Raw genomic sequence first — 115,343 nt, forward strand, 5'->3', positions numbered from 1 at the left:
TATTCGATAACATTGGCGCAAATCTTCCACGTCATCTTCAAGCCCACCAAAGGCATCTAATAATTGCCGATGTGTCGCAACATCAACAAGCGCACGATCATCATGTTGTCCATGAATTTCGACCAAGTGACGACCAACACTCCGCATTAAGGAAACACTAGACACTTGATCATTGATAAAGACACGACTCCGTCCATCACTTGACTGCACACGTCGTAAAATAATATCACCCTCATCATCAAGGCCATTCTCACGAATAAGCTGACGCGCAGGGTGTGAAACAGGAACATCAAAAACAGCCGTAACCTGCCCTTGGGTTACACCATGACGCACAAGCGAAGCATCACCCCGCCCCCCCAGAGCCAGTGACAAAGCATCAAGTAAAATGGACTTTCCCGCCCCTGTTTCTCCAGTTAAAACTGTCAATCCCGCTGTAAAATGAATATCGAGCGTTTCGATCAAAACAATATTATGAATCGAAAGCTGTACCAGCATGAGAGAATCAACGAGCCCTCTTCTTATCACCAGCTAAAGCATTTGAGATCCAAGAAGACTTATGCTCATGTGGTGATATTTTATTCTTCTGCAAGAGATTATAAGAAAACTTATACCACTGACTTTTTGGATAGTTACGTCCTAAAATGGCGGCTGCCGTCTGTGCTTCCGCCGTTAAACCAAGAGCAAGATTAACTTCCGTTAAGCGAAAAAGCGCTTCCTCAATTTGATTGGTATCGGAATATTCTTCAACGACGGTACGAAACCGTCTACTTGCAGCAAGATAGCGCCGTCCCTCTTCATAATAACGGCCAATCTGCATTTCTTTACCAGCCAGCTGTTCGCGCCCGAAACGTATTTTATCCTTAGCATCCTTGACATATTCAGAATTTGGATAACGCTCTATAAGAAGCTGCATCGCAGCAATAGCGCGTTTCGTATCCCGTTGATCGCGTGTAACATCAGGAATCCGGCGGAAAGAAGAAAGACCAATAATATAGTACGCATAAGCTGAATCAGTCGACCCTGGATAAAGAGTAATATAGCGTTGAGCCATACTAATTGAATCATCATACTTGCCGAGTCGATAATTTGTAAAAGCCCCCATGACTAAAGATTTACGGCCCCAATCTGTATAAGCATACTGTTTTTCAATCTTCAAGAACTTCTTCGCGGCATCCGCAAGCCGCCCACTTTCAAGGCTAGCCAGTCCCTGATTATAGAGAACATCCGGTGGATCTATTTTTAGAACATAAGCAGATGGATCGAGGGTATTTTTCTCTTTAAAGAGACATCCTGCTAACATACAAGTACTTCCTAAAAGAACTACCCCCAATATCTTGCGTACAATGTCAGATTTTCTATATGCCATATTTCCAATGCACAGATGAGCTTTTTTCATAGTTTTCCGGCCTCCACAGAATATCACCTTGTCGCAAAAACAATTTATTAAGGTTTTTTATACCATATCACTTTAAAATCCACATAACTAATTTAGCAGCTTAGGTCAATCATCCCCTTAAAAATCAAATAAATGATAAACAATCCTATCAATTTTGTTTTACTCTTTCTCTAAAGAGCTTTTTTCGTAATATGATTCGTCTGCCAAAACAGCTTTGACCAATTGTGCATTAATTTTATGTCCACTACAATACGAACGAAATAATCCAATAAAAGGGGCCCCCAGCAAAGCAGTATCACCAATCGCATCAAGCATCTTATGCCGAACATATTCATTCTCCCAATAAGGACCATCGGGATTTAAAATTTCGTCATTAAGGCCAATAACAAGAGAATTTTCTAAAGAAGCGCCTCTCGCCTTTCCAGAAAGCCGTAATTTTTCCACATCTTTGATAAAACCAAAAGTTCGCGCACGCGACAAATCATCTCGAAACCCTTGTGTAGTAAAATCAAAACTGAAATGTTGTCTACCAATAGCAGAAGAAGGAAAAGAGATCGTTATATCAAAACGACGCCCATCAAAGGGTAAAAGCTCTGCAAAACCATGCGCTCCTTCAACACGCAACGGTTTTTTTATAATGAAATAAGAACGGTATGCATTTTGCTGGACAATGCCAGCCTCTTCAAAAGCTTGGCAGTATTGCCATGCGGAACCATCTAAAATAGGAATCTCATTATGAGATACTTCAATAATAAGATTATCCAAATTATAAGCAGCAATGGCAGCCATCAAATGTTCGATTGTTTCAACCCTTACATCGCCCTCTCCAAGCATCGTTGATAACTCAGTTTCTCCCATTTGCGATGCATGGGCTTTAAATATTTTCTCTGTTCCGTCTAATCCACAACGCTTAAAAAGAATACCACATCCAACATCCGCTGGACAAACCCTGATCACCGACAAACAGCCACTGTGAACGCCAATCCCCTTAAATATCACTGCTTTTTTAAGAGTAGACTGATATTTTGGCACTAAATTCATCATATCATTTTATTGAATTACTCTTACATCTTTTGAAACGCGTTATAAAACCATAAAAAAATATTCATAGCAAATAATAAAAAACCGCTTAACGATAAGCGGCTTTTTTTTAAAAACAAAGTATTTTATCAAAAAATAGCAGTATATTTCACTGTATAATTCTTAATTCATCATAAAATAAGTAATAAAATTCCTTACTTTGCTTCATTCTTTATCAATTAATTGGCTTGACGACGTAAAAATGCTGGTATTTCCAACTGATCTTCTTCACTAATAAAAGTACGCTGATCTTGTGGAACCTGAGGATGCAACTCACCAGAACGACGAGGAACATAAACAGAAGCATCTTGAGAAAGCGCCTGAGAGTTTTTACTGTAAACATGAGACTCTTGCTGCTGAGACGATCTTACAGCAGGCTCTAGCCTTGCTTCCGGTTCTGCTTCCTCACGATGTGTCAAACTCTGCTTCAAACGCTGCCAAAGGTTACGAGGACCTTGATCAGTGGTAGATGTTCTTTGACTTTGTCCATGAGCAACAGAAGGAAAATCTTTTAACTCCGGCATACGCATTGGAGCACGTGTTTGCATCTGTTGTACTTGTTTTTGTTGCACTGGCTTTTCTTTTTGCCTCACAACCCCTGTCATCTCATCAAGAACATGCGCTGTTGCCTCCATACTCACGGGAGCTGCCATAGTTTGTTGAGTAGAACGACTTACTTGCATACGTGGACTATTTGATATCTGATCCTGCATAGTATTGGAACCATAAGCAACAGCTTTCGCCGCACTTCGTGTCGTCATTGCTTCTGCAGGCTGTGCAAAAATTTGACTTTTGGGACGAAATTGTTCTCCTGTTGGTTTCCCCTTTTCTATTTCAAGTGATTCGATGACTTCTACCATTGACTCAGAACGCAAGGGCGATGACTGAACATGAAAAGAACTGTGTGGCGTTCCAGAGTCATTCTTACGCATTGAAGAAGTCGGCCTTTGAATCTGAGGCTGAGAGGACGGAACAACATCACTAACCTCACGATCAATACCGGTAGCAACCACAGAAACACGAATAACACCCTCTAATGACTCATCATCAATGGCTCCAAAGATCACATTCGCATCAGCATCCACTTCTTCACGAATACGATTAGCAGCTTCATCAACCTCAAAGAGAGTCATATCGCGACCGCCCGTAATAGAAATCAATAAACCACGCGCCCCACGCATAGAGGTATCATCTAACAACGGGTTCGCAATAGCCGCTTCAGCAGCAGCCAAAGCACGCCCCTCACCAGATGCCTCCCCCGTTCCCATCATGGCTCGACCCATTTCGTGCATAACAGAACGAACATCAGCAAAATCGAGGTTAATTAACCCTTCTTTAATCATCAAATCCGTAATGGAAGCAACACCAGAATAAAGCACTTGGTCAGCCATAGCAAAAGCATCAGCAAATGTTGTCTTATCATTTGCAATACGGAAAAGATTTTGATTGGGAATAACAATCAATGTATCGACAGACTTTTGTAATTCTTCAATACCAGCCTCTGCCGTTTTCATACGACGTGCCCCTTCAAACTGAAATGGCTTTGTCACAACACCAACGGTCAAAATACCTTTTTCACGCGCTGCGCGAGCAACAACGGGAGCGGCCCCTGTTCCAGTTCCTCCCCCCATACCAGCAGTAATAAAAACCATATGAGAGTCTGCAAGATGATCAATAATTTCATCAATACATTCCTCTGCAGCGGCTTGCCCAACTTCCGGTAAAGCCCCAGCACCCAAACCTTCTGTTACAGCTGCTCCAAGCTGGATAACACGTTCAGCCTTTGACATAGCCAAAGCCTGTGCATCCGTATTTGCAACAACAAAGTCAACGCCCTGAAGACCAGCATTAATCATATTATTCACGGCATTTCCGCCACCACCTCCAACACCAAAAACGGTAATGCGTGGCTTCAATTCCGCGATATCTGGCCGATGCAGATTAATCGTCATTTTCTTTTCCTTCTCATAAGACACCGCAAGCCAAAGCGATGCAATTTATCCAACTAGACTTAACTAAAAACTCTCACGCAACCACTGACCAACACGCTGAAAATACCCACGCGTGCCCACCGATAAATGATTTCCTGCCGCCTGCATTGTTTTTTCTTCAAAACCCACCAATTGCGGATAAATTAACAACCCAACAGCAGATGTAAACGCCGCCCCTTTTGCAAGAGAAGGAAGCCTCGAAATCCCTAAAGGCCGCCCGATACGAACATTTCTTCCTAATATAGTACGTGCCACCTCTGACAATCCTGTTAACTGGCTTGCTCCCCCAGTCAAAATAACACGCTTACCAATGATATGACCAAAACCTGAACGATTTAAACAATCACGAACCATTTCTAAAATTTCTTCAACACGTGCACGAATGATGCGTCCAAGAACCGCGCGAGGATATTGCGTTTCACGTTGTTCACTTCCAATTTCCGCTACATTAATCATTTGCCGCTCATCAGCACTTGTTAAAAGTGCTGAACCATAAACGACTTTTAAACGTTCTGCTTCTGTTAGAGACATAGAAAATCCGCGCGCAACATCAAGAGTAACATGATGCCCCCCAACAGCAAGCGCATCCGCATAAACAAATTTTCCCTCAAAAAACACTGAACATGTCGTTGTTCCACCACCAAAATCAATACATGCAGCCCCTAAATGCGCCTCATCGTTCATCAAGGCAGCAAGACCACTTGCAAAGGGAGTAGCAACCATCGCTTCAACACTCAAATGTGCGCGATTAATACATGTTTCCAAATTACGCAAAGAGGCTGTTTCTGCTGTTACCACATGCACATCGGCCCCAAATGTTTCCCCTGCCATGCCAATAGGATCAGAAATTCCTTTATCCCCATCCAAGACATAAGAAACTGGAACTGAGTGCATAATATGACGTTCAGCATCAAAAGCTTTACGCGAAACATCTGAAAAGGCCATACGCATATCACGCTTGGTAACTTCACGACCATTCAAATGGACTTTTCCATGAATTAAAGCACTTTGTAATCGACTTGAGGAAAAATTCACAATTACTGAATCCACCACCAAACCAGCCATTTTTTCTGCCGCATCAACAGCCAAGCGTATTGATTGTTCTGCTGCAAACAGATCCATGACAACACCAGATTTAATCCCACATGAACGCTGTACTCCAAAGCCTAAAATTTCCACAGAATGTGTACGACCATGTAAATAGTGCGCATGCTTTAAAGGACGCAAACAGGCAATAAGACAAACAACCTTACTTGAGCCGACATCAAGAACCGTTAAAAAACGTGTTTTACGCCCCCCCCGATGATGTGATCTAAGCAACATCATGGGTTTCCTACCTTTCGTGCCTTTAAAATACGCTCTTCTTCTGCAACACCAGCATCATAACGCCCCAACGCTTCATCGGATAAAGAAACAGTAATTCGATCAGAAAGACGTAAATCAACACTGAGAATATCGCGCGATAAAAGATCTTGCATTCTACCGGACGAAACAAGAGAGGAAAACCTTTCAAGAGACCCATTTTCAGGCAACATAATGCGCATTCCATTATCTAAAACAAGATCCCAACGCCGATCACCTACCCGCACAAAAGCACGAACATGATCATATACTTGCCGATAGACTGATAATGCTTGAATAAACGCTTTAGCAGCATTTTGTGCACCCTGCCCAACCACAAGAGGCAAATCCCGAACAGTTTCTTCTTTAAAAGGCACAATAACACGCCCTGTATGATCAATAATATCCATCACACCATCATGTTGCCAAATAGCATAAGGTTCACGCTCCACGATAGAAATACGCATTCTATTGGGATAAATCTTCTGAACATTCGCTGATTGAACCCAAGCCTGTTTTTCCAAAAGAGAACGTGCTCTTTCAACGTCAAAAGTGAAAATAGAAGGGGCAATATCAAGTCCTAAAATTTTAAAAATATCTTTACTTGTCAAGCGCTTATTACCGCTTATATCAACATCAACAACCACAAAACCACTATCCGCTATGATCGCATTTACGATCACAGCCATCTGGCCACTGACTGAAAGTCCATAAAAAGTCGTTAGAAAGAAAAACCATACAACAGCAAAAGAGCCGAAATGACGTGGAATATGAACATTGACAAAAACAACTTCAAACATAAACCGAAGAAAACGACGATAAAGACGTGGCAGAGCTGGCACTAACAGCACCTCCATCGGGACATTTGATTTATTAACATTCAACGCATACATGATGCGTCCTCCACCATCCATTGAACAATATCGCCGTAAGTACGACCGCTTGCTTTTGCAATATCAGGAAGAAGGGACGTCGATGTCATACCGGGTTGCGTATTAATTTCAAGCCAAACCAATTCTCCTGTTTTCTCATTAAAACGAAAATCAGAACGGCTAACACCTCGACACCCTATCGCCTGATGGGCTGCTAAAGACATTCTTTGCACACTTTGGTAAATATTTAGTGAAAGTTTTGCAGGACAAATATGGAGAGAACCACCTGTTTTATATTTTGAGTCATAATCGTAGAATGAAAAGGATTGACTGGGAAGAACTTCACACACATCCAACACTGCATTTCCCAAAACAGCACAAGTCAATTCACGACCAGGAATATATTTTTCCACCATCACCTCATCGGCATACCCCCACTCAGATCCCCCGATATTATGCGGCGGTGCAGCTTCATTTTCTTGGACAATGACAACACCAAAACTTGACCCCTCACACACAGGTTTAATAACATAAGGAGGTTCCATAGGATGCGTTTTTCCAACAGAGAAGCGGCTCATGATACGAGAAGGAGCAACCCCAACCCCGACACTGGCAACGATAATTTTTGCACGTCCCTTATCCATGGCCAAAGCAGATGCCATCACACCAGAATGGGTATAAGGAATTTTTAAATATTCAAGAATCCCCTGAATCCGACCATCCTCACCAAATGGACCATGCAATGCATTGAAAGCAATATCGGGCTGCAACCGTTCAAGAACAGAAGCAATATGCGCATCAACATCTACACGGCTCACACGATACCCCTGCGCCTCAAGAACATCAGCACAAGCGGTTCCTGAAGATAAACTTACAGAGCGTTCAGAAGAGAAACCTCCCATTAACACAGCTATATGTTTATCTTTCATAACAAATCACCCTCTTTCGCAATACTATATGTAGTCTATATAAAACACATCTACACCACATACAGAAAAAAACGAAGTTTATCCTTGCGAATCAATAACCTAGCATTTTGCATAATGAATCAGACTCAAAGGCCTGATGCAAGAGGCTCTTTGTTAATTTATTGATTCTTAATAGATTTTTTTCATTATCTCTTTGAAATGACTCTATTTTTTATTTACACTTTTTTAGTGAACAATAAATCAATGAAATGGATCAAAAGGAGCAACCTCTCGACCACACTCAAATTGACCAATTCGTTCTATTTCCCATTGTAAAAGATGAGATGAATGTGCAAAAACACGTGCACGCACTGTTTCGCCCAATGTTTCAAGATCATATCCTGTTGCTTGCCCTGTATTAATCATAAAATTACAGTGCATTTCACTCATTTGAGCACCCCCAATCCGTAAACCACGACACCCTGCTTCATCAATCACACGCCACGCAGATTTATTTTCAGGGTTTTTGAAAGTTGATCCCCCTGTCTTTTCGCGAATAGGTTGCACTGTTTCTCTGTGAAGAGCCACTTCATCCATAGCAGCACGAATATCATCTTTATGACTAGGTTCTCCTTCTAATAACGCAGCCGTAAAGATCAAACCTTCAGGAATATCGCAATGGCGATAAGAATAATGCATATCTTTCAAATTTAAGATATGGCGCTGTCCTTTACGATCCAGTGCATAAACCTCAACAACACGCGCTGCGGTTTCAACACCATTTGCCCCCGCATTCATTTTGAGAGCTCCACCAAGACCACCAGGAATACCATGATAAAAGTGAAAGCCTGCAATTTCTGCCTTTAAAGCGGCAGCAGCTAAATGTTTATCTGCCGTACCAGCACCAACCAAAAAGCCTTTTGAAGAAACTTGTTGAACTTGCCCAAAATTTTTGGGCGAAAGACGAATAACAACCCCAGGAATGCCCCCATCACGTACCAGAAGATTAGAACCGATACCGACAACGGTTACAGGAACAGCTTCAGGTAATTTTTGAAGAAAGAGCGCCAAATCTTCTTCATCAACAGGTTGATAAAAAAGCTCTGCCAACCCGCCCGTGCGAAACCATGTCACTTTACGCATCTCAACATTAGGAGTAAGCTTGCCTCTAATATCACCCAACAGCGGTTGCAATTGCGCTAGTAGCGCCTCACCATCAATGTGCTGAAACTTTATCATGACCATCAAGTCCCGACACCCCCATCAAATCCCGACAACCGATGAGGCAACGCACAAGCCCATTGTGTGATATTACCAGCACCAAGAAAAACAACATAATCTTCTGCCTGAGCAAATTTTGAGACAAGAGACACCACATCTTCCAGACTATGGATCAAGTGCACATCACGATGCCCCGCCATTTTAATATGCTCTACCAATTCTTGCGAACCAAACCCTACGATAGGTTCTTCACCAGCGGCATAAACGGGAGTAATCAGTACGGTATCGGCATCATTAAAACAAGCAGCAAAATCATCGAATAAATGATACAAACGCGAATAACGATGGGGTTGTGCAATGGCAATGACACGCCCCTTTGCACTCTCACGTGCCGCACGCAAAACAGCCTTTATTTCCACAGGGTGATGTCCATAATCATCAAATATTTCAATACCACGCCAACTTCCTGTTCGCGTAAAACGCCGTTTTACGCCACCAAATTCTGCTAAGCCCTTCTTTATCAATTCATTTGAAATGCCAAGCTCATGCGCAATAGCTATCGCTGCTGTTGCATTGGCAACATTATGCTGCCCTGCCATAGGCAAAAGCAGTTTTTTCAACTCAATCTTTCTTCCTGTCTTGCGTGAACGGATAAGAACATCAAAATATGTTTTTTGACCATCCATCAAAAGATTTAAAAAACGAACATCCGCTTGTGGATTGGCACCATAAGTAATCACCCAACGATCATCAATATGGCCTGCCAATGCTTGAACCTCAGGATGATCAAGGCACAAAACAGCAAAACCATAAAAAGGAACATTTTCTACAAATTGTCGAAAAGCCTCACGCACAGCATCAAAACTTCCATAATGATCTAAATGCTCAGCATCAATATTGGTAACAACAGCAATATCAGCAGGCAGCTTCAAAAATGTCCCATCGCTTTCATCGGCTTCAACAATCATCCAATCGCCCTCTCCTGTACGAGAATTCGTACCATAGGCATTAATAATACCACCATTAATCACCACTGGATCAAAACGACCAGCATCAAGAAGCGCTGCAACCATTGATGTGGTCGTTGTTTTACCATGTGTACCACCCACCGCAATTGCGCGCCGAAACCGCATCAGTTCCGCCAGCATTTCTGCACGTCTGACAAGCGGCAAATGTCTTTCTTTTGCAGCAATATACTCAGGATTTGTTTTTTTAACGGCAGTAGAAAAAACAACAACCTCTGCATTTCCTAAATTTTCAGCACAATGACCAATATGAACGTTAATTCCCTTTTTCCGCAAACGCTCAACATTGGCACTCTCAACTTGATCGGACCCTTGAACTTTATAACCAAGATTATAAAAAACCTCCGCAATTCCACTCATACCAATCCCCCCGATCCCAATAAAATGGATAACGCCTATATCAAGTGGCATCTTCATCAAAAAGCTCCTCTTTTATATCTGACAACAATCGCCCGGCAATTAAGGCTTCAGCCATATCAGCAAGGCAACAGGGCGCATAAGGTTGCCCAACTTTTTTTGCAGCAAGCGCTTGTTTTTCCAATAAATGGGGTGTGCAACAAGCTTGTGTTAAAAGAGTAGCAAGTTTTTGCGCACTTAAATCCTTTTCTAAAACAATTTTTGCCCCCCCACACGCGCAAGAAGAGCAGCATTGGCTGCCTGATCATGATCCAAAGCATAGGGATAGGGAATAAGCAAAGCAGGCCGACCAATCACCGCAATTTCACAAACGGATGATGCCCCAGCACGTGATAAAATAAAATGAGACCGCGCCATACGTTCAGCCATATCATCAAAGAAAGATGCAACCTCTGCTTGGACACCCATATCACGATAGGTTTTAATCAATCCTCCAGCTTCACCGCGAACTTGTTGCACAATTCGTAAGCGTTTACGATTTTTATCATCAAGTAAAGCAATCGCCTCTGGAACGATATGTGAAAAAACAGAGGCCCCTTGGCTCCCCCCAAAAATCAAAAAATTAAATGGCTCATCACCTGTAGAAGGTTGATAGGGAATTTCTGCTGCCTTCAGCACAGCCTTACGCACAGGATTCCCCGTCAAAAACGTTTTATGAGCATAAGCACCATGCGGCGACAACAAACCACCAGCGATTGCACGCACAAAAATTGCCAACACCCGATTAGCACGCCCCATAACAGCATTTTGCTCATGAATAAATGTTACACGCCGCATTAAGGCTGCAATAAAAAGAGGAGGAAAGCTAGGATACCCCCCAAAACCACCTACAAGAACAGGACGTAATTTATAAAATAACACCAACGATTGTCCCATGCCCCTTAACAAAGACCAAAATGTTTTTATCAAAGCAAAAGGATGACGTCGTGTAAATGTTGCTGATGAAACAATATGTGTATGCTCTTCATCAAAACTGCGGACAAAAAGTCGCGCTCTTTCATCTGTTATCAGATGAACATCATATCCACGCCCCCTTAATTCAACAGCAAGTGCTTCAGCAGGAAAAAGATGCCCACCTGTACCACCTGCCGCCAAAATAATAACTTTTTTATCATTCATGAAGACGTATCCAAGCTAGAAGAAGAAAAAGCGGAAAGGCGCGCTTCTGGCCAACGACGTGTTAAACTGAGCAAAATTCCCATTGAAAACGCAATCGCCACCATTGATGAACCGCCATAAGAAATAAATGGCAATGTCATGCCTTTGGGAGGAATTAAGTGAAGATTAACGGCCATATTAATGGCTGATTGAAAACCAATCATCATGGCTATGCCTGTAATACCAAGACGCATAAAGGAATCCCGCGTATTCATAGCTATATATAATGAACGCATAACGATAAAGCCAAAAAGCATCATAATTAATAAACAAAGGATAATACCATATTCTTCAGCAGCAACGGAAAATACAAAATCTGTATGGCTATCAGGAATAATACGTTTTACTGTTCCCTCTCCAGGACCTTGTCCAAACCACCCCCCATTTAAAATAGCCTCACGCCCCACATCCACTTGAAAAGTATCTCCCTCACCGGTCAAAAAACCATCGATACGCTCACGCACATGATGGAGAAAAAAATAAGCTAAAATAATTCCTACAGCACCCAAAATGAGAAAGAGGAAAATAACCGTAAGAGGGACACCGGCAATAAAAAACAGCCCCCCCATGTTGCACTTATTAAAAGTGTTTGTCCAATATCAGGCTGTAAAACCAGAAGCACACAACAAATGGCATAAAGTACAATCGCTAACATGTAGCCCCCAATTCCCCTTCGCCGTATCTGTTCTGAAAAAAGCCAAGCAGACATCACTACAAAAGCTGGCTTCATAAACTCTGAAGCTTGTACAGAAAAACCAAAGAGCAAAATCCACCGTCTTGCACCCTTTAATTCAGGACCCAAAAATAAGGTTGCAACCATAAGAGCCAGCGTTACAATGAGCAAAAGAGCACATAGGCGACGAATATTGCGAAGCGAAAAAAAAGAAATGGTTACCATTGTAAAAAATGCTGAAATGCTGAAAATGATATGCCATCGAACAAAATAAAAACTATCAGCAATTCCGATTTTTTTTGCAATAGTGGGACTAGCAGCAAAAGACAGCATAATGCCAATCCCCATTAAAATTAAACAAGCTGCAAAGATAGAGCGATCAATCGTCCACCACCAATTAGCAATTGGATCCCTATCTGCACGCGTAATCATTTATATCCACCTTATCCGTTTTATAAATTGTCTCAAAGTGATAAGGTTCCCCAACCTGTTTAACAAACACTTTAGAAATTAAATTATACAAAAAAAGATTCTGGAATCTTAACGCAAAAGTGTTTTTTTATAATTGGCCCTTCTTTTTATTGTAACTGCATCACCAAAGAGATAAATGCTTCTCCCCGTACTTCATAATTTTTAAATTGGTCATAACTTGCACAAGCAGGTGATAAAAGAACCACCGCCTCCTTTGCCCTACAACCCATGGCATCAATAGCAGCTTCACGCACTGCATTTTCCAAAGTTAAGCTTATAGAAAAGGGAAAAGAAGATCCAATAATATGAGCAAACTCTTCCGCTGCACTCCCAATAAAATAAGCTTTACGAATTTTAGGAAAAAATTCTTTAAGAGACTCAATTCCTCCCTTTTTTGCTAATCCCCCAACAATCCAAAAAATATCATTAAAGGCGCAAAGTGCAGGCGCTGTTGCATCTGCATTCGTCGCCTTGCTATCATTGATAAACAAAACCGCTCCCATTTTACGCACCTGCTGCATACGGTGGGGCAATCCTTTATAGCTTGCTAAATGCTTGCTTATACAAGGATCGGTTATTTTTAAAGCCTGCAACGTTGCCAAGGCCATAAGAGCATTTTGTGCATTATGACCTCCACGCAAAGCAGCCATAGAAGCAAGATCTGCAAGCATATGCTGCTGTCCTTGATGAACAGAAAAGAGCTTAGTGCCCTCCGCATAAAAACCATTTTCAACAAAATGACCCTTGGAAATGGCCTCAATTTTATGCCCCTCGTAAAGCAATTGTTGATACAAAGTCTCACAAGCTGCATCATCAACTGAAATAAAAGCCTGAGAAGCCTGAGAAATCAGATGCCTTTTGGTTTGCACATAAGAAGCAAAACTTCCATGGCGATCAATATGATCAGGTGTCAAATTCAATAAAAGCCCAATGGTTGGCTGAAGAGAGGGAGTAAGATCAATTTGAAACGATGAACATTCAATCACATAGATACGTTTTTTAACAAAGGGCTTAAGCGTCAATATCGCCTGTCCAATATTTCCTCCCATCTGCACATCATACCCCATTTTTTCCAACAAATGGGTAAGCAAAGCCGTTGTTGTCGACTTTCCATTCGTCCCCGTAATTGCAATAAAAGGAACATCCTCATCACAAAAACCAGAATGCTGTAAAAAATGACGGCGTGCACGAACAAACAGTTCAATATCACCGATAATTTCTATATTTTCTTGACGTGCTTTTTCAACGACCCAATGGGGTTTCGGATAATTTAAAGGAACACCAGGGGCGAGAATCAAGGCAACAAATTCTGACCAATCCTCATCATGAAGATCTCTTGTTGGAATATTTTGCCAAAAAGCTTCTTGCACGCTTGCAGGATTATCATCCCATGCAATCACTTCCGCACCACCACGCATCAATGCTTGTGCCGTTGCTAATCCAGACTTGCCTAATCCAAACAGAGCAACTTTTCTCCCCTTATAACATGCAACAGAAATCAAAATCTCACCGCAATTTAAGTGTTGAAAGACCAATGAGAGCAAGAACAATTGAAATAATCCAAAAGCGTATCACCACTTGGCTTTCAGTCCAGCCTTTTTTCTCAAAATGATGATGGATCGGTGCCATAAGAAACACGCGTTTTCTTGTCAATTTGAAATAACCAACCTGAATAACGACCGAAAAAGCTTCCACAACAAAAAGCCCTCCAATAAGAGCCAAAACAATTTCATGCTTCGTAGCAACCGCAACAGTCCCCAATAATCCCCCAAGAGCCAACGAGCCGGTATCTCCCATAAAAATAGCTGCAGGCGGTGCATTAAACCATAAAAAGCCAAGCCCTGCTCCAACAACAGCGCCCAATAAAACAGCCAGCTCACCTGTTCCCGATACATAGTGTATTTGCAGATAATCAGCAAAATTCATATTACCACAAAGATAAGCAATCAGAGCAAAAGATAAAGCTGCAACCATCACAGGAACAATAGCAAGCCCATCCAGCCCATCCGTCACATTAACCGCATTCCCCGTCGCGACAATGACAAAAGCAGAAAAAGGAATAAAAAACCAGCCCAAATTAATAAGATAATCTTTTAAAAAAGGCAAAGCGAATCCCGATGAACCAATTTGCAAGATGACAAAAGCCGCAATTGCTGCAACAATAAACTCCAAGCTTAACCGTGCCTTCCCAGAAAATCCTTTCTCTGTTTGTTTTGTCACCTTAAGATAATCGTCATAAAATCCAATTGCTCCAAAAGAAAGCATAACCAAGAGCGATACCCAAAAGTAAATATTCGATAAATTACACCACAAAAATGCCGATACCATAATGCCGGTCAAAATCATTAATCCACCCATTGTAGGTGTTCCAGCCTTTTTAAAATGCGTTTGAGGACCATCGGCACGAATGGGTTGCCCTTTGCCTTGCCGCAATTTAAGAGACGCAATGATGCTAGGTCCAAACAAAAACACAATAAGCCCCGATGTCAGCATCGCTGCTATCGTGCGAAAAGTAATGTAACGGAAAACATTCACACCTGGAAGCCAATCACTAAACGAAGAAAAAAACAGCATCATGGGAGAAAAAAACCTCTTAAAACTAGGAAGAAACCGCTTTATAGCGATCAAGTAATGCCGTCACAATATTTGATGAACAAAGACTATTGGATGATTTAATCATCAAGAGATCCCCAGGAGAAATTTCTGTCAAAAGAAGCGGTAAAATTTTCTCAATATTTTCAGCATAATAAACCTTAACATCAGCCGATAAATCATTGACTAAAGACTTCATCGCCTCACCAAATAAAAAAACGGGATTAGCACCAGAAAGACGTATGGGCTTTATTAAATCACGATGAAGTTTTTCACTATACGCCCCTAACTCGAGCATATCTCCTAAAATAGCAATTCGCCGTCCCCCTTCCCCAACGGGTCCTTTTGCGAGAAGCTCAAGAGCAGCCCGCATAGAGGCGGGATTAGCATTATAGCTTTCATCAATGAGATAAAATTCACCCCCATTCGATAAAGACAACCGATAACAAATGCCCCGCCCCTTTTGAGAAGAAAAATGGCTTAAAGAAAGCAAAACAGGCTCTAAATCAACCCCCATAGCATCACAAGCCGCAATAACCCCTAAACTATTTTGCACAATATGGCGTCCAGGAGCACCAATTTTGACCTCCCTATCCTCTCCTCCAATGTGCACCATCATAGAAGAACGATCAGTTAAAAGACGTATATCCCGCGCCTGATAATCAGCATTTTCACTCTCACCAAAGCTTAAGACCTTTTTCACACCGCAGTTCTTTGCTTTTTGAACAAGATAAGAAAAAAAAGCACTATCCGCATTTAAAATGGCCATGCCTTCCTCATCCAATCCTTCAAAAATTTCAGCTTTTGCCTCTGCTATTTCTTCAAGATCTTTGAAAAAACCCATATGTCCTGCACAAATATGCATAATGAGAACAACATGTGGACAAACCAATTTGACCAACGGGCGAATTTCATCCTTATGATTCATGCCAATTTCAAAAATACCAAAATCACTCTCCATCGGCATCCGCGCTAACGTAAGCGGAACCCCCCAGCAATTATTGAAAGAAGCAAGATTCGCATGAACGTTTCCAGCCGTCGTTAGTACTTGTTTCAAAGCTTCTTTTGTTGTTGTTTTTCCCACCGATCCTGTTATCGCTATAATTCTAGCTCTTGAACGTTTGCGTGCAGCCTTCCCAAGTTTTTCTAGGGCTTGCAAAACATCAGGAACAACAATGAGTGGAGCCGATATCTTTTCCATATCAGCCAAACGATGTTCCGCAACGATAAGAACGCCTGCACCTCTTGCATAAGCTTGCGCAGCAAAATCATGACCATCAAGATGATGCCCCTTAATGCAGAAAAAAATATCGCCTTCCGCAAGAGTACGGCTATCAATGGAAACTCCAGGAAAAGTTTCTGGCAGGTTTCCTATTACAATACCATCAATGGCCGCCACAAGTGCTTGTCTATTCCATAAAACTGTCATCTCTTTTGGCCCTCTAGAGCTTCTATCACTTTCAGACGATCTGAAAAAGGATACGTTGTCTGCCCTATAATTTGGCCATCTTCATGACCTTTTCCAGCAATGATGAGTGTATCACCAGTTTTCAAAAGCCCTACCGCATAAGAAATAGCTTCACCGCGATCTGCTATCTCTATGGCTGTTGGTACCGCCTGTAAAATATCCTTGCGTATTTTTTCTGGCATTTCTGTGCGCGGATTATCATCTGTTACAATAACAATATCTGCTTTATCCGCTGCAATTTTTCCCATCAAAGCTCTTTTTCCTTGATCTCGATCCCCTCCACAACCAAAAACAACAAGTAAACGCCCTTGCGTAAAGGGACGAACAGAAAGCAAAACCTGCTCCAAAGCTTCTGGTTTATGGGCATAATCAATATAAACAGGCGCATTATTTTCTGCTTTTCCAACAAATTCTAATCGACCAGGGGCCCCCTGCAAAGTTTCAAGCGCACTAAAGACCTTATCAGGAGAGACACCCGTTACAATGGCCAGTCCTGCCGCCACAAGAGCATTGGCCACCTGAAAATCTCCAGCTAAAGGTAAATCAAATGTATAAATCTTATTTTCTACACGACACTCAATACACTGTTTTGTGCGTTGATGTTCAACACGATTAATTGTGATAAATTGCCCCTTACGACCAACTGTCAAGACATGGCGGCGCGCTTTTCTAACTGCATCAATAACCTTTTGTGAATAGACATCATCAGCAAAAATCACAGCAGGAGCAGAGACAGGTAACAGTGTATCAAACAACCTCATTTTAGCGCGTAAATAATCCTCTACAGAACTGTGATAATCCATGTGATCTCGCCCTAAGTTGGTAAAAGCACCAGCCGTTAAACGAACGCCATCAAGACGTGCTTGATCAAGCCCATGTGAAGAAGCCTCAAGAGCTGCATGAGTCACACCTTCATGAGAAATTTCACAAAGAAGACGGTGCAAGACAACCGGATCAGGTGTTGTAAGAGAACCATAATCATTCCGATGAGGTGAAACAACACCAACTGTTCCTATACTCGCCGCACACAATCCAACATGAGTCCAAATTTGCCGAATAAAAGAGACAACAGATGTTTTACCACTTGTCCCTGTTACAGCAACAACCGTTTCAGGCTGAGAACCGTAAAAACGTGCCGCTGCCAACGCGAGACTATGACGAATATTAGCAACACGTAAAAAAGGAATAGATAAATCCTCAAGAACAGCCTGACAATCAGTAACAATAGCGCATGCGCCACGCTTTATTGCATCATGGATATAGTTTCTTCCATCTCCTTGTTTTCCTTGAATAGCGACAAAAACATAACCCGGCAAGATTTGCCGAGAATCTGCACTGATTCCTGTTATTTTCATTGAAGAAAGCTTCTGATCTTCAAGAGATTCTGTAAAAACTGTTCCAAACAACATAACGACACACCTTTATCTTCATTTTACCGTTGTGTAACGAAATTTGAGTGACTCTCTTTACTTAAAAGAGGCTCATATTCTTTTTTAAAATCGGGCTTTACACCAAGAAAACTCGCTGAGCGACGAATAATATTAGCAAGCATTGGTGCAGCATTCATCCCTGCTGTTGCGGAATTTTTTCCGTCCTCTGGCTTAGGTTCATCAATAATTGTTAAAACAACATAAGCAGGATCATCAATCGGAAAAGCAGCTAGAAAACTATTGAAATTTTTTGTTTTAGAATATTTTCCATTTTCAACTTTCTCAGCTGTTCCTGTTTTTCCGCCCACCCGATAGCCTTCCACTTTTGCATTACGCCCAGAACCAATATTACTATTTAATTGATAAAGGTAACGCATATTTTGACTTGTTTTGGCCTGCAAAACCTGTTTGGCATGATGCAAAGTTTGTTCTTTTGTCCGTTTTAAAAATGTCGGTGCAATCAACCAACCTCCATTCATTAAAGCAGCAGCCCCAACGGCTGTTTGCAAGGGTGTTGTTGCCATACCATGTCCAAAAGAAATTGTCATAGAATTAATATCCTTCCAATGATGGGGGACGATAGGATGGGCAATTTCAGGCAACTCTGTTGTAAGACGATCCAAAAGCCCCAGTTTTTTTAAAAAACTACGATGTTTATCAATCCCTATCGCTAACGCCTCTTTAGCAGAACCAATATTGGAAGAATAAATAAAAACCTCCCATAATGTTAAAGGACGACTTTTTCCATGAAAATCATGAATCGTATAGCCACTACTTGCTTTTATGGGTTTTGAAGCATCAATAATACTGTTTAAATGAAAAAGACCGGAATCAAGAGCCATAGCGGTCGTAAAACTTTTAATAATTGATCCCATTTCAAAAGCTCCAGCCGTCATTCGATTTAAACGATCACTTTTTAATGCTTCAGTAGGATTTTCAGGATCAAAATCTGGAAGTGATGCCAAAGCCAAAACTTCCCCTGTATGTATATTTAAAATAACAGCGCCTGCAGCAATTGCCTTATAACGCTTCATAGCTTGAATAAGTTCATCATGAACAATTGCCTGAACACGCACATCAATAGAAAGCTGAACTTGTTTTAATGATTCTTCCACGGCAAGACCAGCAGCACGCAAAGCGCTCAATCCCGTATCATCAATATATTTTTCCATACCTGCAATGCCCTGATTATCTACATTGACCATGCCGAGAATATGAGAAGTTATAGGCCCATCCGGATAAAAACGACGAATTTCAGTCCGAAAACCAATACCTGGAATACCAAGAGCCATAATCTGCGCCTTCTGCATGGGTGTTAACCCACGCTGTATCCAAGAAAAAGCCGTTTTTCTTTTTAAGCGCTTATAGGTTTCCTGCCAATTAAGATCAGATAAAACTGTGGAGAGTAATTCAATTGTTTCATCCACATCAATAATACGTCGTGGCTCAGCAAAAAGAGAATAAGTTTTAATATCTGTTGCCAATAAACGACCCTTCCGATCCACAATATTAGGCCGTGCCGTCAATTGAGGAACGCTTGGCCCTTTTGCTTCTTCGATCTGTCCTCCTTCCAGTCCGTAAGAAATCAAGCAAACTCCCATAATGCCATATAAAATTAAAAAACAGAACAATGAAAAAAGCAAACGGGGACGACTAGAAGAAGAACTACGAATAGAAACATTATGATTATTCAACGAATTCTTTAAGTGCTTTTTCTTCTGTGAGAATAAAAAGGTCAATTTCATCGCTGTGCGCCTTTTTGAACAACACCTTTGACTTGAGAAGCCCGATTATTGACCAAAATATCCGGATTATCTTCCAAGATATTTTGTTTAATCACTTTTTCAATTGGATCATGTATCGGTACCGGAATATCCTTAAATTCCACGATTTGACGTGGCTGTATAACCTCTAACCCAAGTTCTTTTTGATAACGTTTCGCAAGTTTTTGCATGCGTGAAGGCTTTATCATCACCGCCCATTCTGCATGAAGCAAACGCAGCGTATTTTTTGCTGCAGTAATTTCATGTTCAAGATGACGAACCTCGCTCATTCGTTTTTGAACATCGTACTTTACCTTATAAGTAAAACCTGCCATACAAATCATAATCATCACTAAAATCATATCAAATGTACGGAAAACTGTCATTTCTTGCCACCTTCAAAACCGGCAATTTCTGCTAAACCAAACAATTTCATATCTTCCCCAAGAGCCTCTGCGTCAGTTCGTACCCCCATACGCAATCTTGCAGAACGTGAACGAGGATTTTGCTGTAACTCCTCTTTATTTGCCGTTATTCCCCCTTTAAACAAAGGAAAAAATGTTGCTGGAGAATGCTTTATTTCAGGCAAATAACGTGATCTCACACATTCTCCAGAACGCGCTGAAAAAAATCTTTTGACCATACGATCTTCAAGAGAATGAAAACTGACAACCCCTAAACGGCCTCCTGCTTTTAAAACGCGTTCAGCAGCAAATAAACCACGTGCTAATTCACCAATTTCATCATTAACATAGATACGAAGAGCCTGAAACACACGTGTTGCAGGATGAATACGGTCCCCTGGCTTACGCCCTACCAAGGCTTCGATAGCATAAGCCAAATCACCTGTCCGCAAGAAAGGCTGAACAACACGACGCTTTTCAATCATCCGTGCAATTCGCCCTGCATAACGCTCTTCTCCTAATATCTTAAAAACCCGCGCTAAATCCCTCGTCTTTAAATGATTTACCACATCGCTGGCTGTAAAACCCGTCTGAGCCATTCGCATATCCAATGGACCATCTTTTTGAAAGGAAAAGCCTCTTTCTGCTTCATCAAGCTGCATTGAAGAGACACCAATATCCAAAATAACCGCATCAACTTTCTCTTCAACGACACGATCAAGTTGTGAAAATTCCATATGGACCAAACGAAGCCGTGGAAAAAATTCATCAACAAGCGCTTGCCCCGCACCAATAGCATGAGGATCACGATCAAGAGCAATCACCTGTGCCCCTGCCTTTAACAAAGCGCGCGTATAACCACCAGCACCAAAGGTGCCATCAATCACTTTTGCTCCCCCCAATGGCATAAGCCCAGCCAAAACTGGCTGCAACAACACTGGAATATGGCGTTCAGCTCTTTGATCCTGTTTTGTCAAAATAATCCGTCTTGAAGTTATGCTGTTTCAAATCAACAGCTCTCTCATAGCAACCGATATCAGAATAACCCAAACCTTAACTTTCATATTAATCACTATGAACGAAAAAAGCTAACGTTATTCCAAGACAAATCCTAGCGTATTATACTTAAAAAAATGTTATAATTTTTTAAAATGCTCTTTATTCAAGTGTCTATTTCAAAAAACAAACTCCATAAAAACCCATATCTCTTTGATTTTATAAAAGACCGTGCAGCACCATGAAATATCAGTCGGCCTATAAGCCGGGTTCTGTATAGTAAAGCTTATGCTTTACATGGCAACCATTCATCTAGGACGGATGTTACCATCCGCCTCATGCAACCTACCCGAATGACTCGCCCGGAAATCGGCTGCAAATTAAATCTTGCACGTCATTTCTATTTGGTCTTGCTCCCGGTGGGGTTTACCTTGCCACATTCATTACTGAATGCGCGGTGGGCTCTTACTCCACCCTTTCACCCTTACCTATAAAAATAGGCGGTTTACTTTCTGTGGCACTTTCCCTAGGGTCACCCCCGCCGGGTGTTACCCGGCACCGTCTTTCCATGGAGCCCGGACTTTCCTCACCTGCCGCTTTTCAGCATTGGACAGGCGCGGTTGCCCAGCCGACTGACACATTAACTTATAAAACACTTTTTGCTTCGTGAAAATAGCATCTTAAAATATTTTATAGCCAATTTCTTTTAAAAAAACGTTTTTATTTTAACGAAGCCAAATACATTTTTACTTTTTTGCAATATTTCGCCGAAATGGCATTCATTTTTTTTGCAGCATGACCTGCATTATATTTAAGGATTGTACCACACGTACTTCCACCACTAAGTTTATAGGCCCGTGCCAAATAACGCATACCATATTCAAGATTGGTTTCAGGATCGTACAAATCTTGTACAGAACCACTAAAGCCTAAGCCTCGTGCCGTAGAGGGTTTTATTTGCATCAAACCTATTTCGCCTGCTGCTCCTTTGATGCGAGCTTTATAATTACTTTCAACTTTTACAACAGCATGTGCTAAATTAACCGGAACATTATGCTTAGTTGCAAATTTCTTAATAAGAAACTCATAAGGACGAGCAGATTTCTTAGAAGCAACAATTTCTGGATTTTCTTTTGATTCCACAATATTTAAGGCACTATGAGTCCAGTTTATATCAAAGATAAAAAATACAGCACACGCTGTATTTAAAAAGATTTTCAAAAATTGCATTTTCTTTCTCTTCACAAAATTCTCAAATTCTATCTGCAAATAGTTTGCAAGCGTATTGTACACAAAAAGAAAGCAAAAGAACGGCTTGAAAAAGGAAATACTAAGACAATTTCAAGATAAAACCCTGCATTAAAAGAAAATATCTTTATGCACAAATTATAGATTGCTCTATATCATAAATTAAAAAAAAATAAAGAAACTATAGCTAATCTTATAGTATATTAAATAAAATGATATACTCTATATATTTCTTTTATTGAGCGTGTATCATTAAATCTTTATATTTAATTTAAAGAGATATAATATTTTTTACGAACGATGATTGAATTCTTTATTGAATTCAATTCCACAAAGCAATGAGAGACAAGGCAATCTTTACTGAAGACCCTCGATATCACAAAAGTTTCACAAAAAATAAAAACCGTTGTCAATGTTCCTCACGCGCTAATAAACGCCCCCAACATTCTTTACAACCAATAAACCATTGATCAAAGCCGATCGTAAAACCAATACCACCACCCCCCACCATTGTGCATAAAAATATCAATAAATATACAAAACCCTTATATTTTTTACTCATTCAAAATATTGCAACAGCCTTGGGTATTTGAAATGACTCAAAAAAGTTTTTTACTTCTTTCTAAAAAGAGCTTTATCCCCCAAAGCCCTCGGCTCGTGCTGTGCCACAAAACTGATTTTGATTGCTTTAACAGATTGAAAACGAGAGAATTTCATAATCTTCGAGATTCTCACTTCACATGTTAAAGTGATCAATGACCGTTATAAAATCATATCCTTCTTGTTTCTACCACAAAGCTTAACGATTATTTTTGTCTGCTTTTTTAAATTCTCGAAAATGCCATCCCCTAAAGCCTTTTGAAGGAAAAGAAACCTCTCATCTCATTTAAATATTTTTTTTGATCCCAATTAGCATCTTATCAGCTTTGCACCTCATCTTCAAAAATCATACAAGTGAACAAATATTCTAAAATTCGTAAGAAAAACCAAACTCAAATCTTTTGAGAGTTTTCTCTCTTTCCTATAAAACAAAAAATAACTAGCATATAAAATACACTGAATATGTTTTATTACAGAAATTCACGCTTTTTCTTCTCTACAAATGAGCACTCTCAATTACCCTTACCCTTTATGAAAATATTATCTTGATTTGAGCTATTTTTATTCCTTTTATCATGGTAGCCAGTGATAATACCGTTAATTTGAAGCGCTTTCGATGGACTTGTAACCATTCTTTTCATGATCGCAACTCTAATTCTTACGTTCTGATTAATTTCTGTTTTGGAAAGATAAAATTCACTCATTATCTTAAATAATTAATTATTTTCTTCGTGTTTTTCAAAACTTCACGAAAGGCCCTTTCCCTTAAAATTGCTCCCCTTAAAGCACGATTAAAAAAATAACTAAAAATAAGCCTTCACAATGGAAGGACGAGAAACCGCTTTTGAAAGAGCCATAGCAACAGTTTTACCAAACTTGTGAGCATTTTCACGACTCTGTCCATTTTTAGAAGCAAATGAAACCGCATCGCGACGCAACCGCTCAATAAACAAATTTTGTTGCCGAGGACTCATCTCTGAAAGATGTACGATAAGATCTGGAAAAGAAGTAAGCACTCTCTCAAGAAACAAATCTTCTGTTACAGCAATCTGAATCTGCTGAGAATTAGAAAAAGAGCGGTCAGAAAAAATTCTATAAACAACACCACTCCGAAGAGAATAAAAGCTAGCACCAAAAGCAAAAAACATAAACAAAATGAAAGCAATACGACTGGAGAAAAATCCCATTTTTTTACCCTGAAGAACACAAAACACAAGTACGAGATTCTCTTTATAGCATTTAACGTTTCCTTAATAAAGAAAAATTCTTATCATTGAAAATAAATATGCTCATAACCATCTAGTAACCATTATCACCCTATATATTTAGGGACCATAAGCCACACAATAACAGGCTCTACACCTTATTTTTCTTAATAACAACTCATTAGCCCCTAAAAACAATTAAAAAAAAACCTGACTGAGAAAAACCTCAGTCAGGCCAGACAATCTAGGGGATCCACGCGGGGGGGGGGGAGGAGGTTCCCCGATCGTCTTCTCACATCAACCACTAAGATAGCCGATGCAATATTATTGCTATGGAATAAAATGCTTTAAACAACAAGAAATTCTTATCATCTCCTACACAAAAGAATATAAAATAATTATAAATTTCTTAAAAGTGGTTAAATTTAGGCAAAAAAAAATTAAAATGACCCAATTTGAAGCAATTTTATTTCAATACACATCAATCAGAATCTCCAGCCATGATAATTTTTATAATGTTTTCTTTCATAACTCTGGTGATCATCATTAAAAAAACAAGTAATTTGTATATATTCACCCTATAAAAAATAGAATCAGCAGAATCACTTATTCAACAGCGATCACCACAAAAGAGAAACCTAGTCTTTAAACCTTATACAATAACGGCAGAAACATCTGTTCAAAAAGAAACATAAACTATTTAAATAAAAACAACAGATTATAGAGAAAAATCTTATTTAGATTCATAAAAGTTTCTGAAAATAATCATTTAACAATATTCTCAAATCCCTTATGCAGCAACATCAATAAAGCATTTATGCAGCTTACGAGAAAATGATAACCTTAAAGATATTGATTTCGAATTATGCCCTATGATCATTCTCCATAATGATAAATTATCTTACAATAACCATCCCTCTATCGCATTATCATAATACGAGTAATGGGTGCAGATATTTTCTTTTAAGCTTTAGCACCTAAAATACATTGCAAAATGATAAGCTTACTTTACATATCAAATGACTATTCCTAAGCTTATAGGCGCCCCTTATTTTAAATATTCTTCTATTGAATTGATCAAAGCCATTTTATCACACATTATAAATAAGATGGACAGATGAATGAAAACGATAAAAAAAGACACAGTACTCCAATGAAGCATTTTAAAACAAAAACGACATAATATTGAAAACTGAAAATGAAATGATGATGCCAACTTATAATTTTTATTAAAAAAACTAAAAACGATACGGCTCTACGAATTTTAAACTATATCACAGCTACACCGTAAAATGCACGCATAAGCAAAAAAAGAACTTCACTTTTTGCAAGAAAAATGGACTTATTTAATAACCCTCTAGACTTTCTATGATAAAGAAATACAAAGCTTTAGTGCGATAGGATGCTTTTCTTTCTCTCAACCACGGACTGCCCATAGATCACCGCCAATCTGATTTTTGTGAATATAATGCAAAGCATATATGAATGCTTGTAAGAAGAGATAAAAAATAAAACCAGATGCGTTATAATTGTTGTTTGATAAAGTGTTTTATAAAATTCACTATATCATCTCTCCGATCCATGATCAATTTATGAGTAATGATATCATATTATCGGCTAAGCTTTTATTTTTCTATGGCTTGTAAATTAATATATTCCGCACATAACAGCCTGTCTGAGACAAAGATTAAAGCAAATACCTCCTTGTAAACAATTGTGAGCAGTTCAAACTTTAAGATAAAATGGAAAAAATATTGCATATATCTGTTTGAGTAGTCTCTGAATCTAGAAGGGAAATTAATTTTGAACGATTAGGAAAAAATAAAAACTCGTTTTTATCTCTGTAATCACATCACCCTTTAAGATGCTTTACAGCTTTCAAAAACATCCATATCTTTTAGGGTATTGTCCCATGTTTTTTCCACGAAAAACTCTAAAGCTTTTCTCATCCATGCCTTTATTTTAAAACCTATTTTATCCATCTTTTGGTATCATTTATAAAAGAGATAACTTAATATTGGGAACCACCATCTTTTACATTTATGACGGTATGAACCATCACCACAATATATGGTGAAATATTATTATTTATATTGTAGCTATTTTTATAATTAGAAAATATATGAGAAGTATATTTCCCTTAGCAAACGGTGTTATTTAGACAAATACCTCTTCTTGTAAAAGACAAAAAAAATTTTGGATTGTAAAAAAGATTTTAAATAAAAAATATGATATTAAGGCACCTTAAATGACAATCTTCGTAGCCTTTACTCTATAAGAGGTACTTTCATTATACAGGGTAAACAGCCCTATGGAACTCAAATCCCCTCATTCATATAGAAACATAATCAAATGTAAAAACAATAACACTTCAATGATTGAATAAAGTTTTATCTCCACGCTACTCCTTAAGAAAAATCAGAGAATAAAGCACGTTAACAAATATATTTTATGCAAAATTGATTTGTTTATCTTTGATATCATCAACCAATAAACGCGGATCACGAGCAAGCCAAAGCGTTGCCATATCCTCTTCTCTTTTTTCATTTTGTATAGGAGTAAGACGAACTGTTTGCTCTAAAACAAGTCCCGCATTTTTCAGCCACTGTTCTATTTGTAAAGCCGAAAATCCAAGATGCATAGGCGCTTGATCAGAATGTAAAGACTCAACGTCATGATAAGCATAATCCACAATCAATAAACGACCATGAGGACGCAAAACACCTGATATCTTATGAAAAGCCTTTTCAGGATTTTCAAGAAAATGTAAAGCCCCATAAAGAATAACTAAATCAAAGGTTGTCTCTCCAACAGGCAAATGCAAAACATCACGATCAAGTACAACTTCAACCGCATGCGTATAAAGATCAGAAAATAATTTTAAGACAGAATCTCCCCCCATTCCAATATTCAGCATCGTCTGAAACGGCTTATCACCCACGATTTTAAGTAAAGCATTTTCCATACCATGATCTGCCCTATAGGATGACCGTAAAACATCCCACCGCGACGCGTTTTGTAAGAAATGCTTCTTTCTCATTTTTTGACGCTGCTTTTTGACGTCCTTCAAACGTTCTAAATCGTGCGCTAATAAAACATCATGCTTTGGCAAAGCCGAAAGAACGCTCATAATAATGTCTTTCCCCCAAAAATCATGACAAAGCTTGAAATAAAGACAATCTTCCTTCTGATAACGCTCAATCAATCGCGCTTCGTACAATAAAGCTAAATATCGTGATATACATGCTTGTGACTGATCGAGAATAAAAATAAAATCAGGGATTGTTAAATCTTCATGATGCAAGAGGTTAAGAATACGTAAATGGCTCACTTCTGCGACCTTTTTCAGGAGCACAATCACTGCATCTAAACGTGTACTTTTTTTCATAATTACCCCTCCAACATTTCTATAAAGATTTGCTTATAGGAAAAAAAGTCAAGCATAAACGCATATTCTCATCTATTTTATTCCCACTGTTATACTATGATAACAATAGACTATGGTAAAAAAACAATTTTTATCTCACACCCCTAATAGATATAATACATTGATTTATAAAGATAGTTAATCACTCAACACCTTACAATAAATGCCCCCAAGACTGTCAGTTTTTCTCATTTGAAACCTATTCATGATAAAATCAATATCAGCCATTCTCTTGCACCTATAAACAAGAGGTAAAGATAAAAATCATAAAAATAAATGAATTTTCTTCTTATCGCCTGCTCAAAACAAGAGCGATACAACATGGGGAGCGAGTAAATAGCATAATACTGGTCTACAACTTTATTAAATAACAACAATAACACTCAATGAACAGCGTATTTACAAAATAATAATATACTTTCAATCTTCCCCTCTTTATAGCAATTTTACAAACAATAATCAGTTATATATAATAACTCAATTATATATCATGAATAGCTTTACTTACCCCATAATCTCATAAAGAGTTTTGGTCTCATAAAGCATTTATATTTCCAATGAATAAAAACTTCCACGCAACACAGATGGCTTTATTGATGAATAATAATAAACGCAAAACACACTATTTTCTCAATAACGTTCTAATCAGGTAAGAAACTCTAGCGTGTAAGAGGCTTATAATTTGCATGCTTAGGGTTAAGGGATTCAGCCCCAAGACGACGAACTTTATCAGCCTCATATTCAGCAAAATTCCCTTCAAACCATTCCACGTGGCCATCACCTTCAAAGGCTAAAATATGCGTAGCCAATCGATCCAAAAACATACGATCGTGCGATATGATCACTGCACAACCAGCAAAATTTTCCAATGCATCTTCCAATGCACCCAAAGTTTCAGTATCAAGATCATTTGTCGGTTCATCAAGAAGAAGCACATTGCCCCCCTCTTTTAGAAGCTTTGCCAAATGCACGCGATTGCGCTGACCCCCTGATAAATTTGCCACCTTCTGTTGCTGATCAGTTCCCTTGAAATTAAAAGCCCCACAATAAGCACGGCTATTCATCTCATATTTGCCTAATTTAATAATATCATTCCCACCAGAAATTTCTTCCCAAACCGTTTTATCACCCGCCAAAGAATCGCGACTCTGATCCACATAACTCATATGAACTGTTTCACCAATACGGATTTTACCAGAATCGGGCTGTTCTTGTCCTGTCAACATTTTAAACAAAGTCGACTTTCCCATACCATTGGCCCCAATAACACCGACAATACCCCCAGCAGGAAGCTTAAAAGAAAGAGAATCAATCAACACACGCTCGCCATAAGCTTTAGAAAGATGATCAACTTCAATGACAACCTGTCCTAACCTTTCTCCAATAGGAATAATGATTTGCGCCTCTCCAGGACGGCGTTCACGTGCCGTTTGAACCAACTCATCATAAGCTTTAATTCGTGCTTTTGACTTTGCTTGTCGCCCTTTTGGACTAGATGCAATCCATTCTTGCTCCCGTGATAAAGCACGTTGACGCGCAGCCTCTTCACGTCCTTCTTGAGCCAAACGCTTGGCTTTAGCCGCCAAATAAGCAGAATAGTTCCCCTCATAAGGGATACCTTTACCGCGATCTAACTCTAAAATCCACCCCGTAACATTGTCGAGAAAATAACGATCATGGGTTATCAAAAGCACAGCTCCGGGATATTCACGCAAATGCCTTTCAAGCCAAGCCGTCGTTTCAGCGTCTAAATGGTTTGTCGGTTCATCCAAAAGCAATAAGTCAGGTTTTGACAAAAGCAATTTACAAAGCGCAACACGCCGCTTTTCACCACCCGAAAGTTTTGTTACATCTGCTTCAGCGGGTGGACAACCAAGAGCAGCCATCGCCATTTCCACTTGGCTTTCTAAATCCCAAAGATTCTGACTGTCAATAATATCTTGAAGCTTTGCACTTTCATCGGCCGTTTCCTCGCTATAATTCATCATCAATTCATTATAACGCTCAAGAATGGCTTGTTTATCTGCAACACCTTCCATCACATTGCCACGCACATCTTTATTTGCATCAAGCAAAGGCTCTTGTGGTAGATAGCCACAACGCGCTCCTTCAGAAAGCCATGCTTCGCCCGTATATTCCTTATCTAACCCAGCCATAATACGTAAAATAGTTGATTTACCCGCACCATTCGGCCCCAAAATACCGATCTTAGCATCTGGATAAAAAGACAAATGAATATTTTCTAAAATTTTTTTATTGCCGTAAGACTTGTTGAGCCCAGCCATATGGTAAATAAATTGACGTGCCATAAATTTCTCTTTAATATAGAACTCTTTATTATACTTTGCAATATTACAAGGTTAGGATTTTGAAAAAGTTACTTTCGATTTTTGAAACTATATAATTAAATAGCACTTACATCGTATCAAAAGCTTTTCGTTTTATATTGGTACATTTTTTCTAATCTCACAAGCCCGAGTATGTTTTTAAATGCAAAAAAATATTCTTTCAAAAAGAAAAAAACAAATTTTTTTAGCTGTGCCTGAAACGTGTTATCAAACATTACCACTCTTTTCCATACCAGATATAACATTGTGTTTTTATCGTATTAGACCAACATATCAATGTAATATGGCACCAAAAAGAAAAGCCATTCTCTATGCGCCTTCTTTTTTTGCTTTATGGGCTTTATATTACGCCGTTAAAAACCCTTCGCTTTTTTCATCAATTTTCTGTTACGGAAAACAGTGGACTTCACCCCTTGCCTTGATGTGGCTTAAATTACGTTTACAAAACGACCGCCGTCTTATGGGATCTGACGTCCCAAGCCCGATGATCATGAAAGCTTTGCATCAACACGTAGCAGCAAATAACGACACAACACTTCCCATTGGTACATGGTTACACTTTGTAAAAAACTATAAAATAAATTGTAAAAACTTATCTATCCCCCTCTTTTGGCTTGATAATTATAAAAATAAAATCAAAATCCAAGAGATCATTTCAAAACTTCAAGACTGAATATAGCTTTTTAAAAAATACAATAAAAACTCATCTCCTATAGGAATATATTTATGGAAAAAAAAGCCTTAATCGTCATTGATGTTCAAAACGACTTCCTACCCAGTGGAGCACTTGCAGTACCACAAGGTGATGCTATTTTACCTGCTGTCAATAATCTTATCAATCATTTTGACCACGTTATCTTAACCCAAGACTGGCACCCAAGAAACCATTGCAGCTTTGCTTCCTGCTATCCTGAAAAAAAAACTTATGATACCATTAATTTTGACTATGGTCCTCAAATACTTTGGCCTGATCATTGCATACAAGGAACAAAAGGAGCAGAATTTCATCCATCTCTCAAAGTGGAAAAAGCACAACTTATCCTTAGAAAAGGCTATAATCAAAAAATGGATAGTTATTCTGCTTTTCTCGAAAATGATCAAAAAACATCAACAGGTTTACACGTCTATCTTCAAGAACTTGGCTTTACCAAGCTTGTTATGTGTGGCTTAGCTACAGACTTTTGTGTTGGATTTTCTGCTCTTCACGCCATACAATTTGGTTTTAAAGTTAGTGTTTCATTAAATGCCTGCGCTGGTATTGATGTAAATGAATCTCTAAACATAATGCTTAAAACAATGAACGAATCTGGTATCGAGCTGTTAATGGTCTCCTAAAATATTACTTTCCGTCTATCTATTATAAGAAACTGATTTATAAGAAATAAATTATTTTTTACATATTTAAGTAAGAGACCAGAATAGGGTAAGATTTTTTCATTTCACCCTCCCATTCATAATGAATGAGCTATTCTCTTACACGTCACAAATAGGATAAATATGGAAATAAAGATCCATTAATTCTTTTTATGAATCGCTCAATGCAAAAGCTGTCATCATATTGAAAAAGCTGGTAAAAAATAAAGTGTCCACTTGTGCCTTGTATTTAAGCTAAAAGATATTCCAAAAATTGTAGAAGACTATTCCCCTCATAAATAGAAACATGTCATGGATTCAACTTTAAAATAAGCATACAAATAAGAAAGACAATAGCTTTTTTTTGCATGAAAGACTCCTTCTATTAAGGCTTATAGGATAAACAAAAACATCAGAAAATATGAAATCTCCATTACTTAAGATGAAACATATTTATCCAATTGACGACGCTTAAAACGAATTGAAGAATACAATGCTATTCCAATAATACTAACGCCCACAAGTCCCGTTAAGACTTCCGGAACCGATATAATTGTTTGTAAATACATAATCACTGCAAGAATTAAAATTGCATAAAAAGCACCATGTTCCAAATAACGATAATGCAATAATGTCCCTGATTCGACTAACATAATTGTCATAGAACGAACGTAAAATGCACCGATGCCAAGACCTATTGCGATAATAAAAAGGTTGTGTGAAAAGGCAAAAGCACCCACCACACCATCAAAAGAGAAACTTGCATCAAGAACTTCTAAATAAAGAAACGCCCCCATTCCTCCTTGAGCCACTGTCGTTAAAGTCTTTTTAGGCGTATCCAAAAGATGACCAACAGCCTCAACCCCTATAAAGGTCAAAAGTCCATAAAGAGCTGCTAATAAAAAAGTGATTTTATCTTCTGCAGTAATCTGCCCTGAAACAAATAAGATCAAAATCAAAACAATTGCGATATCAGCCCCAACAAATGATCCAAACTTTTGAGCTGGCCTCTCTATAACGTTAAGCCAATGTAACTCTTTTTCAGAATCAAAAAAATATTTTAAGGCAACCATCATAAGGAAAGTTCCTCCAAAAGCCGCAATTCCCATATGCGCATCGATTAAGACTTCAGCATATTGATGTGGTTCCCATAGCGCTAATTTAACTGCTGCAATTGGATTAATTCCAACAGCAACGACAACCACCAACAATGGAAAAATAATCCGCATCCCAAATACAGCGATCAAAATCCCCCATATAAGAAAACGACGACGCCATAACGGATCCATTCTACCAAGAACACGTGCATTGATAATAGAATTATCAAAAGATAAAGAAATTTCCAAAACCCCTAAAACACAGCAAATAAAAAAATATTTAAGAAAACCAGTAATGCTTCCCGTTTCAAACCAACCGATAGTGCCTCCTAAAAAGACACCAATAATCGTGAAAAAAAAAGCAAAACCAAAATAGCGTAACAGGGCCATGATAATTCCTCAAAATTTATTTTTTAGCTCATCGACAAAACACTCATAGTGCAAATCGAAAGCGTGTATCTCTTTAAAGTTGCAGCTCTTAATGCAGAGATGTATAGAATACAATGGTAGAGTTACATGAAAACTTTCTCAAAAAAACAAGAGGTAAAGTGGAGTAAACAAAGAATTTTTGTTTGAAATGAATATTAATCATCAATACAATAGAGTTGAGAGATTGTTTTCTATCCACTAAAACAAAAAAATAAATAAAATTTAACACGATAAATATTGACATTGTATCATAGAATATTAATGCATTGTGTACTTTTATTATTTTATAATTTATACCATGATGATTGACTGAGGGAGATAATTCGTGGCACGTCCTGAGACTGAATCAAAGACCATATTTGGAAAACGTTTACGTTATGTACGTCTTGCTTTAGGCGATCCATCGCGTGAGACCTTAGCTAAAAGTTTTAGCATGACGAAAAATTCCATTGCTTTTTATGAGCGTGGAGAGAGAGAGCCCAATCTTAGTGTCTTACAAACATACCGCACATTATACGGTGTCAATATTAATTGGCTTTTAACCGGACAAGGAAAAATGTTTGACACTGAATATACAAAGGGTGATTTTGACTGGAATTATTTTATTAAAAAAATTGAGGGGCTAGAAGAAACACTTGCCAATAGTGATCATAATGAAAAACTAAATCAAGAGAAAATCGACAGCTCGTATGAAAAATTGCAGCAATATTTATCAAGACAAGGCTTATCAAATGGTCTTAACCCTAAAACAGCAACCTCTCTGATCGATATGAAAGCTAAAATGGCCAATTCTTATACCCTTAGCTTATTCATTGATTTACTCATTCGAAGCGTATCCCAAAAAGAAGTGATAGCTAATCAATAAACGTCTATTTCAAAAGAAAAGAAGAAATTTTTAACCTCACCAGTATGACGAAAAGTATTTTTCCTTTGTCCATGCTGGTGAAATTTTGCGTGCTATAAAATTAATTTCTATAAAAGAAAAATATCTTTATTGTAAATGAACGTATAGTGTTATTAAACAATAAAAAATAATTTTATAGTATAAAATTCTCATTCATAACTTATTGACAAGAATTTTTTTCTTGTTAAAAGGATAATAGCTCTCATAGAAATTATTTTTAAAGGTCAGAAAATTTAAGGGGAATATATTGACGACTTCCTATAGAGACATACATTAGTATTCGTAAATGGGTTAGTTGAGTATTTATCCTGAAAATTATCAACTATTTTATGAGGTGGGAAACATGTATTTTGAGGTGTTTCAAGGCGTTCACAATCAGTGGTACTGGCGTTTAATCTCGGGAGATGCACAAAAAATTGCTTTTTCTAGTAAAGGATATCCAACAAAACAAGATATTCTCATGAATATTGAGCAGATCAAAGAAATTACCCATAAAGCTCTTATTAAAGAGCTGCAGTTTTAACGTTCTTTACCATTAAAATAAGAAGTTAGTGTGTATAGTGGGATTTTGGGTTACGTTTTTGTAATGAATAAAAGGTAACCGATTTTTTCTTAATGAAAAGAAATTTTGTGTTATTTTTAATACGTGTAAGGGACAGAGAAGTTTTTACGGGGTGTGTGTTTGTATTCAAACATCATTGGATTTTGATAGTATCAATCAAATAGTAAATTTTTCATGCCTTGTTTTTTTTCATAAAATGTATCTTTGCATGAAATAAACACCTATGAAGAGAAAATAAATCATAAATTAGGAATACAGCTGCTTTCCTAGAGATCAATATCTTTTACGTTCATTTTCCTATTCTCTATCGGGTAATTATGACTGACTTATCCCCTTCATCTTCATGAGAAACAAATATCTTTTTCTTCTATCACCATGCAATTTTTTTATGCATATTCCTTAAAACTATCACAACATTATATCTAAAACCTAAAAGGAACGCACAAAATTATTTTCTCAAATAATATAAATCACCACAACAATTGGCTAAATCGTATAGATCCCCTTTTTTAATACCTAGCATAGTTACAAACTGGGGCATCGTTATAAATTTTTATTTTTCTGCCAACGACGATCTCTTTATCAACTTTAACAATTTTATAAATTATAGATCAAAGTAAACTTGAATATTCTCTTCCAATCCAATCTCTCCACAAGCACTATAATGAACTTCATGAAAGTCTCCCTCTCATTATTTCCAATCTTTCTAACACATCTCCAAACCCTTTAATGTATAAATTCGATGCAAAATATGAATATAATCACTCTTTATTATCTTCAGATTTAAGCACTTTTTGATATTTTTTTTCGTTTTCTTCATATTGTTTAATTTGTTTTTTTAGTTTTTCAATTGTTTTATCGCGTCGTTTAATCACCATATTTTGCTCTCTGATAGCCCTATCTCGTTCTTCAGTCATCTTCATAGAATTCCTTAAAAACTCATGCTTTACCCTTTTAGATTCCTCTTTTAGGACTTTAATTTGATCACGATAATATAAAGAAAACCGAAAGATAGTCCCACAGAGCAATATAACCACAATCATCGTGCCCAATAAAATTTCGTTTACACTCATTTTGATCTCCTCTCCTTGCCGCTCAAATGATCATCTCAAGCAATTTGTTTTGATTCATTCTCCATCAAAAAAGAGGGCGATAAACCGCATATTCCAAATGCGAATAATCACCCTCTGTATTCGTATTTTCTCCATTAAAAAATTGATAAATGATGCAAAAATACTCCCAAAGCGGCTAAATCCACACGCTTACACCAATTATTTGCGATATATTTATTGATCTAAAATATAAAAAATAAGAAACTTCCAACAAAACAAACAACGTGATAAAATCAATACACGCCTTCCCCAAAACATTCCTGTCTGCCTCTTTTACACCATGTGGACTATGGCTATATATGGAAGTTTTTTATTATTACAAAAATCTTCAGTGTCACAAAACACAGCTTTTCTGTAAAGTTCTACCTTCCTACACATCTTTACATCACCACAAACCAAAGAATTATTATAAATACAAGCCTTTCTATAATCACGAGCATCACTACAAACATCAACATATTAAGCATTCAAAACTTGGCTAAAAACAACTACACTAGCATCAACATATGCCTCTCCACTCATATTAACATGACAATAAAGCTGCCTCCCCTCTCATAAGCATGCATATTCTTGTCCTACTCTAAACAACCATATATCAATACATTGTCGTAAACAAAAATATCATCGTAAACACAGACTTTATTATAAACCACCGTCGTATCATCAAAAGCGCATCTCTCCTCATAGAAGCATTGGCCACGCATACCCCATCCTACCAAACGCCACCTTCGTCCCCCAAATTATTTTTCTGATACTTTCAAAGTTTTTTTACGTACACATACAACCTACCATCTAACAGTGACCTAATTTATTACAATAAAATAAAAATAGGCATTTTAAACCTATGAATTTATATTTTTTTTAAAACCACGACCTTATCTCTTAAGGCTGTAAAGCTTCGTTATGTGCTCACATACCGACTTAACACAGAATTTTTACAAATGCTGATGTTGGGGTATATCTTGATTTATAACGCTGCTACGTATACTATCACAGCGAAATCTCATGAACACACGCATGCATATCGCCGCTTCTGGTATAAGCATTGATTTCTTCACAACCGTGGAACTAAGGAACCATTTTTATTGATTCGAATCTGAAAGTGTATGGGGACATTTTGTTATTAGTGAAAAGCAACTCTATATGCTTCATTAGCGAAGAGCTACACATGGATATCTTCACGCTCCTTGTATCAAATAATCTGGATTCGCAACGCAATATTAACGCTATAGCGTAAATGTGTAAAGGTCTAAAAATGACAAAGACTGAAAAAGATTGGTTCCAACGCTTAATTGAATTAATAAAAAGTGACGGACGAACAATGATCGAAATAAGCAGAGCAGCAGGCTGTGGACAAAACTATGTCCAACAAATGATAAGAGGAGGAAAGAGACCTTCAGTCGATAAACTCATGGCTATTCTAAATACACTTGGAAATGCTAGCGCCATATATGTCATAACAGGCTTCAACATCTCCGATGAAGACCTACAACTTATAGCTTTGATTTCGTCTGGAGATAAAAAGAAGATTGAAGCTTTAAATGTTCTGTTGAATGAGAAGTCGTTGTAGAATTTTCAACTCTATCCAATATTGCTTGCTTTTGAGACGTCGATAAAGATTCCCATTTCACAATAATATCAGATAAAATCGTCCCAAATTTTTCATCATTCTTCATAGTTGTACTCCGTATTGTCGAACCATATAACGCTAAAGCGTTTAAACATATCTCATACCTTAGAAAAAAATATTTGCAATAGGCAGTATGGAAGCAAGTGTGTACAAACATATTTTATAAAATCAGATGAAATTCTATGAAATATGTACCATCTTGAAACAGAAATCATCGCTCGATCCAGAACTTTTTATGAAAATTGGTATGATCTATCAACAACGCGAATAATGTTACGCAAATCTTCTGATTCGAGCCAATAACAAATTAATATGAAAATATTCCTGAACTCTCTATAAGAGAACACGAAAAAGCTTATTTCAAAAGAAAAATATAATTCTTTCTACCATCTATGTTTTTTTACAATATTTCAAAGCAGTAATAATATAACAATATTGTAGGAATGAATTCTTATAAACCGCTTTCCCTTAAAACCCTGCAACACATTTACAAGGCAACCTCCCCTCTAAAAACACTCTTTAAATACTAATTCTCTCACGTAATTGAAAAATTATGATCTTTGAAGAAGAAATATACCTTTCCAACAAACAACCTCTTCCCTTATCGGTCATCTTGCGGAAAAGAAAAATTTCTCTTCACAATCCGTACGAGAAAATTTTAGCAATACAAAAAAAGAAGACGTTTTACCAAAACACTGCGAATACCTTATGAGCGTAAAATCAAAAAAGGCCTTGTGACTTCAATAACAATTTAAATTAAAAAAGAACCATAATTTGAGCATGAGGCAAAAAACGCATAATGATCAAAAATGACATTTTAATCGGCTTTTTAATATCATAGAGAGTATTCCTTACAGAGTAATAAAAATGCCTGTCACAATAAATTTTGATTCATGTAAAATACCACCGACAACCCCTCAATTTTGCTGTTTCAAAGAAAATTTAATTCACTTTGTTTAGAGGACACTTCACCGCCATAGCTCTCAAAAGCCAGAAAAAGCTTTTTTCTTGAGAAGAGAATATCAACAAATATTACTCTTATTATCCCCATAATACCTGCGAACGTCTATAAATCACATCCTTTTATAAATAATCTTTTATCATGATGATGTGTTAGAGCATCTGAAAAAACATAAAGACCATTCACAGAAAGCGGATTTATAATTATCCTTTTTAGGAGACACTTATCATGAACAAGCACAGCGTTTAGCATTAATTTTATGAGGCCCCATTTACTTGCAAAACAAGCATAAATAAATTCATTTCATGAAGGGAAAATCCCCTGCTTTATAGAGAACATCATCCAGAAAAAAATTAAAAACATCCTATAAATTGAGGACGTAAACAGCAACACATATCAAATTAATCCAAATGTTTCAATGTTGCGAATAAAAGCATGCCATCATTAAAATGACCGATAGAAAAATACTTCAAAAAATGACAAGAAAATCTAGAACAAAAAGAGAAATAAAATAAAAAGAACGAAGGATATAGAATCCTCAAGTTTTCATTAAGTTATGTCTTTATTCTTAAACTATATATTTTCCTATTAGAAAATTTCCTATTGGTGGGCCCGGAGGGACTCGAACCCCCAACCAAGCGGTTATGAGCCGCTGGCTCTAACCAATTGAGCTACAGGCCCCATATAGGTGGTTCCTCTCTAAACTAAAATGCTCTATGATACAAGAGCTGACTTGAGTTATAATTAATCTTTTTACCTTTTCTATTGGTTTTTTTTCGAGTGCCCTAATTTCTTTACAAGAGCTCTCAAAAATGAGAAAATATTCATAACAAATATAAAGGAATAGATATGATAGAAAAGAAAATTCAACCACTGAAGAGTTCTTTTGTTAAAATAGCTATATTAACATTCACACTCTTAACCGCTTTATTAACTGTCCATGCTTATGCTGGGGACAATAAAAGAGAAGCGACGATTACGGTAACTGCCATCGGGGAAAGTCAAGCTGCACCAGATATGGCAATTATTAACCTTGCTGTTGTTACCTATGACAAAACGGCACAGAAAGCTTTAGCTTCCAATAATCAATCGATCAATGATATCATAAAAGCTTTAAAAAATAATGGCATTCAAGCAAATGACTTACAAACATCCGGTTTATCCATTTATCAATCAAACCACGAAAAAAAGAATAATGAAAAACTCTATCAGGTTTCTAATTCTTTAACTGTACGCATTCGTGATTTTAGCAATGCAGGTAAAATCTTTGATCAAGCGATGGCACTAGGGGTTAATTCAGTCAATGGTATTACTTTTACCAACGCAGATACAAAGCCATTTTATCAAGAAGCACGAAAAAAAGCTGTTGCTGAGGCTATTGAAAAAGCGCAAACAATAGCGCAAGCAGCTGATTTAAAGTTAGGAAAAATTATTGAAATCCATGAAGATGGTTACCATCGTCCAACACCGCGCCTTATGAGCAGAGCAGCAGATGCAAACTATGCAGATACAAATTTTGCAGGGGGTGAGTTAAGTTATGATGTAAGTGTTACTGTCGTCTTTGCGATTGATTAACCCATCAACCATTTTATAAAACACGCATATCACTGGCCTTTACATAGAAGGTCAGTGATATGATTGAGATAACCTTCTTCAGATAATAATTCATCTTCGTAGACTTCTATGTGTCCGCGTGCAGAAATATATTCTTTATGCACCAATTGACTATCTCCTGATACCAATGGATGCCACCATGGGAGATCTTTTCCTTCATAAACTAATCTATAAGCACAACTTTTTGGAAGCCAACGCGCTGTTTTAACTGTTGCCATGTCTAATGATATGCAATCTGGTACAATCGACTTACGATGAGCATAGTTTCGACACTGGCAAGTTTCTCCATCTAAAAGACGACAAGCAATACTGGTTGCATAAAGATCACCCGTATCATCATCCTCAACTTTGTGGAGACAACAAAGGCCACAGCCATCACAAAGGCTCTCCCACTCAGAGAAAGAAAGCTCTTCTAATTTTTTTACTTTCCAAAAAGGAAGTTCTCCATTCATAAACCCGAGCATACCTTTTTTAATTAAGACGATCGATCAAAAAGAGAAAAAATTAAAAGCTTAACTCTATAATTCCGTCTCTTACAAGGATTCAACTCAATGCATACTTCATAAAAGTTTCTAAAAATCTACCTGAAGAAAAGGAAAATATTCAAACAATAGTACCCATAAATAAACACAACCTATTGAAAAATCCCTTTTTCAACTGACAAAAAGAAAAATATGTCACCTAAAATGATAGAATAATTCTGTGAAAGATACACCTTTTTCATCCAAAAGATAGCACGCTGCCCTATAGTTTATTCTTGAGCTATCTTATTTCTAAAAAACGAATCATTCTAAGAAAGACAATATTGTATCATTCATTTCTTGAAAGCGTTCCCCTCACCTCTTGTTCCATAACCACTCTTTTTCTTCTATATATCCTTTTCAGACTAGAGAAGTACAAAGCCCTAAAACGACGAAAAACGCCAAATATCGTAAACTTTTTAGATTATTCAAAATGTTCTCATATTTTTCTCAAAAAAGAAGCTGAATACACAACACCCCCTCCATAAAAAGAAGGAGGGAATGATTAAAATGCATCAATTCCTTTATTTAAGAATCGAGAAAACTGCGTAATTTTCGTGAGCGACTAGGATGCTTTAATTTACGAAGTGCCTTTGCTTCAATCTGACGAATACGTTCTCTTGTCACTGAAAACTGTTGCCCTACTTCTTCTAGTGTGTGATCAGTATTCATCCCTATCCCAAAACGCATCCGCAAAACACGTTCTTCCCGTGGCGTGAGAGAAGCAAGAACGCGTGTTGTCGTATCGCGCAGGTTAGCTTGAATAGCAGCATCAATGGGTAATAATGCATTTCTATCTTCAATAAAGTCACCCAAATGGGAATCATCTTCATCGCCAACAGGCGTCTCCAATGAAATAGGTTCTTTTGCAATTTTAAGAACTTTCCGCACTTTTTCTAAGGGCATAGAAAGCTTACTCGATAACTCTTCTGGTGTTGGCTCTCGTCCAATTTCATGGAGAATCTGACGTGAAGTACGAACGATTTTATTAATTGTTTCAATCATATGAACAGGGATACGAATAGTGCGTGCCTGATCTGCAATTGAACGTGTAATGGCCTGACGAATCCACCATGTGGCATAAGTTGAAAACTTGTAGCCACGCCGATATTCAAACTTATCCACAGCCTTCATCAAACCGATATTGCCCTCCTGAATAAGATCAAGAAACTGCAAACCACGATTGGTGTATTTTTTTGCAATTGAAATGACAAGACGTAAATTCGATTCGACCATCTCTTTTTTCGCAATGGTTGATTCGCGTTCACCTTTCTGCACTTGCATAACAATCCGACGAAATTCACCAATTGAAATAGCTGTTTCTTGCGCAAGATTTTGTATTTCACTGCGCAATTTTTGAATTTCTTTTGCTTCCCGCATTGAAAATTCTTTCCAACCTGGAGCAGGCAAAGTAGCAATATAATTCATCCAATCGGCATCTAATTCACGCCCTTGGTATTCTTTCAAAAAACTTTCATGGCCAATGCCATAGCTGTTAGCGATTCGTTTCAACTTACCTTCATTATGAATCAATCTCTTATTGATGTCATAAAGCTGCTCAACCAAAGCTTCGATACGATTTTGGTTCAAAGAAAGAGATTTTACGGCTTGAACCAATTCACCCTTTAATTGAATATATTTTTTCTTTTGAGAAGCTGTAAGAGCCCCCTCTTTACGCTCTGCCAAACTGCTTTCAACATGCTGATCTTGTAATTTTCGTAATTTTAGATAGGTTTGAGCAATAAAATCTAATGTTTCCATAACTTGAGGACAAAGCTCATTTTCCATTGCAGCAAGAGATAAGTTAACATCATCCTCATCTTCTTCATCATCTTCTTCAATGCTTCTTTCTCCTACATTTTCCCCCATATTACGGATACCAGAAGATATTTTTTCTTCTTTTATCTTATCAATTTCACTTCGCTCGATAACAGGAGCCTGCTTTGCTTCTGGACCAGCATAAGTCGTTTCAAGATCAATAATTTCACGAAGAAGAACACGCTGTTCTTTTAATTCATCACGCCAGATTATCAGGGCCTGAAAAGTCAAAGGACTCTCACAAAGTCCTGCAATCATTGTCTCACGCCCTGCTTCAATACGCTTGGCAATGGCAATTTCGCCTTCCCGTGAAAGAAGCTCAACAGCTCCCATCTCACGCAAATACATACGTACCGGATCATCTGTACGATCTGTTACTTCACGCTTATTCGTTGTCGTTGTAATTGCATGGCTAGAGGCCTCTACTAAGTCCCTCCCTTCTACCGCACCTTCGTCTTCATAATTTTCAGACTCAACTTCATCCTCATCATCCACAACATTAACCCCCATCTCAGAAAACATCGCCAAGATATCTTCAATTTGTTCGGATGTAACCTCATCGGAAGGAAGAACGGCATTGAGTTCATCCATCGTCACGTAACCATTTTTTTTGGCAAGTTTAATCATTTTCTTGATGGCATCATCAGAAAAATCAAGAAGAGGACCATCCAAACTCGCTTGGCTTGTTACTTCTGCATTATCTTTCTGTTTAACCTTTGTTGCCATACCATAACTCCACTCGATCACTTCATCGTTTTCATGTAACCATAGTTTCCATGTGACCAGCTTTTTTTGTTCTCACTTAAACCAACCAATAGTTTCTCATATATACTGCCTTTTAAGAGATTACTATTGGAAAGAATACATTTTGTATATGCTATACCATCCAGATAAACCTGCCATTCAGACAAAAACGCGGGAAAACTCTAGAAGTTTCCCCGACACCTCTCAACGCTTCTGAGATAATCTCTGTACCCTATCGTAAGAACCAATTTCCCGCTTTTCCTAAAATTTATTCTAAAATTTAAGTGTCATCTTTATGAAAACGCCACTCCACATAAAATTCCTCATCTAAAATTTAAGTGACTGATTCGCATTAAAAAAGCGAATCATTTTATCCTATCTTGTGTATTCCCGTCTACTTTTTCATCCAGCCAACTTCCAAATCCTTCAATTAATGCTTCTGTTTCCTGCATCTGCTCTAGTTCATTTTTTACCTCACGAAGCAGATCAAAAACTTCACTCTTAGGATTTTCTACAAGTTGCTCTTCAATGTCTTGTAACCTCTTATGTAGGTGGTGTTCCTGAAGATGCAAGTAGACAGCTTGTTTTAATATAGCACGTGCATCTTCTATGGAAGCACCTCCAAAGATAATACGCATGCCAATATTTTGCACAAGATGTTTCATACGCTCTAATAAAGCCTTTTGCCCTCTTTTTTCTAAGAACGCAACCATTGTCTCTTTATCACGAAGCGGCTGATCCCCAAGAATTTCCAACATTGTTTGGTGAAAATACATCAATTGTATGTTTTTTAATTCTAACGCACAGAGAATTTCAAAATTTTCATGCCATAACTCAGGGTAATAAGCTAAAGTGAGTAAAATCACAGCTTCACGCAAAGGAATAGCTTGCGAAGAGCTTCGTACGATTTCAGAATTTTCTAACAGAGAAAAGGATTGATCTTTAAAGATCCTATTGGATGAAAATTGATCATATCGCCCTCCTCTCTTTTTTTTCGAAAAAGAGGGACGAAAAAAATCAAAAAGGCGTTGTTTTATATCTTGCAAATAATAACGACGGACATTTTCATCCTTAATCGTAAAAATTTGTTGTTTGAGTTGTTTTTCAAGCGCTGCTCGTGACTCTGGAGTTTCAAAATGCTTTCCATAGGTAGCCCGCCACCATAAAAGCTCAATCAAAGGAATTGCCTTTTGTAAAAAAGAAGAAAAGAGGGGAGCACCACCATCACAAACAATTTCATCAGGATCTTTTCCTTGTGGCAACAAAACAAAGCGCACATAAACCCCAACCTTTAAAAGAGGCAATACCCGATCAGCAACGCGAAAAGCAGCTTTTAAACCAGCATCATCCCCATCAAAACACAAAATAGGCTCCTTGCCCATTTGCCATAAAAGCTCAATTTGCGCTTCCGTTAATGCTGTCCCTAAAGGCGCTACAACGCATTCAAAACCGGCTTTAGTTAATGCAATGACATCCATATACCCCTCGACAACAAGAAGTGAATGATTTTTTTCATCGCCAACAAAACGACTATTTTTACGAGCTGCAGCTGCATTATAAAGTATATTTCCCTTATGAAAGAGCACTGTTTCAGGGCTGTTGAGATATTTTGCTCGTGTCTCTTTCTCTAACGCACGTCCTCCAAAAGCCACCACACGTCCGCGCAAATCTTCGATAGGAAACATAATGCGATTTCTAAATCGGTCATAAGAATCCGCACTCTCTTCATGGGCTGTGAGAAGTCCACATTCTTCCATTTGCTTTATTGAAATACCCCGAGCACTTAAAGCTTCTTTCAAAGCTGTACGCCCCACCGGCGCAAAACCGATTCGGAAGCGCTCTATGAGCTTTTGCGTAACACCACGTGCCTCCAAATAACGACGTGCCTGCGCACCTCCTTTATCACGTAAGTGATATTGAAAAAAATCTGTAGCAATTTTCATCACATCATAAAGATCAGCTTTTTCCCTTTGACGTTGATGATTTTGTGGATCCAAAATGGGTAGTTTCATTCCTGCAAAATCAGCCAAACGCTCGACACTTTCTGAAAAGTGTAATCCATCAAGCTCGCATAGGAAGGTAAAAATATCGCCACTTACACCACAACCAAAACAATAATAGCGCCCTTTATGATCATCACAATGAAAACTAGGTGTTTTCTCACCATGAAATGGACAACAACACCAAAAATCTCCCCGTGAAGGCTTACTTTTTCGAGGATCAAAGTCCACCCGCTGGCCAATCACTGTAGAAATTGGGAGTCTGCTACGTAGTTCATCAAGGAAATCAGGCGGGAAACGCATTATCTCTCACAGAGGTTAAAAATTCTTGTTTTGCATATTTAACGACTTTAGAGCATAATTCCAAGACTTCCTCTTAAGCAGTTGTAAAATTTTAATCTCTCAACTGCTTATAATTTTAAAAATGGAGAGTGAAAAAGTGATCGAATTTATTGTTCAATATCCGTGGTTGGAAGCTATTTCCTGGCTTATTATTCTTACTATAGTTGCCCTTTTAATCAACTTTATAGGACGAAAATTACTTATTCACGGAGCCCAAAAGCTCTCTTCTTTCCTCCCCAAGAAGACAGCGACCGATATTAACAATGTTATTCAATACCTAGCGAATAGCATTTCAGCTTTTATCCTTTCAACTGGTGTTAATTTTATCCCAACATTGCCCAATGCATTCAGTACTGTCATTGATAATGTTGCCAACGCCTTTATTATCCTTTTTGTTGTTCTAACCGTTTCTGCTTGTCTCAATATCGTTAACATCCTTTACGAACAACGACCAACAGCACGCTTAAAACCAATAAAAGGATATATTCAAATTGCTAAAATTGCACTTTTTGCTATTGCGGCAGTTTTAATGGTTGCCACATTAATTGACCGCTCCCCTCTTATTCTCTTCTCCGGTCTTGGTGCAATGGCCGCAGTTCTCATGTTAATTTTTCAAGATACACTTCTTTCTCTTGTTGCCGGCATTCAAATTTCATCCACCGATATGGTTCGTGTTGGAGATTGGATTGAAATTCCCAATCTTGGTGCTGATGGTGATGTTATTGAAATTGCCCTCCATACTGTTAAAGTTCAAAATTTCGACAACACCATCACCTCAGTTCCTATCCGTAAACTTGTAACCGATCCTTTTAAAAATTGGCGTGGAATGCAAGAATCAGGTGGCAGACGCATTAAACGCTCCCTTTTTATTGATCAATCCAGTATCCGTTTTCTCACAGAAGAAGAACAAAAATATCTTTCCCGCTTTAATTTATTAGAAAATTATTTCATGAAAAAAAGAAAAGAAATTGATCAATGGAACGCTCAATTAGATAAAAATCCTGATATTTTAGCCAATACACGCCGTTTAACCAACGTTGGAACTTTTCGTGCTTATGTTTTTTCTTATCTACAACAGCATATCAACATCAACCCCAATATGACCTTTATGGCCCGACAACTCCCTCCTACAGAAAATGGTTTACCCTTGGAAATCTATTGCTTTACGAACACCACCGTTTGGATAGACTATGAACAAATTCAAGGTGATATTTTTGACCACCTTTATTCTATTCTTCCCTGTTTTGGTCTAAAGGTTTTTCAAAATCCTAGCGGTTCTGATTTTAATCAAGTATTTAAAGCAAAAACGAAGTAAAAACAATAAACTTCAATTAATCAATTTTGAGTCAAGCATACTCATAAACAACCAAGAAAGAATAAAGTATCATGAATGGTTCATTGGTACTCCTCCATCTTGCTGGCGCTGTTTCTCTCCTTCTCTGGGCCACACGTATGGTGCGCACAGGAATTGAACGTGCCTATGGTGACAAGCTTAAATATAACATGCGCCACGTCATTTCAAAACCATTGTTTGCTGTAAGTTTCGGGCTTTTTACAGCGATGATTCTACAAAGTTCGACAGCCATCACACTCCTCGTTGGCTCTTTTGTTGAATCTGGTTTTGTCTCTGGAGTAGCCGGACTTATGGCTGTACGAGGAGGAGAATTAGGATCAGCACTCGTTGTTAAAATTCTTACCTATGATCTCACACTTGTTGTCCCCCTTTGTCTTTTAATTGGCACTTGTATCTTCATGACAACACAAAAACGTGAATGGCGCCAAATAGGACGTATTGTCATCGGTATTGGTCTTTTGATTTTGTCTTTACAAATGATCAGTACAGCGACAGAACCTTTACGCGATAGCGAAGTTTTGCCAAGCATCATTCGTTACCTTTCAACCGATCCTGTTTCCTCTTTTTTGTTGGCTGCAGCCTTAACCTACCTCTTACATTCATCCATTGCAGGAATCATTTTGCTGGTCAATTTTGCCAACTACGACCTTATCCATACACAACTTTGCGTTATCATGGTTCTTGGTGCCAACTTTGGCTCTTCTCTTATAGCCCCCCTTTTAACACGCAATGCTTCTCCCAAGACCCGACTCGTTCCCTTAGGAAATTTGCTCATGCGTGGCGCTGGTTCAATCCTTGTACTGATCTTATTTCTCGCCTTTCAGCCCCCCATCACATGGCTTGGCAATGATGCCCCTACTCAAGTCATCAATGCCCATATCATTTTTAATGTTTTCATTCTCCTTGCTGGCATACCGCTTTCAAAATGGGTTTTAAAATTGACCACTCAAATTGTTCATATAAGTGCAAGCAAGACGCAAATCGATAAAACGCTCAATTTATCAGAGCAAACAGCTCTTGATGAGAGTGTTCTTGAACGCCCTACTCTTGCCCTTTCCAATGTCATGCGTGAGGTCATTCATATTTGTGACCTTGTCGACATCATGCTAGAAAAAATCATGGGACTTTATGAAAAGCCTGATCCTAATATTATTGCTGAACTCAATCAACTAAATACCATATTGGACAAAAAACACACCGCTATCAAACTTTATCTTGCACGATTAGCAGGACAAAAGTTATCAGACGAAGAAGCTCTTCAAATGCAAGAACTTCTAAGCGCCTGTATAAAATTAGATCAAGCAGGTGATATCATTATCCATAATATGCTGATGCTGGTTAAAAAGAAACAACAAAAAAATTTAAAGTTCAGCAGTGAGGGTTGGGGAGATCTTCTTCGTTTTCATAGCATTGTTCTAGCCAACGCGCATATCGCCTTTAATGTTCTTATCTCCCGTGACACATACACTGCCCATCTATTGGTTCAAAAAAAGGATGAACTACGAAACTTGGAAAAAGAGATGAGTTTAAAACATTTTAAACGCTTACGTGAAGGAGACCTTAAAAATGTAGAATCATCCAGTCTTCATCTCGACACTGTCCGTGACCTTAAGCAAATTAACTCTCTGTTGACCTCAATGATCTACCCTATTTTAGAAGAACAAGGACTTCTTCAAAGTTCGCGCTTACGCAATCCAGTTGAAGAAAAATCTGCTGAAAAAGAGACAGAAAAACTTTAAACTTTTAAAATAAATCAAATAAGAAACATATCCCAGCCATGATGAGGTTTTGAACATTCAAATATCTTGCTTAATATATTAATTTAATCAAATATTTTATAATGACTTAAATGAGCTCTTTTCAATAGCGTAAATTTCTTTCGTTTTTAATCTATTCATAATGAATTCCTCAAAACCATTCGCTTGCACTTCTACAAGCGATTTAGCCATGTAGAACAAAGCTTTTGAAGAAAGAAGGCTTCACTTTTTCAAAGCAAAGACTATGTGCCACATAAAACAAGATGTTGATATAATGATAGCTTACTTTTTATGTTGAATGAGTCTTTACGAATAACGTGAGACTCTCTTATTCCAAATCTGTTCCCTGTTAAATTAATCAAAACCATCCGCTTGTAGGTCAAAAGCAGAGGATTCTACGTAAAGTGAAGCGATACAAGGAGTATACAAAAAACTTAACACGCCTCTTATCAACCGTCTTAAGAACCAAGAACTGTCACAACATTCGTGGCAAATGTATGATAGTGACGGCTTGTTCTTTTATGAAGCCTAAAGATGAGGGTGCTCAATAAGTTTACCACCCTTCACAGGCGCCATCGTAAAATAAAGCCTAGGCGTGTTGAAAAAGATTTCTATAAGGAAATGGCAAAAAATATGATCGTACCAGCTTCAATTTACCTTGTAAAAAAGCCACCACTTCACAGGAGCAGCAAAATAAAGAAATATCCGATAAAGAGGCCCCCATTACAATTGTTTATGTTAATAAATATTTATATTAATATTTTTTAGAGCTTAAACTTATACAGCATTTTTCACGTATTAACAAAACAGTTTTAATCTTATTTCAAACAATATTGATAGCAATTGGCAAACTTAAAATTTTTGAGAGAAATATAGTTTCAAAAACTATAAATACACTTCATATTATATTAAATTAGTTTAAAAATATTATTTTTTTGAGTTTCATAGTTATAGATTAATAAACTATTTACGAAATAATATTTATTATATATCATTTATTATACTAATATAAATATGTATATTATTTTAATATACTGGAAAGTAATAAGAAAACATCTGACAGAAATATCCTTTTCTCTGGGTAAAAAAGGTATAAACCTTGTTTTTTACAAAGTTTACTCTAGTTACAATCTAAGTTCAGGCAAAGGAGAGTATCATGGAAAATGCAAATATCGGTTGGATTGCAGCTATCATTATCGGCGGGGTTGCAGGTTGGGCTGCGCAGTATATTATGAAAAGCCAAACAGGAATATTGTTAAATATTATTTTAGGGATTATTGGCGCTGCCTTAGCAAGCTTCCTTTTTAGTCTTTTAGGCGTAAGCTTTGCTGGTTGGCTTGGTTATCTTATTTCAGGTTTTATAGGTGCCTGTATTCTTATATGGATAGGACGAAAAATTCGATCATAAAACATTTATTTATTCAATCACCTTTTGGGTTTTAATAAAACAACTGGAATATTTTGAAATATTTCCCCATAACGCATTCAGCAGTTTTTGATATGATGGTGAGATGCTTAAGCTATGAATTTCTAGCATACATCATCATACATCTTAACGAAAAGTAGTAGAGACTTTATTATGTACTCTTCCATATTTATAGATAGCCTACGGATATCAAGAAGGGTATATGCATTGTTTTAATGAAATACGAATTCATTTTTGTACCGTTTTTTTACACCAAACGTGCAAATCTAGCTCATCTCATTGTCATAGCAACAGGTTACAAAAACGAATAATGATGATTAAAAACCTTACCGCGTAATACTTAACGCTTATACACTTCATCGACAAGCCCATTTTGATTAAAAAACCAAAGAGCTGTTGTGCATTCTTAAGAGATTATAGAATAAGCGCAAAAGGATAAAAATAATCTTTCTAATATGAAAAATAAATACTATAAATTTGATATGTGCTCCTTTTCTTTTTCATGTTTGTTATTCTTTATCAATTAAAGGACATTAAAAATAATTTAATATAAATTAAGTAATAATTGTATTGTATTAAATATTATATAAGTTAAAAAACTACGATAAATAAAATAAACTATTTTAAAATATTAAAATTTTAATATACTTTCAATTTTTTAAAGTATAGAATTAAGTTTTTTGCCTCTTAACCTTTTCTCTTTATATTTCTTACATAGATAAATTCTTCAGCCCTTTTTCATATGCCATTACAAACGAATGTTAAAGCATGAAATACCCCACTCATTCTCTTCATGTTATCAAGAAAAATCTACAAGACATTATGTGAAAGCTTTTTAAATAAAGCATTATAGATTAGTTTGCTATTTTAATAAAAATAACGCTATAATTTATTTTCCGCATATCTTTTTTTTAAAGATCTTTGCTTTCGATTTTTTCTTTGATACTTTTCTGTTAAAATCTTGTTGTTTTTACACGCCTGTATTACAATAAAACCATCTTTTTAGCTCACTCAGCATAACATACGAAATAGAATTTTAGATGTGGAGTAAAACGATGTCAGATCTTGAAGATTCCATCTTACCACCTTTAAAATGGTTCCTTGATCAAAATCCTCCTGTATCAGACAATATTCGTGATTGGCTCATGGAAACAGGCTCGATGACTCGGCGATTAAAAGAATATTGCACTTGTCTCAAAGTTCAACCACAACGCGAATGTTTTATTACACGAGATAAATTAAAAGAAGAAGCAGAACATCTCCCAAAAAGTGTACGTTATTGGCTACGCGAAGTCATATTAATGGGAGATAATAAACCTTGGCTCCTTGGACGCACTGTCATTCCACAAGAAACCCTTCACCATAATCAAGCCTTAGTTCATTTGGGAACTGTCCCCCTCGGACACTATTTATTTAACAGTGGCAAACTAACCCGCGATTACATTCATATTGGCCAACAAGGCACGCTATGGGCACGCCGTTCCCGTTTGCGTCTAACGAATAAGCCATTGTTACTAACTGAATTATTTTTGAAAGACTCACCATTGTATCTCCCCCATAAATAAGAGAATACTCATTTTTTACCTAATTTATATATTTTCTATAGCTTATACGTAATTTAACCAAACAAAAAAAATTCAAAATCATCTCAATACAGATTCCACACAAAGACTTCTTTTCGAAAATTTTTTCATTTCATTATCTCAGCTTAAATTGAGTTTTACTATGTCAGCTTTAAAATATGTTCTATTAAAAAGGACGTTTTAAAGTCCTGCCTATCTTATCACACTCATGAAAACCAGCACTCAAATTAAGAAAATACGCACCATATTGATAAGATTATCTGAATTTAAACTTCTTGCCAAATAACCAACACTCTTGAATTAAATAAGCGCTTTGAATCATTAAAAAAACAAAAATACACGCCTACAAGAAGTTTGAAATTTGGATGAGTTCGCTTTTTCTTATCATCCTATTTTTTATCTTTAACTCTGCAGACAATAAATCTTTTTAACAGTAAAAAACTATAATTTTTTAAATAATGTAATAGCTTTGAAGAACAGCAAAATATAAGAGAGAAAAAGTATTTTATTGCCCCATGATCTCCGCAAAAACAGACTCATTCATCTCAGAGGAGTATTTTTTTTGATAAGAGCTTTACGTATAATATAAATAATATGAGCAACATTCTACTGACGGACAAGGGGTCTCGCACAATAAAAAATATTTCCCAGTTTCTTTAAATTGATAAAATCTATTGCAATTTTTCACGAAGACTGCTGCATACTTTAGAAAAATTCATTTGCCCCGCATACCGTTCCTTAAGCCACGCCATCACTTTACCGATATCACGTAATTTTTCAGCTTTTGTTTGTGCCAAAGCTTCACAAATAACCTCTTCTACTTCCCTCTCCTTAAGTTGATAGGGAAGAAATTCACGAATAACGTCTATTTCTGCTTGTCCTTTTTCTACTAACTCCAAGCAACCAGACTCTTTATATACACGCATTAAAGCTTCACGCTGCTGAAGTATTTTCGTGAAAACAGACTGTATCTGCTGATCATCTACTTCTAACTTCCCTTCATCATAATAAAGAATATCACGATCCCTAACCGCAGCATTCATTAAACGAAGTGTAGCAAGACGCTCACTATCTTGCGCTTTCAAAGCAGCCTTAAGAGCCCCATCAATCCGGTCACGCAACATAAACTTATCCAACTTTGTTTAAGCAGAAAGCGCCTTTTAACCAATCTTTATCCATCTTTCAATGCAGAATAAAAAATAATTTAAGAACGCATTCTTATGAAAAGATAAAAACAAGACTTTACCTCTTCATGGAATACCCTTATACACTTTATTTTAAGCAAAACATAACTAGAATAATAGACACAGCATCTGTTAGAGGTATGATTTTTTTGTAAGGTTGATCATCATGCCTTTCAGAGGATAAATTGTGGATACACACTATGATACAGACGACTTCATCTCACAGCTCTTGGAGTATCAACAAACCTACAGCCCTTTTAGTCTTAGCGGATGGAACCGTCATTGAAGGCAAAGGAGCAGGTGCGACAGGTATTGCTGAAGCTGAAGTGTGTTTTAATACCGCCATCACAGGCTATGAAGAAATTCTCACAGATCCATCATACACACAACAAATCGTTAATTTTACATTTCCTCATATAGGAAATGTAGGGGCAAATAGTGAAGATATCGAAGCGCTCACCCCTCCCAACTATCATAGTGCTGTTGGCGCTATTTTTAAGGCAGACATCACCCATCCCTCAAACTATCGTGCCAATGAAAACTTTCATCAATGGCTTAAAGCGCGTAAAATTATTGCACTTTGTGGTATTGATACACGCGCCCTCACAATTCTCATTCGTGAAAGAGGTGCTCAAAACGCTGTCATTGCACATGATCCTGATGGAAATTTTGATATCCCTTCTTTAAAAAAACGTGCACAAAAATGGCATGGTCTCGTCAATCTTGACCTCACAAAAGAAGTAACATCTCAATCATCAATGCAGTGGAATGAAGAACCTTGGCGTTGGAATAAAGGATATGATACAAATAATGTGCACAATCTTCATATTGTTGCCATTGACTATGGTATTAAACGCAACATTCTTCGCCTTATAGCGATGCAAAAAGCACGCATTACTGTTGTGCCTGCCCACACAACGGCAAAAGAAATCTTAGCCATGAATCCTGATGGTATTTTTCTTTCTAATGGCCCCGGAGATCCCGCAGCAACAGCTCAATATGCGCTTCCAACAATCAACACATTGATTGATTATAATTTACCGATCTTTGGAATATGTCTTGGTCATCAACTTCTTGCTCTGGCAGTTGGAGCAAGAACCATGAAAATGCACCAAGGACATCACGGCGCCAACCACCCCGTTAAGGACCTTAACACTGGAAAAGTTGAGATTGTATCAATGAATCATGGTTTTGCTGTCGATGCAGCCTCTTTACCAAAACATGTTCAAGAAACACATATTTCTCTCTTTGATGGTTCAAATTGTGGTATTCGAATCATTGGTAAACCCGTCTTTTCTGTTCAATATCACCCTGAGGCTTCTCCCGGACCGCAAGATAGCCACTATCTCTTTCAACATTTTTCTGATCTCATTATGAATTATAAAAAAATATCTTAAAATTAAATGCCTCCCTTCTCGCTTTTCTTTTTCCAAACATACCGTTTTCCTCCCCATCACCATATTGTTACAGACAACTTATGGAATAAGTATCATTATTTTACAACTTAAATGAGAGCAGTAGACACAGCGTAAAGTTTTATCACTTTCCCCCTATTTATTCTTATGCCCCTCCTTTTAGGATTATATCAATCAAAATCATAGATTTACATACTCCAAGTAAGATAAATATGTCGATAAAAAACTATTTTTTAAAAGGAGTAAATGTATAATCGTATCAAAGCCAAGAGCCAAGAGCCAAGAGCCAAGAGCCAAGAGCCAAGAGCCAAGAGCCAAGAGCCAAGAGCCAAGAGCCAAGAGCCAAGAGCCAAGAGCCAAGAGCCAAGAGCCAAGAGCCAAGAGCCAAGAGCCAAGAGCCAAGAGCCAAGAGCCAAGAGCCAAGAGCCAAGAGCCAAGAGCCAAGAGCCAAGAGCCAAGAGCCAAGAGCCAAGAGCCAAGAGCCAAGAGCCAAGAGCCAAGAGCCAAAAGATATCGCAACATTGAAAAGCAACAAAGTAAAAAATGAACGAAAGTGCAGCATCTTTTATAGAGGGTACAATGGTCGTATGAACCTTATATCATTTATAGTAACCTTTGCCTCATATTGTGTAACCTACACCATCTTAAAATTAGTGCACCCCCATTAAAAATAATCTCTTTAAATAGACGTTGCTTTCACAATACAATTTTAAATATTCTATTATGCAGGAGAGGCATCCTTCCTATTAAAAAAAGTAAAACAACAAATATTCACTCTTTAAAAGACATTCCCATCGATAGTTTTGAAAGCCATAAAATCAAATAAAAAAGTGACTGATAGATACAACCTTACATTCTTCTCACATAAGATTTTTTCAATTCCAGAAATGATGCAAACGAATATACGCAATATTTTGCTCCTAATTTGAGCATAAAAAAATCTGAAATTATTTGTACAACACTCATACATCCAACACCGAAGTAATTTTTGTTTTCAATATGCTGCTCTGTGAGCACAGGATAAGGATAAATACAGAAAAAAACACGAGCTTTATGATGCATATAAGACATTGATTTTAAATATAATAATCATTATTCATATTGAATTAGAAACCTGAGTACCGTAAGATTCTCTCATTTAAAATCTCTCTCTTGTTGAATCAATCCAAATCGCTTGCCTTCCCATTAAAAGCAGAGCTATTGTGTAAAAACGGTACAAAAAAAGACTAAAGAACCATCTCAAGTGTTAAGGGTTGACCCGCAAACATTGAAGGCTTGGTAAATAGTATGATAGTGCCAGCTTGCTTCTTCACTAGCGTAAAGATGGAGGGGCTCAATGGCTTATTGTTATACCCTTGACAGACAACGTCGTGAAATGGAGTTTACGTACTTTGAAAGATGTCTTTTTAAAGCAAGCCAGTTAATATACAATGCAATGGCATTCTCAAATTCATAAGGGATGTGCCCCCAGAACGCAACAAACAAAAGCACGAGACAATGCATAATCTTCATTATTTAAAAGACATTGCTCTCAATGCTTTTGAAAGCCGTAAAACAGAATTGAAAGGAGATGGTAAGACAAGTGATTGTTTTTCATCTTTAAAACTTCATATTCTCCCCAAATTAGATTGTCTTCCTGTTTTAGAGACTATACAAACAGAGATACGCAATAGGCTTGCTCCCCTCTAGCATACAACAACGAAAACTGCTCAGGTAGCTTTGAACCGTTTTAATCTTTGTCTGAAAGAGACCTCTTAAAGCACCCAAGCCCATTTCACGGCGCCGACCATGAATGGTATAACGGTAAATCCATTGATCACCCCCATCTTTACGCTTATGGAGTAACAAGCCGGCACCATCATTATATTTGCCAGCCGCCAATGTTGCGACAGACCTTGCATTAAGACGGTTCATAAGAGCCATTTTTAGTCCTTTCTTATATAGTTTTGATCCACACCCTCATCCCACTTGTTATGTGCAAATGAGTGGTTTTGATTGATTCAACATAAATAGATTTGAAATGAGAGAATCTTACGCTATTCAGAACTCTCATTTAATATGCGAAACTGTTAATTATCATTATAAATCAAGGATTTGTTTTAAACATGAGCGATTGCGTTAAGTGTGAATATTGATTGACAAACATGATAACATCACAAAAAAATCTGCCTATCAAATGATGATTTTTGGTGCATTCTCTAGTACAATATTTTTACCAGCCCTATTCAACAAATTAACGTACCCGCAAGGTAAAAATAATCGTTGCAATGACAAGAAGTAAAAATCCTCCAGCAAAAGGAGCACCAGAAAAATAAAACAGTGCGTTTTTATCTGCAAAACATTCAAAGAGAAAAACATAAAAAATCGAACCAAATATTAAACTCAATGAAATAACAGACGTCATCGCTCCTTGTAGTTCTCCTTGTACATTTATCGGCACCTGCGCCGAAGCAATAGAACGGATAGGTGCATGAACAAGATATTCAAGCATTGTACACACACAAACCATATAAACCATCCACCCCTTTGTTGCAAATGTATAACCCAGCATAGCAACGGATGCAAACAAAAGCCCCACTATAGTAATACGCCAATCACTCCATCGCTTAGAAAAATAAGGCAAAAGAAGAGCGATGACAATAAATTGAACTATCCCAAAAACGCTATAGGATAGCCCAATAGAAAACGAACTCCAATTATAGCGCTCTTTCGCAATGAATGCCCAAATACTTAGCCATAGTGATTCTGCAAACCAATAAAGAAAAAAGACCAACAACACCCAAAGAACCATCGGATATTGCTTCATTTGCCAAAAAGCGCCTAAGGGATTTGCCCGTTTAATATCAAAAAAGCGTCTATTCCATAAAGAAAGAGTTTCAGGAAGCATAACCCAAACAAAAATAAAATTAATGAGTGAAACACCAGCGGCAAAATAAAACGGAATACGCGGACCAAATTGACCTAAATAACCACCAACAAACGACCCTAAAATAAACCCTAATGCGGATGCAACACCTAAAAGACCAAAATTGCGTGTACGGTTTTTTTCATCGGATATATCAGCAAGATAAGCTGTACAAGTTGCAAGACTAGCACCACTTGTCCCTGACAAAAGACGCCCGATAAATACCATAGAATAACTCCATGCTATAGCACATATGAAATTATCAAGAGCACAGCAGATAATAGAAACAAGCAAAATAGGACGACGACCATAACGATCAGAAAGATTGCCAAGAACAGGAGCAAATAAAAACTGCATCCCTGAATAAGCTGCAACTAATTTTCCTCTTTCTACAAAAGATGCACTCACATCTTTTCCAGTTAACTGAGAAAAATATTCAGGCAAAACAGGATAAATGATGGCAATACAAAGAATATCTAACAATAAAGCGATGAAGACTAAAATGAGCCCACGCTGAACAAATTTCGGATTGAGCATCTGATCTTGCATAACACATACACACTATTTTACACGTACAGTTATTTTTACACATACAGGTACTCCCCCGCGCTCATTCTTTTTAAAAGTACTCTCTATTAACTTCCTTCGTCTACTATTCTTATCAAAGATAATAATAAAATAAAAATTTAATAAAGAGTCAATATTAAAATATAAAATTTCATTTTAATTGGTATATTAATTTAAAACAATAAAAAATATTTTTATAGTGTACAAATAAATATCTATACAAACAAACTATGAATAAAACATCTGTCAATATAGCATATTTATAACAGTTTTAGAGAAACTATGCTTGATTTTATCAAACATCATTGTCTTTTTTCATAACAACTATTTTTAATAAGTTTAATGCTATTTGATCGATCAGATCACCTACAACAATTGAAACCTTAAAAAAGATAAACCCTTAAAGTTTTTTACCCTCAAAATATACGATAAAGCTAAAGCAGCAGTATCACAATAGCTTAACACCGTAGAAAAATTATCATATTTTAAATACAATAAAGAATTTTATACAAAAGTATTTTTTTATTCTGTCGTTTTAGAAGCTATTCTTATCACTTGTAATTTTTGCAACCTCAAAAAAAACCATGATGTCATCTGTTGAGGCTCTCAATGATTATATGCTATTATCGAGATTCAATTGAGTGTGAGAAAATAACACTTTTAGTGAAAATTGGCTATGAACACGGTTAATTCAAAAATGGTGTATAAAATGCGAAAAATATCCCCATTAATTCTCATTTTATTGTTTGTGACAGGATGTGATGTTCAAAATTCTGATTCACAAGAGGGGGGGGTAGAAAATAAAATAGAAAAACAACAAATAACCAAGGTAGTGCTAGATCCTTATACTTTAGATAAACTAAATGCTATTCTTAAAAAACGTGCAGAAACAAATGATTACGAAAAAGGAGTCCTGATTGACTTTCTTTCTAAAGCTTTTTTAGGAACGCCTTACAAAGCCAATATGTTACATGGCTCAGAAAATACACCAGAAAAACTAATCATTGATTTTAGAGGCTTAGATTGCTTCACCTATCTAGATTATGTTGAAGCATTGCGCAAATCAACATCTCCAAAAGAATTCATCAATAACGTCATAAGAACGCGTTACATTAAGGGTAATATTCATTTTTTAAGTCGAAAACATTTTTTTACAGACTGGGCTTATAGAGAATATAAACTCGCCACTGATATTACCGCTAAAATAAGTCCTCATGCAGTGAGCACAGAAAAATATCTCAATAAAAAAACCGATGGTGGAAACTATCTTCCTGGACTTCCAGTTGTAAAACGCACCATAACATATATTCCAAGTAACTTTATTGATGATAAGGTTATAAGTGATTTAAAATCAGGCGATTTCATCGGCATTTATACAAAACTTCCTGGATTAGATGTGACACATGTGGGTTTTTTTATCATGACAGATAAAGGCCCAATGTTACGAAATGCCTCTTCACGAAAAGAAAATGAAAAAGTCGTTGATTCTCCCTTTATGGATTATGTTGCAAAAACACCAGGAATCATTGTTTTAAGAGCCATCGAATAACATCATAATGATAAGGAAGAGCTTCTCTATTCTGAAATAGCAATACTGAAGTTATTTAGATAAACATCGAGATTCATACAAACTATACAAATAGAGTCACATTTCATTTTAAGAGCAAAAAAATCGTTTTGATCTCACTTTATATATCGGTACGATAAAATCATTTTTAAAGAAATAGCGGATTTATAATCATTTTTACTGACTGAAAGCTGAAGAAAAGCAAAACTCTGTTATTATATCGCGCTTTCTTTTCATATTCGCAACCAAGAATTATCTATAGATTATCGCCACTCTAATCTGTATGAAAATAAAACGACGTATATTTTCTTGTAGAAGCAAATAAAGCTAGATATGTTATGATTGCTGTCTTGCAAAGTATTTTATAAAAATTTTATCTATCTCTCCAATTTATGGCATATAAATTTTTGAATTTATGGTTTCGTTTTTCTCAAAAGTCTTTGCTTTTTCTGAATGTTTATAAAGTAAAATCTCCCTAAAGCAGCAGCATATTTGAGATAAAGATCAGATACACCACTATTGTAGAGGCAGTTGCAAAATATGGATGTCAGATTATGAATGAGTCTATTGTATAACTGAATAAAATTAATAAGAAGACAGCCTCATTGAAAGAGAGTATGAAGGCATCAATAAAAAAAGATTTCCATCTTTACGATCATTCGTTCGTTCAGCTTTGCGATTTTCTAAAGTATCCACAAGCACTATCTTTTAAAGAGTAAAGATATACGCATTATCTTTTATTTTTTCATTTTTGAATGAACCCCCCTCCCTTCATACAAAAGAAAACATTCAAAACACAATGTATTGTTCAGCACGTCTTTCAAAGATACACCATCTTCTCATACCCATTTCACAGTAGCCTTGGAATAGAATGATAAAATCCCCATAAAAGAATATAAAATCCATTGTATAGCGGCATTTTCACTTCTTTCTTCCACAGACTTCTTTTACATGCCAACTTCGCTTATGACATACAAGATTAAAGATTTTTCTTCATTCACCGTAAACAGATTGGAAATTTAAAAAATAAAAAATGCTGTATTTATATATATCATTCAACTTAAAGAATAATAAATTATTATTATAAACCAATAAGACTGTATCAATACAACAATACATTTGTTACTCATCGTCATAATGATTAATAGATGATCACAAACTTAAAAATTCTATTCATGATTTTTATATAAAATTATAATTAAATCTCGTTAAACTTATTATGAATAACTTCATTCCTCCTCGCCCTAAAAAACAAGAAATCTATTCCCGACAAGTTCCGTCAACAGTCCATCCTCTTAAGCAAATTTCAGCAACAAACAATTTCATGTGCTTCACTTAAAAACTCACCAGAAAGCCTTACTAATGAGTATTTTTCACATACTCTAAAGATACTTAATAGATCAATTTTTATAGGCTTTATCTCACCACACCTAAAATAACAGTATACGACAATAGAATAAATCTTACCTTAAATACTAAAGCTTAATCTTTTAATTTTATTGATGTAAAAACAAAACTAATGAAAGAATATTATCGTATTTTTGTTTCCTGCGATAAAAGTAATATCCATAACATAACAAGCAATTTGAAAAAATCTTTTTATATAAAAGGGATCATCGTTGTACCGGGAGGTAACTTTGCTTCATCCTCAGGCTCGACATGAATAGAAATCCGCACATTATCAAATTCTTTTTGAAGAACAGCTTCAATTTTATCACAAATTTTATGAGCTTCGCCGACCTGCATGACAGCAGGCACAACCAAATGAAACTCTATAAAAGTAACCCTACCAGCAACACGTGTACGCAAATCATGGACCTCAAGCGCACCAAATGCATTTGCAGAAATCAGCTCTCGAATCCGCATGGTTTCATTTAATTCAACACCAACATCCATTAATCCTTGAACAGCATTCCTAATTATCTTCCATCCCTGTAAAAGAATGTTAACAGCAACAATTATCGCTAAAATAGGATCTAAAACGCCCCATCCCCCTACGAAACCAGCAATCAAACCAATTAAAATTGCAAGCGAAGTAAAAACATCGGTTATAAAATGCACACCATCAGCTTTAAGAGCCGGTGAGCGATAACGTTTTCCCTGCCGAATAAGAACCATACCCCACATGCAATTTATGACCGTTGCGACAAGATGAATAACAAGCCATACTCCAGGTTTCTGCAATAATTTAACGGTAGCAAGCGCTATCCATGCTTCTCTTAAAATAACAATTGCCGCAATAATAATGAGGATTCCTTCAAGAATCGCGGAAAAATATTCTGCTTTGTGGTGCCCAAAGGGGTGATCATGATCCGCTGGCTTCATACTCACTTTAACAGCCCACCATGCTGCCAATGACGCCAAGATATTGACAATTGATTCCAATGCATCAGAATAAAGTGCGACCGACCCTGTGATGTGATATGCCCAATATTTCAAAGCAAAAACAATACATGCAATAAAAATAGAGTATAAAGTTAAGCTTTGTATATTGATTTTTACATCCATGAATCCCGTCCCTTTCTTCACGAAATAAGGAATAATATTTTCAATCTTATAATGCTATTATTGGCATATCACCAATATTTTCTCAAAGAAGCTTCATCATACAATAAAAACCTCAGCTCACCATTATTATCGCAAAAACTGCTCAGTTACACGAACATCACCAATACAAGGATAAAGAGAGACAAATCATCAACAAAGAACTTTCTTTGGCTCAAATGGTTCACGATCATGTATTATTACGTCTTAGAATATGCATTATAACCCACCTATAAGCATCTCTACATCTTAGAAAAATGAATAAGCACCCTACTGTAACCTTACAGCTTAAGGAAATTTCAAAATATGATTGCTAAAAAACTTAAAAGAGAAATTATGCCCAAAAAAAAGAATCTGGGCATTGGGGACCCAGATTCTTTTCCCTTAAAACTAAGGGCATACAGAGCTTGGGAAATAGCGGGGACCCAAGACACTGTAACCAATACGAAAACAAAATCCTTTATCCCGTACCAGCATTTTTACTTTACACCTATTGGTATAGGCTGTCAACATTATTTCTACTATAAGTTTAAAAATAATATTTTTTTATCTCTACTTAAAAAAATAAAGCAAGTTTTCACATCTAGAAATTGGAAAAAAGCGTTAAAAATCTCGCAATGCATTTGAATATCACAACAATTGACGAAATGAATGATCCACGTCTGAGAGACTATCATAATATCCATGAAAAAAATCTCGTTGGACGACAACAGCAATTTATTGCTGAAGGTAAAATAACATTTTCCGCCCTATTGCATTCGAAAGAATTTTCTGCCCTCTCACTGCTTATCGCAGCAAAAAGTCTCCCTAGACTTCTACCACTTTAAAAAAAACACAACCTCTATGTCCTATTTATTGCGTTCCACAAAAAGTTATGGACGATATCACCGGTTTCCATGTTTATCATGGTGTTCTGGATATCGGTAAACGCAACACACTCCCATCATTACAAAGTTTTTTACAAAATCTTCCAGAAAAAGCTTTGATTCTGGTTTTATGGGGTATTTTGAATCACGATAATATGGGATCAATTTTTCGTAATGCTACCGCTTTTGCCAGTCACGGCATCATTGTCCACAAAACCTCATGCGATCCACTTTATCGCAAATCAATCAAAGTTTCTGCCGGTGCTGCTCTAAAAATTCCCTATACGCAAAACGCTGATATAAATGACATTCTAGCGGCTCTAAACGATGAAAACTTTTACCTTTATGCACTCTCCCCTTCAGCCTCACACACGCTCAAGCAAGCAAAAAAACAAAAGAATAGCCCTTATTTTGGAACAGAAGGCAATGTTTTACTCCTCCATATACTACAACAATCAAAAACCTTACGTATTCCCATGGCCAAGGATTTTGACAGCCTCAATGTTGCCCTTAGCCTCAGGAATTGCCTTTGCTCATTTTACCGACTTTGATTACTCAAGATGATAATACTTTAAGTTTTAAAAATATTCGATAATATATGTTCTTTACCAGCCTCAAAGGGTGCTAACCCCTGACATTTGAGAATATTGATAAGGGTATTTTTCTTTCATCATTTTCTCCCCCAGTCCTGCTTATGATATACAAAAAATATGATTGTGCTGGATTCAATCATAAAAACAAATTTGAAATAAGAAGGTCTTATATAAGCCTCTTATACAAGCTAAAGACGATGAATTATTATTATAAATCAATTTACTATTTTTTTAAGAAGCTGTTGTTTTAAATTCAAAGGAAACAGAATCTTGTGTTTCGAGATTGCACAAAACGCGTTTTAACATCATTTCAGTATCGGCCGCGCGTTCTGAGTGCGTTACAAATCCTCCCCCAAGAATACGTGCCTCATGACCATTTCCATCATAAAGAACACAAGCTTGCCCCGGTGCCACACCGTTTTCACATTCCAATAGATCAACGGAAAAAACACCTTCCTTATAATGCAAACGCGCAAGGTGAGGAGGACGTGTTGAACGCACCTTTACAGCCAACTCAATACCTTGAGAAGGAAAATTATCCAACGACTCATCACCAAGCCAATTCACATCGCGTAAAAAAAGCTTATGCGTTTCTAACATTTCACGCGGCCCCACAATAACACGTGCATTTTCTACATCAAGATAAACCACATAAAGCGCTTCCCCCGTTGACACCCCAATCCCACGACGTTGACCAACGGTATAATTAACAATCCCTGAATGTTTGCCTAGAATCGTTCCATCGATATGAACGATAAAGCCAGGATTAGCCGCTTCTGGACGCAATTTTGCAATAACATCTGAATATTTTCCTTGTGGAACAAAACAAATATCCTGACTATCATGCTTATTAGCAATCATAAGCCCCATTTCTGCGGCCATTTCACGAACACGCGCTTTGGGAAGGTCACCAAGAGGAAAACGCAAATAATCAATCTGTTCTTGTGTCGTTGCAAAGAGAAAATAACTCTGATCACGATCGTTATCGAGAGGACGAAAGAGGGCTCGATGGGCTCCATGAGAACGTGAACGAATATAATGTCCCGTAGCTAAAGCATCTGCCCCCAATTCGCGCGCGGTTGCCAATAAATCAGCAAACTTAACCGTCTGATTACACGCAATACATGGCACAGGTGTCTCACCATGAGCATAGCTTTCTGCAAAAGGATCAATGACAGCTTCGCGAAAGCGCTTTTCATAATCAAGAACATAATGCGGTATTCCCAACGTTTCTGAAACGCGACGTGCATCTTCAATATCTTGCCCCGCACAACACGCCCCTACCCGATGCGTTGCAGCCCCATGATCATAAAGCTGCAATGTAATGCCAATGACATTATACCCTTCCTTTTTCAAAAGACCTGCAACAACCGATGAATCAACCCCCCCTGACATCGCAACAACAATGCGAGAATCCTCAGGTGGTCCTGGTAAATCAAGACTGTTTAAAAACATGTATTCATTCTCTACTTAGTGCTCTATTTATTTAATACTCTAAATGGATATCCATATGTTAATATTTTGCTGCATGCTTCTTCATTACTTTTATGCCATTGGTTGCCTTTATATTGTTTTTTTATCCTTTCCACAACCATAGCATTCCTTTCATAAAAGCAGCTGTAAATAAAAAAGCGTGATAGAAATAAGGCACAATGGAAGTCTTTTGGAGGAAAACATTGGAAATAAAAACTTTTTTCTCTTGTTTAAAATCCAGAAAAATATTGCAAGAGGCTCTTCTACGCACTTGGCTTGAGCCTCTTTTTACACACACAATCATTTTATTAATTTTTTCTTTCAGCGCGTTTAGCTCTTTTTTAAATTTCATGCTCTATAAACGAATCAAATCCTTGACTAAAGGTAGAGGATAAGAATGACTAATTTGATAAAAACACAGATGAAATATGTTATTGGGCCCGATGGAAGTCCACTGACAATTGCTGACCTACCGCCGCAAACCACACGGCGTTGGGTGATTCGTCGCAAAGCTGAAGTTGTTGCAGCCGTCAGAGGTGGATTGTTAAGTCTCGATGAAGCCTGTCAACGTTATACTTTGACGGTGGAAGAATTTCTTTCATGGCAAAGTTTGATCGATGAACACGGTTTAGCGGGATTACGAACAACCAAGATTCAAGACTACAGACATTAAGTTGTCATTGATCGTGATTCGATAACATAGAATACTTTAAAAACAGCCAAGCTTCTATGAAACTTGGCTGTTTTACATTCTCAACAAATAAATCTAAAAGAATTGATTTTTCGATGATTATTTTAATCATCCAGTCATGGAATTAGCCAGCCATTGAATTAGATTGAATGAAAATATCTTCATCACCCACAGTAGTCTTCTTTTCTCGTGCTTCCAAAAGCTGTGCACGTTGTAGCTCTGTATTGGCTTCATGGAGAGCAATTTCAGCATTTGTTTTCTGAAGTTGTAAATCACGAATTGAATTGATCAGATTATCACGTCTTTGCCGCGCAGCACGCGCAAAAGCGGAATAAGCAAAATGGTGAACATCATTGTTTCCAGATTTGCGCTCTTCATGAGTAATCTGCCCTTCCAGTTCTAATACCATCCGTTCAAATTCCGCGATCATCATCTCAAGCTGTGCAATCTCACGGCGCTTTCCACGTATTTGAAACATCCTCAATCGCACCATATTTTCCCGTGGCTTCATACTCACTACTCCTTGACTGCGGCAACTCAAAACACGCATTCACACTCATTATACATAACATATCTTTTTAGTTGTATGTCTATCTGACACAAACAATCTATTAACTTAAAATATAATACTTTGCCTTTTTCTAAAGCATCAGCCACACAACCTTCTTTAAAGAGCAATAACTATTTTTATTTTACCCATCATTAAATAAAGAGATTTAAAGCTCCGTAAACAAACACTAAAATTGTAAAAAAGTAATTTACAATGCTCTTTTATAAAAATTTGTTTAGGTCAAAATTTATAGAAAAAGCCCTTTATTTCTTTATAATTTAAAAAATATGCAATTTTTGTAAATTAATTTTGTATCCTCTTTCAAAAATAAAAATATTTTGTTAACCACTATCATGGATAGTGGGGATTTTAGTAGTGATTGTTACGCGTACTACTAAAACATTCATAAATGCTTTATTATAAGTGTTTGATTTCATAATTTTTTATAACAGTGTCTTTAGAAGCTGTTTATAAAATAGAAATGCTCCTTTTTGATTCGTCAAGGAGTGAAATGAGGGATCTGATATGCGCGTATTATTAATTGAAGATGATAGAGCGGTAACTAAAAGCATTGAGTTGATGCTAAAGTCAGCCAATTTTAATGTCTATATTACTGATCTAGGTGAAGAAGGTATCGATTTAGGAAAGCTTTATGACTATGATATCATTTTGCTTGATTTGAATCTTCCTGATATGTCAGGGTATGATGTCTTGCGGACTTTGAGATTAGCAAAAATAAAAACGCCTGTTCTTATTCTTTCCGGTATGAATGCTATTGAAGACAAAGTCCGTGGTTTTGGCTTTGGAGCAGATGACTATATGACAAAGCCTTTTCATAAGGATGAGCTTATTGCGCGTATTCATGCTGTTGTTCGTCGTTCCAAAGGACATGCACAGTCGGTTATTGTTACCGGTGAACTCACCGTCAATCTTGACGCAAAAACCGTCGAAGTTGCAGGACGCCCCGTTCATTTAACCGGTAAAGAATACCAAATGCTAGAGCTTCTCTCTTTACGCAAAGGAACGACCCTAACCAAAGAAATGTTTCTCAATCATCTCTATGGTGGAATGGATGAACCAGAGCTAAAAATTATCGACGTTTTTATCTGTAAATTGCGGAAAAAATTGGAAGCAATCTCTTCTAGTGCAAATTACATTGATACCGTTTGGGGACGTGGTTACGTATTGCGTGATCCAGTGGAAGAGAACGTACGAAAAACCGCTTAAACAGTGAAGATATACATTGTAAAATCTCGGAGTGTAGCGGGCCGAGATTTTTCCTCAGAAGTTTTTCTACTACAAATAAAAAAACACACACAAACAGTATCATATAGAAAGGGCTTAAAACTTAAAAAATAGCCACACTCTATTTAAAAGTGTAATCCTACCGCTCGTAAATTTGATCAAAATTTCTTTTTCGACAATACAGCTTAAGCGCTTCTCTCTTATTCAAAGCTTTTTACACTTTCTAAAACAATACAACCATCCCTTTCATCAATATTTATTTGCATTTCTGTCACCTCAGCAAGTAACATTGTATAATAAAATTGGATGGCATGTGCATCAATAAGCTCTTCTTGAACATCACCATGGTATAATGAAAGGAAATGAGGGGGAATACGGAGGATTTTACCGAAAATTTCAAATCGAAATAAACGTTTATTTTCCTCTTGCACAATCATCACAACAATTTCACCGCCACGAGAAACCGTTGCATTTGCAATCAATAACAAATTAAGTAAAAGTTTAACTTCATCTTTTTGTAATAAAAAAGAGGGAGCCTGCCATTTTAAAGTTGCTTTTTCTTGCTGCATATATTGCTGAGCAACTTGCTCTGCGGCCCGTGTATCTATTTGCCCTCCACTTGCACCAGCAAAACCAAAAGCCAATCGCGCAAATTGTAGACGTGCAGAAGCACTCGCAATAGACAAACGCACCAATTGCAAAGCATCTTCTTCAGCGCCTCCTTCATCATAAAGCTCCATTGCATTTTGAATAGCCCCCACAGGTGAAATCAAATCATGGCAAATACGACTACAAAGCAAAGCAGCAAGATCCATAGGTTTCAAAGAAATAGCGAACGTCATAACGATTGAAAACTCCTAAATTCAAAAAACAAACTTTATTTTAAAGAAAAACTCTTAACATCTGATGCATAAGATAAAACATTAACAATCATGCTAAAAAAATTTTCAGAAATAAATTCAAGAATTTAAATAACCTTACATCTTATTTTTTATTTGAATAGAATGAAAATCCTAATATTATCTTTTTGTTTGTTACTAATAAAAGGAGAAAACTCCATGGCCCTCTCTCTACTAAAATACTGCTACAAAAATATTATATCTTTAATCTTCCTTTTATTCGTCAGCGTAAACACTGCCCATTCTCAACTAAAACCAATAGAACCAAACGAGCCTCATTATTCACTCCAAGAAATTATTGATTCTGGTCATATTTTTTTTGGAAAAACAGCCAGTGGTCTAGCCGTTGCTATTCAAAATATTTTTTCACAATACGGTTATCCTAATGCCTATATTTTAGGAGAAGAAGCTTCTGGTGCCTTTTTTGCTGGATTAACCTATGGCGAAGGAAAAGTTTTTACCAAAAGCTATGGTCAACATAAAGTTTTTTGGCAAGGCCCCTCAGTAGGATGGGATTTTGGCGGTCAAGGTTCCCGTCTTATGATCTTGGTTTACAATCTGAATAACATAAATAATTTATGGGGGCGCTATGGTGGTATTTCAGGTTCGGCCTATTTAATTGCAGGTGTTGGTTTTCATGTTCTCAAATACCATGATACCTTACTAATCCCTATACGGACAGGAATCGGTGCACGTCTTGGTATCAATGTAGGATATTTAAAATTAACACCTAAACCGACATGGAATCCGTTTTAAACGTATTCTGACTTGAAAAGGGGTATCATGCTTATTCAATCGTTTCTTTTTTTTATTCTTGGCGTTGCTGCCATTTCTTGGTTACTGGTGCTTTTGTCCCCTCTTATTTGGCGTAAAGCCATTCATTTTGCGCATAAAGATATTTGTGCGCAAATTCCGTTATCACACGCAGAAGTAGAAGCAAACCATGATTTTCTTCGCGCACAACATGCTGTAGAAATAGCGAAAAATCAACAAAAGTACGAATCTTTACAAAAAAAATATGTCCAACAGAAAATACAACTACACCAAGTAACAGAACAACTTTATCGTCTACACTTCTCCACCCAAGGTATTCCCACCAAAGAAGCGATAGCCATAAAACAAAAGATCACTACAACAAATATCTTCAAGGAAAAGAAAAATGATGCGTGAAAAAATTGCACACTATCAGCAATGTTTACAAAAAATCCAAACGCATGAACCTGACAAAACAGATAACCAGCAACTGCTAGAAGAACTACGTGAAGAAACAAAAGAACTGGCAGCAACACTAGCAGCACAAATAGCGCTAAAAGAGGGGAATACATCCCCAATCAATACACTGATTCAACATTCCAAAAGCAAAAATGACCTAGCATCACGCATTCGCAAAAAAATCAATTTTCTCTCCCAAAATCCCCTTTAATGAATTATCTTTTAAAATGCCCTAAATGAAGAGTAAAATCAGCAAAGGTTCATTATAACTTTCATAACCCAAATAATTTTATTAAGCGTGACTTTCTCACCAAGTGAAAAAACAAAACTTCTCAAGCTAGACCATTTTATAAAAAATCCATCTTTCTATCTAGCCAATTCCATTTTCTAATCATACCACAATCCTAAAGAGCCGTATTTCATGGGTTCTAGGAGAAAATAATCCTTAAAAATATTTGTCACAGGCTATAATAAAAAACATCTTCTAAAATGGACTACCAATAAAACTTTCACTATAGTTTTAAAAATAAAAACACGCTCTCAAGAGTAAAAATCTTTTATTTTTTGGATAATCATATCCTGATCCGTTTGCTCCAAATAAGGATGCATTGGTAAACTTAATACACACTCCCCTAAAGACTCAGAAACAGAAAGGGAATCTTTTACATAAGAAAAGTGTTTATAAGCTGGCTGTTGATGTAAAGGCGTTTTATAATAAATCATTGTGGGGATAGAATTTTTTTGTAAAAAATCCTTTAATTTATCACGCTCTTTTACCTTAATCGTATATTGTGCATAAGCAGAACGAATATTTTCTTCTATTTCTGGAACTGTAACAATATCTCTTAAGCCATTGGAATAGCGTTGCGCAATTTCTACACGCTTTTCCATTTCATCTTCAAAAATCACAAACTTTTCAAGTAAAATTGCAGCCTGAATACTATCAAGACGCGAATTCATACCAATCCGTACATTGTCATATTGTGTTTTACCTTTACCATGAAACAAAATAGAGCGTAAAAGTTCTGCCAAATCATCATCATTGGTCATCATAGCGCCTCCATCGCCATAACACCCTAACGGTTTTGCAGGATAAAAACTCGTGGCAGCCACGTCACCAAAAGCACCGCACATAGTACGACCGTTTCTTCCACCCATAGATTGAGCAGCATCTTCAATGACAAAAAGATTTTCCTTTGCAGCCATTTGAACAATTTGCACATAATCAGCAGCAAGCCCAAATAAATCAACAGCAATAATAGCCTTTGGTTTTAGGCGTCCTTCTTTTTTAACCATTTCGATAGCATGAGAAAGTTTTTCAACATCAATATTAAATGTATCAGGCAAAACATCGACAAAAACAGGCTCAGCCCCCACCAAAGCAATCACTTCAGCCGTTGCAGAAAACGTAAAACTTGGACAAAACACAGCATCCCCTGGACCAATATTTTTCGCCATAAGAGGCATCTTCAAAGCATCTGTTCCATTAGCACATGCAACTACATGTTTAACGCCAAGATACTCTGCCAATTTTTCTTCAAATTCGGTTACTTTGGGCCCCAAAATATATTTACCACTAGCGATCACTTGTGTAATTGCAAAATTAATTTTATCTTCAATACGCGCACGCTGCGCCCCAAGGTCGATGAATTGCATATTAACTCCATTGATCATCACAAGAATGCAAAAGTGCTACTTATCTCTTTTATCGATCATAATTGACATGAGCAGCTGTTAAAATTCGTAAAACCGCAATAGCATCATCGCCATTTGTACGAGGTGATTGACGTGTTTCAATACAATGAAGGAAATGTTGCAATTCACAAGTAAGCGGCAACCCCTCACAAACATCAATGTAATTCAGCTCATCCATGCTAAAAGCCCACTCTTGATTCTCTTTCCAAACTGCAAAATGATGCATTGCCAATTTACGGCTCCATGGTTCCATATCATCAAAAATGAGCATAGCTTTTGTCCCCACAACAATTAACCGCCTCTCACGATAAGGGCTCAAGCGTGAAGCAAAAAGATGACTACGCACACCATTGGGAAAAGCCATATGAACATGAGAAAAATCAGAAATCCGATCAACAACAGCAGCTCCCTCACCGCGAATTTCGGAAGGTTCACATCCTGTCAAGGCCAAAATCATTGAGAGATCATGAGGAGCAAGATCCCATAAAGCATCACTGTGTGTATGAAATTTCCCAAAACCTAATCGATGAGAATAAATATATCGCACCTCTCCCACTTCTCCATTTTTCACCAATTCGCACATTTTTTCAAAAGCTGGATGAAACCGTAAAATATGGCCCACCATTAAAATCCTCTCACATTGGCGAGCCACTTGCACTTGCTGTTCAGCATCCGCAACATTCAAAGCGATTGGTTTTTCCACCAAAACATCTTTACCATTTTTAACAGCATGTAAGACATTTTGTGTATGAAATTGTGGAGGCAGCGCTAATACTAGCGCATCAATATTTTTATGAGCAAAAAGATCATCTGGTGGAATAGCTTCTACACCATACATCGCTGCAAAGCTAGCAGCACGATCACTATTAATATCAGAAACTGCTGCTAAAGCCCCAAGAGAGTGGAGTGTTCTTATATGATTTCCACCCCAATGACCGCATCCTAAAACCGCTACACGTGGCACCATTTTTATGCCTTACCTTACCTCAACAATAAAAATTATATTTGCCTATACTCCATATCGAGGATAAAATAGAATGACAAGTAAAAAGCTGAAAAACGATGCTTGACATCTTACTATTTTACCTCTTATATCCGCAAAAGATCTGATTATTTGCAACATTTTTTTGTTTTGGCGGAGTAGCTCAGTAGGTTAGAGCAGAGGAATCATAATCCTTGTGTCGGGGGTTCAAATCCCTCCTCCGCTACCATTTGCTTTTAGTTCTTGTAGCTTGCCAGCGGGTTTTGTACCAATTTATTTTTGTAGCTTGCCAGCAGTGTAGCTTGCCAGCGGGTTTTGTATATTTTGACACTAGGTTTTGTACCAATTTATTTTTTTTCACATGATTTTTAAGGGGGTCTCAAAGGGTCTTCAAAGGCCTTTCAAAGGGTGTTTTAAGATTCGTAATTTTTTATGAGAATCGATGGGATTTTTCTTCTCAATCATCGGATCATCATTTTGAGCTCAAGCAGATATTTCTGAGAGATGAGTATGATCTGTTAAATCACTAAAGCATGTAAAGTCAGATTGGAAAGCAAGAGGAACGATTCCTGTTGGACCATGGCGTTGCTTGGCTATGATAACTTCGGCTTTGCCCTTGGCTTGCTCCATTGCCTCTTTCCATTTGTGATATTCAAGCGTGCCTTCTTTGGGTTCTTCATTGTTGAGATAATATTCTTCACGATAAACAAACAACACAATATCGGCATCTTGCTCAATTGAACCTGATTCCCGTAAATCAGACAGTTGTGGACGTTTATCTGTACGGTTTTCAACTTGTCGTGATAATTGTGAAAGCGCAATGATGGGAATATTGAGTTCTTTTGCAAGTGCTTTAAGCCCCATAGTGATGGCTGTAATCTCTTGAACGCGGTTTTCTAAAGAACGCTTTGAACCGCTTGTCATCAGTTGGATATAATCAATGATCAAAACATCTAGACCATGTTGTCGTTTAAGACGCCTTGCACGCGCAGCCAATTGCGCAAGAGATACAGCCCCCGTTTGATCGATATAAAGAGGAATGGTTTGAAGGGAACGCGTCATATGAACAATGTTTATAAACTGATCATCAGAAAGATTCCCTCGCCGTATATCAGAAGAAGAAACCTTCGTTTGTTCTGAGATCATGCGGGTTGCAAGCTGTTCTGTTGACATTTCAAGAGAGAAGAAACCAACAATCCCCCCTTCACCTTCTTTTGTGTTGCTATCACGCTTGCAAGCATTGGCAATATTAAAAGCAATATTGGTTGCAAGGGACGTTTTCCCCATACCGGGACGCCCTGCTAGAATAATCAAATCAGATGCTTGCAACCCTCCCATTTTCGCATCAAGGCTTTTAATATGGGTTGCCATGCCAGAAAGCTTTGAAGAACGCTGTTTCGCAGCACTTGCCATGTTAAGTGCCTTTGTAATGGCGGTATTAAACTTTTCAAAACCACCCCCATATTTGCCCTTTTCGGCTAATGCAAATAACTGATTTTCAATCGCTTCAATTTGTTGCGCAGGGGACAATTCTAGGGGAGCATCAAAAGATCTATTCACAATTTGAGTGCCAAGATTAATTAAAGAGCGGCGAATAAACAGATCATAAATAACGCTTCCATACTCTTGAGTATTGATGATTGTGATAGCCTCTTTGGCTAAACGCACCACATAATTAAAAACTGTGATATCTCCAACTTTCTCATCATTTGCAAAAAAGGGCTTCATGGTAATGGGATCGGCAACTTTTCCCTTTTGAACAATTTGTGAGATGATATCAAAAAGCCTTTGATGAAGGGCTTCAAAAAAATGTTCTGCTTTGAGAAAATCAGCAACGCTCTCAAGCGCATTATTATTGATCATGATTGCCCCAAGCAAAGCTTGTTCTGCTTCAATATTATGGGGCAGTTGCCGAAAAGAAGAGGCAAAAGTATCTCTTGGGTTTTCTGCTTCTAACACATTTAATTTTCTCATGCCTCTTTTCCTTGATTTGGTGCCTCAAAGGTGATTTCTGTGGTGTATCCGCTTTGCTTTTCATAGCGATGGGTCACGGTTGCCGCATGCCATGGACCATTGATCTCTCTACGAAACCCTTGCAATAGCAGTGGTTGACCCGCCATGATCTCAGGGCGCCCCTCAAGGCTTACAGAACCACTGCCCATCGCGCGGCAAAGCCTGTCCGACTCAGAGGCTGCTGCTGCTTGTGCTTGGCTCTCACAAGGGTAGCAGGTCCGCAGACGACGCACCGGACCATGATACCCCGTGTGATGTTTGACAGAATGCTGTTGCCCTTTTGCGCGATCAAAATAAGAGGCTTCAATGGTGCCATATTGGGTGCGCGGCTCGAGACTAAATTCCCAATGGGAACAATCCTGTTGATGAATTGTCTGGAGAGGAAGATTGTCCCCGCTTAAAAATAAAAACTTATTGTCTTTGATCAAAAAACGCGCCTGCATCCGATCAGCAAGGCGGGTTAAAAAATCAATTGCCGATTGATCCGTGCGCACCACATAAGGCAAGGTTTGTTTGGTAAATTGTGGACTCACCTTTGCTTGATAGCCATGACGTTTGGCAAGGGTCTCAACAATCTTGCCAATGGTTTGATGGTCAAAATGTTCGCTCACCTGTTCTTTGATCTCCGCACGCATGGAAGCGCTTTTGCCACAAAGGCGCAAAATCTCTCCATCACTGCCCCCACAACTGATCACCGATTCCACAACAAAACGCCCCATAAAGGCACGAATGCTGTCTTGATAACCAAAGGTGACTTGGAGTGCGCTACCCGCTGCTGGAATCTCTAAATCATTGCCGCTATCATCAAATTCTGCTTCAAAGCTATCGGCTTCATTACTCGTATTATCCGTGATGGTTGCCGTTAAAAGACGCTGGTAAAAAACCTCATGAACAAGTTTATCCCCCGCCCTTACCTCAATAAAGGGATATGTGCGCATTAATCCCATAGCCGCTTGACCACACTGTTCTTTTCGCATGAGACAAATTCAGGCAGAAAGACTTTTAAGCCCCGCGGTAAAAAAGCCCCATACCCCGCAATTTCTGGATTAGCCTCCAGCGTGGCTTCTAAATAGCCTCTCAATAAACCCGCTTGCCTCCGGTCTCCTAAAACAGACAAGGCATGCTGATAACAAATCAAGTCTAAACTCATATCCTCTAATGTGATCACAAACTGCTTTGCGGGGATCTTCATGGGGTATCCTCCTCTTGTCCCCCCTGATATTGCCCTATTTGATATTGACCTTGGGGCTTTCCCCCATCAAAAAACGGCAACAGGCTAATGGAATAGCGAATACGTCCCGATTGACCAGAGCGGTTAATGTAATCATGGTCCTTACGAATATGGGTAATGACCACAGAGCCATGCATTAAGGCACTGTAGCTATCATCACGCATCCAACGGATCATCTGAACCGGTTTTGCTGCCCGAATGGTTCTGGTGATGGCATCAATGGCCGCACGGTCTCCAAACTCTTCTGGAAACAACACTCCGTGGAGGGTTTTAGGGTCATTGCCATAGCCGGTAAATTGCAAACCAGGGGAACGGCCAAAACGTTCTAAGCAAACCCATGAAGCAGAAAACTCTTCCTCAAAAGATTGAAAATTTAACCAGTCCACATAAAATTGATGCGGTCCTAACATCAGCAAAGGATCTTGCATTCCCCTCTTCCCCTCATTCTATTCCCCCTCATTTTGTTCTCTCCATTACTCTGTTCCGCCGTGCAAGGCATTGGCTCCTGCCCGTTGCAAAGCATGACGAACCGCATAACCGGTCGAGGCGGGATCACGCGCGCCATTGACATGCACCGTGACATTTTGATTGTGCGTGATGGGGACGCGCTCTTTCTCTCGCCGCTCTGTGAGAGGGGCATTGCCATGCCCTGTTCTCACAAATTGCACAAGTGGTTGGATAGGCGTTTTGCCTCCCAAAAAACTTGGCAAATAATCTCTAAAATCAATCGACCCAATCCACCCCTTTATGCGGCGAGGCAAAGATTTACAAAAATCTATCAATTGTGAGATAGACGACATAAAGCCATCGACAATCGAATCCGCTAAAGCTTCTCCGGCTTGTTCCATACCAGCCTTGGCACTCTCAGAGAGCTTTTCGCGGGCAAAAAAGCCACAAAGCCACCCCCAAAAATTGGAAAGGCTTTGTTTAATCCCATCCCACATATTACCAAACCACTTGGAAACAGAGGCAAGTCCCTGTTTAAGCTTTTGCCAATGGTGAGAGAAATCAAAGGCAGCAGCAATGATGTTTTTCCAACGGGTAATGGTACTGGTATCGGCACCAAAAAAACGCATGACGGCTTCAAAGGCTCGCCCAAAAGCGCGTGTTATCCCCCGTGCAAAGCCCTTTATAAAAGAAGAAAAACGATCCCAATATTTCCACAAAATAAAACACTGAGCCAATATGACAGCTATAGCAGCAGCAACCGCTGCCCCGATTGGCGAAAAAACAGCCCCAACAACAGAGGCAATGCCAGCCCCAACCACCTCGATCACAGTTCCTATCCAACCAAAAGAGGCAGCAAATGCTGTACCTGAAATTGCAATCCCCCGCAACGCGCCCATCAATAAAGTCATAGGGCGCAAGAGTCGCAGTGAACTTGCCCCAAGTCCTGCAGTAAGCAAGCCCAGTGAGCGCCCTGAAGCCAAGAGCCCGCGCCAACTGGCTTTCAGCGCACCGCTAACAGCCCTCATCTTGATAAAGGAGCCGATTAATTGAAGAACCCCAAGGCGGGTACCCGCCATGGTAAAACGCACAACCCGCAAAGCAATATTAAAAGCCATGAGGGCGGCAATGGTTTTGATGATCACACCGGTTAAAACAGGGTGTTCATTCGCCCATGCCATCAACACGTTTAGAAAACCACCAACACTGGACATTAAACTATTCACATGGGGCAATAACACTTCACCGATGGTCACCCCCAAAGCCACAACGCGGTTTTGCAACAATTCAAATTGCCGCATGGCACCGGTTGCTTGTTTGTCTGCCTCTTGTTCAACTGAGCCTTTAAAGACTTTTGGGTCTTCAACAAACTTTAAGGCTTGTTGTAACAATTCGGGATTATTGACTAGTTTGGCAAAGTCTCCCGTAAAATCGCGTCCTGCAACGGCAATGAGGGAATTCATGCCCCTTTCTGATTTGCCTAAGGCTTCAAAAAAGCGCACCAAGGTACCTGTCGCATCCTTGTCCAGATCTTCCATAAATTTTTGACGGGAAAGACCAATATTACTAAAAGCATCTTCAATATGTTTTCCCCCTGCCCGAATACGCGCACTGATGGAATTAAAACCACGCGCTGCACTCTCTGGTACAATACCAGCAGAAATCATCGCCGTCCCAAAGGCTGCGGTTTCACGGGCGGTGAGTTTAAACATGGTTGCCGCACCGGTCGCCCGATTGGTAAAGTCTGTAACTTCACTTGCCTTGGCCGCCATGTGATTGGAGAGATGATTGATGGCATCGCCTAGATCTTCAATGCCTGCCTGATTAAGCTTGAAGACATTGCGCAATTTGGCAAAGCGTTCCCCAATCTGGTCCCCCGTCATATCAAAGGCAACGGCGGCTTTGGCGGCATAAATACTAAAAGCCTCGAGATCTTGTTCACCAATGCCTGCTTGGCTGGCACTGGTCATCAGTTCTAAAACTTCACGGGCGGCGAGAGGAATCTTTGTTGAGGTTTCCAAAGCAAAACGACGCAATTCTTTTAAACGATCAAGGGGGCTATCCAGAACCTTTTCCAAACCCTTCATCGATTGGTCAAATTGCATGGCTTTATAAAGAGGGGCGATTAAGGTTGCGGTTTGGGCAACAGCCCCCACCATGCGCCCACGCGCATGAATATAAGCATTTTGCGCATTTTCTGTGGCTTCTTTTAGATGCTTAGGGTCAAACCACCCTTTAAAATGCTTGCGTGTCTGGTTTTTGAAATGCGCAATATCGAGGCTAAAGGCTCTTAAGTCTTGCTTGGCAGAAGCAATCCCTTCTTGGAGATGATTCACAAAACGGATAACAAGGGAAACATCCATGATTGCCTCTCATCCTAACATTTGGCTTTCATATTCTTGTTGTTTCAAGCGGGCTAATTCTTCGCGGTAGGCAATGACGTCCAGCCAATCCATCTGATTGATCTCTAGAGCCGACCAGTGGTAATAAAGGGCTAGTTCGGCTCCAAATTGTCTGGCATAGAGGATTGGAGTTTGGGAAAAAAAGCAAAAAAAACCTTAAAAACAGCCACAAGATCAAGCAAATCAAGACGATTAATCAATTCAACGGATTCATGAGACATCTCTGCCAAAAGTTCAGCGATTCCTTCCATGGCTTCATGGGTAAGTAAAGCCTCACAAAGCTTGAAAATGAGAACATCATTGCTGAAAGGTATTTTATCCTCTTCTAAAGCGGGGAGAATGAACTTTGCCAACTGTGGTCCCATCAACACGGCTAATTGGCGTGCTTGCTTGAAGTTTGGGCGATAAAAGGTCAATTTGTGTTGTGTGGATTCTTTGCCATCCTTGTCTTGATAGACAAGGGGAACCTGCAATTCCACAGCGACACTTGTTTGTAAACTGGTCATGATCAATTCCTATAAATTAAGTATAGCGCGGCGGCGCCCACCGATCTCTTGTCCATTGCGCACCAACCAACCGCCTCGTTTAAAGGAAAAGCGGTGCAAAACAGAACCATCCCAAAATTCCGTATAGTCCCAAACATTCTTAATTTCGCAATCATAGCCTGTGGCTTTTCCAGCCGTTAAACCTTCGCTATCGACTTTGACCAAACGCCCCGTGACATCAATGGAATGTTCATGCTCGCGTCCATCTTCTTCAGACACCACATGTTTTTTGCCGGTAAATTTATGACGAACCCCTGGAGGACCACCAAAAATGCCGATGATTTCGGGGGTGTGGCTGTGGATCTTCATTTGTAAGCTTAAAGCTTTCACACCAAGACCACTGACATCAATTTGCATATCAGAGCCACCAGGTTGATAGGTTTCGGTGATTTCTTCCAACGTGGGAAGTTTGAGTGTTTCAAGATCAAGATGAAGGTTTACATCATCATCAACAATCAGGGTAAAACCACGAACAATTCTTAAAGTCATGCGTTACTCCTTGCTGCTTTGCGATAGGTATCAAGCGTATCACCAAAAGCATAGGTCATTTTATTTTGGATATCTTCAGAGAGCCGATTAAAGTAAGCGCCATTGCGCCGGCTGCCAAAGCTTAAATCTTCTAGAGGGGGGACTTCTTCTGCATCAAATTCCACCCGTAACTTGCCCAATTGCAAATTGCTGTTGGAATTCAAATCACGGTCAAACCAAACCCGCCCCCCTAAAAGGGCACCACGGGCAATCATATCATCAAGAAACTGTGTAAGGCTGCGGGTAATGGCAATCACATGTTGACCGGTCAGGTTTTCGTCATTGGCCCAAGGGCGCAAATTGTTAATGATGGCCTTTTCCAAGGCGGCGCGGGTACGCACCACATTGACAAAGCGCCAGAGTGGATCACTCGAGGTGGTGTGATTGCCCCATAAAATACGCCCATTGGCAGCCAGTTGACCTTGCGCATTCTGGCTAAGGCGGGCTGGAATAAAGGTGGCGATATCGGCTTGATTGAGACGATTAGCCTCATGATCAATTTCCCCATCAAAATAGCTAATGGGGCGTGCTGTGCCTAAAATACCTTTGACATCTTGATTGGAGGGTGACCAAAAAACACCCCCTTTTTGTTTGTCCCGTTTGATAAACATAGCGGCTGCAAAGGGGCTTGCCGGTTTAATGCTAAAGCCCCCATCAACATTTGCTACACGCACAAAGGGGTCAATGAGATAACAAAAGCGTGAAGAGAAATCCGCCCGAAAGGCAAGGCTTTCTTCCGTATTTTTGCCTCCCGTATCAAACACAGCAATGGCTTGTAGCTTTTCGGCAACCTGCTCTAGAGCATCTGCTAGTGGATTTTTAGCATTATCAAGCCGCCCTGCACTATAGGCTGGTGCTAAGAGAATTCCAGGCTCCACCCCCAAATGCCCTCGTGCATGTTTTAGCGCATGAACACCGGTTAAAGCAACACTTGACCCCACCATTTCGGTTTGTGTTTCAGCAATAGTGGATTTTTCTTCCACCCGCACAAGGATTACTTGTGCCTCAATTCCTTGTGCACGCACGGCATTGATAACATCAAGGGCTGTGCCTTTTTGCCCAAGCTTTTGGATTTTCTCTGTCTCATGGGTAAAGACCAACACAGGCTCGTTAAGGGGATAGGTTTTTGCATCTGCATCAGGGGCTGTAACAACCGCCCCAATGGCGGTTTGGCTAAACATCTCTAGGGGGCGAGACGCTTGACCATCCTCAATGAGGCGAATACCATGATTAAATTCTGTTGCCATTTTGCTCTCCAAATCAATGAAGAGACACTAACAACTATCACCATGCTCCATAAGACTGACAGTGTCAGTCAAAAAAAACTTTATAAATTATACAAAAACTGTTTTATACAACAAGCATCCGTTTGAATTGCGCTACTTGTTTTTGTATTTATTCTTTCCATAATCTTATAAGAACAGCCCCATCAGCTCCAGCACCGCTTGGAGAATTATATCCATGAGAACCAGCTCCACCACCACCAAAACCACGACCTCCTTTTCCTGAACCACGAGAACCTTTTCCTGTCCCTCCACCACCTCCTCTTGAGGTATCACCCCCAGCATCCCCGCCATTACCACTTATCTTGCCAGTAATTCCACTCGTTCCAGCACAACCATTTCCACCGTTAGCAAGTCCTGGATATTCATCTGTTGCTAAACCAAAGTTTCCACCTGTACCTCCAGCACCACCAGAACCTGAATAATAGCCAGTAATATAACCATTTCGTGAACTATAGTAACCAGCACTACCATAGTTTCCTCCGGTAGCGGTAATAAAATCCTTGCCAACGATTGTTGTTCCTCCAGAATTTCCTGTCGCCCCGCGTGATGCAACAGAAGCTCCTCCTTTACCAATGATGATATTCTCATGACCGTTTAATTTTGCTTTATAACCATACCACACGGAACAACCGGCACCACCACCTCCACCTCCTAATCCTATATCATAAGCTCCACCACCACTACCGCCGCCGCCCCAAGCTTGGATTTCAACTTTGGTTTTATCCGTCACCCAATCGGGCCATTCAATTTTACCATCTTGTGTATAGAGCAATTCATCATCAGCAAGTTCTGGCCAATTAATGGGTTTATCAGTAAGAATTTTTTTAAGACTCTTTACCTCAGCCCATATTTCCTGCTTGAGAATATCTATTTCTGATTTCGTATAAACAAGATCTCCATCGACTTTTAAAGGTCCTTTAAGCGAGCTTCCGCTTGTGCTTAAATTTGTCACCACTTCACCATTATGGATAAGATTAAATGACGAGTTGCCTAACAGTTCTAAACCACCACTCATGGTGACTTTGCTGGTAAATTTATTATAACTTTGCCATTCATTGGCTTGTTTTAAGCGCCCATAGCTGGTCAGATCTTGGTTAATCTTGGCTCTAAAGTCATCCAATCCCACAATATCTTCTGTTTTATGCTGGTGTGACCCTAACAGCGATATCGCACTGCCAAAGGTAAAATTATTGTTGCCTGATTTATAAAGCACATAATTGTTGGCAGCATCTTTAGCTCCCTCGATATCGCTTAAATCGGCAAATGCAAAACTCTTATCGGCTGCCATCTTGCCATTAAGAGCTGTTTCTAGCCCCGTCACATCACTAATTGTATGCTTATGTTGTAAAGGCGCTTTTTCGTCTGTTTTTTCCTCAACAGTTATAAGCGCTTGATCAAGTTTATTGAGATTATCGCGCAATATGGGGAATTCAGAACTGATAAAACGTCCTTCTTTGGGTAATTCCATGTCGAGTTTTTTAGTTTTGCTCATCTCTCATTCTCCCATTATATGATACCGGCGCCAAAATCACACACCATGGACCGTGCTGCAGGTCCACCCGTAAGGGTAAGTTTAAGGCGCGCATGTCCTCCTGTTTTGTCACTGCTAATAAATTTGCGCTCTGTCCAAAGGGGTTCAGAAAGCTGTTCTGTTTCATCGAGTTTTAAAGGGGTAAAAACACCATCATCCAGTTGCATCTCGAGGGTGAGAGAAGAGCCACCTGGTAAAAAGCTTTTGATATAGCTGGTTAATCTTGCCTTTTCCCCAAAGGCAAAAGCTCTTGTGACATAGGTTGCTGTTTTATGAATCTTTCCTGCAATCAATTGCACGGGGGCAAATAACACTGGCGAGAGCTTTTCTGTACCTTTGAGAATAGCGCGAAGCTTGACTTTTTCACTGATATATTCGGTCAGACTGAGCAATTGAAAGGGCAGCAATTGATAAACCGTGCCATTATTGCGTTCAATTTCAAAGATGACAGAACAATCGCTTGAAGGCAATTCAATGGCTGCACGGATTTGTAAATCAGAACAGTCCACAAGATCAAAGCTGCCTAAATCCACTGTTTTTTCTGTTTGCCTGTAGCGGGCTGCCAACACCCGAAAGGCCAAGGCTTCATCTTGATGCGCGCTCCAGCTTTTCGCATTCACAGAAGAAAAGCGTGGACCCGTCACATAAGGGTGACTAGAAACATACCTTTGATGTTCTTTATCGAAATCCCCAAGTTTGGCAAGTGATACGGAATGATCCCCATCATCGGTCTTAATGACAAAAGCGGTGAGACGGTCATCGGGCACTAACAAGGGTACAGCATAGCGTGCGTTCGCCCAGCCGGTTTTGGCGCCCTTCATGGAATAGGAGGTTTGGGCTTGAATATCAGCGGTAGGATAACCGTTTTCAGTGGTCACCAAATCAATCACCAGATCATGGGCTTGATTGCCAATTTTACAAAGATGAAAGTCAATGCCGGTGATTTGTCGTGTTTCATCGGGGGTAAAGACTTGTGCTTGCGGATCATAGGCTGTCCATATTTTTACCGTGGTGGTGCGCCGCATCACCTTCACATCAATCACTCCTTGTCCGGTAAAAAGCCCCGTTGCAACCGTTCCACCTTTGCCTCGTGCAATCACATTCTTTGTTCCAGCGGTAATGTCCTTAGGAATGATAAAGGTTCCTTCCACAATCCCCTTGGCATTGGCAACAAGGCGGCTTTTGGGTAAAACACTCACACCATCAAAGCTAAGGCTTTCCAAAATTTCCCCACTGCCAAAACCTTCAATCTTAAAGTTCAACGGAATGGGTCTTAAAAAGTCGATTTGCTCTCTCGTTGTATTCACCAAATCATCACTGATTTCTGTTTTGCGAATGCTTCTCCCACGGTTCCAACCCATATTGAGTTGATTGGTGACACCAGAGAGCCAATCAGTGCGTTCAACATGCCAAAAGTCTGTTGCGGGGGTAAGGGTGACGGTTCCAAGGAGAGGCGCAAAATTTTGATAAGGATTGATTTTTTCACAAGCCGTTGTCAATTCTTGCGCAATGATAACCTCATTGGTCCAGTCAAGCGTGACTGGGGCGTTTAGGGGGGCAGTATAAAATGTTGGGTCAATGGCAAGCTGTAACATGCCATTGCCAACAGCCCCTGTTTGTTCAAAACCTTCATCGCGATAACTGTCATCGAGAAAAGGGTCTGCAAACATGCCTTTTTTAGCAACGGGTTCTTTAGAATCCACATTGCTTTTAATGCGCTCTAGTTGCATCAAGCGGTCAAGGGAGAGTACGCGTTGAAAATAGCGCCACATCTCATCATAGGGGGCAACGCGCGTGCCATCATTGACCACACGCGGTACATCCAGCCAATTATTGCTAATGGTCGCTAAAGACAACACATCTTCGGGAACGCTTGGTGCCATGGGTTGGTCTGCCGAAACCCCTTTGATATAGACCACATTACCCCCAGTATTGAGACCAATCCGGTCAATGCGGGGGAGTTTATAAGAGTAACGTACAATAATATCACCTCCATCAGCACCCCCTGAGACAGTGATTTCTTCTGTGGTTACTTTATCTGCTTGCACACTTGCACGGTATCGATAGGTCACTTTATAGCTGCTACCAGGAAGGGGTTCATCGCCAGCGAGGACCCAATCAATGGTGTCTCCGGTTTTTTTAAAGTCCTTGCCTTCTTTAAATTCTTGGTCTCCTTGCACAATTTTAAGAAACGCGGTGATGCTTTTATCGGGAACGCCATCACGCCCAGATGTAATAGCCCCGCGCGTGATTGTAACGGTTTTTTCTTTTGTGAGTAAAATAGAATGAACAGCGGCAATGGGGGTGTAATAGGGCTTAAAGGTAAAGCTTGTTTTTTTGCTTTGAGGCGCAAAAATATAGGTTTCGCTAGGAATCTCACTTGTGGAAAAATCCTCTGTCTCTTCATGGCGCAAAGCGGCTAGACGCTTGCGTTTAAAACCATTGATATTGGCTTCGCCTTCTTGGATTGTGAACACTTGCTTTTGTCCCTCTCTGCCCAAAGCTGTGACACGGCAACCATTCACGATATAATGTCCATGGGCGCGATCATAGGTCGCAATGGCTTGCATGGCCGGTTCAAGCAGTGAGGGGGATTTCTGATCAATCAAAACACCATCTTGTAAAATATAAACCGGAAAAAATGCGCCTTGCTGTCCATCATCTTTGAGCGCCCAAACAAGCTTTGCTACTTCGCGCGCAGCACCAGGCTCTCCTTCGGCTAAAGTGCCTGGAATTTGCCCCAAGAGCTTTGGATCATCTTCATGCGTTACCCATGTTTTTTGGAGTTTTACACCAATTTCCACGCGTCCAATCATAGAAACATTCTCTAAGAGGGCATTTGAAACGGGAAAGATATCACCGGCGATATAAATCTTGCCCTCGGTTAGTGTCACCGTCTTTGTGTCTTTATTGACAAAGGCATCCGCGCGTTCAACGCGGTCTCCTTCTTTGGCCACAAGGCGCCCCAAACGGTTATGGCGCCCTTTGATAATGGTTTGCATTTCATTGAGTTCAGCACTTTGAATAAAGGAGCGCTGTCCATAAAACACAACGCTTTGTTGTTCTTCGCTGCCGATAGATCTGTCAATTGCAAAGGGCAAGCCACTTTCATGTTTCATGTTAAAACCTCAATAAAATCTTGAATTGTTCGCGAACATCTGCGCGCAAAGGAATGTTGATCGGTGTTTTAAGAATCTCCACACCACCACTTAAATCACCAGCGGAAAGCCAAAGTTTGCCAAGGGGGATTTGCTCTACGAGATTGCCATGAACAAGAAGGGAAACAGAGGCGGCGTGTTTATCCTCAACATCCTTAAAATCCGTGCGCGCGGCAAGAAACAATACAGTGCCGGTAGGACAAGGGTTAAATCTGTTGCCACAATGGCTGTAAACACCCTCGATAGCTTGTTCAACGGGTTGTACAGCATAGCAGCGGCGATAGCCAATCAAAGCGTCGTCTTTATCTCTTAAAACCAAATAAAGCGTGCGGTTTTTAAACCACTTTGCCATTAATATGTCGCGTTCATGTTTTTTGACCGAACACCACGGAAAACTTGCCAAATCCCATGGATAATCAATTTGATCCCAACTTAACTCTTCATCCCCATCATCAATCCAGTTGCCAATGCGTTTGCCTTCTTCTTTTGTGAGAACATGGTTGATTTCTGTGGTGCGTCCAAAAGAAAACAGCGTATCTCCAGCGGTTAAGCGGATACCGCTCTCAAAATCCAGCATGCTGTCATCAAGCCGTGACATATTGGCTTCTATAGCCCCCACATCATAACCCGTGACACCGCGGCGAAAATCAGAGCGCAAGCTTTTGGAAAGGTCCACAATCGCTTCAATCGCCTCAAGATCACTTCGTTTAGGCAATTGGTCAAATTCAAGTTGGAAGGAATTCCACCAAGCCCGCTCTGACCATGCGGGGGTGAATTGTACTGAGAGTCCAAGCCATTCAAGCCCCTGATTAATGGCAGCGACAGAGCCACGAATATTTTGCCATTGGAGCCCTTGGTCAATCAAATCATAAGAATTCGAGAAATAGGGCGAAAGTTCTTGTAAACCATATTCGTCAATTAAAGAGGGCAACCAAGAAGGAGGACGGGTGATCAATTTGGCACGGGGAATATCTTCAAGCGCTCTTTTGACTTGTGGGGAAAAAGCCATAGCCCCAGCCAAACAGCGTTCAAACAAGCTTGAATTGGGGGGCAATAACAACGCAGACATCAATAAGCATGCCCCCGTTTTGACAAAGCAATTTCCCCTAGTGCTACCGCCTCATGCGGGGCAACCAGAATATCTTCCCATGGTTTTGTAATCTCCACATGATGCACACCTTCAACCATGAGGCGGCTTAATATCCAACTTGAATGTAAATCACGCCCAAGCCTGCCCGTGCGCGCCCATTCTTCTCTTAAATTCTGTTCTGCCCTTTCCAAAAGCTGTTCTCCCTCATCGGGTAACAACCAAAGGTCAGCCGAAATATCGATCACGCGCTGTACGGCACTTTTGACCAAAAGGGTATCATTGGTCATTTTAACATGGGGCTCGTCAAGGGCTCTTTGCACCTTGGCAATCAAAGTCTCATCAGCCACCCCTGAAGGGCTATCACTAAACAAAGCCACATGAATAAGCGGGCTTTTGCCCACACGATAAACAAAAGCATCTTTGACATGGATATCACTGGAGAGAGCAAAATATTGATAACGGGGCGCTGTCCCTCCTGTGGAATGCCCTTGCCTCTTCAAGCGAATGCGACGGCGAAAACGCTCATCATCCTCATCTAAAAGACGCCTAACCCCATGGAAATCCCCCAAATGATCTAAACTTGTGCCATGTGCAAATTCCAGCAAATTATCCCGTGCTACTTCATTGATCCGCTGGCGCAACAGCAACTCTTCATAAGCAGCCGCTTGTAATTGAATGACCACGGGATCATAAGCGGTCTTCTCCACATTATAGGGGATATGATGGGCAGCAAAAACATCCACCAAACGCGTGACCTTTTGCTCTAAAAGCCTTTCAACAGAAAGTTCTTCAATCACTTGCGGCAGAGGACGTTGTGTAAGGGATAAATGTTCAAGCTCTGCCATAGGAGACCTCTAGCGGAAATTGCCTTTCTTGCCCATGGGACCAATCCCCCAAATGCCCATTGGGATAAAAAACACCCCTTAAAACAAAGTGGAATGTTCCCTCACGCGTTGCCTTGGTCAGATCAATCCTCTGCAATGAGAACCCAGGCTCTCCGCATTCTGGATCATCAAGCGCGTAGGCAATGGCTTGATAAAGACGTAAAATCGTTGCTGGATTGGCATTGGCATCTTGGAAATCTTTGACATCACACCCATAATGGCGACGCAAAACCCGTGTTCCCACTCTTGTCATTAAACATTTATGGATAGATTGTTGGCAATGCGCAAAGCCATACAAAAGAGAGCCATCCTTTTCACTCACCCCACAACGCATGATTTAAGCACCCTTGGTTGTCTTTGTAAGAGAAGTCGTTGGGGCGGAAGAAACCGTTGGGGCTGGTTTTTCAGCAATCTGTCCCAGAAGTAAAGGATATTTTGCCGCCTCTTCACTTAAACAAATTTCCTCACCCTTGCCCAGTGAACGTTGACCTGCAACAAAATCGGCATTGGTTAAAATAACATAAGTTTTCTCACGCATCATAAAACTCCTTTAAAGAGGGCTAGAGGTTGTGGAAGGACCCATTTTGACCCCACCGTGAACATGGCTTGCACCAACCGATTTTTGGTTGTGCTGTAAATCTTCTGCTTGAATCTGCACACTGTCCGCTAATTCAACACGGGTTGATTGGTGGCAAAGCATGAGACCTTGTGCACTTAAACGAATTTGGTTTTCCCCATGGGAGAGAATAAGTTCATCTTTGGTCATCCGCAGAGCGCCTCCCGCATAACAAAGCGCAAACTCTTGCGGTGAGCGTGCTGGATTTTGTGCATCATCGCTATAGCTATCGCGCACTACCAGAGAGGCAGAGCCTATCTCACCATGGGGGTTTAACAAGCGTACCGGATCACCAACATGCAAAGGCATATTGCTAGAGACAGCACCAGCGGCTTCTTGTGCTTGTAGCCAAGGTGATAAAACCGCTTGCCCATTGGCACCTTTAGAGAAAAGTTTCACCCGCACCCTATGCCCATTAACTTCAGCCACCCGCCCCACCATGTGCTGGTTGGCAAGACAGCGTTCAAGCGCATCAAGGCGCTTCATAATTTGCCGAAAGGTCTCGCCCAACAAATGTGCATCATTCATGAAGACACCTCATCATAGGAGAGTAATCCAGCTTTAAGTTGACTTTGTTCCGCATCCGCAAAAATATCTTGCCCCAACTGATGCAAATCTTGGCGCCATTCCACCACACTAATCGACACGCCCCGTTGTTTAATCGCCGCAGAGATAATGGGATCAATCGACACATCCCGCGGGGCACTCAAATGGGTTAAGCCCCATAATTGTCCGCTATGGCATAAAACCCCTATGGCTTCTGCTAAAAGCCAACTGGAAACATCACGCTCTTTGCCCGTGGTGATAATAAAAGCCCCTAAATGAAGTTCAGCACTCATCTGACCAGAAGCAACAGAACTCAAGCGCCCTTCTAACACCGCAACACGTATTGCTGGCGCAACAAGCATCTGTGTTTCAAGTTCTTCTAAATTAAAACGCCCAAATTGACAGGCACAATCGCGCACATCCGGCAAAGCGCTTTGAAGTCTCTTTATCACCGCCTCACGAAACGCATTAATACGCCCTGCTTGCTTGACCATTTGTCTCATGAAAACACCCTTCCCAGCCAATCTTCTGCCGCTTTGACAATTTCCACTTTATTGTGTTCTGAAAGCCCTAAATAGGAGCGCGCCGGCATGGTCACTTGCGGCACACAAACAAAGCGCTGTGCTTTGTTGCTTTTTAGGAAAAAGCGCAGGGTTTTACCATTTTTCGGGCGAATAACCCCACCCAATTGATGAATCCGTGCATAAACCAACCCAGAGCCAATCACCACCTTTTCTGGTGAAGCTTTCATATCAATAGAGCGTGATAAAGCCCCACTGGCATAAAGAATGGAGGAACAAGCATAATTGTTTTTCCACTTCTCTCCTTGGGGGGAGGCCTTTTCGCTTTGAATCCGCCGCCTTGTGCTTTCTTGAATAAGGCGACCAACCCCTTGTGATAAAGTTCCCATTGGGGCATGAGCACTCTTTTGTAAAAAGGATAAAGCCGCTTCAAGCCCCGTCTCTTTAATCTCAATATGGGTTGAAACAGACATGTTATCGCCCCATCAAACGCGGTTGAGCGTGAAAAAAAGCCCCATCCCGCACGGGTCCATCTTCACTTATAATTTTGGGTTCATCGACCCCCAAACCCGCTTTACCTTCCGCAATGCGTTTGAGCAAATCAACCGCCTGTTTGTAGCGATCTTCAATGGTTGTGGTCAGGGCCGTATGGCGTATGGCTAAATTATAAACCGCAATATTCACACAGATCATACCCAAAGCTGCTGGTTGTCCAGCAATGGGAACCAAGTAGCGACGAGACAGATGAGCATCCATCTCACCACTTGCTTGGTTTAGAGCAAGGGCAATGGCTTGATCTAAAAGCACTGGATCAGAATTTTCATCATCAAAAGCACATAAGTCTTTTAAGAAATCATCCCCCCAGAGCTCTTCAACCAATGTCTTGCTTGCATAGGCCATTCAATCTTTTCCTTAAACAACATCTTGCAGCAATACACCGGCATCTTTTGCGGCAACCAATTCGCACACCCGTTCACCCACACGCACCCGTTTACCACCCGATAAGCCAATATCTGGATCTTGGATCACCCCAGAGATACGCTCACCCAACTGTGCACTAAAGCCCCAACTGATGACAGAACCATCCGCCTGTTGCTTGGTGGGATCAATATAAAGCAGAGCAATCTTATTGCCCCAAACGCGTGCCAATTGGGCTGTGCGTCCTTTGCGGGCTAAATTGACTTGCGATTCACCGATCAATAACCGATGAGGGTCTATTTCCATCAGATCAGCAAATTGCGCTTTGGTCACAAATCCATCAGCAGTGCCACCCCCCTTAACCGCTTTGATAATTTTGGGGTGACGTTTGAGTTTTGACCAAACAACTTTTCCCATGACAATGGTGTTGGGTGTATAGACGAGAGCTTTATCCTTCGCTTCATCTAAGACAGAATAAGGATCAGATTTCTCATAATCACTGAATTTATTCTCACCCTTAAGCGTCATCACCCGCTCTGGTGCGTAATTTTCACTCTTTTGCACAAGTTCTGCCACACGCACTTCACGCCCCAATTCCAGCAAATTAGCCAGTCCTTCCACGGCTGTCTTTTCAGGGTTATAACGAGAGCGCTTTTCGGCTCGTGCGCGGGCTGCGGCTTCAATATCTGAATTGGGAATAAGATCATCAAGCCCGTAATCTCTCACACTAGCTTCCCGTTCAAAGGCGGAAAATTCCACCACATTCGGGCGTCCTTTACGCCCTATCTCCAGTTCAGGGACTGTAAAACTTTCCGCGAGGGGAAATTCACTATATTTAAACACTTCACTTAAAACACAAACACGCGGCAAAACTTTATCGCCAATCAGTGAGCCTTCGGGATTGCGATAGCCAATAGCAATGGCGGTAAGGGTTGGATCAATGGGAAAAGGTCTGTTCATCATAAGCCTCGATTAATTAATTTTAAAAGAAATAATATCACCAGCAGAACCATCACTCATGGCAATACCAATGGTGCGATCTGCCGCTTCTGCCTTAATGGCGTGCCCCTTAGGGTCAGAGGTTAAAAAGTCACCAAAGGAAACATTGCCCCCACATATCACTTCCCCCCAACCGCATTGACCAACATCGATCATTTCGCCAGCCTTTGCTTTACAAGAGCCGGCAGTGCCTAATAATTTATCACTCTTTCCAGAAGCTGTTGCCACCATTGCCTCACCGCGTGCTGCAATAATGCAATAAGGCGAGATCTCTGCAAAAGCGCGAAAAGATTTAATTAAAATCGTCGTACTCATAATGAACGCTCCTTGTGTTCATAAATATAATCAACCGCTTGGCTAATGGTGATGTCGAAGCCTTTTTGCTTCTGTTCTTCTTGATAACGGCGTGCGGCAAGGGCAATCTCTTCTGGCGCACGCTGTTGTTCTTGCACCAAAGCACATGCTTCTAAAGGACTTGTCGATGCCAGAGCCGGTAATTTCTCGATCAAACTTTGAAAATGTTCTATGCCCCCTTCAAGGCAACAAAGGGCACGATAGTCTTCCCGCGCAGCCGGCAAAATCTTGCCCTCTTCAACCGCTTTATCTAAAAGCCTCTCAATGGCGGTGTTTTTTTGCTCTTCGCACAAAAGCGCTAGATCTTCACGCGCTTTTGTTAATTGGGCATTTAATTCCACCCGTTCTTTTTCGCGGGCTGCAATGCTTGCTAAAATTTCTACAGGCTTTGCATCTTCTGCCAGCGATAAGGCGCTCGCAATGGCTGTCAAATCCATTATTTCCTCCGTCAAAGTTGTTGGGGACACCACAAGAGGTGTTAAAGGGGGGGTTAAAGGCGGTGTTGAAGGGTATTCACGGCTTAAAGCCGTCATCACAAGGGCTGGACGGTTCACCAACCCTGCCCCTGCCAAACTTAAAATCTCACCGCCTTTAGAATGACGAAACTCAGGGGAAAGATAACGATATTCCCCAGTAACAATCTTTTTAGCAGCCATATCGGTCCATTTAACACGACCCCAAATCGCACCATCCCGTTCTGTGAGTTCTTCAATCCAACCGCTTGCCGGCGCTTCTAAACCGTTTCTCGCTCTGTGATGTTGCCCATGCTCATAATCAATCACAAGCGGTCCTTTATTGGCTGCAAAAGCCTTTAAAATCCTTTGCGGACTATAATGCCATTGCCGTCCATCACGCGCCTTCACATGGGGTGCTTTGGGCAACAGCTCGACCCATTCCGGTGCTTGGCTCATAGTGAGATCTTGGCAAAGATCAATAAACTTGCCATGAAAGGCGCCGTCATAAACGCTCTGCCCTTCTTTATCATTTTCGTGAAATTCTTGTTCCATCATTGCCTATTGCTTTACAATTATCATTGGCAATACAATGCACGAAACCACCTCAGCTTATAAGTCTGACAATGTCAGTCAAAAGAGCACTTCAAAAGCACTTTTTTCCTCTCTTCTAGCTTATAAGAGAAAACCCAATGCCAAACCTTCTCATAAAATCGTTTTCAAAGGCACTTCAAAGGCGATAGAGCGCCGTTATAAGTTTGGAGGTACAAATATCACTCCACACAAAAAAACGCTCTCAAAGCGCGTTTTTTTTAAAGATTGCTCTTGAACGTTTAAACTGTTAGATTACTCGCGAGGCGTGAGCCAGTTATACCAGGACGGCTTTGCCGGATCTGCGAGGAGTTGACCGCCCTCCACGCCTTCTCATTCTCTCACACACAACAACTCTTCTCACAAAAACCGAAAGAGCTTTGCGGTGTTCTCTTTCTTGCCTTTACAAAAAAGCCTCTCTCAAAGTGCTTTTTTAAAAGATTGCTCTTGAACGTTTAAACTGTTAGATTACTCGCGAGGCGTGAGCCAGTTATGCCAGGGCGGCTTTGCCGGATCTGCGAGGAGTTGACCGCCCTCCACGCCTTCTCATTCTCTCTCAAACAACAACTCTTCTCACAAAAGCCAACAGAGCTTTGCGGTGTTCTCTTTCTTGCCTTTACAAGAAAGTCCCTCTCAAAGTGCTTTTTTAAAAGATTGCTTTTAAACGTTTAAACTGTTAGATTACTCGCGAGGCGTGAGCCAGTTTTGCCAGGACGGCTTTGCCGGATCTGCGAGGAGTTGACCGCCCTCCACGCCTTCTCATTCTCTCACACACAACAACTCTTTTCACAAAAGCCAACATGGGCTTTGCGGTATTCTCTTTACAACAACCGTTCGCCCTTCTTTTCAGCCGCCTCTAACAAACGTTGAATTTCGCGAAAGCTCTTTTTATGCATGGAAGTCAGCCACCACTCTTGTTTACTTGTCACAAATTTGACTGCAAAGCGCCACCATGCCCCTCCACTTTCACCAAAAAACAAAACACCCTGCGTATCTTTGCGTCTAATGATACCATAGGGCTTTATGAAGGTTTGAATGGCACCACGAAAATCCTCCAAGTAAAGAGCACGCGCTTGATGTTCTAATAAAATATGTTTCACACTGTCTGAAGATAAGCGAATAAGAGAATTGTCCGCGGAAAAAACATCACGCACCTTTTGTATCATCGGGGCAATAGGAATAAATCCACGCGGCATACGCCCTTCAAACATCGCTTCCAAAAGCGGTGAGCCCACAATATCTTCAATGGCAATGCGCTTGCCATTGTCCCCCATTACAGAGACTTTATCACTTAAAAATCGGCTTAAATTTTGCGCGCGCTGTTTTCCAGGATTAGAATGCCAACCAGGATCAATGCCTACGGGTATCTTTTCAACGCGCCCCGTCCGCTTATTGCGCCAAACTCGCGTCTCCACATGGGGTGGCTTTGCACCCTCTTCATAGCCCAGATTTTCTGCTTCATAACGACTTACCTGCCGCACACTGCATTTACACCGCCAACCATTGGGGGGATAAAGCCAATCCCAAATGGGATCATCAACCGGTGCCGTAAATCCTACCCAACTTTCATGTTCTAAACGCTTATGTTCTGAACTCGACAACGCATAGGTCAGGTAAGGCAAAAATTCTTTATTATTTTGTGTGCGTTCCCATTCCCCTGCCGCATGCGCACTCATGGTATTGGCCCAATAGACCGTTTCTAAACGCCGCGGGCTGCCCAACTGCACCACGCTCATTTCACCCGTTTTCGGGTCAATGCCAATCTTTTTCCCCCACCAGCCTTTTTCTTGTAAAATCGGCATCAGATTTTTCTGAAATTCTTGAAAAGGAACGTGATGTTTTATGGCATCTCCAACCGCTTGCTTAAAATCCTCTAAAATGTCATAGCCTACCGATTTTGCCACCGTAAAGGAAAAGGCATGCTCTTCTGGTGCAACATCACGCCAATCAAAACTTGGAACAATATTCTTGGCTGCAAAATAACGGATGACCTCTTTGGGGGCCGTCTTAAAAAGTTCCTCATCCATGATGCCCCAATCCCCGCGCAATCATTTGCACCTTTGCCAAGCGTGCTGCCAAGGCATGATGATCCATCTCCCCCAACAATTCATCTAAGCCTTTGAGGATATCTTCATAACTTTTAGCCTCTCTCACAAGCTCTTTAAAGGGCTTTAAAAGGGGTTCTAAATCCTCTTCCCAATCACTTAAAGCCTCTTCCGAAAGCCGGTCCAATTCGTCGTGATGTTTTCCACCCTGCTCTTTTTCCACCCCTTCTTTTCTGGTTAAAGAAACATCAACTCTACCCCCACAATCCATACAAACCCCAGCTTTTTGTTGATCCGCATCAGCTTTTCGTCCCCTCTCATCATCAGCCCTAAGAGAAGCAGCCCTTAAAACATCTTCTCCCTTTGTTGGTTGCGAAAAGCCAATCTTATTGCGCACCTCTTGCGCTCCAACACGCAAGCCTAAAGGCACAAGTTTTTCTAAAGCATCACTAATGGCTTTAATATCTTCATTTTCCGAAATCGGCCAATAGACAAGCGGATAGCGCTCTTGGCGCCCAAAATTAATCTCCACAAAGGGTACAATCAAATCACGATTAGCCGTCAAAGCCAATTGCCGTGCATCAGCTCTGGCAATATCATGACGCACATTTTCATGAATACGCGCTTGCGAAAAAGACGCCCCATCATCCGTCGTCATGGTTTGCCCCAACACTCCTTTAGAAATCTGTCGATCTAAATACTCAGCCTTGACGCCAAAAACCGCATTGCCACTGCCCCCTGCCGCTTCAATAAACTCAATCTCCATCTCTTTGGGAATAATCGCCGCCGCATCACTGGATAAATCACGCACCGCTTGAATGAGAACCCGCCGCTCCTCTTGAGAAGAGCTCGCTCCATATTTCCCCACACGCAAAGGCATGCCATAAATTTCCAAGAAAGCCATCCAATCTTTCAAGGTGTAAGACTTAAACAAAAAAGCCCAAGCCGCAAGCCGTGCAAGCCCTGAACGAATAGGCAAACCACTTTTCAACTTGGGGCGGTGAATGGAAAATTTATAAGCAGGCAACTCTGTGCCATGAAGAGATCCCTCTTCTTTTAAACGCAAATGAAAGCCATCTCGCCTGTCCAACTGAAAAAACCGCTGGTCACGCCACCGCCAAGCAACCGGCCACCATTCCTTAGCGCTCTTGTCCCACAAGGTCTCAACAATCGCATAGCCTTTACCCAAAGCATCTAACAAATCTGCCACATAATCATCAACAAAAGTAGGCGCGCTAATCACCTCGCGCACCGCATCGGCTATTCTTTTGTCCTGTACACTGTTGCTTGCCGCAATCACCCCAGGCTCTACACCGGTAAGGGCATTTTTACGCATACCCAGCACCGCACGATAGTGCAAATCGCGCTCTTCCATATCATCAGCCAGTTGAAAAAATTGTTCGGGCGTCCCTCCTGCTGCCTGCTGCAAAATATTGGCAAGTTGAACAGGGGTCAGACCACTGACAACAGTTTGTGACCACACATCACGAACACCCCCAATGGTAGGGCTTGCAACCTCCCTCCCCAATCCCTTCACTTGAAGAGCTTTGCCCCATTGATCAACCAATTGTACCATCTTATCAATTCCCTCAATAGATCTTTGATCTTGTTGTTAAAAAGAGCGGGTTTTCATCAAAGCTATAAACATCGAGAACAGGCGTATATTCGTAAATTTCCGGCGTCTGACGGCTGGCAAAATAAGCCAAAGCACAAGCAATCGCACTATCCCCATGGCGCATAAAACCATCACTGCCTTTAAAACGATGATTGTCTGGAATTTTGACAATGCCATTGACATAAGCAAGCGCTTGATGATCAGCAACAACATCGCCATCACGCGGCAAAACAATCATCCTATCCCCAAAAGCTTCTAAATAAGCCGGCATTTCTTTGCCATACCAACTTTGTGACAATTGAATCTCTTGCACACACGCCCCATAACGCTGTGCTGCTTTTTCCGCTAAATAAGCCCCATTGCCCCGCGCATCTAACGCGCCGCCTAACAAACGCGGCAAGCCCCCCACCCCATAAAATAAAATCTCTCTTTGTTGATCAAACGGCATATTGCGCAATTCCACCATAAACCGCACACGACGCACCAAATCTTGCCCCACCTCCATCACCACAATTGATGTCGCATCACCGCTGCGCGCAAAATCAACCCCAAAAACATGTTGACGCCGCCGATCAAGCTTAACATGAAGAGGTTTTATATGCGTCTCACACCAAGCAAAAACTGCTTGACTTCGTTGATCATCCGATTGATTTTTAAAATCATCAACACAAGCAAAACGCAACACCGCAATATTTGGCGCACAACAATTTTCAATCTGCAAACGCGTTAAAGCCGCCCCTTCTTGATCAGCTGGTATAGCATCCAATTCTTGGCGCATAGCACTCAACCGCACCCCATAAGAAGCGCGGATTTGCGTCTCCCATTGTTGTTGGGAAGCTAAACTCCATGTCTCCCCCTTCATGGCACAAACCCGTTTAAACAAGCCATTTTTAACCGCCATCTCAAAAGGGTAACGATGCAGAGAAAAAGGAATTTTGCCCGCTCGCGCCTCACGGATCAATTCATTGAAAGGATTAAGCACCCCATTATGGGTGGAGATCACACGGATTTTGCCCCCCCAAATCAACAAAGCATTCACCGCATCCAAAACAGAACGCACATCTTGATGAAACGCCGCCTCATCAATCACCACAATGCCTTGTAGTCCGCGAATATTTTCAGGGCGGCTGGAGAGCGCTTCAATACGAAATCCCGAAGCAAACCGTACCCGATAAGCAGAGATATATTTTGTTGACCCATCCTCTTTTTGATCTGGAAATAAAAATTCCTCCACATCCCCACTGTGGCTGGTAATCGCTTTGGCAAAATGGCTCACATAGCCAATAAATTCACGCCCCTTTTCTTTGGTATCGCCAATGTAAAAAACATTATCACCCCCTGCTTTAAGCGTTGCTGCCGCAATCAGTGTATCATCGAGAGCCTCTGCAAAAGTAATCCCCGTCCGCCGCCCCTTCTCAACCAATTTTAAGGGGGATTTATCCTCAATCCATGCCCGTTGATGCGCCATTAAAACCCCTTCAGCTAAGGGATCTTTCTCTTTGAGAAAAGCACTTGTCTGCCAAAGATCAAAACCCAAACGATCATCAACCGCAGCATCTTTTAAAGGAGTTTGTTTAAAAGTCTCACGCCCCTCAGCCATGTTTTATCCCCAACACCTGCGCGCGAATAGCCCGTGCCGTCTCTTCTGAAAGCCCCGCTGCTGCCGCTGCCACCTCAACCGCTTTACTTGCCTTACTTGTAAAATCCTTCTCTAATCTTTGCCGTCTGGTGGTCGACAAATGTTCAGCAGCCAACACCCCTTTAAGCGCATTCGCCAACTCTTGAGCTGCCTTTGGCGAAAGGCTTTTTCCACTGCTTAACGTGGAAAAAATAAGCTCTTTAATCGCTGCGGCCGTCAACAGAGTAATATTATCAGAAGCTTTGGCATCAAAGCGCTGTGAAAGGCTTGCCGCTATTTCGCGCGTTTGTTCCAAGCGCCGTGACATCACCGCTAACCGCAAAGAATAACGATTAAAACTCGAAAAGGAAGGGATAGAAAATTTGAGACCCATTTCTTTTTTTAAAGCTTTCAAAGCCGCTTTAAATTCATCATAAATAGCTTTTTGCGTCTTTTCACGCCCATTTAAAGCTTCAGCCGCCTCTGCTATAATTTGATCACAAGCTTGTGGCAATAAATCAATCGCCGTTAAGCGTCCACGCCCGACCTTGCGCATCTTTCACCTCGTCTTTTATCGATGAACGTTTGGGGCGCTTAATCCCCTCAATGGAAAAGCTACGATCTAAATGACGCGCACCCCGTTCTGTTAAAGCCGCAAGCAAAACAGACCCCACACATTTTAGTGTAACAGCACCTTGATCTTCCATCCACGCCAACTCATTGTGCACAAAATCGCGATCACGCCGGATACCATAACTGTATAAAAGCCGCTCAATCATCGCACTGGACAATGTTTCGCTGCGCTCACAAACAAGTCCTTTTAAAATAATCAACCGTGCTTCTTCACGAATGATTTTATCCATATCTGCTTTCATTTCTTGGCATTCTCCAATAAAAACTCTTGCAAGCGATCACCTATGGCTGCTACCGGTTTCAACTGCGCAGAAAACGTATTAAGGCGACCATTTAAACGTTCCATATTCACTTCCAACCTTTGCAAAGCATCGCGATCTGGCAAAAAGTCCATCTCCGTTTCTAACTTTTGCACACGCTCTTTAAGTACTGTCATATCTTTCAGCATTTCCTTCGTACCAGAAGAAAAATAAGCTTTTAAAACCCCAGAAATGGCAACAATCGATAACAACAACGAAAGCCAACCATTGGCCACACTAATATCCAAATTCACGAAACCCTCCTTGACTTCATTAAAATGGCTTTAACCGCAGCTTTTCTGCGCTGTTCGCAGATCAACAAAGCCGCGCGATCACGGCTCCAATAATGCACCACTTCACGTGCATTCAAAGCACGCTCCGGCAACAGAGAGGGACGCAGACACGCCATGCGCACAACAGGGGGCAATTCAACCGATAAAAACTGATAAGCAAAGCTAGCCTTTGGCTTGGGTGTTGAGCAAGCGCACACGCTCAAGCCCAATGCCACCGCCAGTAATTGGCAATACTGCATTGACCGCCTCCATTTTTGTCAGCTTTTCTCTTAAAGCAGAAATCACCCCTTGTGCTTGCAACTCTGCTCTTTTTGCGGCTTCTCTTTGCTGTCTCTGTTCAAGCTCTGCTTTTAGGGAAATCTTGGCAATCTCCAAGCGCCAATACACATCACGCGCTTGTTCTGCTTTTAAAATTTGCCCCTTCATCCAACCAAACAATGCGAAAAGCAAAAGCGCAAAAAAAAGCACCCCAAAAGACAGCTTTAAGGAAGGACTAAACATTCACCCTCTCCCCCTCCATAAATCATCATTGCCCCCGTACTTGTTGCTCTTGAGGCGATTGAAGGGCTTGCTATTGGAAAAGTCCAAGGAACCAAAACCACGATGCACCCCCAAATTTCCAACAATAATCGCCACCATGGAAGGAATAGAAATGGCTGCCATATCAACAAGGTGTGGCACCCCAAACAAACCACCTAAAATCAGCAAAAAAATAACCCCCCAAGCAAACCAAAAGGACCACCATAAATAACGTCGAGACCCCCGATAAGACGGCTTCATGGCTTCTCACCTCCAATCCCTAAAAGCTTTTTTGCCCGATTAAGATACGTCAAGCGATGAACAAGACCATTGTTTCCCCCATTAATGGCTTTGGTAATCTCCAGACAATCATCTTGATCCGCAAGCTTGTTTAAGCCTTTCACTTGCCAAAACCATACAGCAGACCAAAGGGCGGCTGGAAACTGTTCCACCACTTCTGGAAAAGCCTCACAATCAACCGCTTGGCTCTCTACGGAGTGCCAAAACTTGGTAAAACGGCGATAATTATTACGCCCCGTTAATTGGATCAAACCACGCCCTTTAAAGCGCACACCATCACCAGGGTTGACATTGCCTAAATCACGCCGTCCTTCATAAGCGCGCCCTGATCCATATTCACAAACCGTAAAAAAACCATCACTTTCATGGGCGCATTGACTTAAAAAATGTGCAACACGCAAAGGTGTCGTGAAGGCGCCATAAGAAAAAGCTTGAGGCAACAGCCGTGCCATCTCAACAATAATATAATCTTGGCGTGCATGATGCGCCAGTTTAGGCGCAAGTCGATGAAGAAAAGAAGCATCTATTGAAATCATAAATAAACCACTCAATGAATAAAATTCATCCGCAGTTTAAAGGATCTCACACCCCCCATATAAGCCTGACACTGTCAGTCATTGATTTCTTGCCCCACCTTATGACACTTTTACAACAACAAAAAAATCAATATGCCCTTCAAGCTAAAGGGATTAAATTTTAGGGGTGCCTAAACGATAGGTTCATTGAATTCTGGAAATAAAAAATCTTCTGATGCCAAAGAAGATATTTTCTTCTTCAAGCGATAGGCAGTGCGCACATGCATCCCAGAAACAGCCGCCGCATCATCCGCAGACCAGCCTTTTTTTAAGGCTTTGATCATTTTTTGCCGCCGTGATACATTGGTACAAAGAGGGATCAGAAGGCGCACCCCCGAACCATTCAAACAAAAATAACGAATAAGTTGCTCTGCCTCCTCAAACCCTACAATTTCAATCAACCAATCCGCATTTTCAAGCCGTCCTGGAAGATAAACTTGTCGTCCTCCAAAAGCCCGCACCATATTCCACGCTGCTTCCATACCAGCAACCGTCACAATCTCACGCAAGATAAGGGGAAAATGGCTATAAGCTTCACCCTGCATACAGGCTTATTCCTCTTTATTTCACATCTCGACGGATAACCCGCCCCCAATCATTCATCACTTTTATAAAATCGCCCCCATCCATCTCCCCCAAAGCTTTACCACTTAACCCCATAACACTTTGACAAAACGCCTCCCCATCAAACAAAGCACTGGGGTGCAAACGCTTCCATTGGGCACACAAAATAGCAATACTGGGCTTATCCCCCTTGAAATCTTGAAGCTTTTTTCCTCTCCAGTCAACCCCACCCTCACGCTGCAACCAGCTTTTCAACGCTTCAATGGCACAGCCCGCATCATCGCTATCGCGTAAAAATCGAATATGATCAAGCCCCGTCTGCCTTTTGACAAAGGCAAGTAAAGCTTGATCTGAACGATCACGAATAATGCCAAGATTCCACCCTGCAATCCATAAAGCTTGAAGCTTTTTGGCATATTTGCCCTCTAAAAGCTTAGCTTTTGGCTGAAAGCCCCAAGCATGCATTTCAGCCATCACCAAACGCCGTTCTGAAAAGCTTAAATCTTTTGCCGAATGTTTGCCTGTCAGGCGATAAAGCATCGCCCGATAGGTTTCATCATCAAGCGCTAAAGCACGCCTGCCCATATGAATAGCCGCCAAAGACATGTCTTCCCCTCACGTCTTCGCCATATCAAGGGTGACGGGGCACCAAGGGCTTTCTAATGTGTCGCGTTCATAAAAACGCACATATTCCTTAGAGGTCGTCACACGGATAGCTTCACGGATTGCCCGCATCGCTTCTCTCCAGCGGGGATCACTGATATCCAAGCGCAACAGCATAAAAATTTCACCCCGATTCACCTTGCCTTCTTTATCCGTATTAAAAGCACGCGTAATAATCGCACGGATTTCTGGGCGCGCATCCGCAGACCATTCATTCAAACACTCATCAAGAAGGCTTTTGGCAATTTGCAATTGCGGACCAAAATCAAAGCTTTCCTGTACCTGCACCTTAATACGTTGCAAACCATCAAAACTTGTGTAAGTGCAATTGCCCTTTTTACCACGCCGCGCCACACCATATTCCTGTGCAAGCAAGCTATCAAAATCACTCAAATCCGCAACCGTATGGCTGTTAAAACGCGCAATCTGTGCTGAAAGCTCCTTGGCATACCCCATAACCTTCCGCACCGTCTCATCTTCCAACAAATCCGCAGGGCGGATCATATCCACCGGTACCAAAGCGCCTTTGGCATCCTTCATATAATGCACACCTTCAAGTTCAATCTGTTTATTCATCGCTAAATTCCTACTTCTTTTCCTGAAAACGACGAAACGGCAAAACAACAGCCGATAAAGGATCGTATCCCGCTTTCAATTGCCAACGACACCGCATAAGCTCATGACCTAAAATGTGGTTATAGCCCGCTAAACGGCGTAAATACGCATTTAATTCTCGAACATCTTGCGCTCGTAAAAAAATGCCATCCATCTCATAGGGCAAAAAACCAGTGCGCAATGAAATCAAGCAATCTCTCACCAAATAAGGGTTGCGTTCCATTATTTATCTCCTCCAAAATCCATATAAATCACACGATTGCTCTCATCTTTATCCCCATCAGAAACGCTATCATCAGACAAAACTTCTGCAACTTGCACCTCCAAAACCGCATCTGCTTCCCCCAAACGGTGAACACTCAATTCCAATTCAAGCGATAAAGCCAAATCCACACACAATTTAAGTTCTTCGCTAATATCCAAACCACTTTGATAATCATCATAAAGACCAACAAGCGTATCGGATAATTCCTTAGGGCTTAAGCTCATCATGCCAATTCCTCCACATTGCGGTTTTTCCATGCGGCTTTGACATGTTTCAGTGTTACTTCCTCACCCCCATCTCCAAGCGCTGCCATGCGCGCCAACATCATGGTTTTATCAATTTGCCGTAAAGCTCCAGCTTTCAAACCAATACCGGTCAAAAACTTTATCGCACCAGCATCTTCAATTCCCCAATCGCAAATACGCGCTGCAATATCTTCGCTATAGGGTTTGCGCCGCTTCAAATGCATCGCCAAACGGCTTTTAATTTGCGCATAAGAAGGACCATTTTGACGATGAACCAAACGCCCCGAAATCTCATCATTGCCAACCAAAGCGAGCCCCGTACCATTGATATCAACAAAGTGACGCAACTGATTAATCGCCTCATCCGTTAAATTTTGCGCCTCATCAACGATCAACAATGTTCCACCCCCCACGCGCTCTAACTTTTTACCAATAGCACGCGTCAGACGCGCAGGGTTATATTCCACCACATCCAATTCTGCTGCCATATCATTCAAAATACCATGAACACTGCGCGTATGCGGGCTTGCGGTGACCAGATAAACATGCGGGCGGGTTGCACGGTAATGGCGGCAGGTTACGGTCTTACCACTGCCCGCATCAAGGGTAATCATCACCATATCCCCCGTACTTTGTGCCAAGGTTAAAGTATCAATGATTTCACAAGCTATACGGTTCTTTCGAAACGCAGGCTTTTCTGGTATCATCTCCAAAAGCCCTGCTGTTTCTTTTAATGCGTCAACCCATTGTTGAACCTTCGCATTTTGCTTGCCAAATTTTCCCGCATAACTACCCGCATACCACTGCGAAAAGGTGCCATCCGGCATACCTATGCGCCGTGCTACTTCTGCCTTAGTCCAGCCATTCGTCTGTGCCAGAGCGATCACTGAATCCACAAGTGCATTCCATAAAGCAATATCATCACTATTGCAGTTTTGGGTTTCTTCATCGGGCTGTTTTTTAGGTCGAGCCCAAGGATTTTTATCAACGGTTGCATTTATCGCGTACTTCATATATATTCCCCTCTCGTATTGATTTAGACAAATGATAAGGGGAAGGGCTCAAACCTTGACCCTTATCTTTTCTGTCCAATGAACATTAATAGCCGTACGCAAAACACAAACCGGCTCCCTGACAAATCCCCCTCTCTTTCTCACACATCGGGGAACTTGCTAACTTCACGGCTCCGCGCTCAAACTAAATCAAGGCAAAAGAACCTGAAAACTTAATTGTATTGATTTAAAATATTGAAATGGATTAAGACTTCTCCTCCCCCTTTCTTGATAATGAATAAAACCGTACGCGAAACAAAAAACGGCCCTTTGTAAGTTCCCCTTCTCTATCGTTTAGGAAACTTGATCACTTCATGCACCTCACGTGAAGCGTTAAGACGCCTTAAAGCTTGGTGCAAATGTTGACTAAATTCTCGAGAATCTAAAGCCTCATCATCCCCTAAAACCGCATCAGGGGCTTTTAAAGCGAGATTCCCCGCATTCTTTGGCATCAAGCGGCTTACCTTTGGGGAAACAGGACGCTTAGATTGTGCATCATCATCCCTTCGTGCAACTTTTGCATAAACATCTGCCAATTGGTCCGGCGCAAGCTTTGCTGCCAATTGCTTTTCTGTTTTGACAGCTCTCACATATTCTTTGCGCAAACGCCCATTCAAACGCGCTGCCCGTTGATCATAAAAACCAACATCCGCAAGGCAAGGTGCCAGACAAAGCAACTGATTATTCAAATCATAAACCCGCAAATCCTGCTGTAAATGATCTGGGTCAAAACGCACAATCACCTTTTCGCCCGCATAGCTATTTAACGCCCGCGCCCAATAGCGATTGCCATAAAAATGAATCTCACCCGTGCCCTTTTGCGTACGCAATGCTTCTGAGGTTAAAAGCCATAAAGCCCTCTGTGCCGCTGTTGCTTGCCGAACAATCGTCCCTTCTGCTGTCATACTTTCTGCAAAAGTCTCATCAAAACTGCGTCCCGCACATGTCTGCGCCTTGCGCCCTGCTTGCGCATTATGCGCCACAATCTGCGCCCCAACATGGGCTTTGAATTCTTCCAAATTGATCGCCCGCTTGCCATAATCTTCTGGTTTTGCATCCGGCTTATGACCCGTATAAGCCCCCGCACATAACGGGTGTTTGGAAATCGCTTCTGCCAAATCACGCCATGCCCGCTCAATCGGCTTGGATTGCCCGCTATAAGGGGTCGTCCATTGCAATTGAATGCCCAAACTGGTCAAAAGTCCCTGCGGTTCATCCGCCTTAATCTTAAAACGAAAGCGGTTTTGCACACCCCCAGAAATCCATTTGCTGGTAAAAGCACGCCCATTATCCAAAGTCATACGCTCCGGTATCCCATAAGCTTCCACCATATCCCCAATCACCAAGCGTACGATTTCCCAAGTCTCAGCATCTGATAAGCGCCATGATAAAATCTTGCCTGAATAAAGATCTTGAATGGCAATCAAATAAAGCCGTACAGGCTTTTCTGTCCAAGGAACGCTTACAAAAACATCCAACTTATGCCCGTCCATATTCACCGCTTCCATTGCATGCAAGGCACGCCGATCACGCCGTTGAGCAGGATAAAGCTTTTTTGCCTTCTCCTCACCTTCCCGCGCTAACGCTACAACCGCTTTGGAAACTTGCGCCTTAAAACGCCGGCGTAACGCCCGCTCTGAAGGGATTGGCGCCCAACCTTTTTCCCGCGCAACCCCAACCATCCGCCGATAACATGCCGAAAAAGCAGGGCGTGAAGGGCGTAAATAATCCGAACATAAAATCTCAAAAGCCTCTTCATGACAGGGAGCAAACGGCGAAACAGTCTCCTCACCATAACAAGGCGCCAGTGCTGCCAACCAATCACACCGGTCAACACCTTCAACCATCTGCCGCCAATTAAAAAGCGACATCCGGCTAACCCCAAACTGCACCGCACATCGGCTTGCCGCATCATGCACCCCTATACCGGCATGGAGTAAATCTTCCCAAAAACAAAGCGCCTTCAAACGCTGTTCACAACGGCTTTTATGCACCTTTGAAAGCCCTTCATAACGCGCCCAAAGCGCTTCTTTTTGTCTCGTCTGCTCTGCCTTGCACAAAACATCAACACTCCCCTCCCGCAACAACAACGCCGTCCGCGCCCCTTCCGGTAATAAAGAAATGTGAATCTCCACAACAGGACGAGAAACGCCTTTAACTTTACGTATCAATTCACTTTGATGACGCCATGTGGTCGCCAAAATTTTACGCAATCCGCCCTTACTTTGCGGCAACCCTGGCAAAGCCGCTTCAGCCAATTCAGCAATACTAAACCATTCCTTCATGGCTGCCCCCTCTTAATGCGCACCGGAACCGCACGCATCGCTTTTAATTGTGCGGCAATCTCACGCTGTTCCTGCTGCAACCTTGCAATTTCAGCCAAACGCGCTTCATCCCCTTGCAACAACAGCAAACCATCCTCACTCACCACCTCATCCCAAAGCCAAAAGGCGCCCGTCGCCCGTACAAAAGCTTTAAAGCGCGGCAGGGAAATATCCACCTGCTTACTTTCAGCAACATAAGCATCCAAACTCGCCTTACTCAAACAACCAATGCCTAAATAATGCGCCATACGCTCTGCAATCTCACTGCGCTCATAGCGACATTCTCGCAAAGCCCGCGCCATAGCCCGCTTAATGCGAGAGCGAAACCGCTCTAAATCAATCTGCGTAACGGGTTCACGACAAGGGAAAACCGGCTGTTGAAAAAAATCAAGTTGATGAGAACCACGCGTCTTCATGCCTGCTCCTCCCCCGATTGCTTGTTTAAATAATCATAAAACCGCGCCCGTGTCTGTGCATCCGCTCTCTGCCATATTCCTAACAATTGGCTAAAAATCCGTTCTTGTTCATTAACTTTCGGGGGTATATTAATCCCATTGACCAAATCAACAGCCCGCCGCAAATCCCCCTCAACTTGTTGCAAAGCAATCGCCACCCGCCGCTGCGCAACCGGCTCCATCTTTGCCAACTTCAACAACTGCGCTTGATTATCCGCCAAGGCGGTCCCCCGCAAAACAGACCGCAACTCCGGCTGTAAATGCTGGGCAATGCTGTTAAGACGCTTTACTGAAACTTGAGACAAACCAATACGATCCGCCACATGTTTAGAAAAAGATAAAACTGTCCCTTTGCCATTTAAGTCACTATCATTTGGCAAAGGATCAACTTGATCCTTTGCCACTTTATCCCCTTCACACCCCGTTTCATGGTGCTCTACAGAACCATCATTTGGCAAAGGGACAACTTGTCCCTTTGCCACTTTGTCCTTTGTATATTGATTACCGTAGTCCCCACCACGCTTAATTTCCCCATACTTCTTTTCCCACAATTCACGGTAAGTCTGCACAAACAAGGCGCGGTCAATCACTGATAATTCATTGCGAAACAAGTTCTCTGCCACTTCTAAAAGCGCAGCATTTTCTTTATCCGCTTGCACCACAACAGCATCAATGGCGCCATACCCTAAAAGCTCAGCCGCCCGTAACCGATGCGCACCCGCAATCAACGTATAATGCCCCTCTTTCGCATTGGGCGTATGGCGCACGGTAATCGGATTCATCAACCCTTCTCGTGCCATCGATTGGGCAAGCGCCTTGGCATGCTCATCATCAACAGGGCGTATACGCTCCGGTACAACAATCAAATCTAACGCAATCTCTTGAAACCGTGCCATTATCCAACCGCCTTGTCCATTTCTCGTAAAAACAAATCCATCGCACGCCCCACCCACCTTCGATAGGCTCTAGCAAATACAGGCTCTTCCAAACGCCGATTAATGACTTGCAAAGCAAGGAAAATAGCAGTTTGCTTACGTGTTTGCATGGCAACAATACGCCGCCGCGGAACCTCAAACTGATAATGCAAGATATGAATAGCAATCTGCCGCGCCAATACCGCATCAAACAAGCCATGCGGAGGGTCAATAATATACCGGATTGGTACATGCCGAAATCCACCACTCACCGCTTTTAAAGAACAGGAAAGCATCATTTGTAACCGTTCAGCTTCCGAATACGGATTAAAAATTTCTTTTTTTACATCTGGGGTCCATAAATTATAAGCCGCAACCATAACCACCCCCGATAAAGAAAACTTGACCACCTAACCTTAAAAAACAACCCATCCAATCGGCTGCTTGATGCGGCAACAGTGTGCAATTTCTCTTGTCTATTTTGTATTGATCTTTAGACATTGATAAACCTTTTTATCTTATGGTATCTAAATACATGGCAAATGCGCTAAAACGCAGAGCCTAAGGCTCAAGCAGCATTACCGCGTGATAGGGAAGAAACAACAGAATCCGTATTGGCATGTTTTGCTGCCTTGAAAATACGACTGCGACTCTTAGGGTAACGGTCGACAAAAACCTGCTCAACGGGTAAACCGATAAAGTCTGCAATTGCACGCTCGGCTTTCTCGTTAGACCGCGTCCAAATATTTTTAACACTGGACGAGGGTATTTGATACGCTTTTGCGAGCTCCGCCAAAGTCATGTTCCGGCGGCGTAGCTCAGCTAAAATACTATGGCGATCCCATGTTTGTGTGATAGTCATAAACTTTCGCTCCTGCTTAAAACGGATACTCCATCAATCCGTCTTTTGTCGGGTTAATTGTGTAATAACTGCCCTCTATAGCGGGCGGTAATAATAGGTATAGTATAGGTATTATATTATGTCAATATAATATTTATACTAATGTGTAATTTGGCAAAAAAAGAAATTGAACCCAAAACAGAACAGGCAAAGCGGTTGCGTTTGATACGAGAAAGTTTGCAACTTAATCGAAATCAAATAGCTGATCGCTTAGGCATTAATAAAGTAGTTTATAACTACGCTGAAAGAGGCACTACTTTTCCTAATGTCGAATTTTTAGCTGCTTTAACGCAAAAATTAAAAGTTAACTTAGCTTGGCTAATTACAGGTGAAGGCGAAATGTTTATAGAAGTAACAAAAGTTACAGATTTAAAAGTGCCTACCATTCCTGCTGGATTGATGAAAAAACTTGGTCGCATAGCTTATACAACCTATCGCGATGAAAACATAAAACTCCCCCCTGAAGATATAGCGGAACTCGCGGCGGAACTTTATAAAAAACTGCAAGAGCTGGTTCAAAACATCAACGACACAGAAGAAGTCGAAGCAAGTTTCCCTCTTCTTAAGATTCATTTAAAGCGTCAAATCGAGGCTGAAAGAGTACATCTAGAAACTACACAAGATACGGCGTAATGCCTCTCTAAAATCAATGGGGGAATCTCTTTTTAAAATCCTATAACTTAAAACATACCTCAATATAAATAAGGAGCATTTTTGGCACGTCCTGAACTAGAACCCAAAACACCATTGGCAAAACGCCTGCGTGAAATAAGACGAATATTCGGAAATGAAGAACGTAGTATCTTTGCGCAACGCCTTAATTTACAACGTGGCACCCTTGCCAATTATGAAATCGGGGCACACGAACCAACATGCTCAACAATTAACGCCTATTATACAGCCTATAACATTAATCCTCATTGGCTCGTTACGGGTGAAGGCGAAATGTTTTGTGACATAGCAAAGGCGAAAGCTGTAGGTTTTAAACCACAAACAATCCCTGCTGGTCTGATGAAAAAGCTTGGTCGCATAGCTTATACAACCTATCGCGATGAAAATATAAAACTCCCCCCTGAAGATATAGCGGAACTCGCGGCAGAGCTTTGTATAAAGTTACAAGAACTAGTCCAAGACATCAACGACACGGAAGAAGTCGAAGCAAGTTTCCCTCTTCTTAAGATTCACTTAAAGCGTCAAATTGAAAATGCAAAGCTCACTTAAAAGCACCCAAAAATTCCATCTAAAACATCATTTAAAATGAAAAATGAAGGCGCGTTTCTTTTTACATTAAGAATCTTTAATAACGCCTTGTTTTTAAAACATTATATCTGCAAAAAATAGAAATGCGCCATATGGCGCGTATCTTTTTTGCTTTTTTGGTCATTTTAGGTTGATTTTGCAATGCGCTTCACATTTTATCGGATTTTTTTCAAAGGGTCTTCAAAGGCGGTTTTCTGGGCTTTCACAGACTTTTTAAAAATCTTCAAAGGATTTTCAAAGACCTTTCAAAGCCTTTTCTCATTTTTACGCTCAAATTCTAATTTTCGCTCTTTTTTAGCATTTCTTGCAATTTTAGGTGTCAAAATTGATTTTGACAAAACACGCATTTAATGCTAAATTTTATACATAAAAACAACAAATTATCACGTATTCCTATCTAATCCCACCTAATCCCACTTAGTACAAAACCTAGTGTCAAACTACAAGCAGGTTTTGTATATTTTGACACTAGGTTTTGTACCAATTTATTTTTTTTCACATAATTTTTAAAGGGTTCTCAAAGGGGCTTCAAAGACCTTTCAAAGGTCATTTAAAGACCCTTTAATGAGTCTCTATTTTTGATAATCAGTTATCAGCCAAAATGCTATTACAGGAATCTCGTTACTTGAGAAGCAACCTGCATAAAATGGCATGTCTTCTTTTAGCATAAATTGCCTAATAGCTTTTTAGACTCCTGAGGCATTATTAAAAACAAAAGAAACTTTGAGGAATCGGGTAAACATTACCCTATTGCTTAAACGAAAGGAATTCGGTCAAGTTGACCGAATTGCTCGTCATTGATGCAATTGGGACAAGTTGTTCCTATTCCTTAAAAGAGCAATTGGGTCATGTTGATCCAATTGCTCTCTCCCACCCAAAGTGCAAACATTGCATCTTGATCTTAGGAAGTATTACAACCGATCAAAGGGGCAAGTTGCACCTTTGATTCTTCATTTCCTTCATACGCGACTTTATTGTAATCTGAAATTGTTCTGCTCGTTTTAAAAATAGAGTCAACTTGATCCAATTTCTCTTCATTCTGCAATTGTGCAATGTTTGCACTATTGCTCCTTCTAGCAATTAGTGCAACTTGCGCCAATTCCTCTAAATGTTCATTATGACCGATCAAAGGATCAAATTGACCCTTTGATTTTTTGTTTTGATTAAGTTTCCTTTTCTCATCCCTCTTTTCCTTGATTTGGTGCCTCAAAGGTGATTTCTGTGGTGTATCCGCTTTGTTTTTCATAGCGATGGGTCACGGTTGCCGCATGCCATGGACCATTGATTTCTCTACGAAACCCTTGCAATAGCAGTGGTTGACCCGCCATGATCTCAGGGCGCCCCTCAAGGCTTACAGAACCACTGCCCATCGCGCGGCAAAGCCTGTCCGACTCAGAGGCTGCTGCTGCTTGTGCTTGGCTCTCACAGGGGTAGCAGGTTCGTAGACGGCGAATGGGCCCCGTATACCCCGTGTGATGTTTGACAGAATGCTGTTGCCCTTTTGCGCGATCAAAATAAGAGGCTTCAATGGTGCCGTATTGGGTGCGCGGCTCAAGACTAAATTCCCAATGGGAACAATCCTGTTGATGAATTGTCTGGAGAGGAAGATTGTCCCCGCTTAAAAATAAAAACCTATTGTCTTTGATCAAAAAACGCGCCTGCATCCGGTCAGCAAGGCGGGTTAAAAAATCAATCGCCGATTGATCCGTGCGCACCACATAAGGCAAGGTTTGTTTGGTAAATTGTGGACTCACCTTTGCTTGATAGCCATGACGTTTGGCAAGGGTCTCAACAATCTTGCCAACGGTTTGATGGTCAAAATGTTCGCTCACCTGTTCTTTGATTTCCGCACGCATGGAAGCGCTTTTGCCACAAAGGCGTAAAATCTCTCCATCACTGCCCCCACAACTGATCACCGATTCTACAACAAAACGCCCCATAAAGGCACGAATGCTGTCTTGATAACCAAAGGTGACATGGAGTGCACTGTCCGCTGCTGGAACTTCTAAATCATTTTGCCGCTATCATCAAATTCTGCTTCAAAGCTATCGGCTTCATTACTCGTATTGTCCGTGATGGTTGCCGTTAAAAGACGCTGATAAAAAACCTCATGAACAAGTTTCTCCCCCACCCTTACCTCAATAAAGGGATATGTGCGCATTAATCCCATAGCCGTTTGACCACACTGTTCTTTTCGCATGAGACAAATTCAGGCAGAAAGACTTTTAAGCCCCGCGGCAAAAAAGCCCCATATCCCGCAATTTCTGGATTAGCCTCCAGCGTGGCTTCTAAATAGCCTCTCAATGACCCCGCTTGCCTCCAGTCTCCTAAAACAGACAAGGCATGCTGATAACAAATCAAGTCTAAACTCATATCCTCTAATTCGATCACAATCTGCTTTGCGGGGATCTTCATGGGGTGTCCTCCTCTTGTCCCCCCTGATATTGCCCTATTTGATACTGACCTTGCGGTTTTCCCCCATCAAAAAACGGTAACAGGCTAATGGAATAGCGAATGCGCCCCGATTGACCAGAGCGGTTAATGTAATCATGGTCTTTACGAATATGGGTAATCACGACTAAACCATGCATCAAAGCACTGTAGCTATCATCACGCATCCAACGGATCATCTGAACCGGTTTTGCTGCCCGAATGGTTCTGGTGATGGCATCAATGGCCGCACGGTCTCCAAACTCTTCTGGAAACAATACCCCGTGGAGGGTTTTAGGGTCATTGCCATAGCCGGTAAATTGCAAACCAGGGGAACGGCCAAAACGTTCTAAGCAAATCCATGAAGCAGAAAACTCTTCCTCAAACGATTGGAAATTCAACCAGTCCACATAAAATTGATGCGGTCCTAACATCAGCAAAGGATCTTGCATTCCCCTCTTCCCCTCATTTTGTTGTCTCCATTACTCTGTGCCGCCGTGCAAGGCATTGGCTCCTGCCCGTTGCAAAGCATGACGAACCGCATAACCGGTCGAGGCGGGATCACGTGCGCCATTGACATGCACCGTGACATTTTGATTGTGCGTGATGGGGACGCGCTCTTTCTCTCGCCGCTCTGTGAGAGGGGCATTGCCATGCCCTGCGCTTGCAAATTGCACAAGTGGTTGGATAGACGTTTTGCCTCCCAAAAAACTTGGCAAATAATCTCTAAAATCAATCGACCCAATCCACCCTTTAATGCGGCGAGGCAAAGATTTACAAAAATCTATCAATTGTGAGATAGACGACATAAAGCCATCGACAATCGAATCCGCTAAAGCTTCTCCGGCTTGTTCCATACCAGCCTTGGCACTCTCAGAGAGCTTTTCGCGGGCAAAAAAGCCACAAAGCCACCCCCAAAAATTGGAAAGGCTTTGTTTAATCCCATCCCACACATTACCAAACCACTTGGAAACAGAGGCAAGTCCCTGTTTAAGCTTTTGCCAATGGTGAGAGAAATCAAAGGCAGCAGCAATGATGTTTTTCCAACGGGTAATGGTGCTGGTATCGGCACCAAAAAACGCATGACAGCTTCAAAGGCTCGCCCAAAAGCACGTGTTATCCCCCGTGCAAAGCCTTTTATAAAAGAAGAAAAGCGGTCCCAATATTTCCACAAAATAAAACACTGAGCCAATATGACAGCTATAGCAGCAGCAACCGCTGCCCCGATTGGCGAAAAAACAGCCCCAACAACAGAGGCAATGCCAGCCCCAACCACCTCGATCACAGTTCCTATCCAACCAAAAGAGGCAGCAAATGCTGTACCTGAAATTGCAATCCCCCGCAACGCGCCCATCAATAAAGTCATAGGGCGCAAGAGTCGCAGTGAACTTGCCCCAAGTCCTGCAGTAAGCAAGCCCAGTGAGCGCCCTGAAGCCAAGAGCCCGCGCCAACTGGCTTTCAGCGCACCGCTAACAGCCCTCATCTTGATAAAAGAGCCGATTAATTGAAGAATCCCAAGGCGGGTACCCGCCATGGTAAAACGCACAACCCGCAAAGCGATATTAAAAGCCATGAGGGAGGCAATGGTTTTGATGATCACACCGGTTAAAACAGGGTGTTCATTCGCCCATGCCATCAGCACATTTAGAAAACCACCCACACTGGCCATTAAACTGTTGACATGGGGCAACAACACTTCACCGATGGTCACCCCCAAAGCCACAACGCGGTTTTGCAACAGTTCAAATTGCCGCATGGCACCGGTTGCTTGTTTGTCTGCCTCTTGTTCAACTGAGCCTTTAAAGACTTTTGGGTCTTCAACAAACTTTAAGGCTTGTTGTAACAATAAAGATTTATCGCTTTATCGATTTTGAGATAACAGCGTCAAAAATTTTTAACATAGGAAACGTTCTATAGAATAGGACTATTCTTTCTTATGCTTTATCTATCTTTTATTATCTTCTATATTTTTTTATCTTTCATCATAAACGCATGAAGGATAACACATAATAATGTCTAACATAAAATAAAATATGTTCATAAATAAATATACTATAGTGTTATATAAATATTAAAATAATATTATAATAGATTTATACTATAGTAACATTATGTATTTTACTAAAGCAACTGGTTATTATACTTTACACAAAGATAAAAATAAACTATTCGTTATCTGGAGACAATCATCCATTTAATATCCTTCTTATAAGCGGGGGACTTTTGGAAATTATAAAAAGGATCAATCTTATGTGTAAAAAACACACTTTATCGTGCACAGTTGCGACAATCGTGATGCTTTCTAGCGCCCATTTCAACGCTCATGCTCATCCCATTCTCTCAGCGACAGATGGACAAGAAAAAACAGGCATATCAGGCACAACCTATGAAAAAATTGAAGCAAAAGACAAGAGCATAATCCATGGTAAAGATTTAACAGTTTATGGACCTGTGAGTGAACAGAAGAAGCCTAGAGAAGATGAGAATGGTAATCAACTTACGGGTGAAAATGGTAAACCATTATACGATACTTATTATTGGGCAGACGGAACCGGTGCAGAAGCATCTGGGCATAGCCATATTGATTTGGAAAATGTAACCATTGAACATGTAGCAAAGGGGCTTGTTATCAATGGAAACAGCGAAATCATCATCAATGGTGGAAGCATTACTGCAGGGAAAGCGAAGAGTCGGCAAAGAATCGCTGGGATGAAAATAAGTGACCAGAGTACCGCTCAACTCAATGATGTCACCGTTGATGTGACAAATGGATTAGGAGCTGAAATAACAAATTCTGTATTAAATATGGTCGGTGGTTCCATAACATCTTCTACAAATGCTGTTTCCTTTGTGAACAGTGCAGGAGAAGAAAATAAGCTAGAAAATGTGACGATTACTTCCGGAGAAAATGGAATAAAAACCGATGCCAGCACAGTCACTTTAAAAGACGTAATCGTTAAGGACGCAAAAAAAGGTCTTTATGCGGATAAAGGTTCTCAAATAACAATATCGGCCGGTTCATTTAAAGGAGACAAACTCGAATTAGGAATATATGCTGGAAACGATAGCAATCTTATTTTGGAAGATGGTGTTACAATTGTCTCTGCTCAAAATGGGATACAAGCAGAAAAGTCAACAATTACGATGACAAAAGGAGCTGTACAAACAACTGGCTCACAATCTGCATCCTCTGCAATCCACGCAAAAGCCAGCGGGCAGATTGATCTTACAGATGTTACTATAAATGCTCAAGGAAATGGGCTTTTGGCAGAGGGACAAAACGCAAAAGTCTCAATGACAGGGAAAACATTAGAAACAGCTGGTGAACAATCTGCAGCCTATGCTAAAGCTGGTGGACAGATTGACCTTACAGATGTTGCTATAAATGCTCAAGGAAATGGGCTTCTAGCAGAAGAACAAAACGCAAAAATCTCAATGACAGGGAAAACATTAGAAACAGCTGGTGAACAATCTGCAGCCTATGCTAAAGCTGGTGGACAGATTGACCTTACAGATGTTGCTATAAATGCTCAAGGAAATGGGCTTCTAGCAGAAGAACAAAACGCAAAAATCTCAATGACAAGAGGAACATTGACGACAATGGGGCCACAGTCTGCGGTATACACAAAAGCCGGTGGACAGATGGATCTTGAAAATGTTGTCATAAATGCTGCAGAAAATGCGCTAAAGACGCAAGGTAATCAATCAAAGATCATGCTAAAAAATTCAAAAGTTTTTGCTGATCTTTTATTAGTCGCCACTGTTGATACAAAAAAACCTGGAGTATCTTACATAACTGCAGATAACTCTGTTTTAGAAGGTGGAGCAAGAATTTTAGCCAATGACTCTGATAAAGTCGATCAAGCATCTTTGAGTCTCATCAATGGCTCAAAATGGCTTTTAAAGACCAGCACAAAAGAAAAAGATGCTGATGGCAATCTACTTGATATTACCAAAAGATCACGCTCTGATGTTGCTGTGCTTAATCTTGATAATAGCTCTATCACTTTTGATGTG

Annotated in this window: 103 protein-coding genes, 2 tRNA genes, 1 other RNA gene and 5 pseudogenes (2 of these 111 running past the window's edge); 22 read left to right on the plus strand and 89 right to left on the minus strand. The window is 40.2% G+C overall.

From position 1 onward, the window contains the following. The 23 genes and pseudogenes from recN to ettA form a co-directional block, all read right to left on the minus strand. Positions 1-495: the 5' portion of a DNA repair protein RecN gene (gene recN, locus AC6ER9_RS00510; protein WP_497074536.1), read on the minus strand. Its footprint begins 1,167 nt before the window's first position; only the first 495 of its 1,662 coding nucleotides appear in the window; the start codon lies at positions 493-495; its stop codon lies beyond the left edge, outside the window. Positions 496-502: 7 nt separating this feature from the next. Next, complete coding sequence (locus AC6ER9_RS00515; protein ID WP_497074537.1) at positions 503-1,396, minus strand: outer membrane protein assembly factor BamD; 894 nt, start codon at positions 1,394-1,396, stop codon at positions 503-505. A 159-nt stretch (positions 1,397-1,555) separates the two neighbouring features. Next, positions 1,556-2,440, minus strand: coding sequence for a UDP-3-O-acyl-N-acetylglucosamine deacetylase (gene lpxC, locus AC6ER9_RS00520; RefSeq protein ID WP_497074538.1), 885 nt, complete (start codon positions 2,438-2,440; stop codon positions 1,556-1,558). A gap of 215 nt (positions 2,441-2,655) precedes the next feature. Continuing rightward, on the minus strand, positions 2,656-4,428 hold the full coding sequence (gene ftsZ / locus AC6ER9_RS00525; protein ID WP_497074539.1) for a cell division protein FtsZ: 1,773 nt from the start codon (positions 4,426-4,428) through the stop codon (positions 2,656-2,658). 63 nt (positions 4,429-4,491) lie between these two features. After that, positions 4,492-5,793: a cell division protein FtsA gene (ftsA, locus tag AC6ER9_RS00530; RefSeq protein ID WP_497074540.1), complete on the minus strand. Its 1,302-nt coding sequence runs from the start codon at positions 5,791-5,793 to the stop codon at positions 4,492-4,494. After that, positions 5,790-6,701 carry a cell division protein FtsQ/DivIB gene (locus AC6ER9_RS00535; RefSeq protein ID WP_497074541.1) on the minus strand — a complete coding sequence of 304 codons (912 nt, stop codon included), beginning with the start codon at positions 6,699-6,701 and terminating at the stop codon, positions 5,790-5,792. The genes ftsA and AC6ER9_RS00535 overlap by 4 nt, the downstream gene beginning before the upstream one ends. Beyond that, positions 6,689-7,609 carry a D-alanine--D-alanine ligase gene (locus tag AC6ER9_RS00540; protein ID WP_497074542.1) on the minus strand — a complete coding sequence of 307 codons (921 nt, stop codon included), beginning with the start codon at positions 7,607-7,609 and terminating at the stop codon, positions 6,689-6,691. The genes AC6ER9_RS00535 and AC6ER9_RS00540 overlap by 13 nt, the downstream gene beginning before the upstream one ends. Before the next feature lie 240 nt (positions 7,610-7,849). Beyond that, complete coding sequence (murB, locus tag AC6ER9_RS00545) at positions 7,850-8,827, minus strand: UDP-N-acetylmuramate dehydrogenase (protein ID WP_497075241.1); 978 nt, start codon at positions 8,825-8,827, stop codon at positions 7,850-7,852. Positions 8,828-8,832: 5 nt separating this feature from the next. Further along, positions 8,833-10,251 carry a UDP-N-acetylmuramate--L-alanine ligase gene (gene murC / locus AC6ER9_RS00550; RefSeq protein WP_497074543.1) on the minus strand — a complete coding sequence of 473 codons (1,419 nt, stop codon included), beginning with the start codon at positions 10,249-10,251 and terminating at the stop codon, positions 8,833-8,835. Continuing rightward, positions 10,235-11,370 (minus strand): annotated as a pseudogene (locus AC6ER9_RS00555) (UDP-N-acetylglucosamine--N-acetylmuramyl-(pentapeptide) pyrophosphoryl-undecaprenol N-acetylglucosamine transferase). The gene murC and the pseudogene AC6ER9_RS00555 overlap by 17 nt, the downstream one beginning before the upstream one ends. Further along, positions 11,367-12,514, minus strand: a pseudogene (locus AC6ER9_RS00560) (FtsW/RodA/SpoVE family cell cycle protein). The pseudogenes AC6ER9_RS00555 and AC6ER9_RS00560 overlap by 4 nt, the downstream one beginning before the upstream one ends. 146 nt (positions 12,515-12,660) lie before the next feature. Next, positions 12,661-14,055, minus strand: coding sequence for a UDP-N-acetylmuramoyl-L-alanine--D-glutamate ligase (gene murD / locus AC6ER9_RS00565; RefSeq protein ID WP_497074544.1), 1,395 nt, complete (start codon positions 14,053-14,055; stop codon positions 12,661-12,663). 4 nt (positions 14,056-14,059) lie between these two features. Next, entirely contained in the window at positions 14,060-15,130 is a 1,071-nt protein-coding gene (mraY, locus tag AC6ER9_RS00570) for a phospho-N-acetylmuramoyl-pentapeptide-transferase (protein WP_497074545.1), read from the minus strand. Between the two features lie 22 nt (positions 15,131-15,152). Then, positions 15,153-16,574, minus strand: coding sequence for a UDP-N-acetylmuramoyl-tripeptide--D-alanyl-D-alanine ligase (locus AC6ER9_RS00575; protein ID WP_497074546.1), 1,422 nt, complete (start codon positions 16,572-16,574; stop codon positions 15,153-15,155). Continuing rightward, on the minus strand, positions 16,571-18,022 hold the full coding sequence (locus AC6ER9_RS00580; protein WP_497074547.1) for a UDP-N-acetylmuramoyl-L-alanyl-D-glutamate--2,6-diaminopimelate ligase: 1,452 nt from the start codon (positions 18,020-18,022) through the stop codon (positions 16,571-16,573). Before AC6ER9_RS00580 ends, AC6ER9_RS00575 begins: the two co-directional genes overlap by 4 nt. 23 nt (positions 18,023-18,045) lie before the next feature. Continuing rightward, positions 18,046-19,788 carry a peptidoglycan D,D-transpeptidase FtsI family protein gene (locus AC6ER9_RS00585; RefSeq protein ID WP_497074548.1) on the minus strand — a complete coding sequence of 581 codons (1,743 nt, stop codon included), beginning with the start codon at positions 19,786-19,788 and terminating at the stop codon, positions 18,046-18,048. Further along, positions 19,785-20,192: a cell division protein FtsL gene (gene ftsL / locus AC6ER9_RS00590; RefSeq protein WP_497074549.1), complete on the minus strand. Its 408-nt coding sequence runs from the start codon at positions 20,190-20,192 to the stop codon at positions 19,785-19,787. Before ftsL ends, AC6ER9_RS00585 begins: the two co-directional genes overlap by 4 nt. Next, positions 20,189-21,187: a 16S rRNA (cytosine(1402)-N(4))-methyltransferase RsmH gene (gene rsmH / locus AC6ER9_RS00595; protein ID WP_497074550.1), complete on the minus strand. Its 999-nt coding sequence runs from the start codon at positions 21,185-21,187 to the stop codon at positions 20,189-20,191. The genes ftsL and rsmH overlap by 4 nt, the downstream gene beginning before the upstream one ends. A 264-nt stretch (positions 21,188-21,451) precedes the next feature. Next, an RNA gene (rnpB, locus tag AC6ER9_RS00600) (RNase P RNA component class A) lies at positions 21,452-21,842 on the minus strand. Between the two features lie 84 nt (positions 21,843-21,926). Continuing rightward, positions 21,927-22,436, minus strand: coding sequence for a lytic transglycosylase domain-containing protein (locus AC6ER9_RS00605; RefSeq protein ID WP_497074551.1), 510 nt, complete (start codon positions 22,434-22,436; stop codon positions 21,927-21,929). Between the two features lie 1,421 nt (positions 22,437-23,857). After that, positions 23,858-24,241 (minus strand): hypothetical protein, encoded by a 384-nt coding sequence (locus tag AC6ER9_RS00610; RefSeq protein WP_497074552.1) that lies wholly within the window; start codon positions 24,239-24,241, stop codon positions 23,858-23,860. Between the two features lie 2,467 nt (positions 24,242-26,708). Further along, positions 26,709-27,647, minus strand: coding sequence for a methyltransferase domain-containing protein (locus AC6ER9_RS00615; protein ID WP_497074553.1), 939 nt, complete (start codon positions 27,645-27,647; stop codon positions 26,709-26,711). A 698-nt stretch (positions 27,648-28,345) separates the two neighbouring features. Then, entirely contained in the window at positions 28,346-29,995 is a 1,650-nt protein-coding gene (ettA, locus tag AC6ER9_RS00620) for an energy-dependent translational throttle protein EttA (RefSeq protein WP_497074554.1), read from the minus strand. 181 nt (positions 29,996-30,176) lie between these two features. Here ettA and AC6ER9_RS00625 point away from each other — a divergent pair, with 181 nt between their 5' ends. After that, positions 30,177-30,707 carry a hypothetical protein gene (locus AC6ER9_RS00625; RefSeq protein ID WP_497074555.1) on the plus strand — a complete coding sequence of 177 codons (531 nt, stop codon included), beginning with the start codon at positions 30,177-30,179 and terminating at the stop codon, positions 30,705-30,707. Between the two features lie 53 nt (positions 30,708-30,760). Continuing rightward, the gene (pncA, locus tag AC6ER9_RS00630) at positions 30,761-31,369 is read left to right on the plus strand and encodes a bifunctional nicotinamidase/pyrazinamidase (RefSeq protein ID WP_497074556.1); all 609 of its coding nucleotides are present in this window, start codon (positions 30,761-30,763) and stop codon (positions 31,367-31,369) included. Between the two features lie 455 nt (positions 31,370-31,824). On the opposite strand, the gene AC6ER9_RS00635 is transcribed toward pncA, so the two are convergent. Beyond that, a complete protein-coding gene (locus AC6ER9_RS00635) occupies positions 31,825-32,874 on the minus strand; it encodes a DUF475 domain-containing protein (protein ID WP_497074557.1) in 1,050 nt (349 codons plus the stop codon). 364 nt (positions 32,875-33,238) lie between these two features. Here AC6ER9_RS00635 and AC6ER9_RS00640 point away from each other — a divergent pair, with 364 nt between their 5' ends. Together AC6ER9_RS00640 and AC6ER9_RS00645 are read left to right on the plus strand one after the other, a co-directional pair. After that, the gene (locus tag AC6ER9_RS00640) at positions 33,239-33,778 is read left to right on the plus strand and encodes a helix-turn-helix domain-containing protein (RefSeq protein WP_497074558.1); all 540 of its coding nucleotides are present in this window, start codon (positions 33,239-33,241) and stop codon (positions 33,776-33,778) included. A 382-nt stretch (positions 33,779-34,160) separates the two neighbouring features. Beyond that, the gene (locus AC6ER9_RS00645) at positions 34,161-34,340 is read left to right on the plus strand and encodes a YegP family protein (protein WP_497074559.1); all 180 of its coding nucleotides are present in this window, start codon (positions 34,161-34,163) and stop codon (positions 34,338-34,340) included. An 800-nt stretch (positions 34,341-35,140) separates the two neighbouring features. On the opposite strand, the gene AC6ER9_RS00650 is transcribed toward AC6ER9_RS00645, so the two are convergent. Then, positions 35,141-35,452 carry a hypothetical protein gene (locus AC6ER9_RS00650; protein WP_497074560.1) on the minus strand — a complete coding sequence of 104 codons (312 nt, stop codon included), beginning with the start codon at positions 35,450-35,452 and terminating at the stop codon, positions 35,141-35,143. Positions 35,453-36,746: 1,294 nt separating this feature from the next. On the opposite strand from AC6ER9_RS00650, the gene AC6ER9_RS00655 reads away from it, so the two are divergent. Next, a complete protein-coding gene (locus AC6ER9_RS00655) occupies positions 36,747-37,061 on the plus strand; it encodes a helix-turn-helix domain-containing protein (protein ID WP_497074561.1) in 315 nt (104 codons plus the stop codon). Here the strand turns inward: AC6ER9_RS00655 and AC6ER9_RS00660 are convergent. Both AC6ER9_RS00660 and AC6ER9_RS00665 read right to left on the minus strand, forming a co-directional pair. Next, positions 36,985-37,167, minus strand: a complete 183-nt coding sequence (locus tag AC6ER9_RS00660; RefSeq protein WP_497074562.1) for a hypothetical protein — start codon at positions 37,165-37,167, stop codon at positions 36,985-36,987. The genes AC6ER9_RS00655 and AC6ER9_RS00660 overlap by 77 nt on opposite strands. 1,519 nt (positions 37,168-38,686) lie before the next feature. Next, positions 38,687-38,763, minus strand: a tRNA-Ile gene (locus AC6ER9_RS00665). 168 nt (positions 38,764-38,931) lie between these two features. On the opposite strand from AC6ER9_RS00665, the gene AC6ER9_RS00670 reads away from it, so the two are divergent. After that, positions 38,932-39,657, plus strand: coding sequence for an SIMPL domain-containing protein (locus AC6ER9_RS00670; protein WP_497074563.1), 726 nt, complete (start codon positions 38,932-38,934; stop codon positions 39,655-39,657). A 29-nt stretch (positions 39,658-39,686) separates the two neighbouring features. Here the strand turns inward: AC6ER9_RS00670 and AC6ER9_RS00675 are convergent, their stop codons facing one another. The 3 genes from AC6ER9_RS00675 to dnaG form a co-directional block, all read right to left on the minus strand. Continuing rightward, complete coding sequence (locus tag AC6ER9_RS00675) at positions 39,687-40,148, minus strand: YcgN family cysteine cluster protein (protein WP_497074564.1); 462 nt, start codon at positions 40,146-40,148, stop codon at positions 39,687-39,689. 597 nt (positions 40,149-40,745) lie between these two features. Then, the gene (rpoD, locus tag AC6ER9_RS00680) at positions 40,746-42,761 is read right to left on the minus strand and encodes an RNA polymerase sigma factor RpoD (protein WP_497074565.1); all 2,016 of its coding nucleotides are present in this window, start codon (positions 42,759-42,761) and stop codon (positions 40,746-40,748) included. Positions 42,762-43,144: 383 nt separating this feature from the next. Continuing rightward, positions 43,145-45,082 (minus strand): DNA primase, encoded by a 1,938-nt coding sequence (gene dnaG / locus AC6ER9_RS00685; RefSeq protein WP_497074566.1) that lies wholly within the window; start codon positions 45,080-45,082, stop codon positions 43,145-43,147. 136 nt (positions 45,083-45,218) lie between these two features. On the opposite strand from dnaG, the gene AC6ER9_RS00690 reads away from it, so the two are divergent. The 4 genes from AC6ER9_RS00690 (at position 45,219) to ubiC (ending at position 51,223) form a co-directional block, all read left to right on the plus strand. Next, positions 45,219-46,436, plus strand: a complete 1,218-nt coding sequence (locus AC6ER9_RS00690; protein WP_497074567.1) for a mechanosensitive ion channel family protein — start codon at positions 45,219-45,221, stop codon at positions 46,434-46,436. A 71-nt stretch (positions 46,437-46,507) separates the two neighbouring features. After that, positions 46,508-48,214, plus strand: a complete 1,707-nt coding sequence (locus tag AC6ER9_RS00695; RefSeq protein ID WP_497074568.1) for a Na/Pi cotransporter family protein — start codon at positions 46,508-46,510, stop codon at positions 48,212-48,214. A gap of 1,174 nt (positions 48,215-49,388) precedes the next feature. After that, on the plus strand, positions 49,389-49,640 hold the full coding sequence (locus tag AC6ER9_RS00700) for a GlsB/YeaQ/YmgE family stress response membrane protein (protein WP_100128479.1): 252 nt from the start codon (positions 49,389-49,391) through the stop codon (positions 49,638-49,640). 1,073 nt (positions 49,641-50,713) lie between these two features. Next, positions 50,714-51,223: a chorismate lyase gene (gene ubiC / locus AC6ER9_RS00705; RefSeq protein WP_497074569.1), complete on the plus strand. Its 510-nt coding sequence runs from the start codon at positions 50,714-50,716 to the stop codon at positions 51,221-51,223. Positions 51,224-51,912: 689 nt separating this feature from the next. On the opposite strand, the gene AC6ER9_RS00710 is transcribed toward ubiC, so the two are convergent. Further along, positions 51,913-52,365 carry a GatB/YqeY domain-containing protein gene (locus tag AC6ER9_RS00710; protein ID WP_497074570.1) on the minus strand — a complete coding sequence of 151 codons (453 nt, stop codon included), beginning with the start codon at positions 52,363-52,365 and terminating at the stop codon, positions 51,913-51,915. Between the two features lie 260 nt (positions 52,366-52,625). Here AC6ER9_RS00710 and carA point away from each other — a divergent pair, with 260 nt between their 5' ends. Next, entirely contained in the window at positions 52,626-53,822 is a 1,197-nt protein-coding gene (gene carA, locus AC6ER9_RS00715; RefSeq protein ID WP_497074571.1) for a glutamine-hydrolyzing carbamoyl-phosphate synthase small subunit, read from the plus strand. 198 nt (positions 53,823-54,020) lie between these two features. On the opposite strand, the gene AC6ER9_RS00720 is transcribed toward carA, so the two are convergent. From AC6ER9_RS00720 to AC6ER9_RS00730, 3 genes and pseudogenes are all read right to left on the minus strand, one after another. Next, positions 54,021-54,362, minus strand: a complete 342-nt coding sequence (locus AC6ER9_RS00720) for a hypothetical protein (RefSeq protein WP_497074572.1) — start codon at positions 54,360-54,362, stop codon at positions 54,021-54,023. A 1,230-nt stretch (positions 54,363-55,592) separates the two neighbouring features. Continuing rightward, positions 55,593-55,763, minus strand: a pseudogene (locus tag AC6ER9_RS00725) (integrase arm-type DNA-binding domain-containing protein); the annotation flags it as partial. Between the two features lie 310 nt (positions 55,764-56,073). Further along, the gene (locus tag AC6ER9_RS00730) at positions 56,074-57,294 is read right to left on the minus strand and encodes an MFS transporter (protein WP_497074573.1); all 1,221 of its coding nucleotides are present in this window, start codon (positions 57,292-57,294) and stop codon (positions 56,074-56,076) included. A 727-nt stretch (positions 57,295-58,021) separates the two neighbouring features. On the opposite strand from AC6ER9_RS00730, the gene AC6ER9_RS00735 reads away from it, so the two are divergent. Continuing rightward, positions 58,022-58,861 carry a DUF1460 domain-containing protein gene (locus tag AC6ER9_RS00735; protein WP_497075242.1) on the plus strand — a complete coding sequence of 280 codons (840 nt, stop codon included), beginning with the start codon at positions 58,022-58,024 and terminating at the stop codon, positions 58,859-58,861. 1,617 nt (positions 58,862-60,478) lie between these two features. Here the strand turns inward: AC6ER9_RS00735 and AC6ER9_RS00740 are convergent. After that, on the minus strand, positions 60,479-61,387 hold the full coding sequence (locus AC6ER9_RS00740; RefSeq protein ID WP_497074574.1) for a cation diffusion facilitator family transporter: 909 nt from the start codon (positions 61,385-61,387) through the stop codon (positions 60,479-60,481). Positions 61,388-62,040: 653 nt separating this feature from the next. Here AC6ER9_RS00740 and AC6ER9_RS00745 point away from each other — a divergent pair. Further along, positions 62,041-62,853, plus strand: a pseudogene (locus tag AC6ER9_RS00745) (TrmH family RNA methyltransferase). A gap of 260 nt (positions 62,854-63,113) precedes the next feature. Here AC6ER9_RS00745 and mnmA read toward each other — a convergent pair. Continuing rightward, complete coding sequence (gene mnmA / locus AC6ER9_RS00750) at positions 63,114-64,337, minus strand: tRNA 2-thiouridine(34) synthase MnmA (RefSeq protein ID WP_497074575.1); 1,224 nt, start codon at positions 64,335-64,337, stop codon at positions 63,114-63,116. Between the two features lie 121 nt (positions 64,338-64,458). Then, a complete protein-coding gene (locus tag AC6ER9_RS00755) occupies positions 64,459-64,707 on the minus strand; it encodes a hypothetical protein (protein WP_497074576.1) in 249 nt (82 codons plus the stop codon). Positions 64,708-64,752: 45 nt separating this feature from the next. On the opposite strand from AC6ER9_RS00755, the gene sciP reads away from it, so the two are divergent. Continuing rightward, positions 64,753-65,028, plus strand: a complete 276-nt coding sequence (sciP, locus tag AC6ER9_RS00760; RefSeq protein ID WP_005773151.1) for a CtrA inhibitor SciP — start codon at positions 64,753-64,755, stop codon at positions 65,026-65,028. Positions 65,029-65,170: 142 nt separating this feature from the next. Here sciP and AC6ER9_RS00765 read toward each other — a convergent pair whose 3' ends face one another. Then, entirely contained in the window at positions 65,171-65,557 is a 387-nt protein-coding gene (locus tag AC6ER9_RS00765) for a flagellar export protein FliJ (protein WP_497074577.1), read from the minus strand. 564 nt (positions 65,558-66,121) lie between these two features. On the opposite strand from AC6ER9_RS00765, the gene ctrA reads away from it, so the two are divergent. Then, positions 66,122-66,823: a response regulator transcription factor CtrA gene (gene ctrA / locus AC6ER9_RS00770; RefSeq protein WP_497074578.1), complete on the plus strand. Its 702-nt coding sequence runs from the start codon at positions 66,122-66,124 to the stop codon at positions 66,821-66,823. Between the two features lie 218 nt (positions 66,824-67,041). Here ctrA and chpT read toward each other — a convergent pair whose 3' ends face one another. Next, positions 67,042-67,683, minus strand: coding sequence for a histidine phosphotransferase ChpT (chpT, locus tag AC6ER9_RS00775; protein WP_497074579.1), 642 nt, complete (start codon positions 67,681-67,683; stop codon positions 67,042-67,044). Positions 67,684-67,899: 216 nt separating this feature from the next. Here chpT and AC6ER9_RS00780 point away from each other — a divergent pair, with 216 nt between their 5' ends. From AC6ER9_RS00780 to AC6ER9_RS00790, 3 genes are read left to right on the plus strand one after another with little or no spacing between them, the layout of a single operon-like run. Then, entirely contained in the window at positions 67,900-68,496 is a 597-nt protein-coding gene (locus AC6ER9_RS00780) for a DUF1134 domain-containing protein (protein WP_497074580.1), read from the plus strand. A 27-nt stretch (positions 68,497-68,523) separates the two neighbouring features. Then, the gene (locus AC6ER9_RS00785; protein ID WP_497074581.1) at positions 68,524-68,910 is read left to right on the plus strand and encodes a hypothetical protein; all 387 of its coding nucleotides are present in this window, start codon (positions 68,524-68,526) and stop codon (positions 68,908-68,910) included. Further along, a complete protein-coding gene (locus tag AC6ER9_RS00790) occupies positions 68,900-69,163 on the plus strand; it encodes a hypothetical protein (RefSeq protein WP_497074582.1) in 264 nt (87 codons plus the stop codon). Before AC6ER9_RS00785 ends, AC6ER9_RS00790 begins: the two co-directional genes overlap by 11 nt. 329 nt (positions 69,164-69,492) lie before the next feature. Here AC6ER9_RS00790 and AC6ER9_RS00795 read toward each other — a convergent pair whose 3' ends face one another. After that, positions 69,493-70,608, minus strand: a complete 1,116-nt coding sequence (locus AC6ER9_RS00795; protein WP_497074583.1) for a DegT/DnrJ/EryC1/StrS family aminotransferase — start codon at positions 70,606-70,608, stop codon at positions 69,493-69,495. Positions 70,609-70,657: 49 nt separating this feature from the next. Then, positions 70,658-71,614 carry a Gfo/Idh/MocA family protein gene (locus AC6ER9_RS00800; protein WP_497074584.1) on the minus strand — a complete coding sequence of 319 codons (957 nt, stop codon included), beginning with the start codon at positions 71,612-71,614 and terminating at the stop codon, positions 70,658-70,660. 167 nt (positions 71,615-71,781) lie between these two features. Between AC6ER9_RS00800 and AC6ER9_RS00805 the strand changes: the two genes are divergently transcribed. Continuing rightward, positions 71,782-71,858, plus strand: a tRNA-Met gene (locus AC6ER9_RS00805). Between the two features lie 254 nt (positions 71,859-72,112). On the opposite strand, the gene AC6ER9_RS00810 is transcribed toward AC6ER9_RS00805, so the two are convergent. The 42 genes from AC6ER9_RS00810 to AC6ER9_RS01015 form a co-directional block, all read right to left on the minus strand. Further along, complete coding sequence (locus AC6ER9_RS00810) at positions 72,113-73,603, minus strand: replicative DNA helicase (protein ID WP_497074585.1); 1,491 nt, start codon at positions 73,601-73,603, stop codon at positions 72,113-72,115. Next, positions 73,600-74,580: a phage late control D family protein gene (locus tag AC6ER9_RS00815; RefSeq protein WP_497075243.1), complete on the minus strand. Its 981-nt coding sequence runs from the start codon at positions 74,578-74,580 to the stop codon at positions 73,600-73,602. The genes AC6ER9_RS00810 and AC6ER9_RS00815 overlap by 4 nt, the downstream gene beginning before the upstream one ends. Further along, the gene (locus tag AC6ER9_RS00820; RefSeq protein ID WP_497074586.1) at positions 74,580-74,834 is read right to left on the minus strand and encodes a tail protein X; all 255 of its coding nucleotides are present in this window, start codon (positions 74,832-74,834) and stop codon (positions 74,580-74,582) included. The genes AC6ER9_RS00815 and AC6ER9_RS00820 overlap by 1 nt, the downstream gene beginning before the upstream one ends. After that, positions 74,831-75,301: a phage tail protein gene (locus tag AC6ER9_RS00825; RefSeq protein ID WP_497074587.1), complete on the minus strand. Its 471-nt coding sequence runs from the start codon at positions 75,299-75,301 to the stop codon at positions 74,831-74,833. The genes AC6ER9_RS00820 and AC6ER9_RS00825 overlap by 4 nt, the downstream gene beginning before the upstream one ends. 45 nt (positions 75,302-75,346) lie before the next feature. Further along, a complete protein-coding gene (locus tag AC6ER9_RS00830) occupies positions 75,347-77,683 on the minus strand; it encodes a phage tail tape measure protein (RefSeq protein ID WP_497074588.1) in 2,337 nt (778 codons plus the stop codon). A 131-nt stretch (positions 77,684-77,814) separates the two neighbouring features. Next, on the minus strand, positions 77,815-78,228 hold the full coding sequence (locus tag AC6ER9_RS00835) for a hypothetical protein (RefSeq protein WP_497074589.1): 414 nt from the start codon (positions 78,226-78,228) through the stop codon (positions 77,815-77,817). A 9-nt stretch (positions 78,229-78,237) separates the two neighbouring features. Beyond that, complete coding sequence (locus AC6ER9_RS00840) at positions 78,238-78,756, minus strand: phage major tail tube protein (RefSeq protein WP_497074590.1); 519 nt, start codon at positions 78,754-78,756, stop codon at positions 78,238-78,240. Then, positions 78,753-80,042 carry a phage tail sheath C-terminal domain-containing protein gene (locus AC6ER9_RS00845; RefSeq protein WP_497074591.1) on the minus strand — a complete coding sequence of 430 codons (1,290 nt, stop codon included), beginning with the start codon at positions 80,040-80,042 and terminating at the stop codon, positions 78,753-78,755. The genes AC6ER9_RS00840 and AC6ER9_RS00845 overlap by 4 nt, the downstream gene beginning before the upstream one ends. A gap of 148 nt (positions 80,043-80,190) precedes the next feature. Beyond that, the gene (locus AC6ER9_RS00850; protein ID WP_497074592.1) at positions 80,191-81,573 is read right to left on the minus strand and encodes a Bgr_08870 family protein; all 1,383 of its coding nucleotides are present in this window, start codon (positions 81,571-81,573) and stop codon (positions 80,191-80,193) included. A 14-nt stretch (positions 81,574-81,587) separates the two neighbouring features. Further along, positions 81,588-84,731 carry a DUF4815 domain-containing protein gene (locus AC6ER9_RS00855; protein ID WP_497074593.1) on the minus strand — a complete coding sequence of 1,048 codons (3,144 nt, stop codon included), beginning with the start codon at positions 84,729-84,731 and terminating at the stop codon, positions 81,588-81,590. A gap of 1 nt (position 84,732) precedes the next feature. Then, the gene (locus AC6ER9_RS00860; RefSeq protein WP_497074594.1) at positions 84,733-85,839 is read right to left on the minus strand and encodes a phage tail protein; all 1,107 of its coding nucleotides are present in this window, start codon (positions 85,837-85,839) and stop codon (positions 84,733-84,735) included. After that, entirely contained in the window at positions 85,839-86,705 is an 867-nt protein-coding gene (locus AC6ER9_RS00865; RefSeq protein WP_497074595.1) for a baseplate assembly protein, read from the minus strand. The genes AC6ER9_RS00860 and AC6ER9_RS00865 overlap by 1 nt, the downstream gene beginning before the upstream one ends. Then, positions 86,692-87,078, minus strand: coding sequence for a GPW/gp25 family protein (locus AC6ER9_RS00870; RefSeq protein WP_497074596.1), 387 nt, complete (start codon positions 87,076-87,078; stop codon positions 86,692-86,694). The genes AC6ER9_RS00865 and AC6ER9_RS00870 overlap by 14 nt, the downstream gene beginning before the upstream one ends. Positions 87,079-87,081: 3 nt before the next feature. Further along, positions 87,082-87,282 (minus strand): hypothetical protein, encoded by a 201-nt coding sequence (locus AC6ER9_RS00875; protein WP_497075244.1) that lies wholly within the window; start codon positions 87,280-87,282, stop codon positions 87,082-87,084. Positions 87,283-87,294: 12 nt separating this feature from the next. After that, positions 87,295-87,888 (minus strand): baseplate assembly protein, encoded by a 594-nt coding sequence (locus AC6ER9_RS00880; protein WP_497074597.1) that lies wholly within the window; start codon positions 87,886-87,888, stop codon positions 87,295-87,297. Then, complete coding sequence (locus AC6ER9_RS00885) at positions 87,885-88,409, minus strand: hypothetical protein (RefSeq protein ID WP_497074471.1); 525 nt, start codon at positions 88,407-88,409, stop codon at positions 87,885-87,887. The genes AC6ER9_RS00880 and AC6ER9_RS00885 overlap by 4 nt, the downstream gene beginning before the upstream one ends. Then, positions 88,406-88,900 carry a phage virion morphogenesis family protein gene (locus AC6ER9_RS00890; RefSeq protein WP_497074598.1) on the minus strand — a complete coding sequence of 165 codons (495 nt, stop codon included), beginning with the start codon at positions 88,898-88,900 and terminating at the stop codon, positions 88,406-88,408. The genes AC6ER9_RS00885 and AC6ER9_RS00890 overlap by 4 nt, the downstream gene beginning before the upstream one ends. 1 nt (position 88,901) lies before the next feature. Next, entirely contained in the window at positions 88,902-89,327 is a 426-nt protein-coding gene (locus AC6ER9_RS00895) for a gp436 family protein (RefSeq protein ID WP_497074599.1), read from the minus strand. Between the two features lie 12 nt (positions 89,328-89,339). Further along, positions 89,340-90,305 carry a capsid protein gene (locus tag AC6ER9_RS00900; protein WP_497075245.1) on the minus strand — a complete coding sequence of 322 codons (966 nt, stop codon included), beginning with the start codon at positions 90,303-90,305 and terminating at the stop codon, positions 89,340-89,342. Between the two features lie 12 nt (positions 90,306-90,317). Beyond that, on the minus strand, positions 90,318-90,659 hold the full coding sequence (locus AC6ER9_RS00905; RefSeq protein WP_497074600.1) for a hypothetical protein: 342 nt from the start codon (positions 90,657-90,659) through the stop codon (positions 90,318-90,320). Then, a complete protein-coding gene (locus tag AC6ER9_RS00910; protein WP_497075246.1) occupies positions 90,656-91,705 on the minus strand; it encodes a phage protease in 1,050 nt (349 codons plus the stop codon). Before AC6ER9_RS00910 ends, AC6ER9_RS00905 begins: the two co-directional genes overlap by 4 nt. Positions 91,706-92,562: 857 nt before the next feature. Next, a complete protein-coding gene (locus AC6ER9_RS00915; RefSeq protein ID WP_497074601.1) occupies positions 92,563-93,768 on the minus strand; it encodes a phage head morphogenesis protein in 1,206 nt (401 codons plus the stop codon). Beyond that, positions 93,761-95,362 (minus strand): DUF935 domain-containing protein, encoded by a 1,602-nt coding sequence (locus AC6ER9_RS00920; RefSeq protein ID WP_497074602.1) that lies wholly within the window; start codon positions 95,360-95,362, stop codon positions 93,761-93,763. Before AC6ER9_RS00920 ends, AC6ER9_RS00915 begins: the two co-directional genes overlap by 8 nt. A gap of 13 nt (positions 95,363-95,375) precedes the next feature. Further along, complete coding sequence (locus tag AC6ER9_RS00925; protein ID WP_497074603.1) at positions 95,376-97,001, minus strand: hypothetical protein; 1,626 nt, start codon at positions 96,999-97,001, stop codon at positions 95,376-95,378. After that, positions 96,994-97,575 (minus strand): phage protein Gp27 family protein, encoded by a 582-nt coding sequence (locus AC6ER9_RS00930; RefSeq protein WP_497074604.1) that lies wholly within the window; start codon positions 97,573-97,575, stop codon positions 96,994-96,996. Before AC6ER9_RS00930 ends, AC6ER9_RS00925 begins: the two co-directional genes overlap by 8 nt. Continuing rightward, the gene (locus AC6ER9_RS00935; RefSeq protein WP_497074479.1) at positions 97,538-97,894 is read right to left on the minus strand and encodes a VpaChn25_0724 family phage protein; all 357 of its coding nucleotides are present in this window, start codon (positions 97,892-97,894) and stop codon (positions 97,538-97,540) included. Before AC6ER9_RS00935 ends, AC6ER9_RS00930 begins: the two co-directional genes overlap by 38 nt. After that, positions 97,891-98,205, minus strand: coding sequence for a DUF2730 family protein (locus tag AC6ER9_RS00940; protein WP_497074480.1), 315 nt, complete (start codon positions 98,203-98,205; stop codon positions 97,891-97,893). Before AC6ER9_RS00940 ends, AC6ER9_RS00935 begins: the two co-directional genes overlap by 4 nt. Continuing rightward, positions 98,202-98,441, minus strand: a complete 240-nt coding sequence (locus AC6ER9_RS00945) for a hypothetical protein (RefSeq protein WP_497075247.1) — start codon at positions 98,439-98,441, stop codon at positions 98,202-98,204. Before AC6ER9_RS00945 ends, AC6ER9_RS00940 begins: the two co-directional genes overlap by 4 nt. Next, the gene (locus tag AC6ER9_RS00950; protein WP_497074605.1) at positions 98,407-98,745 is read right to left on the minus strand and encodes a hypothetical protein; all 339 of its coding nucleotides are present in this window, start codon (positions 98,743-98,745) and stop codon (positions 98,407-98,409) included. Before AC6ER9_RS00950 ends, AC6ER9_RS00945 begins: the two co-directional genes overlap by 35 nt. After that, the gene (locus AC6ER9_RS00955) at positions 98,746-99,024 is read right to left on the minus strand and encodes a hypothetical protein (RefSeq protein ID WP_254474485.1); all 279 of its coding nucleotides are present in this window, start codon (positions 99,022-99,024) and stop codon (positions 98,746-98,748) included. After that, entirely contained in the window at positions 99,021-99,599 is a 579-nt protein-coding gene (locus AC6ER9_RS00960; RefSeq protein WP_497074482.1) for a glycoside hydrolase family 19 protein, read from the minus strand. Before AC6ER9_RS00960 ends, AC6ER9_RS00955 begins: the two co-directional genes overlap by 4 nt. 170 nt (positions 99,600-99,769) lie before the next feature. Further along, a complete protein-coding gene (locus AC6ER9_RS00965) occupies positions 99,770-100,183 on the minus strand; it encodes a helix-turn-helix domain-containing protein (protein WP_497074606.1) in 414 nt (137 codons plus the stop codon). Between the two features lie 16 nt (positions 100,184-100,199). After that, the gene (locus AC6ER9_RS00970; RefSeq protein WP_497074607.1) at positions 100,200-100,808 is read right to left on the minus strand and encodes a regulatory protein GemA; all 609 of its coding nucleotides are present in this window, start codon (positions 100,806-100,808) and stop codon (positions 100,200-100,202) included. 9 nt (positions 100,809-100,817) lie between these two features. Further along, a complete protein-coding gene (locus tag AC6ER9_RS00975) occupies positions 100,818-101,441 on the minus strand; it encodes a DUF3164 family protein (protein WP_497074608.1) in 624 nt (207 codons plus the stop codon). 10 nt (positions 101,442-101,451) lie between these two features. Next, a complete protein-coding gene (locus AC6ER9_RS00980) occupies positions 101,452-101,703 on the minus strand; it encodes a hypothetical protein (protein WP_497074609.1) in 252 nt (83 codons plus the stop codon). Next, a complete protein-coding gene (locus AC6ER9_RS00985) occupies positions 101,703-101,972 on the minus strand; it encodes a hypothetical protein (protein ID WP_497074610.1) in 270 nt (89 codons plus the stop codon). The genes AC6ER9_RS00980 and AC6ER9_RS00985 overlap by 1 nt, the downstream gene beginning before the upstream one ends. Next, positions 101,969-103,003 (minus strand): AAA family ATPase, encoded by a 1,035-nt coding sequence (locus tag AC6ER9_RS00990; RefSeq protein WP_497074611.1) that lies wholly within the window; start codon positions 103,001-103,003, stop codon positions 101,969-101,971. The genes AC6ER9_RS00985 and AC6ER9_RS00990 overlap by 4 nt, the downstream gene beginning before the upstream one ends. Positions 103,004-103,329: 326 nt before the next feature. Then, positions 103,330-105,327, minus strand: a complete 1,998-nt coding sequence (locus AC6ER9_RS00995; protein WP_497074612.1) for a transposase domain-containing protein — start codon at positions 105,325-105,327, stop codon at positions 103,330-103,332. Next, positions 105,324-105,782, minus strand: coding sequence for a hypothetical protein (locus AC6ER9_RS01000; protein ID WP_208441998.1), 459 nt, complete (start codon positions 105,780-105,782; stop codon positions 105,324-105,326). Before AC6ER9_RS01000 ends, AC6ER9_RS00995 begins: the two co-directional genes overlap by 4 nt. Beyond that, positions 105,779-106,717: a ParB/RepB/Spo0J family partition protein gene (locus AC6ER9_RS01005; protein WP_497074613.1), complete on the minus strand. Its 939-nt coding sequence runs from the start codon at positions 106,715-106,717 to the stop codon at positions 105,779-105,781. Before AC6ER9_RS01005 ends, AC6ER9_RS01000 begins: the two co-directional genes overlap by 4 nt. Beyond that, positions 106,717-107,115 carry a hypothetical protein gene (locus tag AC6ER9_RS01010; protein WP_497075248.1) on the minus strand — a complete coding sequence of 133 codons (399 nt, stop codon included), beginning with the start codon at positions 107,113-107,115 and terminating at the stop codon, positions 106,717-106,719. Before AC6ER9_RS01010 ends, AC6ER9_RS01005 begins: the two co-directional genes overlap by 1 nt. 188 nt (positions 107,116-107,303) lie before the next feature. Then, positions 107,304-107,597 (minus strand): helix-turn-helix domain-containing protein, encoded by a 294-nt coding sequence (locus tag AC6ER9_RS01015; RefSeq protein ID WP_497074614.1) that lies wholly within the window; start codon positions 107,595-107,597, stop codon positions 107,304-107,306. Positions 107,598-107,747: 150 nt separating this feature from the next. Here AC6ER9_RS01015 and AC6ER9_RS01020 point away from each other — a divergent pair, with 150 nt between their 5' ends. Next, a complete protein-coding gene (locus tag AC6ER9_RS01020; protein ID WP_497074615.1) occupies positions 107,748-108,269 on the plus strand; it encodes a helix-turn-helix domain-containing protein in 522 nt (173 codons plus the stop codon). Between the two features lie 81 nt (positions 108,270-108,350). Continuing rightward, the gene (locus tag AC6ER9_RS01025; RefSeq protein WP_497074616.1) at positions 108,351-108,857 is read left to right on the plus strand and encodes a helix-turn-helix domain-containing protein; all 507 of its coding nucleotides are present in this window, start codon (positions 108,351-108,353) and stop codon (positions 108,855-108,857) included. A gap of 940 nt (positions 108,858-109,797) precedes the next feature. Here AC6ER9_RS01025 and AC6ER9_RS01030 read toward each other — a convergent pair. From AC6ER9_RS01030 to AC6ER9_RS01055, 6 genes and pseudogenes are all read right to left on the minus strand, one after another. Next, positions 109,798-110,025 (minus strand): hypothetical protein, encoded by a 228-nt coding sequence (locus tag AC6ER9_RS01030; RefSeq protein WP_497074617.1) that lies wholly within the window; start codon positions 110,023-110,025, stop codon positions 109,798-109,800. Positions 110,026-110,074: 49 nt separating this feature from the next. Continuing rightward, positions 110,075-111,057 (minus strand): annotated as a pseudogene (locus tag AC6ER9_RS01035) (phage late control D family protein). Further along, on the minus strand, positions 111,057-111,311 hold the full coding sequence (locus AC6ER9_RS01040; protein ID WP_497074618.1) for a tail protein X: 255 nt from the start codon (positions 111,309-111,311) through the stop codon (positions 111,057-111,059). The pseudogene AC6ER9_RS01035 and the gene AC6ER9_RS01040 overlap by 1 nt, the downstream one beginning before the upstream one ends. After that, positions 111,308-111,778: a phage tail protein gene (locus tag AC6ER9_RS01045; protein ID WP_497074619.1), complete on the minus strand. Its 471-nt coding sequence runs from the start codon at positions 111,776-111,778 to the stop codon at positions 111,308-111,310. Before AC6ER9_RS01045 ends, AC6ER9_RS01040 begins: the two co-directional genes overlap by 4 nt. Positions 111,779-111,808: 30 nt before the next feature. After that, positions 111,809-112,183 (minus strand): hypothetical protein, encoded by a 375-nt coding sequence (locus AC6ER9_RS01050; RefSeq protein WP_497074620.1) that lies wholly within the window; start codon positions 112,181-112,183, stop codon positions 111,809-111,811. Next, the gene (locus tag AC6ER9_RS01055) at positions 112,159-113,172 is read right to left on the minus strand and encodes a phage tail tape measure protein (RefSeq protein ID WP_497074621.1); all 1,014 of its coding nucleotides are present in this window, start codon (positions 113,170-113,172) and stop codon (positions 112,159-112,161) included. The genes AC6ER9_RS01050 and AC6ER9_RS01055 overlap by 25 nt, the downstream gene beginning before the upstream one ends. Positions 113,173-113,576: 404 nt before the next feature. Between AC6ER9_RS01055 and AC6ER9_RS01060 the strand changes: the two genes are divergently transcribed. Next, on the plus strand, positions 113,577-115,343 hold the 5' portion of the coding sequence (locus tag AC6ER9_RS01060; RefSeq protein ID WP_497074622.1) for an autotransporter family protein. The gene runs 1,446 nt beyond the window's last position; only the first 1,767 of its 3,213 coding nucleotides appear in the window; the start codon lies at positions 113,577-113,579; its stop codon lies beyond the right edge, outside the window.

This window comes from Bartonella sp. SL317 (assembly GCF_059687655.1).

Coding starts and splice junctions, on each gene's coding strand:
- AC6ER9_RS00515 (WP_497074537.1), bottom strand. CDS start 1,396: ATGAAAAAAGCTCATCTGTGCATTGGAAATATGGCATATAGAAAATCT.
- lpxC (WP_497074538.1), bottom strand. CDS start 2,440: ATGATGAATTTAGTGCCAAAATATCAGTCTACTCTTAAAAAAGCAGTG.
- ftsZ (WP_497074539.1), bottom strand. CDS start 4,428: ATGACGATTAATCTGCATCGGCCAGATATCGCGGAATTGAAGCCACGC.
- ftsA (WP_497074540.1), bottom strand. CDS start 5,793: ATGATGTTGCTTAGATCACATCATCGGGGGGGGCGTAAAACACGTTTT.
- AC6ER9_RS00535 (WP_497074541.1), bottom strand. CDS start 6,701: ATGTATGCGTTGAATGTTAATAAATCAAATGTCCCGATGGAGGTGCTG.
- AC6ER9_RS00540 (WP_497074542.1), bottom strand. CDS start 7,609: ATGAAAGATAAACATATAGCTGTGTTAATGGGAGGTTTCTCTTCTGAA.
- murB (WP_497075241.1), bottom strand. CDS start 8,827: ATGATAAAGTTTCAGCACATTGATGGTGAGGCGCTACTAGCGCAATTG.
- murC (WP_497074543.1), bottom strand. CDS start 10,251: ATGAAGATGCCACTTGATATAGGCGTTATCCATTTTATTGGGATCGGG.
- mraY (WP_497074545.1), bottom strand. CDS start 15,130: ATGATGCTGTTTTTTTCTTCGTTTAGTGATTGGCTTCCAGGTGTGAAT.
- AC6ER9_RS00575 (WP_497074546.1), bottom strand. CDS start 16,574: ATGACAGTTTTATGGAATAGACAAGCACTTGTGGCGGCCATTGATGGT.
- AC6ER9_RS00580 (WP_497074547.1), bottom strand. CDS start 18,022: ATGTTGTTTGGAACAGTTTTTACAGAATCTCTTGAAGATCAGAAGCTT.
- AC6ER9_RS00585 (WP_497074548.1), bottom strand. CDS start 19,788: ATGAAATTGACCTTTTTATTCTCACAGAAGAAAAAGCACTTAAAGAAT.
- ftsL (WP_497074549.1), bottom strand. CDS start 20,192: ATGACAGTTTTCCGTACATTTGATATGATTTTAGTGATGATTATGATT.
- AC6ER9_RS00605 (WP_497074551.1), bottom strand. CDS start 22,436: ATGCAATTTTTGAAAATCTTTTTAAATACAGCGTGTGCTGTATTTTTT.
- AC6ER9_RS00610 (WP_497074552.1), bottom strand. CDS start 24,241: ATGGGATTTTTCTCCAGTCGTATTGCTTTCATTTTGTTTATGTTTTTT.
- AC6ER9_RS00615 (WP_497074553.1), bottom strand. CDS start 27,647: ATGAAAAAAAGTACACGTTTAGATGCAGTGATTGTGCTCCTGAAAAAG.
- ettA (WP_497074554.1), bottom strand. CDS start 29,995: ATGGCACGTCAATTTATTTACCATATGGCTGGGCTCAACAAGTCTTAC.
- AC6ER9_RS00625 (WP_497074555.1), top strand. CDS start 30,177: ATGCAAAAAAATATTCTTTCAAAAAGAAAAAAACAAATTTTTTTAGCT.
- pncA (WP_497074556.1), top strand. CDS start 30,761: ATGGAAAAAAAAGCCTTAATCGTCATTGATGTTCAAAACGACTTCCTA.
- AC6ER9_RS00635 (WP_497074557.1), bottom strand. CDS start 32,874: ATGGCCCTGTTACGCTATTTTGGTTTTGCTTTTTTTTTCACGATTATT.
- AC6ER9_RS00645 (WP_497074559.1), top strand. CDS start 34,161: ATGTATTTTGAGGTGTTTCAAGGCGTTCACAATCAGTGGTACTGGCGT.
- AC6ER9_RS00650 (WP_497074560.1), bottom strand. CDS start 35,452: ATGAGTGTAAACGAAATTTTATTGGGCACGATGATTGTGGTTATATTG.
- AC6ER9_RS00655 (WP_497074561.1), top strand. CDS start 36,747: ATGACAAAGACTGAAAAAGATTGGTTCCAACGCTTAATTGAATTAATA.
- AC6ER9_RS00660 (WP_497074562.1), bottom strand. CDS start 37,167: ATGAAGAATGATGAAAAATTTGGGACGATTTTATCTGATATTATTGTG.
- AC6ER9_RS00670 (WP_497074563.1), top strand. CDS start 38,932: ATGATAGAAAAGAAAATTCAACCACTGAAGAGTTCTTTTGTTAAAATA.
- AC6ER9_RS00675 (WP_497074564.1), bottom strand. CDS start 40,148: ATGAATGGAGAACTTCCTTTTTGGAAAGTAAAAAAATTAGAAGAGCTT.
- rpoD (WP_497074565.1), bottom strand. CDS start 42,761: ATGGCAACAAAGGTTAAACAGAAAGATAATGCAGAAGTAACAAGCCAA.
- dnaG (WP_497074566.1), bottom strand. CDS start 45,082: ATGCGTTTCCCGCCTGATTTCCTTGATGAACTACGTAGCAGACTCCCA.
- AC6ER9_RS00695 (WP_497074568.1), top strand. CDS start 46,508: ATGAATGGTTCATTGGTACTCCTCCATCTTGCTGGCGCTGTTTCTCTC.
- AC6ER9_RS00700 (WP_100128479.1), top strand. CDS start 49,389: ATGGAAAATGCAAATATCGGTTGGATTGCAGCTATCATTATCGGCGGG.
- ubiC (WP_497074569.1), top strand. CDS start 50,714: ATGTCAGATCTTGAAGATTCCATCTTACCACCTTTAAAATGGTTCCTT.
- AC6ER9_RS00710 (WP_497074570.1), bottom strand. CDS start 52,365: ATGTTGCGTGACCGGATTGATGGGGCTCTTAAGGCTGCTTTGAAAGCG.
- carA (WP_497074571.1), top strand. CDS start 52,626: ATGATACAGACGACTTCATCTCACAGCTCTTGGAGTATCAACAAACCT.
- AC6ER9_RS00720 (WP_497074572.1), bottom strand. CDS start 54,362: ATGTTGCGATATCTTTTGGCTCTTGGCTCTTGGCTCTTGGCTCTTGGC.
- AC6ER9_RS00730 (WP_497074573.1), bottom strand. CDS start 57,294: ATGCAAGATCAGATGCTCAATCCGAAATTTGTTCAGCGTGGGCTCATT.
- AC6ER9_RS00735 (WP_497075242.1), top strand. CDS start 58,022: ATGCGAAAAATATCCCCATTAATTCTCATTTTATTGTTTGTGACAGGA.
- AC6ER9_RS00740 (WP_497074574.1), bottom strand. CDS start 61,387: ATGGATGTAAAAATCAATATACAAAGCTTAACTTTATACTCTATTTTT.
- mnmA (WP_497074575.1), bottom strand. CDS start 64,337: ATGTTTTTAAACAGTCTTGATTTACCAGGACCACCTGAGGATTCTCGC.
- AC6ER9_RS00755 (WP_497074576.1), bottom strand. CDS start 64,707: ATGAAATTTAAAAAAGAGCTAAACGCGCTGAAAGAAAAAATTAATAAA.
- sciP (WP_005773151.1), top strand. CDS start 64,753: ATGACTAATTTGATAAAAACACAGATGAAATATGTTATTGGGCCCGAT.
- AC6ER9_RS00765 (WP_497074577.1), bottom strand. CDS start 65,557: ATGAAGCCACGGGAAAATATGGTGCGATTGAGGATGTTTCAAATACGT.
- ctrA (WP_497074578.1), top strand. CDS start 66,122: ATGCGCGTATTATTAATTGAAGATGATAGAGCGGTAACTAAAAGCATT.
- chpT (WP_497074579.1), bottom strand. CDS start 67,683: ATGACGTTCGCTATTTCTTTGAAACCTATGGATCTTGCTGCTTTGCTT.
- AC6ER9_RS00780 (WP_497074580.1), top strand. CDS start 67,900: ATGGCCCTCTCTCTACTAAAATACTGCTACAAAAATATTATATCTTTA.
- AC6ER9_RS00785 (WP_497074581.1), top strand. CDS start 68,524: ATGCTTATTCAATCGTTTCTTTTTTTTATTCTTGGCGTTGCTGCCATT.
- AC6ER9_RS00790 (WP_497074582.1), top strand. CDS start 68,900: ATGATGCGTGAAAAAATTGCACACTATCAGCAATGTTTACAAAAAATC.
- AC6ER9_RS00795 (WP_497074583.1), bottom strand. CDS start 70,608: ATGCAATTCATCGACCTTGGGGCGCAGCGTGCGCGTATTGAAGATAAA.
- AC6ER9_RS00800 (WP_497074584.1), bottom strand. CDS start 71,614: ATGGTGCCACGTGTAGCGGTTTTAGGATGCGGTCATTGGGGTGGAAAT.
- AC6ER9_RS00810 (WP_497074585.1), bottom strand. CDS start 73,603: ATGAGAAAATTAAATGTGTTAGAAGCAGAAAACCCAAGAGATACTTTT.
- AC6ER9_RS00815 (WP_497075243.1), bottom strand. CDS start 74,580: ATGCGCACATATCCCTTTATTGAGGTAAGGGCGGGGGATAAACTTGTT.
- AC6ER9_RS00820 (WP_497074586.1), bottom strand. CDS start 74,834: ATGAAGATCCCCGCAAAGCAGTTTGTGATCACATTAGAGGATATGAGT.
- AC6ER9_RS00825 (WP_497074587.1), bottom strand. CDS start 75,301: ATGCAAGATCCTTTGCTGATGTTAGGACCGCATCAATTTTATGTGGAC.
- AC6ER9_RS00830 (WP_497074588.1), bottom strand. CDS start 77,683: ATGGATGTTTCCCTTGTTATCCGTTTTGTGAATCATCTCCAAGAAGGG.
- AC6ER9_RS00835 (WP_497074589.1), bottom strand. CDS start 78,228: ATGACCAGTTTACAAACAAGTGTCGCTGTGGAATTGCAGGTTCCCCTT.
- AC6ER9_RS00840 (WP_497074590.1), bottom strand. CDS start 78,756: ATGACTTTAAGAATTGTTCGTGGTTTTACCCTGATTGTTGATGATGAT.
- AC6ER9_RS00845 (WP_497074591.1), bottom strand. CDS start 80,042: ATGGCAACAGAATTTAATCATGGTATTCGCCTCATTGAGGATGGTCAA.
- AC6ER9_RS00850 (WP_497074592.1), bottom strand. CDS start 81,573: ATGAGCAAAACTAAAAAACTCGACATGGAATTACCCAAAGAAGGACGT.
- AC6ER9_RS00855 (WP_497074593.1), bottom strand. CDS start 84,731: ATGAAACATGAAAGTGGCTTGCCCTTTGCAATTGACAGATCTATCGGC.
- AC6ER9_RS00860 (WP_497074594.1), bottom strand. CDS start 85,839: ATGTCTGCGTTGTTATTGCCCCCCAATTCAAGCTTGTTTGAACGCTGT.
- AC6ER9_RS00865 (WP_497074595.1), bottom strand. CDS start 86,705: ATGGCAGAGCTTGAACATTTATCCCTTACACAACGTCCTCTGCCGCAA.
- AC6ER9_RS00870 (WP_497074596.1), bottom strand. CDS start 87,078: ATGCGTTGTGGGGTGAGTGAAAAGGATGGCTCTCTTTTGTATGGCTTT.
- AC6ER9_RS00875 (WP_497075244.1), bottom strand. CDS start 87,282: ATGCGTGAGAAAACTTATGTTATTTTAACCAATGCCGATTTTGTTGCA.
- AC6ER9_RS00880 (WP_497074597.1), bottom strand. CDS start 87,888: ATGAATGATGCACATTTGTTGGGCGAGACCTTTCGGCAAATTATGAAG.
- AC6ER9_RS00885 (WP_497074471.1), bottom strand. CDS start 88,409: ATGAGACAAATGGTCAAGCAAGCAGGGCGTATTAATGCGTTTCGTGAG.
- AC6ER9_RS00890 (WP_497074598.1), bottom strand. CDS start 88,900: ATGTCTGTTTCAACCCATATTGAGATTAAAGAGACGGGGCTTGAAGCG.
- AC6ER9_RS00895 (WP_497074599.1), bottom strand. CDS start 89,327: ATGGCCTATGCAAGCAAGACATTGGTTGAAGAGCTCTGGGGGGATGAT.
- AC6ER9_RS00900 (WP_497075245.1), bottom strand. CDS start 90,305: ATGAACAGACCTTTTCCCATTGATCCAACCCTTACCGCCATTGCTATT.
- AC6ER9_RS00905 (WP_497074600.1), bottom strand. CDS start 90,659: ATGAGTACGACGATTTTAATTAAATCTTTTCGCGCTTTTGCAGAGATC.
- AC6ER9_RS00910 (WP_497075246.1), bottom strand. CDS start 91,705: ATGGAACAAGAATTTCACGAAAATGATAAAGAAGGGCAGAGCGTTTAT.
- AC6ER9_RS00915 (WP_497074601.1), bottom strand. CDS start 93,768: ATGGATGAGGAACTTTTTAAGACGGCCCCCAAAGAGGTCATCCGTTAT.
- AC6ER9_RS00920 (WP_497074602.1), bottom strand. CDS start 95,362: ATGGTACAATTGGTTGATCAATGGGGCAAAGCTCTTCAAGTGAAGGGA.
- AC6ER9_RS00925 (WP_497074603.1), bottom strand. CDS start 97,001: ATGGCTGAGGGGCGTGAGACTTTTAAACAAACTCCTTTAAAAGATGCT.
- AC6ER9_RS00930 (WP_497074604.1), bottom strand. CDS start 97,575: ATGCGCAAGGTCGGGCGTGGACGCTTAACGGCGATTGATTTATTGCCA.
- AC6ER9_RS00935 (WP_497074479.1), bottom strand. CDS start 97,894: ATGAAAGCAGATATGGATAAAATCATTCGTGAAGAAGCACGGTTGATT.
- AC6ER9_RS00950 (WP_497074605.1), bottom strand. CDS start 98,745: ATGTTTAGTCCTTCCTTAAAGCTGTCTTTTGGGGTGCTTTTTTTTGCG.
- AC6ER9_RS00955 (WP_254474485.1), bottom strand. CDS start 99,024: ATGAAGCCGTCTTATCGGGGGTCTCGACGTTATTTATGGTGGTCCTTT.
- AC6ER9_RS00960 (WP_497074482.1), bottom strand. CDS start 99,599: ATGATTTCAATAGATGCTTCTTTTCTTCATCGACTTGCGCCTAAACTG.
- AC6ER9_RS00965 (WP_497074606.1), bottom strand. CDS start 100,183: ATGCAGGGTGAAGCTTATAGCCATTTTCCCCTTATCTTGCGTGAGATT.
- AC6ER9_RS00970 (WP_497074607.1), bottom strand. CDS start 100,808: ATGTCTTTGGCGGCTATTCATATGGGCAGGCGTGCTTTAGCGCTTGAT.
- AC6ER9_RS00975 (WP_497074608.1), bottom strand. CDS start 101,441: ATGAATAAACAGATTGAACTTGAAGGTGTGCATTATATGAAGGATGCC.
- AC6ER9_RS00980 (WP_497074609.1), bottom strand. CDS start 101,703: ATGGAACGCAACCCTTATTTGGTGAGAGATTGCTTGATTTCATTGCGC.
- AC6ER9_RS00985 (WP_497074610.1), bottom strand. CDS start 101,972: ATGATGAGCTTAAGCCCTAAGGAATTATCCGATACGCTTGTTGGTCTT.
- AC6ER9_RS00990 (WP_497074611.1), bottom strand. CDS start 103,003: ATGAAGTACGCGATAAATGCAACCGTTGATAAAAATCCTTGGGCTCGA.
- AC6ER9_RS00995 (WP_497074612.1), bottom strand. CDS start 105,327: ATGAAGGAATGGTTTAGTATTGCTGAATTGGCTGAAGCGGCTTTGCCA.
- AC6ER9_RS01000 (WP_208441998.1), bottom strand. CDS start 105,782: ATGAAGACGCGTGGTTCTCATCAACTTGATTTTTTTCAACAGCCGGTT.
- AC6ER9_RS01005 (WP_497074613.1), bottom strand. CDS start 106,717: ATGGCACGGTTTCAAGAGATTGCGTTAGATTTGATTGTTGTACCGGAG.
- AC6ER9_RS01010 (WP_497075248.1), bottom strand. CDS start 107,115: ATGGTTGCGGCTTATAATTTATGGACCCCAGATGTAAAAAAAGAAATT.
- AC6ER9_RS01015 (WP_497074614.1), bottom strand. CDS start 107,597: ATGACTATCACACAAACATGGGATCGCCATAGTATTTTAGCTGAGCTA.
- AC6ER9_RS01040 (WP_497074618.1), bottom strand. CDS start 111,311: ATGAAGATCCCCGCAAAGCAGATTGTGATCGAATTAGAGGATATGAGT.
- AC6ER9_RS01045 (WP_497074619.1), bottom strand. CDS start 111,778: ATGCAAGATCCTTTGCTGATGTTAGGACCGCATCAATTTTATGTGGAC.
- AC6ER9_RS01050 (WP_497074620.1), bottom strand. CDS start 112,183: ATGGAACAAGCCGGAGAAGCTTTAGCGGATTCGATTGTCGATGGCTTT.